Source organism: Pseudomonas sp. F-14 TE3482 (assembly GCF_053629455.1).
In genome coordinates, this window is sequence record NZ_JBRJII010000001.1 from 4,835,405 (window position 1) to 4,950,747 (window position 115,343).

The window sequence follows — 115,343 nt, forward strand, 5'->3', positions numbered from 1 at the left end:
CAAAGGAGCGGTTATTCTCTGAGGCTCTTGTGCGGCTATTGTTTTTGTAGCGCGTCGGGAACCTGTCGTGATTCATCACTTAATCACGCAAGAACCCGGCGGCTTCGATTGTCCGGCAACCGCGAATTCAACCTTTGAGAGCCCCACTATGCCCGCTGACACCTCCACCATTCTAGTCGTCGAAGACGATCCCATCGTACGCACGCTGATCGTCGATGTGCTGGAGGAGCTCGAATACAAGGTGCTTGCGGCGGATGGCTGTGAAGCGGCGCTGGAGTTCATCAACGATGAAGACCAGTACATCGACTTGATGATGACGGATGTAGGGTTGCCGGTCATGGACGGTCGGGAATTGGCCAAGCAGGCACACATGCTGCGTCCCGAATTGCCAATTCTGTTCGCCAGCGGCTATGCCGAAAGCATCGAGGTGCCAGACGGCATGTATCTCATCGGCAAGCCATTCTCTATCGATCAGTTGCGGGACAAGGTCAAGAGTATTTTGTCGTCTGGTGAATAACGCGACTCAAGCACTCGGGCGTTTGCGTTTAGCCTCCTGCCGCTCTCGGAAAGCGACGATGTCATTGGCATCCACTTTAGCCGGTAGTCGTGCAGGCGTCGGAGTAGTGTCTGGCACAGGCGGCACTGCTTCCTGCTCGGCCACCGCCTCGTTACCAAAATCGACGCCAGCAAGTCCGTTGATATCAGTCAGCGGCTGGCGGAATTTATTTCCCACGTCTCGACCACTGCCTTTCAATGGATTGACCTCACTCGCCATCAGCGCTCGATTGATCGCTTTGGGGTTGGGAATGAACTTTCCGGTCTTGTCATAGGCGCCGAGAATCAAGGCAGGCGGTAGATCGACGGCATAGTTGATTTCCAAAGGCGGCAGTTGTTTCAACCCGGAGTTTGGGCGAAACGCTAGTTCGGTATTGGCATACAAGTGGAATCCCTCCAACTGACGAGCATCGACGAAATAGGTGTAGCCGCCTTTTTGGCCACCATAGACAAAGGCACCTGCGCCGTCTTTCTTGTAAAAAGCCGAGGTCGAAATCCCGGCACCATCAAGATCGAGTGCATCGTGAGCACCTCCATAGCCACCTTTGAAGCCGTTGACCTGACTGAGATCCCTGATTGGCGTGCGTTGGGTAAACCCTTTTTCAAAGATTACCGTCGGGTTGCGCATGTCCCCGCGGAACACGAAACCTTGATAGACAAAACCTTTTTCCGGCCCGGAAAGTCTCACCACCTGTGAGTTCGTCGCAAGGGACTGGGCTACATTTGGCCCGCCCGCCAACTCTGACAGGTAGCCTGCGACAAGCACCCCTTTGCCTGCATCCGGTATTTCTTTGCCAGCAGTACTCGCCAACTGATGGCTGATGCTGCCTGCGGGTCTGCGCACCAACGAGGGTCTATTGCTGCGCTTAAGCGTTTCGAGCACTCGGCGGCTGATGTTTTTCTTGGCCACGATGGAAAGCGCTTTACCCAAAAGTTTTTCCGCAATGGGGCCGGCGAGTTCAGACAAAACTCCGATCGCTGCGTTGATCCTCAAACGTTCCGCCTCGGAAGGGTCATCAGAGATTTCGGCACGGATCAGATCAGTTGCCGATGCCCCAATTCCCAACAGGAAGGGAATCAGCATACGAATCGGTGCAGACACCCAGGCCGCCGTTCCTCCGGTAGGGATCGAAACCGCGAATGCAATGCATTGCAGCAGATACCCGGCGACTTCCAACGCAATATCGGTCATACGCTCGGCGTGGGTTGATACCAATGTATCGATGTCCGCCAACGCTCGCTCGATCTGTCGGTCGAAAAGGTCTTTGCCAATGTCAGTGCTGGATCGAAATACAATCTCTCGATAGTTTGGGCGCGTCGCGAACAGGAGAAATTCCATTCCCCGATATTTGAAATCACGGACGTAAGGTTTTTGTTGCGCGCTCAATGGAACACGCTTCAGCAGACGCTTTTGCAGTTCCGGATGGTTTTCCAGAAACCTTCCACGCTCGTCATGTCCGGCGGGAAATTCGATGGCCGCACTGTCTTCGCCCAGAAAAAACAATACGCCGCGATCCAGATTGCTGCGCCCGATAAACACGGCGTTATCGACCTCAAGATCCGGGTCGCTGTGCAAGTTAAGAAGGCGCGCAGGAATCAAGCCTTTGAGATACTCAAAGGCAATCATCCTGTCTTCCATTGAGCGAGCGTCACTCTTGATGAACTCTACGACCAGCTTGTTGAGTTCGGCTTTTTTTAGCAGTCGCCCAAAAGCGTGCGCCGCAGGATGCTGTAAGCTTTCGGCAACATACTTTTTGAAGTCAGCCTGATAGTCACCCCCCTCCAACGCCTTTACAAGCTTGGCAGGATAGTAGGAAGGCCATTGTATTTCAGAATACCCCCTGTCTTTCAGAACACGATAGTGGTAGCCGGTGCATAGTTCTGCCAATGTAAATGTTCTCTCCTTCCAGTTGGCGGAGTCCCTTTCGGCTTTAAGCATGTCACTGCGATTGGGTTGTTTAACCTCAATATATTTAATCGTCACTTCTGAATCATGCCTTATCCGCGACCTGCTTTTTTCGTCAGGCACTAGCGCTTGCACCGCCTCATCAATGCGATCACGAATAAAATAGGCAGGATCAAAGCTGGCGGGGTCAGCGACGACCGAACAGCCATGCAATATCTCATCACTCAGTTCTTTCACATTAACACCATCAACATCCCTTTCATCGAGCGAACTGATTTGGAATGTTCTGGCTTTCGCCATTGGCACAGGCTCTTCCTCCTCCATATCACTCAGGGGATCCAGCAGCCATAGAAGCGAATCTTGATCTTCGGCATCATCGTAAATGCCAGGCAAATCCATTTTCATAACTTATTCCTGCGAGCAGCAACAAAGTACGAACTGCACCTTTTCATTACTACAAGCCAGGCACAAGCATAATCACCCCCAAACAAACAACACACCGTGAAGATGTTATTAATATTTACAACGCAACCAAAAAACTTGGTTATTTTCCGACCCGCATGCAAATGACAGCAAATAACGTTACTGCTCGCAGCCTGGCTAGAAGTGAATTACGGACTATCCAAGAATAATGAATAGTCCCTTGTCATTGGTTGCTTGAAAAATTCACACCGTCGTGTGATTCCACGCAGGAATAAAATTACCCAGCGCTGTGGTTTAATTGTGCCCTTTCGCCCTATCGCTTGCCGCAAAGGATCCACCTTCATGCCCCCCCCGCCCATCACCAAAGTCCTAGTCATCGGTTACGTCTGGCCCGAGCCCCGCTCTTCTGCGGCCAGTGGGCATGTGATGCAAATTCTCGATATGTTCCTGCAGCAAGGCTGGGACATCACCTTCAGCAGCCCGGCCGGCACCGGTGAGCACCGTGCGGACCTGACCGCGTTGGGCATCCGCGAAGTGCCGATCGAGTTGAATAACAGCAGTTTCGACACCTTTGTCAGTGAACTGGCACCGGATATCGTATTGTTCGACCAGTTCATGATGGAAGAACAGTTCGGCTGGCGAGTAGAGAAACACTGCCCCGACGCCTTACGCGTGCTGGAGACCTCCGACCTGCAAAGCCTGCGACATGCCCGGCATCAGCGACTCAAGGAGCGCTTGAAGGCCAGTGATGACGCCAATGATTTCAGCGAGTTGTTCGCCCCTGCATTGCGCGAAGAGTTCGAGCTCATGGCCGATACCGATCTGGCAAAACGGGAGATCGCCGCGCTGTATCGCTGCGACTTGAACCTGATGATCTCCGAAGTGGAGATTGAATTGCTGGTCGAGCAGTTCGGGTTACCACAACAACTGCTGCACTGGTGCCCGTTGATGGTCGAACCGCTGACCACCGCATCGCCAGCCTTTGAAGACCGTGCGCATTTCCTCAGTATCGGTAACTTCCGCCACGCGCCCAACTGGGACGCCGTGCTCTGGATGAAAACCACGATCTGGCCGCTGATCCGTGCGCAGCTCCCAGAGGCGCAACTGCATATTTATGGCGCCTATACGCCGCCCAAAGCCACCGCCCTGCACAATGCGGCCCAAGGGTTTCATGTGATGAACTGGGCAGAAGATGCTTTGCAAGTCATGTCCGCGGCGCGGGTATGCCTGGCGCCGTTACGCTTTGGTGCGGGTATCAAAGGCAAGATTGTCGACGCCATGCTGTGTGGCACGCCCAATGTCACCACCCCGATTGGCGCAGAAGCGATGCACCGCGAACAGCCGTGGCCGGGCGCCGTGACCCGAACCGCGCGCGAGTTCGCCGATTGTGCGGTTCGTCTTTATAAAGAAAAAGACCTCTGGATGAGTGCCCAATCCCATGGCCACCAATTATTAGCCGATCGCTATCAGCCCGCGGTACATGGCCCGGCGCTGATCGAGAAGTTGTTGTATTGCCAGCAACACCTGGCACAACTTAGAAGGGACAACTTCACCGGCAGCATGTTGCGCCATCATCATCACAAAAGCACTCAATACATGGCGCAGTGGATTGAAGCAAAAAATCGCATTTAAGAGAATGCTGAGCTTCGCCCGCCGAACGCAACAAGAACTTATCAGCACTTGAAGGGACGCCCTACGAAACGTTCTTCTGATCGCTGTCTTCGACCGCCATTCGCTATCGAGCAGCCACGGTCAGTGTCGCAGGCTGGTACAGTGAGCCTGGAAAGAGGCATGATCAACGGGCGATAACAATAAAAGTGTCCTGACATGAGCCGACCAGCCAGAGTTACCGATCCTTCCTACGAATTGATGGACGACCATAACGGGTTGTCCATCATCTATCGTCAGCATGGCTTCCCCTGCCCTTTGGTGCGCTGGCATTTTCACAAGGAATACGAACTGCACCTGATCATCGCCAGCTCCGGCAAGGTGTTCATCGGTGACTACATCGGCAACTTCTACCCGGAAACGCTGTTCCTGACCGGCCCCAACCTGCCCCACAACTGGATCAGCCAAGTGGCTGAAGATGAAGTGGTGCCCAAGCGCGACATGCTGGTCAATTTCACTGACGAACTGTTCGAAAGCGGCCATCAGGTGTTCGCCGAGCTCAAGACGCTTGCACCCTTGCTGGAGCGCGCGCAGTACGGCATCGAGTTTCGCTGCAAGCGCACGATTCGCCAGGCCATGACCTTGATGCAGCGCATCGCTGATACCAAGGGCATGACCCGGCTCGGGCATTTTTTCATTCTGTTGGAGTTGCTGGCGGCATCCGATGACTATCAGTTGCTGTCCGGTGCCACGACGCCGCAATTGGCCGATGAACACAATATCGACCGCACCAACCGGGCGGTGGATTACATCTTTGCCCATTACGCCCGGGAACTGCCGCTGGAAGAAGTCGCCGAGCACTTGGGCCTGAAGCCGACCTACTTCAGCCGAGTGTTCAAACAGGCCACCGGGCGCTGCTTCATCGAATTCGTCAATCGCCTGCGCATCAGCAAATCCTGCGAGCTGCTGGCCGATGGCGACAAAACGGTGACCGATGTGTGTTTCGAATCGGGCTTCAATAATATTTCCAACTTCAACCGGCGTTTCCAACAGCTCAAGGGCATGACGCCGTCGCACTACCGGCGGTTGGCGGTGCAGCGTTTGACTGAGCAAAACCTGGGTTAATACCTACCCCTGTGGGGAGTGGGCTTGCCCGCGATAGCAGACTGTCAGCCGATATAAATGGTGGATCTGACGGCCTCTTCGCGGGCAAGCCCGCTCCCACAAGGTTTTGTATTCAAGCTGAAAACCTGTACAGATTTCCAACGGTGCTAGCGACTAGTAAACCGTACCACGCACCTCTCGCCCTCAACCCCAGTGCAAAAAAGTATCGGTCACAGTGCGAGGGATGATTTGTCACCCCATCAATTGAAGGCTGTAATCAGTGCACATTCTTCCTGCGCAGGAAGACACAAAAACAATAACTGTCCTTCTGTAACCCACCGGGTGCAGAAAAGGAGTGCACGATGCAACCTTCTGTAAAAGCTCTGCTTGCTCTCACCTGCATGACCCTCAGTAGCGTCAGCCTCGGCGCCCAGACCCTGACCATTGCCACCGTCAACAACAGCGACATGATCCGCATGCAAAAACTCTCGAAAACCTTCGAGGCCGAGCATCCGGACATCAAGCTCAATTGGGTGGTGCTCGAAGAGAACGTCCTGCGCCAACGCCTGACCACCGACATCGCCACCCAGGGCGGGCAGTTCGATGTGTTGACCATCGGCATGTACGAAGCCGCACTCTGGGGCGCCAAGGGCTGGCTGGAACCGATGAAGGACTTGCCGGCCAGTTACGCCCTCGACGACGTGTTCCCTTCAGTCCGGGAAGGCCTCTCGGTCAAGGGCACGCTCTATGCCCTGCCGTTCTACGCGGAAAGCTCCATCACCTATTACCGCACCGACCTGTTCAAGGACGCCGGGCTGACCATGCCCGAGCGCCCGACCTGGACCCAGATCAGCGAATTTGCCAGCAAACTCACCAACAAAGACAAAGAACAGTACGGCATCTGCCTGCGCGGCAAGGCGGGCTGGGGCGAGAATATGGCACTGATCACCACCGTCGCCAATGCTTACGGCGCACGCTGGTTCGATGAGCAATGGAAACCGGAATTCATCGGCCCCGAATGGAAAAACGCGCTGAACTTCTACGTCGACACCATGAAGAAGTCTGGACCTCCTGGCGCGTCGAGCAACGGTTTCAACGAAAACCTGGCGCTGTTCAACAGTGGCAAGTGTGCGATCTGGGTCGATGCCAGCGTCGCCGGCTCGTTCGTCACCGACAAGACCCAAAGCAAGGTCAGCGAACACGTCGGCTTCACCTACGCACCGCATGAAACCACCGACAAAGGTTCGGCCTGGTTGTATTCCTGGGCGCTGGCCATTCCGACCAGTTCCAAGGCCAAGGACGCGGCGAAAACGTTCAGCGCCTGGGCCACTTCCAAGGAATACGGTGCGTTGGTCGCGGAAAAAGACGGCATCGCCAACGTGCCGCCAGGCACTCGTACTTCGACTTACACCGAGGCCTATATGAGCGCCGCACCGTTCGCCAAGGTGACGCTGGAATCGCTGAAGGCTGCGGACCCGAGTAAACCGTCCCTCAAGCCCGTGCCCTATGTCGGCATCCAGTTGGTGACCATCCCTGAATTCCAGGCCGTGGGCACCCAGGTCGGCAAGCTGTTCTCGGCAGCGCTGATCGGCCAGACCACGGTCGACCAGGCTTTGACCGCCGCCCAGTCAACCACCGAACGTGAGATGAAGCGCGCCGGTTATCCCAAAGTAACCGCGCAATAACAACTGTGGGAGCGGGCTTGCTCGCGAAGAGGCCGGTCCATCCGATGCATCTTCAGCGATTAATACACCGCTTTCGCGAGCAAGCCCGCTCCCACATTAGATCTTCATTTGTCTGTTCTTAATCGGTTTTAACACCATGAATATTTCAACTGTCAAAGCTCACATGGACATTGCCCAACCGGTGCGTAAAAGCCGGTTGACCAACCCCGGCTGGTTTCTGGTCAGCCCCTCGGTAGCGTTGTTGCTGCTGTGGATGATCGTGCCGCTGGGCATGACCGTTTACTTTTCAATGATTCGCTACAACCTGCTCTACCCCGGTGAAAACCAGTTCGTGGGGTTGGAGAACTTCAGCTACTTTCTGAGTGACTCGGGCTTTCTGCCCGGCGCCACCAACACCCTGTTGCTGGTGGGCAGTGTGTTGCTGATCAGCGTGGTGTTTGGCGTGTTGATCAGCGCGTTGCTGGAGGCCAGTGAGTTTCTCGGTCGCGGCATCGTGCGGGTGATGTTGATCTCGCCGTTCTTCATCATGCCCACCGTCGGTGCGCTGATCTGGAAGAACCTGATCTTTCACCCGGTCTCGGGAATTCTCGCCTACATCTGGAAGCTGTTCGGCGCGCAACCGGTGGACTGGCTGGCGCATTACCCGCTGCTGTCGATCATCATCATTGTCTCGTGGCAATGGCTGCCCTTCGCGATCCTGATTCTGATGACCGCCATGCAGTCCCTCGATCAGGAGCAGAAAGAAGCCGCGCGCCTGGACGGTGCCGGCCCCATCGCGATCTTCTGGCACCTGACCCTGCCGCACCTGGCGCGGCCGATTGCAGTGGTGGTGATGATCGAAACCATCTTCCTGCTCTCGGTGTTCGCCGAAATCTTCACCACCACCAACGGTGGCCCCGGTTATGCCTCGACCAACCTCGCCTATCTGATCTACAACCAGGCACTGGTGCAGTTCGACGTCGGCATGGCGTCCGCCGGTGGTTTGATCGCGGTGTTGATTGCCAACGTCGCGGCCATCGTGCTGGTGCGAATGATCGGCAAAAACCTGACAGACAAAGCCTGAGGCCTGCGCCATGACCCTTCAACAATCCCGTCGTCTGCAAAGCCTGCTGCTCGGCACCCTGGCCTGGGCCATCGCGATCCTGGTTTTCTTCCCGATCTTCTGGATGGTGCTGACCAGTTTCAAAACCGAAATCGACGCGTTCGCCACACCGCCACAGTTCATCTTCACGCCGACGCTGGAGAACTACCTGCACATCAACGAGCGCAGCGACTACTTCAGCTTTGCCTGGAACTCGGTGGTGATTTCCTTCAGTGCCACGGCCCTGTGCCTGCTGATCGCGGTGCCGGCGGCCTACTCCATGGCGTTCTACGAAACCCAGCGCACCAAAGGCACGCTGCTGTGGATGCTCTCGACCAAGATGCTGCCACCGGTGGGCGTGTTGATGCCGATCTACCTGCTGGCCAAGAGCTTTGGGTTGTTGGATACGCGCATCGCGCTGATCGTGATCTACACGCTGATCAACCTGCCGATCGTGATCTGGATGATTTACACCTACTTCAAAGACATCCCCAAAGACATCCTTGAAGCCGCACGCCTGGACGGCGCAACCCTGTGGCAGGAAATGGTCCGGGTGTTGCTGCCGATCGCCAAGGGCGGCCTGGCTTCCACGGTTCTGCTGTCGCTGATCCTGTGCTGGAACGAGGCGTTCTGGTCGCTGAACCTGACCTCGTCCCAGGCCGCGCCACTGACCGCGTTGATCGCCTCGTACTCAAGCCCCGAAGGTTTGTTCTGGGCCAAGTTGTCGGCGGTGTCGACCCTGGCCTGTGCGCCGATCCTGATCTTCGGCTGGATCAGCCAGAAACAATTGGTCCGCGGCCTGTCGTTCGGCGCCGTGAAATGAATCAAAAGCAAAAGATCGCAGCCTGCGGCAGCTCCTACAGGGGCACCGCATCGGCCGGACGTTCCGTGTAGGAGCTGCCGAAGGCTGCGATCTTTTGATCTTAAAAAACAACAATCGGAGGCCCATCATCATGGCCAACCTGAAAATCAAAAATCTGCAAAAAGGCTTCGAAGGTTTTTCCATCATCAAAGGCATCGACCTGGAAGTGAATGACAAGGAATTCGTGGTGTTCGTCGGCCCGTCGGGCTGTGGAAAATCCACCCTGCTGCGGCTGATCGCCGGCCTTGAAGAAGTCAGCGGCGGCACCATCGAACTGGATGGCCGCGACATCACCGAAGTCAGCCCGGCCAAGCGCGACCTGGCGATGGTGTTCCAGACTTACGCCCTGTACCCGCATATGAGCGTGCGCAAAAATATGTCGTTCGCGCTGGACCTGGCCGGTGTAGCGAAAGCCGAAGTCGAGAAAAAAGTCGGCGAAGCGGCGCGCATCCTTGAACTCGGGCCGATGCTGGAGCGCAAACCCAAGCAACTGTCCGGTGGTCAGCGTCAACGCGTGGCCATCGGGCGGGCGATCGTGCGCAACCCGAAAATTTTTCTGTTCGATGAACCGCTGTCCAACCTCGACGCCGCCCTGCGGGTGCAGATGCGCCTGGAACTGTTGCGCCTGCACAAAGAACTGCAAGCCACGATGATCTACGTGACCCACGACCAGGTCGAAGCCATGACCATGGCTGACAAAGTCGTCGTCCTCAATGGCGGCAAGATCGAGCAAGTCGGCTCGCCGCTGGACCTGTATCACCAGCCGGCCAACCTGTTTGTCGCAGGCTTCCTCGGCACGCCGAAAATGGGCTTCCTCAAAGGCAAAGTCACCCGCGTCGAAAGCCAGCGCTGCGAAGTGCTGCTGGACGCCGGCACCCGCATCACGTTGCCGCTAAGCGGCGCCAACCTCAGCGTCGGTGGCGCGGTGACCCTGGGCATTCGCCCGGAGCATCTGAATCTCGCGCAAACCGGCGACTGCACCCTGCAAGTCACTGCCGACGTCAGCGAGCGTTTGGGCAGCGACACTTTCTGCCACGTCCTGACGTCGTCCGGCGAATCGCTGACCATGCGTGTTCGCGGCGATCTGGCCAGCCGTTATGGCGAAACCCTGAGCCTGCACCTGGATGCCGAACACTGCCATTTATTCGATGCCGACGGCGTGGCGCTGACCCGCCCACTGCGCGCCGCAGCCTGATTCGAGAGCATGTGATGAAACTGAATAAACAGAACCTCAACCGCCTCGCCGCCGAGGTGGCCCTGCCCGCCTACACCCTGAGCGACACCCGCCAAGGCATCGCGCACATTGGCGTCGGCGGTTTCCACCGCGCGCATCAGGCGTATTACACCGATGCCTTGATGAATACCGGCGAAGCGCTGGACTGGGCCATTTGCGGGGTCGGCCTGCGCGCTGAAGATCGCCGCGCCCGGGACGATCTCAAAGAGCAGGATTATCTGTTTACCCTGTTTGAACTCGGCGACGCCGACGACGCTGAAGTGCGGGTGATCGGCGCCATCCGCGACATGCTGCTGGCCGAAGACAGCGCCGAGGCGCTGATCGACAAACTCGCCGATCCAGAGATCCGCATCGTCTCGCTGACCATCACCGAAGGCGGCTATTGCATCGACGACAGCAACGGCGAGTTCATGGAGCACCTGCCGCAGATCCAGCACGACCTGGCTCACCCGAACGCACCGAAAACCGTGTTCGGTTTCCTCTGCGCCGCACTGGCAAAACGTCGTGCGGCCGGCACGCCCGCGTTCACGCTGATGTCTTGCGATAACCTGCCGCACAACGGCACCGTGACCCGTAAAGCCCTGCTGGCATTCGCCGCCCTGCGCGACGCCGATCTGCGCGACTGGATCGAGCGCCATGTCAGTTTCCCTAATGCGATGGTTGACCGCATCACGCCGATGACCAGCACCGAGCATCGTCTGCAACTGCACGACAAACACAGCATCGACGACGCGTGGCCGGTGGTCTGCGAACCGTTTGTGCAATGGGTGCTGGAAGACAAATTCGTCAACGGTCGCCCTGCCTGGGAAAAGGTCGGCGTGCAGTTCACCGATGACGTCACGCCTTACGAAGAGATGAAGATCAAACTGCTCAACGGCAGCCATCTGGCCTTGACCTATCTGGGCTTTTTGAAGGGTTACCGCTTCGTTCACGAAACCATGAACGACCCGCTGTTCGTGCGTTACATGCGCGCCTACATGGACCTGGACGTGACGCCGCAACTGGCACCGGTGCCGGGGATCGACCTGACCGAGTACAAAAACACCCTGGTGGCGCGCTTCTCCAACCAGGCGATTGCCGATCAGCTGGAGCGAGTGTGTTCGGATGGCTCGTCGAAGTTTCCGAAGTTCACCGTGCCGACCATCAACCGCTTGATTGCCGATGGGCAGGAGACCAAGCGTGCGGCGCTGGTGGTCGCGGCGTGGGCGCTGTACCTCAAAGGCGTGGATGAGAATGGTCAGACCTATGCCATTGCGGATCCACGGGCGGCGTTCTGTCAGGCACTGGTGGCCGATGATGTGTTGATCACGCAGCGGTTGTTGGAAGTGGAGGAGATTTTTGGGACGGCGATTCCGAACTCCCCCGAATTTGTCGCTGCGTTCGAGTGGTGCTGTAACAGCTTGCGGGAGGTTGGGGTGACGCGGACGTTGGAGCGGGTTTTGGTGTAAGCCCTGCGGTGAAGCTGCTGTCGCCATCGCGGGCAAGCCCGCTCCCACAGGGATCGAGGTCGTTCACAAATCTGTGTTCCACCCCAGACCATTGTGGGAGCGGGCTTGCCCGCGATGGCTGACTGACAGACACCATAAATGTTGAATGGGCATTGATATCGACCTGACGATCCAAGGATCTTCCATGGCAAACCAACAACTATTCCTGGGCATCGATTGCGGCACCCAAGGCACCAAAGCCGTGATCCTCGACGCGCACAGCGGCCAGGTCCTCGGTCAGGGCGCCGCTGCCCACAGCCTCATCAGCGGCGCCAATGGTCGTCGCGAGCAAGACACTGCCCAATGGCTGGAAGCCTTTACCCTGGCCACCCACCGTGCATTGCTCGCAGCGAATGTAGACGGTCAGGCCATCCTCGGCATCGGTGTTTCCGGCCAGCAGCATGGCCTGGTGATGCTCGACGATCGCGGCCAGGTGTTGCGCCCGGCCAAGCTCTGGTGCGACACCGAGTCCACGCAGGAGAACGACCGCTTGCTCACCCATCTGGGCGGCGAAAAAGGCTCCCTGGAACGCCTCGGCGTGGTCATCGCGCCGGGCTACACCGTGTCCAAACTGCTCTGGACCAAAGAACAGCATCCGGAAATTTTCGCCCGGATCGCCCGCATTTTGCTGCCCCATGACTACCTCAACTACTGGCTCACCGGGCGCAGTTGCAGCGAGTACGGTGATGCCTCGGGCACCGGGTATTTCAACGTGCGCACCCGCCAATGGGACTTGCAACTGCTGCGCGACATCGACCCCACCGGGCGCCTGCAAGCCGCGCTCCCGGAGCTGATCGATGCCCACCAACCGGTCGGCACAATCCTGCCGAGTATCGCCCAACATCTGGGCATCAACCCGCACGCACTGGTCTCCAGCGGCGGTGGCGACAACATGATGGGCGCGATCGGCACCGGCAATATAAAGCCTGGCGCGATCACCATGAGCCTCGGCTCCTCGGGAACGGTCTACGCCTATGCCGACCAGGCGAACGTCAGCCCGGACGCCTCGGTCGCGACGTTTTGCTCTTCCAGCGGTGGTTGGCTGCCGCTGATCTGCACGATGAACCTGACCAACGCGACCGGCGCGATTCGCGAGTTGTTCGAACTGGATATCGAAGCGTTCAACGCCTTGGTCGCGCAAGCGCCGATCGGTGCCGACGGCGTGTGCATGCTGCCGTTCCTCAATGGTGAGCGCGTTCCCGCCCTGCCCCATGCCAGCGGCAGTCTGCTGGGGCTGACCATGACCAACCTGACCCGGGCCAACCTGTGCCGCGCCGTGGTGGAAGGCACCACCTTCGGTTTGCGTTACGGGCTGGACCTCCTGCGCCAGAATGGCTTACAAAGCCTGCGCATCTGCCTGATAGGCGGCGGCTCGAAGAGCCCGGTGTGGCGACAGATCGTCGCTGACATCATGAATACGCCAGTGATTTGTACCGAGCAAAGTGAAGCCGCGGCCCTCGGCGCAGCGGCTCAGGCGGCGTGGTGCAAGTCCTGGGCAAACGGTCACGAAGACAGCCTGGCGGACTTGTGCGAGCGTTGCGTAAAGCTCGATCTGGCCAGTGAAACCTTACCGATTGCAGAAAATGTGGCGGCCTGTCAGCAGGCCTATGAACGCTATCGACAGCATGTCGCAACCCTTTAAAGAGCGAGAAACTATGTATCTGGTATGTGGCGAAGCGCTGTTCGATTTCTTCAGCGAAGACGATGCCAGCGGCTTGGCATCCAAAGTGAATTTCAAGGCGATTGCCGGTGGCTCGCCGTTCAATGTGGCCGTAGGTTTGCGCCGCTTGGGCGTAGACGCCGCGCTGTTTGGCGGGCTGTCGACCGATTACCTCGGCCGACGTTTGCAGCAAGTGCTGCAGGATGAAGGTGTGCGCCCGGATTACCTCGTGGACTTTGCCGCGCCGACCACCTTGTCGATGGTCGCGGTCGGTGCCAACGGCTCGCCCCATTACAGCTTTCGTGGCGAAGGCTGCGCTGATCGGCAGTTGAGCCTGGCGCATCTGCCGACGCTTGGGCCTGAAGTGCGCGGGTTGCACGTCGGCTCGTTTTCGCTGGTGGTGCAACCGATTGCCGATACCCTGCTGGCATTGGTGCAACGGGAAAGCGGCAAACGCCTGATCAGCCTCGACCCGAACGTTCGCCTCAATCCCGAGCCGAACATCGAATTGTGGCGCTCGCGGATTGCCACGCTGGTGGAGCTGGCCGACCTGATCAAGGTCAGCGACGAAGACTTGAGTCTGTTGTACCCCGAGCAAGATCCTCAGCGCGTCATCGAAGGCTGGCTGGAATATCGCTGTCAGTTGGTGTTCCTGACCCGTGGCGGCGAAGGCGCAACGGTATTCAGCCGTGCCCACGGTTCGTGGTCGGTACCGGCCTGTTCGGTGAAAATTGCGGACACTGTGGGTGCCGGAGATACCTTCCAGGCGGCGCTGATTACCTGGCTGACCGAGCAGCAGCTGGATTCGGTTGAAGGGTTGCAGCAGCTGAGCCGTGAACAGATCAACGGGATGCTCAGGTTTGCGGTGAGCGCAGCGGCGCTGACGTGCAGTAAGACAGGGCCGGATTTGCCGTATCGGCAGCAGTTGAGCTGAAATCCGGACCTCATGCCTTCTCCCTGCCGCAGGTGCTGGTTTCAGGACCTGCGGTAGAGATTAAATATTTTTTTGATATATTTTTATTTCGATTAAAGATATCTAACGAGTCCTAAACCCAAATAAAAGACAAACGGATATTGACAGTTTTATAGCTTTTAAACTTAAGAGCACAGTTATAGCGCTTCCTGATTTGAGCTATTCCAAAAATCAACTCCTTAAACTCCTGTTTCTTCAAGCAGCACTACCACTGAACGCATAACTGACTCTTATCTTATTGAATTATATTAATAAATAGATAATCACTACGAATCTACGCCGAGACAATCCAGCGGCTACTGAAGATAATGTGCGCTCAATAAAAATAACCAGCCCGTTACTTGACCGCTACATGCCTTCAACTAATATCCTTTCCACGCACAGCGCAGGTAAGGAAATTGCTGTGCGGCTATCCTTATACCCCACAACAGGAAAAGGAACTCCAACATGGAAAGTGTCGCTATCTCAGCTGCCCAAATCAACTGGAACGGCGGGCAACGCATTACGCTCACCGCAGGAGATACAGCCACCTGTACCGCACTTAGCCCCGGCCAGCTTTATGGCATCTTTATCTACAACTCCGCTCAAAATGACAACAACTCGACTGTCTCCGTGAACTGGAGCAATAGCCAGCCGCCCGTACCGATCACGGTGCCTGGCACTACGGCCAATGCAGGTCTGGCATCGCTGGGTTTTGTCTCGGGCACCGATACTCAAACCGTTTCGGTTTCACTGCCCAGCAATGCCGGTAGCTCCCAGGTCGAAATCTGGTTGGGAAGTGTCGGCATGCCGACCAACACATCGGGGCTGACCAATTATCCGCTACCGGCCGATGGTGAGCAGCATCCGTTCAACAAGTACTCCCGTTACTATGCGGTACCCCCATCCAAATGGATGAACCTGACGATCACCAGCACCATTACACAGTTCCTCTCTTGTCAGTTCCGTGAGGCGCAAGCGACCGTGTTTGTCGTCAATGAGACTTCAAACGGCCTCCTTGCCAATCAGGTTACCAACATTGGGCCTACTGCCAGTGCGGCTGGGAGCGTCAAGATCGTTTACTCGCAGATTCAGAGCATCACCAATAATCTGCAAGGCGACGGCACGCAATGGGTGTGGATGGATGCTGACAGCCCGCAAGATTCCCAGAGCGCGACCATATCCTTGCAATCGCTTTGAATTTCCTGGCTGAGCAATAGAGGAAGGCCCCACCCCGTGGGGCCTTCTTTTATTTGGTGTGACGGCCCCAATCGCCTCAAAAAAATACCTGTATTCATTGCGCAAAACCTCGGCTATAGGGGAAAGCCCGATACCCCTCAGGCCCCGGACCTACGGCATTTCAACCTTGATCATGGCACTTTAATGCTGCACCATCCGCCCCTGCTTTTTCAAAGGACGGAACTCAAGGCATGCTGGACGCAAACGCAATCCATATCTCCCTCACACTCGAAGGCGTTTCCGTCGACCTGCAGGTCCTCAGTTTCGTCGGTCGCGAAGCCCTCAACCAGCCGTTCTGTTTCGACATCGAACTGGTCAGCACCCGCCCCGACCTGAAACTCGAAAAACTGCTGCACAAGCCCGGTTGCCTGACCTTTGGCGCCACCGGCCAAGGCAAAATCCATGGTCTGGTGTACCGCATCGAGCAAGGGGATTCCGGCAAGAGCCTGACCCGCTACAGCATCAGCCTGGTGCCGCAACTGGCCTATTTGCGACACAACCACGACCAGCAGATTTTCCAGCATTTAAGCGTGCCGAAGATCATCGCCCAGGTTCTCGAAGCCCGGGGCATTCTGGCCGACGCCTACAGCTTCCAGCTCGGCGCCATCTACCCCGAGCGTGTGTACTGCGTGCAGTACGACGAATCCGACCTGCACTTCATCCAGCGCCTGTGCGAAGAGGAAGGCATTCACTTCCACTTCCAGCACTCGGCCAGCGGCCACAAATTGGTGTTCGGCGATGACCAGACGGTGTTCCGCAAACTCGCGCCGGTGAGCTACCAGCAAGACTCCGGCATGGCCGCCAAAAAACCGGTGATCAAGCGCTTTAACCTGCGCCTGGAAACCCGTACCACCCGCGTCAGCCGCCGCGACTACGACTTCGAAAAACCGCGCCTGCTGCCTGAGGGCGCGGCCAAAAGCGCGTTCGCCCCGGACCTCGAAGACTACGATTACCCCGGCCGCTTCACCGACCGTGCGCGCGGCAAGCAACTGGCGACCCGTGCCCTCGAACGCCATCGCAGCGACTACCAACTGGCCGAAGGCAAAGGCGACGAACCGACCCTGGTCAGCGGCCACTTCATGGCCCTGAGCGAACACCCGCGCGCCGAGTGGAACGACCTCTGGCTGCTGCTGGAAATCGTCCACGAAGGCAAGCAGCCGCAAGTGCTCGGCGAGAACATCACCAGCGACGCCACCCATAACAAGGACGACTTCCACCAAGGCTACCGCAACCGCTTCCTCGCCACGCCGTGGGACGCGCATTACCGCCCGGCCCTGGAACACCCGAAACCGAAAGTGCTGGGCAGCCAGACCGCCATCGTCACCGGCCCGGCGGGTGAAGAAATTCACTGCGACGAATATGGCCGCGTCAAAGTGCAGTTCCACTGGGATCGCGACGGCCAGGGCAACGACACCAGCAGCTGCTGGCTGCGCGTCGCCACCGGCTGGGCCGGCAACGCCTACGGCGGCATCGCCATCCCGCGAGTCGGCATGGAAGTGCTCGTCACCTTCCTCGAAGGCGACCCCGATCAACCGCTGATCACCGGCTGCCTGTACCACAAGGAAAACGTCGTCCCCTACGACCTGCCGGCGAACAAAACCCGCAGCACCTTCAAGACCCTCAGTTCACCGGGCGGCAAGGGCTACAACGAGTTTCGCATCGAAGACAAGAAAGGCGCGGAACAGATCTACTTGCACGCCCAGCGCGACTGGGATGAAAACATCGAGCACGACCAGAAAATCCGCATCGGCAACGAACGGCATGACACGGTCGAAGCCAACGTGTTCAGCGAGTTCAAGGTGGAAGAGCACCGCCTCACCCACCTCGACCGCAAGACCGAAGCGCGGGCGGACGATCACCTCACTGTCGGCGTGACCCGGCACGTGAAAGTTGGGACGGCGCAGTTTGTTGAGGCGGGGACGGAGATTCATTACCACGCTGGGGAGAAGGTGGTGGTTGAGGGTGGCATGGAGCTGACGGCCAAGGCTGGTGGGAGCTTTGTGAAGATTGATGCGGGTGGGGTGACCATCAGCGGCGCAGAGGTGAAGATTAATTCTGGCGGCGCTCCCGGCGCTGGTACGGGTATTCAGATTCTCGACCCTGTTATCCCTTGGGCCGCCGCCAAAGACAAGGCCGGCGCCCTGCTCGTCCCGGCCGCCGTGCAAATGGCCCTGGCCAAAGCTGCCCGTGCCGCCGGCGACATCCGCTGCCCGATTTGCGAAGCCTGCCGTGAAGGCAAATGTGATTTGGGGACTGCCGCATGAGCGACGCACTCAACAACTGGCTCGGCGAACAGGCAACACTCAATCGCGTCCTGATCCTGGCCCTCGACAGCCTCGCCGAACCGAACCCCGTCACCTCACTCTACAGCGCCGGCCTGATGCAGCACTCAGTGCAACTCTATCGACGCACCCAATACGCCGAGTTCGCCGCCATCAGCCCGTGGCTGACCGAGCTGCACACCCCCGGCGCCGATGCCTTCCGCAAACTGCTGGACGACCCACAGCGCAACTGGGGCTGGATCGGCAGCATGGACAAAGCCGACCTCGACGGCCTGACCCAACACTGGCAAGCCCGAATGGTTATTGAGGAAGACGGCGAACGTTCGTTGTTCCGTTTTCAGGACAACCGCGTGATCGCTCGCTGCCTCGCCAACCTGAGCGAGGCCGAACGCCCCTTGTTGTTAGGCCCGATCAGCAGCGTGCTGTATTGGGATGAGGAGCAGTGGAAAAGTGCAGATAACGCCAGGCCCGGCATATACCCAGTACCAAACCCCGCACCATGGTTGCGAATTCCAAATTCACCGGAGCGTACGCGCAGCATCTTGCGCGAAAACCTGAAACGCTGGTTGCTGGTGTACCACGTCGAGGCCGCAGCCAAACTCAACGAAACCCGCAATGTGCGCGAATGGCTGGAAGAACAGATGGACCTGCTTGAGGCCTGGCAATGGAGCACGCCGGAACAGCGCGAGTTCATGCTAAGCCTGAGGCTTGATCCGAAGTGCGCGGACGATATGGCTTGGCAGCCTCTGCCGGGTGAGACGCCGGAGCAACATTTCGCGCGGTGCCAGCGGGTGTTTGATGCGCAGTTGGGTGAGTCAGAGCGTGGGTGAGGTTGAGGTGTCTGACGCGACCTTTTCGGGATGTATGCTTTGGTTGTTCGCTGTTGCGGGTGCAATGGCGGCTTCTGGTTGTTCGGCCATCAGGCCTACTGACAGCTTTACGTTGCTGACGGAATTGCCACCGGGGTTCAGCATTAAAGGTGAGGCGTCTTATGTGCCTAGGACGGGAGAGACTTGTACGGTCCCTCCTCGGAAAGGCAGGAACTATCCGGGCTTGAAGTTTTTTGAGCAGAAGCTGAGTAACGATGCACAAACGGCGCGTTTCGAAGTTCCGCTGACGAGCAAGGAAGGTGGCTGTCCTTTGGTGCTTGACACCTTCGCCTATGAGATTGACGCCAAATATGGTGCTGACTTCCGGAATGTAGGTAGGGCCCACACAGGGATCTCGTTCCGGGATGGAAATGCAGACAGTCCCGTTCCGCCCTCAGTTTTGGTATTACAGAAGCAGTGCCAATGGTTCTTTCGCACCGCTGGACCTGACCGTTACATTGTAAAACTTCTGAAATGTAAATCTGTGGAAACGCCGGATCAGGCAAGTGACTCAGATATTAAAGGCCCCATGCAACGTGCTCAGTTCGCGGGAAAGACAATAAACGTAATTTTCGCTATTTCAAGCGAGGAGAGCCCGGCCGTAGGTGATAACTGGGTGAAGTTCCCTGCTGGCTGGAAACGCTGCATGGGTGACAGCCTCGAGGATCCCTACGCATTTTGTGATGGCAATAAAACAGATTTCAAACCCTTCAAAATGCCGGATGGACGTGACTGCACCGTCTACCCCAACTGCACTGAATAAGGACTTTATTTATGGAGACTCGCGACTTTTTCCGTTGCATTACCCGCGTTGTAATCCTCAGTTTGGGAGCGTTTGGGGTTACAGGTTGTTCGTCTGCTCAATCTGACAGTTTCACGCTACTAACTGAACTCCCACCTGAATTCCGCTTGAGAGGTGAAGCGTCGTATGTTCCCCGCACTGGAGAAACATGCACTGTTCCACCCCGCGAGGGAAGAAACTACCCAGGCTTAAAATTCTTTGAGCAAGAGCTTAACAAAGATGCGCAAACTGCCAACTTTGAGATCCCCCTATCCAGCAAGGCTGGAGGATGCCCTTTAGTACTGGATAGCTTTAGTTTCGAGGTTCAAGGCAAATATGGCGCAAAACGACTGGATATCGGGAGAGACTATGCAGGTCTTTCATTCCAAGATGGAATCGCAAACAGCCAATCGCTCATATCACCAATAGTATTTCAGAACGAGTGCCAATGGTTATTTCGTACTATTGGAAAAAAAAATTACATCACGAAGATACTTAAATGCAAAACGGCAACTGATGAAAGCCAGACAGCCAGTTCAATTGTCGGTGGCGCTCTGCAACGTGACCAGCTCGCAGGAAAGACAGTAAAAGTAGTCTTCACTATGATAAACGAGGAAAAACCAGCTATAGGCGATACTTGGGTAAAGTTTCCTACTGGCTGGAAACGCTGCATGGGTGACAGCATCGAGGATCCCTACGCATTCTGTGGTGACAATAAAACTGATTTCAAGCCTTTCAAAATGCCGGATGGACGTGACTGCACCATCTACCCGGCTTGCACTGAATAAGGAAATTCATTTATGCCGGTTAAAAAACCAACGCAACCTCTACTGAACGAAACTAAACCCGCCTGCCCACTCAGAGGCACATGGGTTAGTTTTCAACTAGTGGATGAGTCGGGAGATGGTAAGCCCTATGCAGGTCTCGCCTATAAACTTGTGGATAGTACAGAGCAAATCCATGAGGGAGTTTTAGATGCTGAAGGTTTTGCAAAAGTTGAAAACCATTATGAAGGACCAGTAGCTCTCACTATTGATAACGCTTACAAAGGAGACGAAAAAAATTATAAACTGCTGATGACAAGACCAAACTATCCGCTAAGAATTACCGAACTCCAGGTACGAGCCGAAAAAACCCGCTTCGTTCGAAAAGATGGTTTGCGCGTCGAAAACAATCCTGCGAAAGCCAAAGCTGACCAGTTCTTTCACGTAGAGGTTCGACATCTTGTTGAAAAAAGCAGTCATTTACCTCCTGAATCCAAAAGTAAATACCCACCAAATCAAAACTTGCTAAAGGTGATGGGCGACCTTGGTTTCGGACCGGAAAAGTCAAACTTATCGGGGGTTGCTCTTCTTCCCAACAAACACTCAACCCTCGAAGTTCGGCCACTGCGTGCTTTCCGACCTATGCTTTCAAAAGATAACAAGTTCAGCGCCTTGAATTTGTATCAACTATCTTTGTTTGCCAGCTTGAGTTACAGCATTTTCGGCCAAGAACCAGCCGAAAACCCCATCGACAAGGTATCATTCCCATTAGACCCGAGCGTCGGCTATATGTTTGGCAATAGCCTTTCCAGCTTTATAGAAACCTGGAAAGTCAACAAAGACCAAACAACCGCTTATTATCCGATTTATGAAGATGTACCTTATTCAAAGCGTTTCGAGATCCTGCCATTCGACCCTTTGTTGTACAAACAAAACAAGCCAGACTTGGGTGTAAAACAAGAGCACCCCGCCAAATGGCACTTCTTCGATGATGGCAAGATCAAAGGTGGCAGTGATACCCAGGCGTTCATAACTCACCACGACGAAATCATTCTGATCGCCATCCGAGGAACCTTGGAAGGCGCGGACTTCTTACGGGACACTGACGCAGAGCAAGTTCCATTTGTGGAAGGTGTAGGTAACGCACACCAAGGCTTTTACGACGCATTTAAAGCAATGAGCGAATTCATCAAGGTCTACCTCGATCAGTTTTACGCGGGTCAAAAGATCATCGTCTGTGGGCATAGCCTTGGTGGGGCGATCGCTACCTTACTAGCCGAAGCATTACGACGTGATCCCAACGAATACGACGTCCTTCTCTACACCTACGGCTCCCCACGAGCCGGCGATGCCGACTTCGTCAACGGTGCTGCAGAGCTGGCCCATCACCGCATGGTCAACAACAACGACCCGATCCCAAGTGTTCCCGCGCCATGGATGAACACTCGCAAAAGTATCTGGGTGCCCGGCGTTATCATCAGTTTTGTCACCGCCCCTTTAGGCGCACTTATTTTCGCTATAGGCCTGTCGCGAACGGGCGGTTCGCCATACGAGCACCACGGTAATTTGCACCACTTCATGCCCGTCCAGTTTAAAGGACGCGAGCAATCCGCCGTTCTCTGGGATCCAGGTTGCGACTCCATCGAAGAGGCTGCCTGCACCAAGGCATTGAAAAAGTTCGGAGACTTGCCCGACCGTGCCGCTTTTGTGCAGCAACTGTTCCACATGAGTGATCACTACATGGTGCCCTCCTACATTCCGTACGCCTGGGCAACATTGCGTCGCTGGCAGCAAACCCAGGAAAGCGGAACCACGGTGGTGACCAAGACTGAGTACGATCAGGTCTACTATCAACTGCAAGAAATGCAGGACCGTTTGAAGACGAAGGAAGCCGAACTGAACAACGCCTTTCAATATGACCGTCAGGCGAACCAGCGAGAAGCAAGTTTACTGAGAGCGGAAATAGGTCGGTTGAATACAGCCCGGCAACGGCTGCATGCCTTGAGTTTCCTTAAACTGACCCCCGAAGATATTTACGGCTCTGCCACCCAGTCGCCGGAACATAAAATCAACGTCGATCGCTGGATGGCAAAAAAAGAAAACAAAGTCGAGGTCCAGCTAGCGATGATTCCTCAAGCGAGTAGCAGTAACTTGAGAACAGCTTAGGTTTCAGTGCGTCCCGCAAACAAGCCAGCGTCCACGAGAGACTGGCTTGCACGCCGCTTTTGACTGAAAGGTGGCGTTCGAGGAACGGATGTATCGTTGAAACCGCCAGCACCGTGACCAAAAAAGCCCGGCCTGCCGACGATAGCGTCTCGAAGATCGCTATCGCCGGCAGGCCGGGCTCCTAAAGCAAGATGCCGCTTAAAAGTTTCGCATCAACAGCACTTCGGTCCCGCCTTGCTGCCGTAACGAGCCTCCTGACGCTCCCGAAAGAACACTTCGTAACTCATCAGCGGTTTGTCCGGATGTTTGGTTTGCATATGCTCGACGTAAGTGTCGTAGTCGGGCATACCGACCATCAGGCGCGCGGCCTGACCGAGGTATTTACCGAGGCGACTCAGGTCATTGAACATGGGCACCCTCCTCCATCAAGCATCCGGCAAAGCCTGGAACGGCGCTTCTTTATCCGTACGTTCTTTGGTGCCCCAGGCGGCTATACCGACCTTGAGTGCAAAGAACAGAATGCTGAACACCACGAGCAAAAACAGCGCAGTCAGCGTTGCGTTGGTGTAGGCGTTATAGATGACATGCTGCATCTGCTCGATGCTTTTGGCCGGCGCGAGGACCTGGCCGTTGGCCAAGGCGTCGCTGTACTTTTTCGCCAGCGCCAGGAAGCCGATTGCCGGGTTGGCGTCGAACAGCTTGATGAAGCCTGCCGTGGTGGTGCAGATCAGCAGCCACACCGCTGGCAGCATGGTGACCCAGACGTAGCGTTGGCGCTTCATTTTGATCAATACGACAGTTGCCAGCATCAGCGCGATACCCGCCAGCATCTGGTTGGAGATGCCGAACAGTGGCCACAAGGTGTTGATCCCGCCCAGCGGGTCGATCACGCCTTGATACAGCAGGTAACCCCACATCGCCACGCAACCGGCGGTTGCGATCAGGTTGGCGGTCCAGGATTCGGTGCGCTTGAGCGCTGGCACGAAGGAGCCGAGCAAATCCTGCAGCATGAAACGCCCGGCACGGGTGCCGGCATCCACCGCGGTCAGGATGAACAGTGCTTCGAACAGGATTGCGAAGTGGTACCAGAACGCCATGGTGTTTTCACCCGGCAGAAGTTGATGCAGGATCTGCGCGATACCGACCGCCAGGGTCGGCGCACCACCGGCCCGGGCCAGGATGGTGGTTTCACCGATGTCCTTGGCCACCGCTTGCAAAGCTTCCGGCGTGATCGCAAAACCCCAGCTGCTGACGGTCTGAGCCACCGAAACAGCATCGGAGCCTACAAGGGCTGCGGGGCTGTTCATGGCGAAGTACACGCCTGGCTCGATCACCGACGCAGCCACCATGGCCATGATGGCGACGAAGGACTCCATCAGCATGCCGCCGTAACCGATGTAACGGGCATGACCTTCATTGGCAAGCAACTTCGGCGTGGTGCCGGAAGCAATCAGTGCGTGGAAACCGGACACCGCGCCACAGGCAATGGTGATGAACAGGAACGGGAACAACCCACCTTTCCATACCGGCCCGGTGCCATCGATGAACTGGGTCAATGCCGGCATTTTCAGGTCGGGCATGGTGATCAGAATGCCGATCGCCAGCGCAACGATGGTGCCGATTTTGAGGAAGGTCGACAGGTAGTCACGCGGCGCCAGAATCAGCCACACCGGTAGTACTGCGGCGACGAAACCGTAGCCAATCAGCATCCAGGTGATCTGGATTCCAGTGAAGGTGAACGCCTTGGCCCACACCGGGTCAGCGGCAATCTGCCCGCCCAGCCAGATCGAACCCAGCAGCAACGCCACGCCGATCACCGAGATTTCACCGATGCGGCCCGGGCGGATGTAGCGCATGTAAATGCCCATGAACATCGCGATCGGGATGGTCGCCATCACCGTGAAAATGCCCCAAGGGCTTTCGGCCAGGGCCTTGACCACGATCAGCGCCAGCACCGCGAGGATGATGATCATGATCAGGAAGCAGCCAAACAGCGCGATGGTCCCGGGGATGCGGCCCATTTCTTCACGGACCATGTCGCCCAGGGAACGGCCGTTACGGCGGGTGGACATGAACAGGACCATGAAGTCCTGAACCGCACCGGCCAGCACCACCCCGGCAATCAGCCACAGCGTACCGGGCAGGTAGCCCATCTGCGCCGCCAAGACCGGGCCTACCAGCGGGCCTGCGCCAGCGATCGCTGCGAAGTGGTGTCCGAAGAGCACGTGTTTGTTGGTCGGTACGTAGTCCAGACCATCATTGTTGAGTACGGCGGGAGTGGCTCGATTGGGATCGAGCTGCATCACCTTGGTGGCGATGAACAGGCTGTAATAGCGGTATGCGACCAGATAAATAGCGACTGCTGCGACTACGATCCAGAGGGCGTTGATGGCCTCGCCGCGGCGCAGGGCCACGACACTTAGCGCAAACGCTCCCAGGACAGCCACGGCAAACCAGGCGAGGTGTTTAGCCAGACGGGGCATAGCGTGTCTCCTGCCGACAGCCAGTGGCTGCGGCGGTAATTATTATAATTGTGTCCGCATTGCGGAGCGGGCCCAATATCCGCCCATGCTGTCGACAAATAAATCCGCGTTACTACGTACGTGGCGTCTACGTAGTTCTACGCAGGCGCCGCTGATCTCTCGGATGAAATGCAACACCTGTGGGAGCGGGCTTGCCCGCGATGAGGCCAGTACATTCAACATCAACCGTTGATTGACAGACCGCTATCGCGGGCAAGCCCGCTCCCACAGGTTTTTGTGTTTCATCATGGCCACAGGTCATTCTGTCCAGCATTGCTACTGGAGGCGCGTATCTTTGGCATATGATGCCTGGCCTTCGCCTTCCCTCGGTCTGGCCAGGAGTAGAGATGCAGCTCAAACACAAAATCGTCGCGCTCGGGATCCTGCCGCTGGTGTTGGCGATCGCGGTCATCTGCGCGCTGGTGATTTCCCTGAACCGCCAACTGGGTGATCAACAGGCGCAACTGATCGAAGACAGCATTCTGGCCAGCAAGCGCGCAGAACTGAAAAACTACGTCGAAATGGCCCAGAGCCTGATCGCGCCGCTGTACGACAACGGCCGGGGTGACGCGCGCGCGCAGCAACAAGTGCTCGAAGAACTGCGCAAGCTCAGCTTTGGCATCAACGGCTACTTCTTCGTCTACGACCGCGAAGGTCGCAGCCTGATGCACGCGCGCCAGTCAGAGCTGGTGGGCAAATACCTGTGGGACATGACCGACCCTCACGGTTTGCCGGTGATCCAGGCGTTGCTTAAAAGTGCGCAATCGGGCGAAGGTTTTCAACGTTACGCCTGGAACAAACCCTCTTCCGGCCAAGTGACCGACAAGCTCGCTTACGTGGTGATGCTGGACCGTTGGGGCTGGATGCTCGGCACCGGCATCTACCTTGAAGACGTTGAACGCGCCACCCGACAGGCCCGTGACGAGGTGGCTCAGGGCATCCGCAAAACCATGCTGGCCATTGCCGCGGTGGCCCTTGTGGCGGTGCTGTTTGTCTTCGCCAGCGGCATGACGTTGAACGTCAGCGAGCATCGCCTGGCCGACAAAAAACTCCAGCGCCTGACCCAACGCATTGTCAGTCTGCAGGAGGAAGAACGGTCGAGGGTTTCCCGAGAGCTGCACGACGGCATCAGCCAGCTACTGGTGTCTATCAAGTTTCAGTTCGAACTGGCCAGCCATGTGCTGGAGAATGGACAAGACAAGGGATTGAGCATTTTAAGAGACGCCACGGAGCGCCTCGGGGATGCGATTGGCGAAGTTCGCAGCCTCTCTCACGACCTGCGCTCGTCGCTGCTCGACACCCTCGGCCTGCCGGCGGCAATCGGTCAACTCGCCGCAGAATTCGAGCAGCGCAGCGGTCTGGTCGTGACTTTCAACGATAACGAATTCGACTGTCATCTGGTCGATGGCGCCGCCGTCTCGTTGTTTCGCATCGTGCAAGAAGGCCTGACCAATATCGAACGCCACGCACAAGCAAAAAACGTCATCATTACCCTGCACGGTTCTGAAAAGTCCGTACGTTTGACAGTGGTCGATGACGGCATCGGTTTCAACGTCGCCCAAGTCGAACGTCGTCACGCGGGCATTGGCCTGCGCAACATCCGTGAACGTGTCGAGCATTTTGGCGGTCGATTCGACCTGACCTCGATGCCGGGAAGAAGTGAGCTGGACGTGCTGCTGCCGATGAAACTGCCCGGTACAGAACGCTGACTCAACCCATAACAATTAGAGTGAATGCCTGCGATGAACCTGCCCTACCCGATCCGCGTCGCCCTGGTTGACGATCACTCCCTGGTCCGCGACGGAATCAAATCGCTGCTGGGGGTCATGACGCAGCTGGAAGTGGTGGGAGAAGCCGAGAATGGCGCCGATGCCATTGAAATGGTCGGGCGCTGCCAGCCGGATCTGTTGCTGGTCGACATCAGCCTGAAGGACATCAATGGCCTTGAGCTGACGCGGTTGTTACGCAGCCAATACCCGTCGCTCAAGGTGTTGGTGCTGAGCATGTACGACAACTATGAATACGTGAGTGAATCCGTTCGCTCGGGTGCCAGCGGCTATGTGCTGAAGAATGCGCCTTCACGGGAAATCATTGCGGCAATCGAAGCCATTGTCAGCGGCGGGACGTTCTACAGTGCCGAGATCGCACAGCGGCTCATTGCCGATAAAAGTAGCGACAACGAGCTGACTCCGCGCGAAAGCCAGGTGCTGTACAAGATGGCTCAGGGGCTGAACAACAAGGAAATGGCTCGTGAACTGGATATCAGTGTGCGGACTGTAGAAACTCATCGCCTGAGCATCCGTCGCAAGCTCAACATCGACAAACCCGCCGCACTTGTAAAGTACGCGATCGATCACGGGATCATTTCGCGTTAGAGGTGATTCACACCGCGCCCGTATTAACGACACGTGCCGTGCGAATAAACAACGCACGTACCTTGTCCCAGAAATTCCCCCCCAGCACGAAAAAGCTGCCGATCAACATGGCATCGCCCAGCGCCTGGAGCTGCCAGATATTGGGTCTCAGCCCCGGCCAGATAGTATCTATGTAAGGTTCGAGAAATGCCGAGATCAGCGGCAGGCAAAACATCACGAGGCCGATTCTATGGCGAGCCGGGCCTACTTCCACGTCTGCCGGTGCAAGTGTGGAGACGTAACCGAACATGCTGCGCTTGAGTTGCTGAAAGCCGGATTTGCCCATAATGGCAATGACGAGAATTAACAGAACCTTGTTGCTGATAAACAAAACGCCTGTCAGTGCCGCGATCTTTGAGCCGGGCACATCCACTGCGGCAGCGAGAGGCACCATCAGCCAGGATCCCAGCATCAAACAGATAATCGCGATGCCCAGTTTGAAGCGCCAACCAGCGGAACTAGATGCATTGTCATCCTGAGGGTTGCTCATGGTCTTCTTAACCTTCATTTTTTGGCCGGGATTAATGGATCTTCAGAAGCGTAGCAGTTAGTCGATCCCGGATCATTCAACATGACCTTGTATTTGTCGCAGCTGTACTAACCTAAGCGAACCAGTAACCAACGCCATTTCAATATCAGGTATGTTCGGATGACGTTTTCCCAAGATCTACGATCAGTGCACCGATGCTGACGCGCTCCGGTCCACTGCTTCTGCTGCTCGTCCTTGGCCTTGGCGGTTGTGTCCGTCTGGGGCCGGATTTTCAGCCCCCCGGCGAGGCCTGGACAAAACTCTGGAGCAGCCCCGCGCTTGAGCAAGCCAGCCAACGAAGCCTGAACCCCGACATTCGCCAATGGTGGCAAGTGTTCGCCGACCCGGTCCTCGACGCGCTGATCGCCGAATCGGATGCGCACAATTCCAACCTGAAAATTGCCGGCCTTCGCGTCATGGAAGCCCGTGCCCGGTTGGGCATTGCGCAAAGCGGGCGTTATCCGCAACTGCAACAGGCCAGCGCCGACAGTCTGTACTTCAACCGCAAGCAGTCCGGCGGCAGCAACCCGCAAGACAGCCACTTCTGGCAACACAGCGCGGGCTTTGATGTCGGCTGGGAATTGGATTTCTGGGGGCGTTTCAGTCGAGCCATCGAGTCCTCCGATGCCAGTTACTTTGCGGCTCAAGCCAACTATGAAGACGTTCTTGTACTGCTGCGTGCTCAGGTGGCCGATACCTACTTTTCGTTGCGCACAACCGAAGCGCGTTTGCGCGTCGCCAGAGAAAACGCCGAACAGCAAAAGCGCAACTTTGAGATCACCGAAAAACTGTTCAACAGTGGCCAGAGCGCCGAACTCGACTTGCAACAAGCCAAGACCCAATACCTGGGCACCTTGAGCAGCATTCCGGACTTTGAGGCGCAAGTAGTGCGCACCCGTAACGCGTTGGCTGTGCTGATCGGACAGCCACCCAGCGCCCTGCCCCAATTGCTTGAAAACGAGGGACTGATCCCGCTGGTGGACCAAGCCGTGCTGCAAGACGTGCCGGCCAACCTGTTGTTGCGTCGACCGGACGTGCGCGCCGCCGAGCTCAATGTCGCGGCCCAGTCGGCACTGATCGGTGTGGCACAAACCGACTTTTATCCGTCGCTGACCTTGCTGGGCAGCATCGTCTGGACCACCGATACGTTGAGCGGCACCTCCAACAGCCTGGATCTGATCGGCGGTCCCAGTTTGCGCTGGAACCTGTTTGATCACGGCCAGATCAGCAACAACGTGCGCATACAGGATGCGCGGTTGCAGCAGCTGATTGAGGTTTATCGCGACAAAGTCCGCCAGGCCGCACGGGAGGCCGATGATGCCGCCAGCAGCCTGATCAAATCCCTGGAACGCGAGCGCATCCTGGGTGAAGCACAGGTCGCCGCCGCGCGTTCGTTGAGCCTGGCCAGCACCCAATACCGGGAAGGTTACTCCGACTTCCAGCGCGTGCTGGACGCTCAACGCGCATTGCTCGAACAGCAGGACAATTACCTGCTCAGCCGCAGTAATGCCGTGAGCAACCTGATCGCCCTGTACAAAGCCCTTGGCGGCGGGTGGTACAGCGCCCAGCCGACAGTCGATCAAAACACTCGCCAGCAAATGGAACAACGCACCGACTGGGGCAACCTGCTGAATGAACCAGCCCCTTCGCAAGCCTCTTATCCCGAGCCAGAAGGTTAAAGCCGATGACTGAACCCTCGCCGCCCGTCACTGAGGCGCCCTCCCCCAAGGCATCCGAGCCTGCCGCCGATCCTGCAAAAAAGGGCATCAAGTGGGTGATGCTGCTGATCGTCCTCAGCCTGGCCTGGTACTTGTTGGCTGACCGTTTCACACCGTATACGCAACAGGCTCGGGTGGGCGCCTTTGTCATTCCGGTGGCCTCCGAAGTGGCGGGCCAGGTGATCCGTGTGAATGTGCGCAACAACCAGGACGTCAAGGCGGGCGATGTGCTGTTTGAAGTGGATCAGCAGCCCTATCAAATAGCCGTCGACCGCGCACGTGCAGACCTTGAATCGACACGCCGGCAGATCGGTGCCAGCACGGCCGGCATTGCTTCGGCTCAAGCCAATTTGCGCGCCGCCCAGGCCAATGAACTCAAGGCGCGGCAGGACAATCAGCGCCTTGAAGGTTTGTACCGCGAAGACCCTGGCACCATTTCCGTGCGCCTGCTGGAAGTCTCTCGGGCCAGCCGTGAACAGGCTGTCAGCCAGGTCGCCGCGGCCCATGCCGAAGTCCAGCGAGCACGGGAACAGGAAGGCGGCAGCGAGGAAGACAACGCGCTGTTGCGCAGCGCCGCCACGGCGTTGTCAAAAGCTGAGCTGGACTTGTCCAACACGCAGATTCGCGCACGGTCGGCGGGACTGATCACCGATCTGCGCACCGATGTCGGACAGTTCGCCACTGCCGGCAGCCCGGTCATGACCCTGATTGCCATCCACGATGTGTGGATCAGCGCAGACATGACCGAAAACAACCTTGGCCTGGTCGAGGTCGGCACCCCTGTTTCGATCGTGCTGGATGCCCTGCCGGGGAGGGTTTTCGAGGGCCGTGTGCGCAGTGTCGGCTACGGTGTCAGCGTCGGTCAGAGTACTGCGCCCGGCAGCCTTCCCAGTGTGCAGAACAGCCGCGACTGGCTGCGTCCGGCCCAGCGTTTTCCAGTGATTATCGAGTTCTCCGAGGACTCAAGGAAAACGCTGTTCGCCAGCCGCGCCATCCGTGCCGGTGGGCAGGCTGAAGTGATGGCATTCCCGACTCAAGACAACCCATTGAACCTGCTCGGTCGTTTGTTCGTGGGACTAATGAGCTGGCTGAGCTATGCCTACTAAGGGTGTGCCTACCCAGCGCACGCCCCGGGTTCAGCGTGCGTTGCGTATGGGCACAGGCACCGCATCGTGCCTGGCGACCAGCTTCGGCCTGGGCTTGCCGATCCCTTTTCTCGCGCCGGTGCTGGCCGTATTGCTGTTGGCTTCCCTCAATCGGCCGCTGCCATTGAAGGCCGGATTGATTCTCGCTCTGGCTGCGATGTTAACCACCGGCGTCGGCCTGTTGTTGATTCCGATCCTGCGTTACTACCCGATTACCGGCGTGCTGCTGATTGGCGTCAGTATGTTCCTGGCTTTTGGTTTTGGCCTGCGCGGCGGCAACGCCTTGATCATGACCTTCATGATCATTGGCCTGACGATGATTTCTTCGGCCGGCGTCGCCGAGTTCGATCTGGCGATGATGGTCATCGGTGCCCTGGTCAAGGGCTTGATCCTCGCCGTTCTCGTTGTGGGGATTAGTCACTGGCTGTTTCCCGACCCCGCCAATGCGCCGTCCCCACCCGCCGCCAGCGCTTTGCCGGCGCAAGAAGTGGCCAGGGTTGCACTGCGTGCAACCCTCATTGTTATACCGGCATTCCTGCTGGCCCTGATCGACCCGGCGAGCTATCTGCCGATCATCTTGAAAGCGGTCAGTCTTGGCCAACAGAGTTCGACGACAACGACGCGCAACGCAGCTCATGAATTGCTCGGTTCGACCTTCATGGGTGGCCTGTTGGCTGTTGGGTTCTGGTGCGCACTCAGCCTGTTTGTGCACTTGTGGATGTTCTTTCTGTGGATGCTCCTGTTCGGCTTGCTGTTGGCGCGCAAGCTCTATGCCCTGAGCCCGACCCGACAAACCCCGGGGTTCTGGCTCAACAGCCTGGTCACGCTGATCATCCTGCTGGGTCAGTCGGTTCAGGACAGCCTCGCCGGGAAAGACGTCTATACCGCCTTCGCCGTGCGCATGGGATTGTTTATCGCCCTCACGCTCTATGCCTTGCTGATGGTCCACCTACTTGATCGGCGGCAGCGCAATCCACGTGTCACTCAGCTCACGGAGTGATCTGATAACCCCGCCCTTGCAGGCAGCTGTGATAGTGCTGTTTCACATCGACCTCGACCGGCTCATAAAACTCGTCATGTTGACGTCCAAGTACCTGCGTAGCATCCACCGCAGCACCCTCCGAGGCTGGCGGGCCAGAGGAGCTCTGGCTGGCCGTGACGTTGCTGCAATCATTGATATCCAGTTGGGTTTGTTGGGAACTCTGCCCGTTCATGGGCACGACCGTTTCGGCCTGAACCGGCGTATAGACCATCAACATGACGGCACACAGGCTGAAAGACGATAACCGACTCATGATGATCTCCGACACGGTCCACTGTGTTTGCGGGCCAGCGTTTGGCTGGGAAGTTCCTGGAACAACGCTCGATAACTGCTGGAAAACCGTCCCAAATGCCAGAACGACCAATTCATCGCCACTTGCGCGACCGTGGTTTCCCCGGCCGTTCGCCTGAGCAATTCGCGGCGCGCGCTGTTGAGCCGACGCAAGCGCAACCAATGCGTGGGTGTCATTGCGGTATACGCCTTGAACGCATGCTGCAACTGACGCAGCGAAACCCCGGCCACCTGGGACAGCTCCAGCAAATTGAGGGTTTCTTCCGGTGTATCGGCGGCCCATTCGGCGACGCGTTTCATGATCGTTCGCTCCTCCGCCCGGCGCTGCAAACCTGCGCGATCCAGGCACACACAGGCGTTATCGAGGATGTACAAACAGTCCTCCAACAGTTGCTGGGTCAACGCCTCTTTGCTCGGTGGATCCAGCGTCTGCGTCAGCCGCGTCAACGTCCCGCTCAACCAGCGGCTGAACAGTGCGTTCTGACCTGAATTGAGCGGCGACATGAACAAGCCTTCGAGCCGCGCGACGTCCAGGCCATGGCGCTGAACGAATGCCGGACCGAACACCACGGCGATTTCCTGGTAGTTCTCCGGGGTGATCCAGATATTGCGGCTTTCACCGTTCAACACGTACAGCGAGTTGTCGCTGCGATCGAAACAGAACGCCAGCGAGCCTTGCGGGGCGCTGAAATTCTGCTCGACCCGGGTGTTCATCTGTTCCTCGTAAATCTCGACACCTTGCAAATCCAGATAGCGCACCCTTCCGGCGAAATGCCCCGGGGACATTTGCTGATAGTGCTGCACCCAACCCGGTGTGGCGCGGATTTGCTCGGCCACGTCGGCGGTGTTGAACGCTTGAACCTGCAATGGATTGCACGCTGTCATGGGGTGCCTTACGCACTCTTTTGGTGCGCTATGTGCTTGTTCAAAGTGGATAGATGGAACGGCAAGGCTCACCCAAGATAGTCGTCAACGCGCCACAGGGGAAGTGTTCGGTGGATGAAGCCGCCCTCCCCGGCGTCAATCAAACCAACAATGAGGTTTTTATGAATGCCCCTTTCGATCAGCTGTTCACGTGGCTGAAAGATCACAAGATTACCGAGGTCGAGTGTGTGGTCAGCGACCTGACCGGCATTGCTCGCGGCAAGATTGCACCCACCAACAAGTTCCTGCATGAGCGAGGCATGCGCCTGCCGGAAAGTGTGCTACTGCAAACGGTAACCGGGGACTTTGTTGACGACGACATCTACTACGACCTGCTCGACCCGGCCGACATCGACATGGTCTGCAAGCCCGTCGCCGATGCGGTTTACGTCATTCCATGGGCCATCGAACCCACCGCCATCGTGATCCATGACACGTTCGACAAGTTCGGCAATCCCATCGAACTGTCGCCGCGCAACGTGCTGAAGAAAGTGCTGCAGCTCTACACCGACAAAGGCTGGAAGCCGATTGTCGCGCCAGAAATGGAGTTCTACCTGACCCAGCGCTGCGAAGACCCGGACTTGCCGCTCAAAGCGCCACTGGGACGCTCCGGCCGAGCGGAAAGCGGTCGTCAGTCGTTTTCCATCGACGCCGCCAACGAGTTCGATCCATTGTTTGAAGACGTTTATGACTGGTGCGAACTACAGGGCCTGGACCTCGACACGCTGATCCACGAAGACGGCCCGGCGCAGATGGAAATCAATTTCCGTCACGGCGACGCGCTGGATCTGGCGGACCAGATCACCGTGTTCAAACGCACCCTGCGCGAAGCGGCACTCAAGCACAACGTCACCGCGACCTTCATGGCCAAACCGATCGGCGACGAGCCCGGCAGTGCCATGCACCTGCACCAGAGCGTGGTGGACATTGCCACCGGCCAGCCGATTTTCGCCGATGCCGACGGGCAGATGAGCGAACTGTTCCTGCACCATATCGGCGGCTTGCAAAAGTACATTCCCAAAGTGCTGCCGATGTTTGCGCCCAACGTCAATTCGTTCCGCCGCTTCCTGCCCGACACCTCGGCGCCGGTCAACGTTGAATGGGGCGAAGAAAACCGCACCGTCGGCCTGCGCGTACCGACCTCCAGCCCGGACGCCATGCGCGTGGAAAACCGCTTGCCGGGTGCCGATGCCAATCCTTATCTGGCGATTGCCGCGAGCTTGTTGTGCGGTTATCTGGGCATGGTCGAAAAGGTCGAACCGAGCGCCGCGGTGCAGGGTCGCGCCTATGAGCGACGCAATCTGCGCCTGCCGATCACCATCGAGGACGCACTGACGCGCATGGAAGAGTGCGAAACCATCGAGCGCTATCTGGGGAGCAAATTCGTCCGGGGTTACGTCGCGGTCAAACGGGCTGAACACGAGAACTTCAAGCGCGTGATCAGCTCCTGGGAGCGCGAGTTTCTGCTGCTTAGCGTTTAGTCCCCTGTGGGAGCAGGCTTGCCCGCGATGAGGCCAGCACATTCGACATCATCGTTGACTGACAGACCGCTATCGCGGGCAAGCCCGCTCCCAAAAAAATCCAATAACTCCAAGAGGTGTCGATATGCGTCTATTGAAATCCGTGGTTCCGGTCGCGCTGGCCTTGCTGTTCAGCGCCGCTGCACACGCTCAATCAAGTGTGAGCGTCTACAACTGGACCGATTACATCGGCGAGACCACCCTCGCCGACTTCCAGGCGAAAACCGGGACCAAAGTGATCTACGACGTATTCGATTCCAACGAAACCCTGGAGGGCAAACTGCTCGCAGGCCGCACGGGTTATGACGTGGTGGTACCCTCCAATCACTTCCTCGCACGCCAGGTGAAGGCCGGCGCGTTCCTCAAACTGGATCGCTCGCAACTGCCCAACTGGAAAAATCTCGACCCGAAACTGCTGGCCTTGCTGGAAAAAAACGATCCGGGTAACGAACATTCGGTGCCGTACCTGTGGGGCACCAACGGCATTGGCTACAACGTCGACAAGGTCAAGCAAGTGCTGGGCATCGATCGCATCGATTCCTGGGCGGTGTTTTTCGAGCCTGAGAACCTGAAAAAGCTCAGTCAGTGCGGCGTGTCGATGATGGATTCGGCCGATGAAGTGTTCCCGGCGGTCCTGAACTACATGGGCATGGATCCACGCAGCGAAAACCCCGAGGACTTTAAAAAGGCCGAAGCCAAACTGCTGACCATCCGGCCTTACATCACCTATTTCCATTCGTCCAAGTACGTGTCGGACCTGGCCAATGGCGACATTTGCGTTGCGTTCGGCTATTCGGGCGATGTGTTCCAGGCGGCGAACCGCGCCAAGGAAGCGAAGAACGGCGTGAATATCGCCTACTCGATCCCCAAGGAAGGCAGTAACCTCTGGTTCGACCTGCTGGCGATTCCTGCCGACGCCAGCAACCCGAAAGAGGCTCACTCGTTCGTCAATAACCTGCTGGATCCACAGGTAATCGCCAAGGTCAGCGCGTCGGTCGGTTACGCCAATCCAAACCCGGCGGCCAAACAATACATGGACGCCGAGTTGGTCAATAATCCAGAGGTCTACCCTCCTCAGGAAGTGCTCGACAAACTCTACATCTCCACCACCCCGCCCCAGCCGATCATGCGTCTGATGACCCGCTCCTGGAGCAAAGTGAAGTCCAACCAATGAATCAGTACGACAACGAACACGCTCATTCCTATTACGCTGCATCGGCCAAGGGCATGACACCTTACCCCGCGCTGGGTTCGGATCTTGAGGCCGATGTCTGCGTGGTGGGCGGCGGCTTTACCGGGGTCAATACCGCGATCGAACTGGCGCAGCGCGGGCTCTCGGTGATTCTGCTGGAAGGCCGGCGGATCGGCTGGGGCGCCAGCGGGCGTAATGGCGGGCAGTTGATCCGCGGCATCGGTCATGACGTCGAAGGTTTCGCCCGTTATGTCGGCCAGGACGGTGTGCGCTATTTAGAGCGTGCAGGCATCGAATCAGTGGAACTGGTGGGCAATCGCATCCGTGAGCATGGGATCGACTGCGACCTGCGCTGGGGCTTCTGCGAGCTGGCCAACACCCCGGCGCAATACGAGGCGTTCAAGGCAGAACTGCAAAAACTTGCCGAACTGGGTTACCGCCATGAAACCCGACTTGTCGGCCCCGAGCAGATCCGCCAGCAAGTGGTGGGCTCCGATGTTTATGCCGGCGGCCTGATCGACATGGGCTCCGGTCATCTGCATCCGCTGAATCTGGTGCTCGGTGAAGCGCACGTTGCCGAATCCCTCGGGGTGCGAATATTCGAACAAAGCCCGGTGCTGGAGTTGATTCATGGCAGCACTGTGCAGGTTCGTTGCGCCGGTGGCACGGTTCGCGCCGGCAGTCTGGTGCTCGGTTGTAATGCGCACCTGGAAGAGCTCGAACCACGCCTGAGCGGCAAGGTTTTACCGGCAGGCAGTTACATCATTGCCACCGAGCCTTTGGCACCTGAGGTTGCCGCGCAATTGATTCCGCAGAACCTGGCGCTGTGCGACCAGAAAGTCGGCCTCGATTACTACCGGCTCTCGGCGGATCGACGGTTGTTGTTCGGCGGTGCCTGTCATTATTCCGGGCGCGATCCGGAGGATATCGGCGCTTATATGCGGCCAAAAATGCTCAAGGTCTTCCCGCAATTGGCGGATGTGCGCATCGACTATCAATGGGGCGGCATGATCGGCATCACCGCCAACCGCTTCCCCCAGGCCGGACGATTAAGCCAATACCCGAACGTGTTCTACGCCCAGGGTTACTCCGGTCATGGCCTGAACGTGACCCACTGGTGCGCACGGTTGCTGGCCGAAGCGATTCATGCCGGGCACAGCAAGGGCCTCGATGTTTTCAGCGCCGTCCCGCATATGACCTTTCCCGGTGGAAAAGCCCTGCGCTCACCGCTGCTGGCCCTCGGCATGTTCTGGTATCGCCTGCGCGAATTGCTCGGCTGACTCCCCTTACAGGCGCTGCCGAAAATTCCCCGGTTGACTACCTTCCCGTAGGAGCTGCCGCAGGCTGCGATCTTTTGATCTTGATCTTCGGCAGCCTTGAAATAGCCAAAAGATCGCAGGCTTCGCCAGCTCCTACAGGGAATTCATCGTCCGCCCTGATCAGTCTTTTATTTGCTCAATCGCAAGTCACTTCTATATTGAGGGGGTGCTCTGACTTTCCTGCCTCCTGGCGAGTGCGGCCTATGGCTACGACTGACCAACTGATCATCTGCGAGCACTGCGACTGCGTGTATGAAAAAGTCACGCTCGCCAAACATCAAAAAGCCCTGTGTACCTGCTGCGGCGGCGTGCTCCAGCGTTATAACGGACTGTCGGTGGAGCAGCGTCTGGCGTTGGCCTTCACGGCAACGGTGCTGTGGATTTTCGCCAACTTCTATCCCGTCATGAGCATCAGCCTCAAGGGCCTGAAAAACAGTGCGACGCTATGGGATTCGGTATTGGCGTTGAGCCAGGGGCCGATCACCTTTATTGCGCTGGTGGCGGCGATATCGATCATCATCGCGCCGCTTTTTCAGCTGGTGTTGCTGATCTGGGTCCTGAGCTTCGCCCTCGTGCATCGGCGCTCGCCAGGCTTCAAGCTGTGCATGCGCTGGCTGGAAACCCTCAGGCCCTGGAGCATGCTCGAGGTTTGTCTGCTGGGGGCAATGGTGGCGGTGTTCAAACTGGCAGGTATGCTCGATGTAATACCCGGCCTCGGCCTGTTTGCCCTGGCTGTCCTCAGCCTGCTACTGATCCGCATCGCCGGGCGCGATGTCCGTGAATTGTGGGACACCTTATGAACAGGCCACCGCTCGCCAGCGAACTCAACCTGTGCCTGTGCCATAGCTGCGGTCTGGCCTGCGACATAACGGATAACCCTCACGAATGCCCACGCTGCAGCGCGCCCCTGCATGCTCGCAAAACCAATTCATTGACCCGCACATGGGCCTACTTGCTGACCTCACTGGTGTTCTATGTCCCGGCCAATCTGCTCCCGGTCATGAACACCAGTCTGTTCGGCAACGGCTCCGACAGCACCATCATGAGCGGTGTGCTGGAGTTCTGGGCACACGGTGCGTGGGACATTGCCCTGATTATTTTCATCGCCAGCATCGCGGTACCAGGCATCAAGTTCGTTGCCCTCTCCCTGCTGCTGATCACCGTGCAACGCGGCAGCCTTTGGGCGCGCAAGGAGCGTTCGAAGCTTTACCGTTTCGTCGAGCTGATCGGCTACTGGTCGATGCTCGATGTGATTGTTGTCGCGCTAGTCGCCGCGCTGGTGAAATTCCAGGCGCTGGGCGATATTCAACCGCGCCTGGGTATTCTGTTTTTTGGTCTGGTGGTGGTATTCACCATGCTGTCTGCCATGAGTTTCGACCCGCGGCTGATCTGGGATAACAAGCGGGAAAAACCACCAAACGAGGAGGTCATGGATGAAGTCGCAAGCCACTGATGGGCCGCAAGACCCCGGTCAAGCCAGTATCAAGACCCGTCGCTTCAGCGTTTCACTGGTGTGGATTGTGCCGATCGTTGCGGTGCTGGTTGGGATCTCCTTGGTGATACACAGCATGATGCAGGAAGGCCCGACCATCACCGTCACGTTCAAGACCGGTAGCGGTCTTACGGCCAACAAGACCGAGGTCAAATACCGCAACGTGGTCATCGGCCATGTCTCTGAAGTGAAGCTGAGCAACGATCAGAAAAGCGTTAACGCCACGATCAAACTCGACAAACAGGCTGAAAACTTCACCCGCGAAGATTCGCAATTCTGGGTCGTGCGACCGCGCATTGGTGCCGGCGGCGTCTCGGGCATCGATACCCTGCTGTCAGGCGATTACATTGGCGCTGACATCGGCGAGGCCAATGCCCGTTCCAAACATTTCATTGGTCTGGAAAACCCGCCGCCCATTACCTATGGCGAGCCGGGCAAGCGCTTCATGCTGCGCACCCAGGACCTGGGCTCGCTGGACATCGGCTCCCCCGTCTATTACCGCAAGATTCCAGTCGGGCAAGTGGTGGCGTATGCGCTGGATGCCGACGGCAAAGGGGTGAACATCGAAATTTTCGTGCATTCGCCCAATGACGTCTTCGTCACGCAGAACACCCGGTTCTGGAACGCCAGTGGTATCGATGTGAGCGTGGGGGCCAATGGTTTTGCGGTGAATACCGAATCCCTGTCTTCGTTGTTGGTGGGCGGCATCGCGTTTCGCGCGCCGGAATACAGCCCCAATGATCAGCCGGCCAGCGAGAATAAAGCCTTCGACCTGTTCGAAGACCAACAAACCGCCCTCGCGCCCCCCTTTGGCAAGGGGCAGTTCCTGAGTTTGCGCTTCGATCAGGCCTTGCGCGGGCTGAAGATCGACGCGCCGGTGGAGTTCCTCGGCATCGAATTTGGCAGAGTTGTCTCGGTCAATCTGGATTTCGACGCGAAAAAGCGCAGCTTCCCGGTCAATGTCGGCATCGTGATCTACCCGCAACGCCTCGGTCAGGCTCATACCAAAATGCTCGAGGCCTTGAAGCATGACCCTAATGACGAAGCCGCTGGCGTGCGGCTGATGGGCAGCTTCATCGAAAACGGCCTGCGAGCCCAGGCCCGTAGCGGCAACCTGTTGACCGGCCAGCTCTACATCGCGCTCGACTTCTACCCCGACGCAGAGAAAGTCGTGTTCGATCCAACCGCCCGTCCCGTCACCATCCCCACCATTCCTGGCAGCCTCGAGCAGTTGCAGGAAAAACTGGAAAACATGATCAACAAGATCAACCAGCTACCGATCGACCGCATTGCCGGCAATCTCGACAGCAACCTCGTCGAACTGCGCAAGGGCCTCGTACAGTTCAACGCCAGGACCCTGCCCGGCGTGCAGACCACCTTGGGGGACGTCAGCAAGGCCTTGCAATCGGCCAGCTCGACCTTGGCCGAGGATTCGCCGCAACGGGAGCAGTTGACCCAGACCCTGGACGAACTCGGGCGCATGTCACGCTCCTTGCGTGAACTCTCGGATTACCTGGGCCGGCATCCCGAATCACTGATTCGCGGTCGTCCCGACAACGCTGCACCAATGGATATGAAGGCGCCACCGCGCAACTGACCACAGGAGCAATACCCATGGCTTTCCCGCTGAAGATCTCGCTGGTCACTGCGCTGTTACTGCTCACCGCTTGCCGCAGCGATCCGATTCAGTTCCATACCCTGACCCCGACCCAACTGAGCGGCGCAAGCGGCGGCGCGGAGATTCAGATTGAAAGCATCACGGTGCCGCCCCAGGTCGATCGGCCGCAGATTGTCATTCGCCAAGGTAACAGTGGCCTGGCAATCCTCGAAACCGAATGGTGGGCGGCGAGTCTGGTGGATGAATTGCGCAGCGCCTTGGTCGATCAACTGGTCACCAGCAATCTGCAACGCAGAGTGTCGTTGCGACTGGACGTGCAGCGCTTTGATTCGATCCCCGGTCAATACGCGCTGATCGACGTCAAATGGCGCCTGCGCAGTCTAAGCCCCGGCGATGCTGCGCTGATCACCTGTCGCAGCACGTTGCAGACCCCCGCCGGCCCGAGCATCGATGAGCTGGTGCTCGCCCATCAGAACAATGTGAAACGGTTAGCTGCCGCCATTAGCCAGGCGATCGGCTCGCAAAAAGGATGTCCTTCACCGTAATGCCGGTAAGTTAAGAAATTTGAGCGACAAAAATCCTGTGGGAGCGTGGCTTGCCCGCGAAGAAGGCACCGCAGTTTTTCAGGTACTACGCGTCATCGTTCTTCGCGGGCAAGCCACGCTCCCACAGGTTCTGTGTTTTAACCGGCATTCCTTCGGCGTTCTGATGGCGGTCACAAATCGAAGCGATCAACCGCCCGACGGCGTTCGTTGTCGTCGCGCACATCGTAATTGGCCGTGGTCTGGATGTTGCTGTGGTGGGCCAGTTTCTGCGCGATCGACAGGTCGTGCTCTTCAATCACTCGGGTGATGAACGACCGCCTAAAATCGTGCGGCATGATTTTCACCCCGACCTGCGCACCGCGTTGCCGGGCGATGTAGTAGATCGCATGCTTGGTGATGCGCTCGCGGGTAATGTGGCTGCCACGGCGGATGCGGTTGAACAGGAACGGATCATCCGTCTCGCCCTCCTTTAACTGCGAACGCCGCAACTCCAGCCACGCATCCAGTTTGGCGAAGGCCCAGGCTGGCGCGTACTTGATCAGCTGTTTGTTGCCCTTGGCGGTGACGCACAGGCTGCGTTCGGTGAAGTCCACCTGGGCCAGGTCCAGATTCACCGACTCCGATTTGCGCATCCCCGAACCGTACAGAATCCCGATGATTGCCGCATCCCGTAGCCCTTGTGGCCGTGGATCGGCGGCGCAGACCTCCATCAAGTCGCGAATCAAGGTGCGCTTGAGGTTGCGCCCCTGGGACAGTCGCGTGCCGGTAATGCCTTTGACCGAACGCATTTTCAGCAGATGCTCCTGACTGATCAGGCTCATGCGCCACGCTTCGTTCATCACCCCGCGCACCGCATTAACGTAGAGCGACGAGGTATTGGGCGCGTAGCCGTCTTCGCGCAAGGTCGCCACCAGTGCAACGACATCTTCGGGCTGCAGTTGATGCCAGGGAATCTCTTCGATGTTCATGTCTTCGAAGTCCAGACGGTCGGCGGCGTCCTGCAATACATAACGCATGGTCAACTGGCTGGACGGTGCCAGACGCGCCAGGTACAGGGTTAACGGGTTGGCTTTGGAAATGCTGGATTCTGTAGCAGGTAAGTCAATCAATGAAACGGCCTTGAAATGAATAAAGTTCAACAAAACAACTGAAACAATGAAATTTACTTGAGATAAAAACGAGGGATTTCTGTCGGGCTATTACCTGCATTCGACCAGCCCGAGGGGCCGTCACGCTGCCGGTCATGGCCGAAAAAGTCAATTGATGGCTTCTTGGCTTATCGCCAATGCCAAACGTCTGCTTGACTGGATATCAACGGTTGCAATGAGCGAGACCATTGTGCTGGCCGGCACCGCTTCAGCCTTGGCCTGACGCCTGAGACGCCCCGATGTGGCGTTATACACGATAGGCGAATTGAAATATGGCCTCGCCTATCCTGACTCAGTGAAGCAGCGAGTCGACCCGGACAAGGTGCAACAGTGAATGCGCGAAGCCCGCCAGAGTGGTTCGGTCGGCATGGTGATGCGGGTCAAGGGCGATGGCGAGCTGCAAGAAATCGAACGACTGCCCAAGGATGGCAAACATCATGAACAAGGCAACCTGGTGATTCTGATCTTTCCTCAGGGGGTGTCATGAGCCTGCTGCTCGTATTGGCTGCCTGCCTGCTGACCTGCCTGGGCCAAATCGCCCAGAAATACGCCGTGGAAAGTTGGCGCGGCAAGACGTCGGGCTGGGGCGAGAAACTGCGCTCGCCGTGGCTGTGGCTGGCGCTCGCCTCTCTGGGATTGGGCTTGCTGGTCTGGCTGCTGGTGTTGCAGCGCCTCGAAGTCGGCGTCGCCTATCCCATGCTCAGCCTGAATTTTGTGTTGATCACACTGGTCGCCCGCTTCGTTTTTCACGAAACCATCGACCGCCGTCACTGGCTGGGCGTGGCGCTGGTAATCGCTGGCGTGGCGCTGCTGGGGCAACACGCATGAGCCTGCGTCGCGGACTCGCCTTCGCCTTGGGCAGCGTGCTGCTGGGCAGCGCCGCGCAGTTGGGTATGCGCTGGAGCATGACCCGCCTGCCCCATCCCGAACAATTGATATCCGCCTTGAGCAACGGCAGCGTCGATGTGTCCGCCATCGTCGTCGTGCTGGCCGCCATTCTCGCCTATGCCGTGTCGATGCTTACCTGGCTCGCCGCCCTGCGGGACTTGCCCCTGGGTAGGGCCTATTCGCTGCTGAGCATCAGCTACGCGCTGGTGTACGTGCTGGCCGCCAGCCTGCCGTTGTTCAACGAATCCTTCAGCCTTTCGAAAACCCTGGGGGTGGCGTTGGTCATCCTCGGTGTCATCACCATCAACTCTCGACCTGCTCACGCGCCCACAATCAGGAGAGCTCCATGAAAATCAGCGTATTTGGTAGCGGTTATGTCGGCCTGGTGCAAGCTGCCGTCCTGGCTGAAGTCGGCCACGACGTGGTGTGCATGGACATTGACGAGAATAAAGTCGCGTTGCTGCAACAAGGCCACGTCAGCATCTTCGAACCGGGGCTGGCTAGCCTGGTGCGCGAAAGCCTGGAAGCCAAACGGCTGCAGTTCACCACCGACGAAAAATTCGCGGTGCAACATGGCCAGGTGCTGTTCATTGCCGTCGGCACGCCGTCCAGGGACGATGGTTCAGCGGACCTGCGCCACGTGCTGTCGGTGGGTGAAGCAGTGGCGCGTCACCGTGAACAACCGGTGATTCTGGTGGAGAAATCCACGGTGCCGGTGGGCACGGGCGATACGTTGCGCGCGCATATCGAAAAGTGCCTGCTCAAGGTCGGTCGGCTGCTGCAGTTCGATATCGTCTCCAACCCCGAGTTTCTCAAGGAAGGGTCGGCCGTGGCCGATTGCCGGCGCCCAGACCGCATCATCATCGGCTGTGAACGCGATGACGTGCGCGATGTGATGCGCGATCTCTACGCCCCGTTCAATCGCAACCATGACCGCATCATGTTCATGGACCTGCGCAGCGCCGAGCTGACCAAATACGCCGCCAACTGCATGCTGGCGACCAAGATCAGTTTCATCAACCAGATCGCCGAGCTGGCCGAACACCTGGGCGCCGACATCGAATCGGTGCGGCTGGGCATCGGCGCCGATTCACGCATCGGTTATCACTTCATCTATCCCGGCTGCGGTTACGGTGGCTCGTGTTTCCCCAAGGACATGCGCGCGCTGATTCACAGTGCCGAAGCGGCCCATTGCTCCAGCGACCTGCTGCAAGCCGTAGAAGCCATCAACCAGCGGCAGAAACACAAACTGTTCGAACGCATCAACGCCTTCTACAAGGGCGACTTGCGCGGCAGAACCTTCGCCGTGTGGGGCCTGGCCTTCAAGCCCAACACCGACGACATGCGCGATGCGCCGAGCCGGGTGCTGCTGGAATCGCTGTGGGCTGCCGGGGCCCATGTGCGGGCGTTCGACCCGGAAGCCATGCAGGAAACCCAACACCTATACCCTGACGAATCGAAGCTGATGCTCATGGGTACGCCGGAATCGGTGCTCGCGGGTGCGGACGCACTGATCATCTGCACCGAATGGCAGCAATTCAAGGCGCCGGACTTCGATCTGATCCAGCAACGGCTTAACGCTCCGGTGATCTTCGACGGGCGCAACCTGTACGACGCCGAACGCCTGGCCCGCAGTGGCTTCCTGTACTTCCCGATGGGTCGTGGCGAATCACGCAACCTGCCGATTCCCCATCAGCAATGGCCAGCGGCCTCGGTCGTGGCGTGAGGCACCCATCTTCCAGCCCCCTTGTAGGAGCTGCCGAAGGCTGCGATCTTTTGGCGGCTTTGAAGTTGCAGAAGATCAAGATCAAAGGATCGCAGCCTGCGGCAGCTCCTACATGAACTCGGTGTACGCAGTCTTGTCCTGGGCGCTGGCCGCTAGTTGCTGTTAACGGCACAGGTAGACGAGAACTCCACGGTCTGACTTTGACTACGTTTCACGACTTGCCCTGGAATGAATCGTTTTATCGGCAACTCGGTTTTGAAACTTTGAGCCTGGCTGAAATCGGCCCACGTTTAACCGCGGTGTTGAACAATGAAAGCAACCACGGTTTGCCGGGGGAGGACGCTGTGCGATGCACTTGACGCTGCGTTAGCGTCAAACCGACGCCTTCAAATCCACACCCAACGCCTGGGCAAACGCCTTTACCAGCGGACTGCGCACGGTGTTGTGACGCAGGATCAGATTGAACGGCGTAACGATGTTGATCAGGTCCGGCCGCACCGCCCGAAACTGTCCCTGAGCCACCAGGGTTGCCGCGTAATGCTCGGGCAGAAAACCCACGAAACGGCCGGTCTTGACCAGCAGCGCCACGGCTTCCACTTGAGTTGCCGATGCGGAAAAGCTGTCGTAGCGGGCAAAATTCAGTTTGTCTCGATGGATCGCGTAACGGTGGTTGATGCACTCGTGATCCTGCAGCACATTGCTGCCCATCTCCGCCTCCGGCACCGAGAACAGCGGATGGCCGACAGCGCAATACACGTACGAGCGTTCTTCATAAAGCGGGAAGTAATCGAACTCCTCTCTTCTCTGATAAACCGGCACGATCCCGGCCACTAACCGCCCCTCGACTACGCCTCTTTCTACCTCATCTAACTGAGATGCTTGAAGTTGAAACCTTACTTTTGGCGACTCTTCATTTATTTTTCTAAGCGCCGCAACTAACGGTGAATTATCGTCGGTGATCGTATTATCAATAACACCCACCCCAAGGTCGCCAATAAGTTCGTTCTGCGCCGAACTAAGCCGATCACGGAAGTTATCGACCGAGGCAAATAAATCGATTGATGCCTGGTACACCAGACGCCCTTCTTCGGTCAGGTGAAACCCTTCCCGCCCTCTGGTACACAGGCGCATGCCAATGCGAATCTCGAGGTCCGAGATCTGTTTGCTGATGGCCGCCAGGCCCACATTCAGCTCATTCTGCGCTGCGCTGAAGCCACCCGCCTCGACCACAGCCTTGAATACTTTGAGCAGTTTGAAGTCCAGACCGCTGAGGGCCAGCGGTGCCCGATGCACCGATTTTAGCGGCGGGTTTCCGGAATTGGAAAGTGGGGTTTCCATAATGCTTATTTACCTCTGGCGCCCTATTCAACAATCTGTGCCCAACAACAAAAACAGTGCTGGCTAATAATAATGAACACAGAAAACAAGGCTTGGCAACCGTTAATAAATCCCGTCGATCAGTGCCAACTCACTGATTTCGAACTATTAAAAGCTGACACTTCGATCAGCTCTCGCCATTTAGCAACTGCGCTTTTCCCCTGCCCTTGAATTTGATTGAGCCGAACCACGCCCGAATGATTTTCGGCGGGTGTTTCGGGCTCGGCATACCGATTTCAATTCGCTCTACGACGAGGAAAACAACAATGTCTCAATCCACCGACCGTCTCTGGGGTGCCCGCTTCAAGAGCGGCCCGTCCGAAGCCCTGGCGGCCCTGTCCCGTTGTCCCGAGCGCTACTTTCGCCTCACCCCGTACGACCTCGCCGGCTCCAAGGCGCATGCCCGGGAATTGCAGCGCGCAGGGCTTCTGAGCGAGCAGGAAACCCAGACCATGCTCGACGCCCTGGAGCGTATCGGGGATGACTTCCGTGCCGGCAGCATCGCACCGACGCTGGATGACGAAGACGTCCACACGTTCATCGAGCGCCTGCTCACCGAACGCCTCGGCGCACTGGGCGGCAAGCTGCGCGCTGGCCGCTCGCGCAACGACCAGACCGCCAATGACCTGCGCCTGTTCCTGCGTGATCACGTGCGCACCCTGGCCGTCGAAGTGCTGGCCTTGCAACAAGCGCTGGTGGATCAGGCCGAGCAACACATCGAGAGCATCTGCCCTGGGTTCACCCACTTGCAACAGGCCCAGCCAATCGTCTTTGCTCACCACTTGCTGGCCCACGCCCAATCGATGCTGCGTGACGTGCAGCGCCTGGTGGATTGGGATGTGCGCACCTCGCTGTCGCCACTCGGTGCGGCGGCCATGGCCGGTTCCGCCATCGCGCGTCTGCCGCAGCAGTCGGCCAAGGAAATGGGCTACAGCGGCGTGTGTGAAAACTCCATCGACGCCGTTGCCAGCCGCGATCACGTTGCCGAGTTCCTGTTCATTGCCAGCATGCTGGGGATCAACATTTCCCGCCTCGCCGAAGAGTTCTGCCTGTGGTCGTCGCGACAATTTCGCTGGGTCGCGCTGGACGATGCCTACGCCACCGGCAGTTCGATCATGCCGCAGAAGAAAAACCCGGACATCGCCGAACTGGCCCGGGGCAAGGCCGGTCGCCTGATCGGTAACCTGACCGGTTTGCTGTCGACCCTCAAATCCCTGCCGCTGTCGTACAACCGCGACTTGAGTGAGGACAAGAATGGCGTGCTGGACAGCGTCGACACCCTGCTGCTGGTGCTGCCGGCCATGGCTGGAATGGTCGCGACCATGAAGGTCAACGTCGAAGAGCTGCGTCGTCAGGCGCCGCTGGGTTTCACCCTCGCTACCGAAGTGGCCGACTGGCTGGCAGTGCGCGGCGTGCCGTTCAAGGAAGCTCACGAAATCACCGGTGCACTGGTCCAGGCCTGTGAGAAACATGAGATCGAATTGTGGGAAGCATCTCCGGCGTTGCTGGCCGAGATCGATTCGCGCCTCAAACCTGAAGTGCGCGAGAGCCTGACGCTGGAAGCCGCCATCGCCGCCCGCAGCGGCTGGGGTGGCACCGCGCCGCAACAGGTGCGCGAGCAGATCGGCCGACTGAAAACCGCCCTTGCGGCGCAGCAGCAGTGGACCGAGAACTATCAGGGCTTTCGCCTTTAAGTCAGAGCACAAAACCTGTGGGAGCGGGCTTGCCCGCGATGAGGCCATCACATCCACATTTTTGTTGACTGACAGTCCGCTATCGCGGGCAAGCCCGCTCCCACAGGGACTGTGCTGACCTGAAATATCAGAGTACGGAGAAACAACATGAGCCAGACTCAGGCAGAACGACTCCAGGCGGAGCGCAAACTGGCGGAAAACCAGTTCGATATCACCCAGTACCAACATGTGCCACGGCGTTACTACGGGCGGATTTTCTTCGCCACAGTGATCGTGATTGCGATTGTCGGCCTGGTGCGGGCCTTCGCCGAAGGCAAGATCGAATGGTCGTACATCGGCCAGTTCCTCACCTCACAGGCCATTATGTGGGGCCTGCTCAACACCATCATCATGGCGGTGCTGGCGATGGCGCTGGGCATCGTGTTCGGAGTGATCACGGCGATCATGCGCATGTCGGCCAACCCGATCCTGCGCTATGTGGCGCTGATCTACACCTGGCTGTTTCGCGGAACGCCGCTGATTCTGCAGCTGCTGCTGTGGTTCAACCTGGCGCTGATTTTCCCCACCATCGGCATCCCCGGCCTGTTCGAAATGGACACCGTGAGCCTGATGACTCCCTTCGTGGCCGCCCTCCTCGGCTTGAGCATCAACCAGGGCGCCTACACCGCCGAAGTGGTGCGTGCCGGCCTGCTCTCGGTCGACACCGGGCAGTACGAAGCCGCCAAGTCGATCGGCATGCCGCGCCTGCAAGCCCTGCGCCGGATCATCCTGCCCCAGGCCATGCGGATCATCATTCCGCCGGTGGGTAACGAGTTCATCGGCATGGTGAAAATGACCTCCCTGGCGAGCGTCATCCAGTACTCGGAACTGCTCTACAACGCCCAGAACATCTACTACGCCAACGCCCGCGTGATGGAGCTGCTGATCGTCGCCGGTATCTGGTACCTGGCCACCGTCACTGTTCTGTCCTTTGGTCAAAGCCGTCTGGAGCGTCGTTTCGCTCGCGGCGCCGGCAAGCGTTCTTGAGGAGTTCAACATGAGAAGCATCGTCAAGGCCGTGAGCCTGAACAAGTACTACGACCATTTCCACGCACTCAAGGACATCAACATCGAGGTCGAGCAAGGCGAAGTGCTCTGCATCATCGGCCCGTCCGGCTCCGGCAAGAGCACCCTGTTGCGCTGCGTGAATCAGCTGGAAAAAATCGACAAAGGCGGCCTGTGGGTCGACGGCGAACTGGTGGGTTACCGCATCGTCGGCAACAAGCTGCACGAACTCAACGAGTCGCAGATCGCCCGTCAGCGCCTGGCTACCGGCATGGTGTTCCAGCGCTTCAACCTGTTCCCGCACATGACTGTGCTGCAAAACATCATCGAAGGGCCATGCCAGGTGCTCAAGCGTTCGCCCAAAGAGGCGCACGAAGAAGCCTTGGAATTGCTCGCTCGCGTCGGCCTGGCCGACAAGCGCAACAGCTACCCGATCGAACTGTCGGGCGGTCAGCAACAACGGGTGGCGATTGCCCGCGCGTTGGCCATGCGCCCCAAGCTGATGCTGTTCGATGAACCCACTTCGGCACTCGACCCGGAACTGGTCGGTGAGGTGCTGTCGGTGATGCGCGATCTGGCGCAGACCGGCATGACCATGATCGTCGTCACCCATGAACTGGGCTTCGCTCGCGAGGTTTCCAACCGCATGGTGTTCATGGACGAAGGACAGATCGTGGAGGCTGGAAGCCCCGAAGAAATACTAATAAGTCCGCAAAACCCACGCACCCAAAGCTTCATTTCTGCCGTTCGAACCTAAGCGCCAGCCTCGGAAACCAAGAGCTGCGTAATAACACTCATAAGAGAACGACCATGAAGAACATAGTTATCCCAGCAGTACTCGCAGGCGTTATGGCTTCCAGCTTCACCTGGGCCGCCGAACTACCGGCCAGCATCAAGGACAAGGGCGAGGTCGTGGTAGCGATCATGCCGAACTACCCGCCGATGGATTTCAAGGACCCGGCCACCAATACCCTCACCGGCCTCGACGTTGACCTGGGCAACGCCTTGGCCGAGCGGCTGGGCGTGAAGATCAAATGGCAGGAAACCGGCTTCGAACAAATGATCAACGCGCTGACCACCGACCGCGTCGACATGGTGATGTCGGGCATGACCGACACCGCTGAGCGTCAGGCCAGCGTAACCTTCGTCGACTACTTCACCAGCGGTCCGCAGTTCTACACCTTGCAGAAAAACAAGGACACCAACGAGATCATCGACCTGTGCGGCAAGAAAGTCGGCACCAGCCGCCGCACCACCTTCCCGGCGGAAATCGCCGAGTGGAGCAAGGCCAATTGCGAAGCCGCCGGCAAACCTGCGATCAACGTGATCGGCACCGAAGGCTCGGCCGATGCCCGCGCGCAACTGCGTCAAAGCCGTATCGACGCGGCCATGCAAGGCAGCGAAACCCTGCCGTACCTCAAGACCCAGGAAAAGGACATGTACAAAACCGTGGGCCTGCCAATTTCCAAGCAGTTCACCGGGCTGGGTGTGAGCAAGAAAAAGCCTGAGCTGAGTGAAGCGGTGAAAGTGGCGATGCAGAGCATGGTCGATGACGGCAGCTACCAGGCGATCCTGAAGAAGTGGGACCTGGAACTGGGCGCGATCAAGACCGTGACCATCAACGCCGGCAAGTAATGCTTGCTCCCACACTAAATCTGGGTCGATCACAATTTTGTGGCCAACCGACAAACCTGTGGGAGCGGGCTTGCCCGCGATGGCGATCTGTCAGGTGACATGGATGTTGAATGTGCCGACCTCATCGCGGGCAAGCCCGCTCCCACAGGGTTAGATGTCGATCCACATTCTGGGGGGGCAACCTCCAATACCTGTGGGAGCGGGCTTGCCCGCGAAGGCGGTCTGTCAGGAGACAAAGATGTTGAATGTACCGCCCTCTTCGCGAGCAAGCCCGCTCCCACAGGGTTCGGCGTTTACTTATAAATAGTTGGAGCACCACATGTCCTCCTCACCCCAACCGAACTGGCCGGACCAGCACACAGCCTGCCTCGCCCTGGCCTTCGACCTCGATGGCCCGACCGGCGATGCGATGCTCAACGGCTCGATCTGGCGCAAGCCCGAGTATTTCGGTTTCGGTGGTTATGGCCCCTATCGGGCGCTGCCGCGGATTCTCGACGTGCTGGATGAGTTCAGGATCCCGACCACGTTTTTCGTCCCGGCCTGGGTCGTGGAGAACTGGCCGAAACAGTGCCAGGCGATTGTCGAGCGCGGGCATGAGGTGGCTTACCACGGCTACAAACACGAATCCTTTTACGCCCTGACGCTGGATCAGCAAAAGGACGTGATGCACAAATCCCGTGAGGTGTTCTGGAAGCACCTACACATCCGCGCCGAAGGTTTCCGCACACCATCCGGCGACTGGCGGGCCGAAACGCCGGCGATGCTGGTGGAAGCTGGCGTGACCTACTCCAGCAGCATGCGCGGCGATGATCGGCCGTATCTGGTCAACGTGCCGGGCTTCGATACACCGCTGGTGGAAATCCCCGGTCGCTGGGAAATGGACGACTACGCCTCCCTCGCCTACACCCGCGCGCCGGACTTTCCGTCGGGGCTGGACCGCACCGCCAGCTACGCGCTGACCCTCGACAACTGGTGCCGCGAATTCGACGGTGCCATGGCTGAAGGGTTGTGCCTGACCACCCTGTTCCATCCCAAGATCACCGGCAAACCGGGGCGCATCCTGCTCTTGGAAAAACTCTTCGAACACATGCGCCAACGCGACGACGTCTGGTTCGCCACCTGCCGCGACGTCGCCCACTGGTGGCTGAAGGAGCATCACCATGGCTGATTCCACTGTCTGGCCAAACGGCTATCGCTGCGCCGTGGTGCTGACCGTCGATTACAACGACATCCACGGCATCCTCACCCAGGCGCCGGAAGTCGCCGGGCGCGACAAGACTTTATCGGTGTGGCGCTACGGCACCCAACGCGGTGTCGAGCGTTTGCTCAGGCTTTTCGAAGAGCTTGGCGTTTCCAGCAGTTGGTTCATTCCCGGCATCGTCGCCGAGGAAAACCCGCAGCACATCCAGGCGATCCAGGCCGGGGGGCATGAAATCGCCTGCGCCGGGTATCGCCATCAGAACTACGACCACCTGACGCTGGCCGAGCAAAGCGCCGAGATCGCCAAAGGTTGCGCGGCCTTGAGCGCGCTGACCGGTCAGCGTCCAACAGGCTTTCGCATCCCCGCCGGCAACGGTGCGCCCGGCTTCATTGAAGCGTTAAGGGAGCATGGCATCCGCTGGGACTCGTCATGGCGCGGCGATGATTTGCCCTTCGCTCATCCGACGGCGCCCGAAGTGATCGAGCTGCCGTTGCACTACGAACTGGAAGACGAACCCTACTTCGCCTTCAACCTCAGCCCGGCGGTGCCGCCGGCGCAATCGCGGATCGCCTCTTACAGCCATACCCTGGGCAACCTGCAAATGGACTTCGCCGGGTTTCACCGCTTCGGGCTGTGTTACGTGCTGCGGCTGCACCCGGAAATCATCGCCACGCCCGGGCGGATCGGCGTGTTGCGCCAATTGCTGCAAAGCATCCAACAGCATGACGACGTGTGGATCGCCACCGGTGCCGAGGTCGCTCAATGGTGGGCTGAATCGGCAGCGCCCGTGGCCGAGGATCATCCGGCAGCCGTGTACGAACGTCATTACCGGGATTACGGCGTATGAAAGATCAACAGATCTCAGCCTTCGGTAGCGCCTACGATGGAGTCGTGCGGATGGAGCGGTTGGCACAGTTCTGCGTCGATACTCGCTTCGAAGATTTACCTCCCGCGTTGGTTGCGCAAGCCGGGCGACACATCCTCGACACCTTCGGCGTGACCCTGGCCGGGGCTGGCAGTGATGTGGCGAAGCAGGCGCGTCAGGTTTTCGAGGGTGAGGCCGGCAGCACGTTGGTCTGGGGCACCGGTCAGCGGGTCGGCGCGGCACAGGCCGCCATGCTCAATGGCATCGCCGCGCATGCCCTGGAGCTGGACGACACCGGCGGCTGCGATCACTCCGGCGCGGTGGTGCTGCCAGCGGTGATGGCTGCGCTATCGATGTCGGTAAAACCCGTGAATGGCCGCGAATTGATTAGCGCCGTGGTGATCGGCTACGACATCAGCCGTCGGGTACTCGAAGCCTGCGGCAGTTACTCGGCCCACAACGGCGCCGGTTGGCACTCCACGGCGACGTGTGGGGTGTTTGGCGCAGCGGCGGCCAGTGCACGGATTCTGGGGCTGGATGCACAGCAAACCCTGGCGGCGCTGGGCATTGCCGGCAGCTTCAGCGGCGGTCTTTGGGCGTTCATTCATGACGGCTCGCAAAGCAAAAAACTCCACAGCGGAAGGGCCGCCGAAGGTGGATTGTTGGCAGCGCGGTTTGCGCAACAAGGGATCACCGGGCCGACAAAATTGTTCGATGATGTCTGGGGCGGTTTTCTCAAGACCCTCGCGGCGGATACCGCCGTGCCTGAGGCGCTGGATGCCGAACTGGGGCATGTGTGGAAACTCGCTCGCTGCTCGATCAAACCCTATGCGGCATGCCGGGGGACGCATTCGGCGATCGATTCATTGGGCCTGTTGCTGGATCAATTGCAGGTCAGCGCGGATCAGGTCGAGAGCGTTCAGGTGTCGTTGTGCGGATTCCTCCAGGACATGTGTGGCGGTCAGGACATCAACACCCTGTCGGCGGCGCAGATGAGCCTGCGCTATGCCCTCGCCGCCCGGCTGGTCCATGGGCATTGCCGGTTGGAAGCCTACGACGACGAACAGCGCTACCAACCGCGAATTGCTCACTGGATGTCACGCATTCACCTTGAAGTCGACCCGCTACTGTCGGAGGATGGCGAGCCTGTGGTCAGCGTGCAGACCGTGGATGGTCGGCAAGCGAGCCTGTGTGTTGAGGTGCCGTTGGGGGCGCCGGGCAATCCGCTGAGTGATGAGGCGCTGGAGGAGAAGTTCTTCAGTCTGGCGGGCCGGGTGATGCCGCAGGAGCAGGCGAAAGGGTTGCTTGAGCAGTTGTGGCGGCTGGAAGAGCTGGAATCGGTTCGGGCGCTTGATCGGTGGCTGAGTTGAGTATGGCGTTGTCTGTGCGGGCCTCATCGCGGGCAAGCCCGCTCCCACAAGGTTCGCGTCGAGCCACGATTAAATGATCGACACAAAGCCTGTGGGAGCGGGCTTGCCCGCGATTAGCAGCAACTCGGTATCGCGTCGAACACCACAGAATCTGAAATAAGGACATTTGCCCCACCGTGGCCACTTACTCCCTCGTTATCCGCCGCTTGATGATCGTTTCGCTGACCATCGTCGTCAGCCGCGCCATTACCAGCCCGTTGCTCACCCTGTTTCTGAGCAACAAACTCGGCCTCAACCAACAGGACGTCGGCCTGTTGTTGGGTATCGCGGTGTTCATCGCCACCCTGCTCGCGCTTTACGGCGGTTACATCATCGACCGCCTCGAAAAACGTCGGCTGCTGATTCTGACCATGCTCTCCAGCGCCATCGGTTTCGTGTTGCTGACCTTCGCCGAAAACCTCTACCTGACCACCGCCACCCTGGTAATCACCGAAACTGCTTCGGCGCTGTTCCTGATCGGGTCCAAGGCAATCCTCAGCGAAAACCTGCCCGTGGGCCAGCGCGCCAAGGCTTTTTCACTGCGCTACACCCTGACCAATATCGGCTACGCCACCGGCCCGATGCTCGGCGTGGTGATCGCCGGGGTGCAGCCGCTTGCGCCGTTCCTGATCGCCGGCGGCATCGCATTCTTCAGTATTTTCCTGATGAGCGGGATTCCCAAAGACCCGGCCCAGACACCCGCGATCGGCCAGCCCCAGAGCTTCCTCAAAACCCTGATCACCCTGAAGAACGACCGCACGCTGATCATGTTCACTTGTGGCTGCCTGCTCAGCACCGTGGTGCATGGTCGTTTCACCCTGTATTTGTCGCAATACCTGCTAGTCACCCAAGACACCAAACGCGCCCTGGAAACCATGGCCGCCCTGCTCGCCTGCAACGCCATCAGCGTGATCCTGCTGCAATACCAGATCGGCCGGTTCCTCAAACGCGAACAACTGCGTTACTGGATTGCTGGCGGCACCAGCCTGTTCATCCTCGGGTTGATCGGTTTCAGCCTGGCTGACAGTCTCGTGAGCTGGTGCGTGGCGATGTTCATCTTCACGCTTGGCGAAATGATCATTTACCCGGCCGAATTTCTGTTCGTCGACACCCTGGCCCCGGAAGAACTGCGCGGCAGCTACTACGGCGCGCAGAATCTCGCAGCCCTCGGTGGGGCACTGAGCCCGGTGATCTGTGGCTATCTGCTGCTGCACACGCCCGCGCCCACCATGTTTTATGCACTGAGTGCGTTGACGGCGATGGGCGGTTTGCTGTGCTTCATGAGCGGTCGGCGCGTGGCAATACTGCAAAAATAATGCACTGAAGCAGCATTAATATGAATTTGTCAGCATAAGGAATGATCGGCACACTGTGCGGCGTTCCTCCCCCAATAGTTGGAACTACTTCAAGGGCTTTCTGGGTATCCCAGCTAAGCCTTTTTTTTGCCTCGATTTTTTACGGATTGTTTGCCTCATGTTCGCTCGCTGGTTACCTGCCGCCATCAACACCCGTCCTTCAGAATGGAGTCGCGCCGCCATCGGCATGTCACTGGGCACGATGTTCAGCGTCTGGCTCTGCAGTCAGGTATTCGGCATGCAAGTGGCGCTGCATCTGATCGGCCCGCTGGGCGCCTCGGCGGTGCTGTTGTTCGCTGTATCCTCGGGCGCGCTTGCCCAGCCGTGGTCGATTCTTGGCGGTTACCTTTGCGCGGGAGTGGTGTCGCTGCTGGTCGCTCATGTGCTCGGACGCAGCCTCGGCAGCGCATGCCTGGCGGCGGGCATGGCGCTGATTCTGATGTGTTGGTTACGTTGCTTGCACCCACCGGCCGGTGCCTTGGCGTTGCTGATGGTGGTGGCAGACCCGGCGACCATCGCCCTGGAGTGGAAAGCCCTCGGCCCGGTGATGCTCAGTGCCTCGACGATGCTGCTCTGCGCATTGGCGTACAACAATCTGACGCGCATTCGTTACCCCAAACGTCCCGCTGAACCGGCACTGATGATGCCCGTCCCCGACAGCCAGGCGATCACTGCCGCGGATCTGAAACTGGCCCTCGCCGACATGGAGGCCTTCTACGACGTCACCCCTGAAGACCTCGAGCAGTTGATCCATGCCAGCGAGTTGCATGCCAGGCGCCGTAGCATCGGTGAAGTGCTGAGCAGCAGAACCTGAGTTCATCAAAGGAAGCAACAGGCTTTTGTGGCGAGGGAGCTTGCTCCCGCTGGGCTGCGAAGCGGCCCCTCTACAGAGCCTGCGACTGCTACGCAGTCGAACGGGAGCAAGCTCCCTCGCCACAAGTTCGAGGTTGATTCAAAACGGTGTCAGGCTGCCAAAGGTTGCGATCCTTGGAAGTTGCCTTAAGGTAAAAATGCAAACAGCACCTGCACGTATCCCGGTTGTACATCACAAATTTGCACTGATACGATCCAGCATCGCTCGCGCGCGAGCTTCTCTATAAAGAACAATAAAAGCAGGGAGTTAGTGATGACTGCTCAGGTTTCATCCCCGACAACACAGCCCATGGATGCCACGCAAAACGAAGTGTTGGCCGAGGTTCGCAATCACATCGGTCACCTGACCCTCAATCGCCCCGCCGGCCTCAACGCCATTACCCTGGACATGGTTCGCAGCCTGCAACAGCAGCTCGATGCCTGGGCACAGGATCCGCAGGTAAACGCAGTGGTGTTGCGTGGTGCCGGCGAAAAAGCTTTCTGTGCCGGCGGCGATATTCGCTCGCTGTACGACAGTTTCAAAAGCGGCGACACCCTGCACGAAGACTTCTTCGTCGAGGAATACGCCCTCGACCTCGCCCTCCATCACTATCGCAAACCGGTCCTGGCCTTGATGGACGGCTTTGTGCTGGGCGGTGGCATGGGGCTGGTGCAAGGCGCCGATTTGCGGGTGGTCACCGAGCGCAGCCGTCTGGCGATGCCGGAAGTGGCCATCGGTTATTTCCCGGACGTTGGCGGCAGTTACTTCCTGCCACGCATCCCCGGTGAGCTGGGCATTTATCTCGGGGTCAGCGGCGTGCAGATTCGTGCCGCCGATGCGCTCTATTGCGGCCTGGCCGACTGGTATCTGGACAGCGCCAGCCTGAGCACGCTGGACGAGCAACTCGATCAGCTCCAATGGCACGACACGCCGCTCAAGGACCTGCAAGGCGTGCTGGCGAAACTCGCCGTGCAGCAACTGCCGGTAGCGCCCCTGGCGGCGTTGCGGCCGGCCATCGATCACTTCTTCGCCCTGCCCGATGTGCCGAGTATGGTGGAACAACTGCGTGAAGTGACCGTCGCCGATAGCCACGAGTGGGCCACGGCCACCGCCGACCTGCTGGAGAGCCGTTCACCGCTGGCCATGGGCGTGACCCTGGAAATGCTGCGGCGCGGTCGGCACCTGAGCCTGGAACAGTGCTTCGCCCTCGAACTGCACCTGGATCGCCAGTGGTTCGAACGCGGCGACCTGATCGAAGGCGTGCGCGCCTTGCTGATCGACAAAGACAAGAACCCGCGCTGGAATCCGCCGACTCTGCAGGCGCTGGACGCCGGGCACGTGGCAAGTTTTTTCACCGGGTTCGACCAGAGCGGGAGCTGAGCCATGCACGATATCGAATTGAGCGAAGAGCAAGTCATGATCCGCGACATGGCCCGGGATTTTGCCCGCGGCGAAATCGCGCCCCACGCACAAGCCTGGGAAAAGGCCGGCTGGATCGATGATGGTCTGGTGGCGAAGATGGGTGAACTGGGTCTGCTGGGCATGGTGGTGCCCGAGGAATGGGGTGGCACTTATGTCGACTACGTCGCCTACGCCTTGGCGGTGGAGGAGATTTCCGCCGGTGATGGCGCCACCGGTGCGCTGATGAGCATCCACAATTCCGTGGGCTGCGGGCCGGTGCTCAACTACGGCACCGAAGAGCAGAAACAGCAATGGTTGCCGGACCTCGCCAGCGGTCAGGCCATCGGTTGCTTCTGCCTCACCGAACCCCAGGCCGGGTCCGAAGCGCATAACCTGCGTACCCGCGCCGAATTGCGCGACGGCCAGTGGGTGATCAACGGCGCCAAGCAATTCGTCAGCAATGGCAAACGGGCGAAGCTGGCGATCGTGTTTGCCGTGACCGATCCGGAGCTGGGCAAGCGCGGCATCTCGGCATTCCTGGTGCCGACCGAAACAGCGGGTTTCATCGTCGACCGTAGCGAACACAAGATGGGCATCCGCGCTTCTGACACCTGCGCCGTGACCCTGAACAATTGCACCGTTCCCGAGGCCAATCTGCTGGGCGAGCGCGGCAAAGGCCTGGCCATTGCCCTCTCCAACCTCGAAGGCGGCCGCATCGGCATCGCCGCGCAAGCCTTGGGCATCGCCCGGGCAGCATTCGAAGCAGCGCTGGCTTACGCGCGGGATAGGGTGCAATTCGACAAGCCGATCATCGAGCACCAAAGCATCGCCAATATGCTGGCCGACATGCACACCCGACTGAACGCCGCACGCTTGCTGATCCTGCACGCCGCACGGTTGCGCAGTGCCGGCAAGCCGTGTCTGTCGGAGGCTTCACAGGCCAAGCTGTTTGCCTCGGAAATGGCCGAGAAGGTCTGCTCGTCGGCGATACAGATTCATGGCGGGTATGGGTATCTGGAGGACTACCCGGTGGAGCGCTACTACCGGGATGCGCGGATCACGCAAATTTATGAAGGGTCGAGCGAGATACAGCGGATGGTGATTGCCCGGGAGTTGAAACATTACTTGGTGTGATCTTTAAAAGCATCGCGGGCAAGCCCGCTCCCACAGGTTTCTCAAGCGTATACAAAATTTGTGAACGCCGGAAACCACTGTGGGAGCGGGCTTGCCCGCGATGACGTCCGCGAGGACGCCGCATTACTTGCCGACGAACTCCGCCTCCCGCTTGGCAACAAACGCCGCCATCCCTTCCTTCTGATCCTGCGTGGCAAACGCCGCGTGGAACACCCGACGCTCAAAGCGCACACCTTCCGACAGGCTCACTTCAAACGCGCGGTTGACGCTTTCCTTGACCATCATCGCAATCGGCAACGACTTCTTGGCAATCAGCGCCGCGACTTTCAGCGCTTCTTCCAATAGCTCATCCGCCGGCACGATGCGCGCAACAATGCCGCAACGCTCCGCTTCCACCGCATCGATCAAACGCCCGCTCAGGCACATTTCCATGGCCTTGGCCTTGCCCACGGCGCGGGTCAGACGCTGAGTGCCGCCCATACCCGGCAGCACGCCGAGGTTGATTTCCGGCTGACCAAACTTTGCGTTGTCGCCCGCCAGAATGAAGTCGCACATCAACGCCAGTTCACAACCACCGCCCAAGGCGAAACCGTTGACCGCGGCGATGATCGGCTTGCGGCGGTTGGCCACGCGATCACTGTCGCTGAACAGGTCATCGAGGTAGATCTGCGGATAGGTCAGCTCAGCCATTTCCTTGATGTCGGCACCGGCGGCGAAGGCCTTTTTCGAGCCGGTCAGCACGATGCAACCGATGTTCGAATCGGCTTCCAGGCCATCGAGGGCGTGGTTCAATTCGCTGACAATTTGCGCATTCAACGCGTTCAAGGCTTGCGGACGGTTGAGGGTGATCAGGCCGACGCGGCCATGGGTTTCCAACAAAATCGTTTCGTAGTTCATAGGTGGATTCCTTCTCAAAGATTGCGCGAAATGACCATGCGCTGAATATCGCTGGTGCCTTCGTAGATCTGGCACACCCGCACGTCGCGGTAGATCCGCTCCAGCGGGAAGTCGTTCAGGTAACCGTAACCGCCAAGGGTTTGCAACGCTGAGGAGCAAACCTTCTCGGCCATTTCCGAGGCGAACAGCTTGGCCATGGACGCTTCGACCAGCGCCGGTTTGCCGCTGTCGCGCAATGCCGCCGCGTAATGCACCATCTGCCGGGCCACGGCGATCTGGGTCGCCATGTCCGCCAGCCGGAACGCCACTGCCTGGTGTTCGATGATCGGCTTGCCGAAGCTCTCGCGTTCACGAGCATAGTCGCGGGCCGCTTCGAACGCGGCGCGGGCCATGCCCACCGATTGCGAGGCGATGCCGACACGGCCGCCTTCGAGGTTGGCCAGGGCGATCTTGTAGCCTTCGCCCTCCTCGCCCAATCGATTGGCCACCGGGACTTTCACATCCTCGAAGAGGATCTGGCAGGTATCGGAAGCATGCTGACCGAGTTTGTCTTCGACTCGCGCGACTTTATAACCCGGCGAATCGGTCGGCACGATCAGCGCCGTGATGCCGCGTTTGCCGGCACTCGGATCAGTCACCGCAAACACGATCACCACCCCGGCGTTTTGCCCGGAAGTGATGAACTGCTTGCAGCCGTTGAGCACGTAGTGATCGCCGTCGAGCCGGGCGCGGGTTTTCAGGCTGCTGGCGTCGGAGCCCGCTTGCGGTTCGGTCAGGGCAAACGCACCGAGCATCGCGCCGCTGGCCAGCGGCTTGAGGAAGCGTTCTTTCTGCTCGTCGTTGCCGAACTTGAGGATCGGCACGCAACCCACCGAGTTGTGCACGCTCATGATGGTCGAGCAGGCGCCATCGCCCGCAGCAATTTCTTCCAGCGCCATGGCATAGGCCAGGTAACCGGTGTCACAACCGCCCCACTGCTCCGGCACCAGCATGCCGAAGAATCCCAGGTCGGCCATCTCGCCGATGGCTTCCTTGGGGAAGCGATGTTCGCGGTCCCATTCGGCGGCGAACGGTTTCAGCCGTTCCTGGGCAAACTGCCGGGCCGCGTCGCTGATCTGAAGTTGTTCGTCATTGGGAATCATGCCAAGTCCTTAAAATTCAAGTTGAAACGCAAGACCTGTGGGAGCGGGCTTGTGTGGCGAGGGAGCTTGCTCCCGTTCGACTGCGCAGCAGTCGCAAAGCTTTTGGGGCCGCTTCGCGACCCAGCGGGAGCAAGCTCCCTCGCCACACAAGCTCCACACACACAGATTGCGCATCATTAGCCTCAGTAGAGGCACTCAACAGCCATGGCCGTGGCTTCGCCGCCGCCGATGCAGATCGCTGCAACGCCGCGTTTCAGACCTTTCTGGCGCAAGGCCGAGAGCAAGGTCACGAGGATCCGCGCGCCGGACGCACCGATCGGGTGGCCCAGGGCGCAAGCACCGCCGTGAACGTTGATCTTCTCGTGGGGGATTTCCAGTTTGGTCATGGTCACCAGACTCACCACCGCGAACGCTTCGTTGACTTCGAACAACTCGACTTCGTCCAGGGACCAGCCGGTTTTCTTCATCAGCTTCTTGATCGCGCCCACCGGTGCCACCGGAAACAGCCCCGGCGTGTCGGCAAATGCAGCGTGACCATGAATCACCGCCAGCGGTTTCAGGCCTTGTTTCTCGGCTTCGGAACGGCGCATCAACACCAGTGCCGCCGCGCCGTCGGAGATCGAACTGGAGTTCGCCGCGGTCACAGTGCCGCCATCGCGGAACGCCGGTTTCAGCGAGGCGATCTTGTCCAGTTTGGCTTTCGGCGGCTGTTCGTCATGGCTGATCAGCACCTGCTCTTTGCCGACGGTCACGGTGAGCGGCACGATCTCGGCGGTGAAACTGCCATCCTTGATCGCCTGTTGAGCGCGGGTGGTCGAAGCAATGGCAAAGGCGTCCTGAGCTTCGCGGGTAAAACCGTTGGTTTCAGCGCAATCCTCGGCAAAGGTGCCCATCAAGCGGCCCTTGTCGTAGGCATCTTCCAGGCCGTCGAGGAACATGTGATCAAGCACGCGGCCGTGGCCCATGCGGTAGCCGCTGCGGGCGCGGTCCAGCAGGAATGGCGCGTTGGACATGCTTTCCATGCCACCGGCGACGACCACATCGGCACTGCCGGCGATCAGCATGTCGTGAGCCAGAATCGTGGCTTCCATGCCCGAGCCGCACATCTTGTTCAGTGTCGTGCAACGGGTCGACTTATCCAGCCCCGCGCCCAGTGCCGCTTGCCGCGCCGGAGCCTGGCCGAGACCGGCGGAGAGCACGCAGCCGAACAGCACTTCTTCTACGGATTCAGGAGCGACACCGGCGCGTTCGACGGCAGCACGAATCGCTGCGGCGCCCAGCTGCGGCGCGGTCAGGCTTTTCAGTTCGCCCTGGAAACCGCCCATCGGGGTGCGGACGGCGCTGACAATAACAATCGGATCGTTGGAAAGTGTCATTACAAATCCTCCTTATTTGGCGGCCATGCGCAAGGCACCGTCGAGACGGATCACCTCGCCGTTGAGCATGCTGTTTTCTATGATATGCCTGACCAGCGCGGCGTACTCGCCCGGCTTGCCCAGACGCGGCGGGAACGGCACGCCAGCGGCCAGAGACTCGCGCACTTCCGGGGTCATGCCGGCCATCATCGGCGTTTCGAAAATGCCCGGGGCTATGGTCATCACGCGGATACCGAAGCGAGCCAGCTCACGGGCGGCGGGCAAGGTCAGGCTGACGATCGCACCTTTCGAAGCCGAATACGCGGCCTGACCGATCTGGCCGTCGAAGGCTGCGGCCGACGCGGTGTTGATGATCACGCCACGCTCACCGTCTTCGTCAGCTTCGGTTTCGGCAATCGCCGCGGCCGCCAGACGCAGCATGTTGAAGCTGCCGATCAGGTTGACGTTGATCACCTGGCTAAAACTGTCCAGCGCATGGGGGCCATTCTTGCCGAGGATCTTCTCGCCACGCACGATACCGGCGCAATTGACCAGACCATTGAGGCCGCCAAACGCTTTGACCGTCGCCTGCACCGCCGCTTGCGCCGCCGTTTCATTGCTGATGTCCGTCACCACGCTTTGTGCGCCCAGACGTGCAGCCTGGGCCGCGACGGCTTCGGCGTTCATGTCCACCAGCATCACCTTGGCGCCGGCAGCGATCAGCATTTCAGCGGTGGCGGCACCGAGGCCGGATGCACCGCCGGTGACGAGAAAAACCTTGTTTTCGATCTGCATCATTGTTTCCTTGGATTCAAGCTGAAAGGTTCTTCGCGGCGGCCTCTTGAGCCCTGGCGATTTCCTGGTTGCGCAAGATAAAGCGCTGCAACTTGCCGCTTGGGGTTTTCGGCAATTCGCTGACAAATTCGATTTCACGGGGGTACGCGTGCGCCGCCAGACGCTTGCGCACGTGTTGGCGCAACTCTTCGGCGAGTGCAGGTTCGGCACGGTATTGCGGGCTGAGCACGACGAAGGCTTTCACCAACTCGGTACGCTCCGGATCGGGCTTGCCGATCACTGCGGCTTCGACCACTGCCGGGTGTTCGATCAGCGCGCTTTCCACGTCGAACGGGCCGACGCGGTAGCCGGAGGTGGTGATCACATCGTCACTGCGGCCGACGAAGCTGATGCTGCCGTCCGGGTTCCACTCGACGGTGTCGCCGCTCAGGTAATAGTTGCCGACGAAGGCCTTGGTCGGTGCGCCTTCGTAACCGCCGAACCAGCACATCGGCGACTGGGTCCGGTCGATGGCCAGAATGCCGGGCTGGCCGACGCCCAGTTCTTTGTATTCGTCGTCGAGCACCACGATGCGGTGGCCCGGCGAGGCGAAACCGGCAGCGCCGACGTGCACCGGATGATCGAGGCCGTGGTGATTGCACAACACCATGCCCAGTTCGGTCTGGCCGTAATGGTCGTGAATCACCACGCCGAGGTTATCGGCGAACCAGCGGATCACTTCCGGGTTCAGCGGCTCGCCAGCGCTGCTGACGATGCGCAGCTTGCCCTTGATCGAGCGGGAGAATTCATCGCCACCGGCAATCAGCAAGCGATAGGCCGTCGGCGAACCGGTGAGGTTGGTGATCCCGTATTTGTTAATTACCCGACAGGTGCTTTCGAGGGTGAACGGGCCATCGTAGAAGGTGATCGGGTGCCCCATCGCCATCGGTCCGGTGACGCCGAAATAGATGCCGTAGGCCCACCCCGGATCGGCGACGTTCCAGAACGCGTCTTCAGGGCGCAAATCCACCGCGTCACGGGTGTAGCTCTGGAACGCGACGATCGCCTTGAGCGGCACCGACAGGGCTTTCGACGGGCCGGTGGTGCCCGAGGTGAACATCAACAGGAACGGGTCTTCGCCAGTCAGCAATACCGGTTCGCAGATGCTGGAATAGTTGGCCAGTTCGGCCCAGAAACTGAAATCCCCCCGAACAATACCTTGGCCTTTCGGGCCGCCAACGGTGACGATGGTCGGGCAGTCGGCCACTTCAGCGAGTTTCGGGCGATTGACGGCGTCGGTTACTACGACTGCGGCGCCGGAGCTATTGAGGCGATGTTCAATGGCTTTCGGGCCGAAGGCAGTAAACAGTGGCTGATAGACCGCGCCGATGCGCCAGGTGGCGAACACGGTGATCAGTAATTCGATGTTGCGTGGCAGGAGGCCGGCGACTTTATCGCCCTTCTTCACGCCCTGGGCCAGCAGGAAATTAGCGAAGCGCGCGGCTTTGTCCTGCAAGTCGCTGAAGGTGTAGGTCGCGCTGCTGCCATCGCGGCCTTCCCAGAACAGCGCGATGCGCCCCGGCAAGGCATGCCGGTCGCAACACTCGACGCAGGCATTGAGCGCGCTCAACGACCCTGTGAGCGCGGCATCGACGGTGTGCTGATAGTTGAACTGTGACGTGGCAGACAAGTAATCGCGCATTGCCAGAATCCCTGTGTGTTTTTATTAGGTTGGGGGAACCGTAAACAACAGGGAAATACTCGCTCTGCGCGGGGAGCGGGACAATGGTCAAAGCTATCAAGTTGTGTGACTGGTTTGGCCAAGGTTCGAAGGATGTGGCTACCGGACAACCGCCATCGCGGGCAAGCCCGCTCCCACAGGTTTTGCGGCGTGTACAACATTTTGTGGTCACCGCATATCACTGTGGGAGCGGGCTTGCCCGCGATGACGCCAGAACAGGCAGCAGAAAATCCGGATCAGTCAGCCTCGTTAAGAATCAAACTCCGATAATGCCCCGGATTAGACCCCGACCACTTGCGAAACGCCTTGTAGAACGAGCTGGTATCGGCAAATCCCAAGCGGGTGGCGATTTCGGTGAAGCTGATGGCAGGCTCCGCCAGCCAGACGATCGCCAGTTCCTTGCGCACACTGTCCTTGAGCCCCTGATACGTCTGGCCCTCTTCAGACAGGCGCCTACGCAGGGTCGAGGCCGACATGCACAGTTGCTGCGCCAGCGCCTCGGTTTCCGGCCAGTGTTCGGCGGGCAGTTGCCGCAGATCGTGTTTGATCCGGCTGGCCAGGCTCTCTGGATCGCGGTATTTGACCAGAATGTTCGCCGGCGCATGGGCGAGGAATCGCTTCAGTTCTTCAGGGCTGCGCTTGATCGACAAATCCAGGCAGTCAGCCGAGAAAATCATCCGCGTGCGCGGCCGGTCGAACCGCAGGTTCTCGGAGAACATCACCCGGTAGTCATCGCAAAAATCCGGCGCAGGGCAACGCAACTCGATGGCCAGGATCGGTATCCGCCGCCCCGCCAGCCAGCAGGCCACGCCATGCACGATCATCCAGTAAGTGAAATAGGTAAAGGCGCGGCGCGGGTCTTCGTCGTTTTCCAGCAGGACGATTTCCGCCAGGCTTTGCTGGCGAACCAGTTGCGCGGGCATGCGTTCGAGCATCAATGACAGAAAGCTCAGCCCCGAGGTCAGCCCGGCGGCCAGGCTTGGCTGAACCATCGAGCAGCGACACAGGAACTCCAGACTGCCGGACTTGAGCTTGCGCGGGTCCATGCCAAAAAACTCATCGTCCCCGCGCCGAGCCAGCAAGCGCCACAACCGCGCATAGGCGGTGGCCGGAACACGGGCGTCGGTGGTTTCCAGCAGCACAGGATCGATGCCGACCTTGTTCAACACCTCTTCGGTGGCAGCGCCCGGGGCGCAACTTTGCAACAGCGCTTCACGCACCAGTTGAATGGAGATGGTGTCTTTTTCCGACATTGACCGAGGCGAGCCTTGTTCTTGTTTGAGTGGTGAGCATATTAGCGCAGCCACCCGCCCGGCGCAGATCCCTGTGGGCAGCCTAGATCCCTGTGGAGCGAGCCTGCTCGCGATGGCATTTGCGCAGTCGCCCACACCTGCCCCGCCGCGCTAAGCCCTACAAAATCCGATACAACAACCGCTCGATCCGTACCCGGCTCACACGCTTGAGAAACTTGGCCACTCCCGCCGGATAATCCGGCAGCGTTTCCAGATCCTGATACCGCTCGATGCGGCTGGTGTGCTGGAAAATTTCAGTCAGCTCTTTTTCACGCGGCGCCAGTAATTCGCCTTTCGGATCATCGATCAGCAACGCGTTTTCCAGATCGAGACGAAACGCCCGTGGATTGAGGTTGTTGCCGGTCAGCAAGGTATAGCGCTGATCGATCCACATGCCCTTCAGGTGATAGGTGTTGTCGCCATCCTTCCACAAATGCAGGTTCAGCCTGCCACTGTCGATGCTGCGCTGATGGCGCTTGGCGAAGCGTCGCAGGCTGATTTCGTAAAGGTATGGCAGCGCCGCGATCACCTTGAACGGCTCGCTGGGCGGGATGTAGAAATCGTTGGCGGTTTTGTCGCCGACGATGATGTCGATCTTCACCCCCCGCGCCAGCGCCCGATTGATTTCCCGGGTCACCGCCAGCGGCAGGTTGAAGTACGGCGTGCAGATGGTCAGCTGATGTTGCGCACTGGCGATCAGCTCGCAAATCACCCGACTCAACGGGTTGTTCTTGCCCACACCGAGCAAGGGGCTGACGGATAAACCGCCCTTCGCCGTGCTGCCCGCCGTGGTGTCGTACGCCGCGTGCTTGAGACGGCTGCGCAGGTCACCGATGTCGTTACGCAGGCTGCGGGTGGTCGGCAGGTTCGGCAGGTCGAGGCGATGCACCGCTTTGGAGGCGATCAGACCGTGCTGAATCAGGTGCTGCATCGAATCGGCCAGCGCGTGATTCTGCAGCAGGTGATAACGGTCGAAGCGGTACTTGTCGAATTTGTGCAGGTAAACGTTGTTCAGGCTCGCGCCGCTGTAGAGCACGCAATCGTCGATCACAAAGCCCTTCAGATGCAGTACGCCGAATAGCTCGCGGGTCTGCACCGGCACGCCGTACACCGGCACAACGCTTTCGTGGGTGCGGGTCGTTTCCTGATACCAGGCCGCGTTGCCCGGCTGCTTGCCGGCACCGATCAAACCGCGCTGGGCGCGCAACCAGTCCACGACCAGTACCACGTCCAGTTCCGGACGCGCCAGTTTGGCGGCGTGCAGGGCATCGAGGATTTCCTGCCCGGCCTCATCCTGTTGCAGGTACAGCGCAACGATATAGATGCGCCGGGTTGCCTGAGCGATTTGTTCCAGCAGGCAACGACGGAACTCGGCGGCGCCAGAGAGGATGGTGACGGCATCGGCGGTCAGCGGAAAACTGCGCAGTTTAGGCAGCAGAGAGCGTTTGAAAAGCGACGGCATAGGGCTCGCAAAAGGTCGAATCCGAAGAACCCGAGAGCTTACACCATGGATTGCCTTGGGTCTTGTTAGTGTCTGTAAAGACCCTATCGCGAGCAGGCTCGCTCCCACAGGGGAATGCATTCCAAATGTGGAAGCGAGCCTGCTCGCGATGGCAATTTCATAGGCGCCAAAAATAATCACTTGACCAAGGAGAACGATCATTCTACTGTTAGCCACATGAACGAAATCACTAGCAACGACACACGCGACATCATTCTGGATGTCACCGAAAAGTTGATCTACAAAAGTGGCATCGCTGCCACCGGCATGGATCTTCTGGTGAAAACCGCCGGCGTTTCCAGAAAAAGTATTTACCGCTACTTCGCCAACAAGGAGGAGCTTACCGTCGCGGCCCTGCAACGCCGTGATGTGCGCTGGATGCATTGGTACCGAACGGAAGTCGGCAAGGCACAAACCCCGGCCGAGCGGCTGCTCAACCTGTTTACCGTGCTCAAGACCTGGTTCGCCTCCGAAGGCTTTCGCGGTTGCGCATTCATTAACACCAGCGGCGAAACCGGCGATGCGCAAGACCCGGTTCGCCTGGTCGCCAAAGACCACAAACAGAAACTGCTCGACTACGTGTGCGAGCTCTGTACCGAACATGGCGCAACAGACCCGGAGACGCAGGCCAAACAGCTGCTGATCCTGATCGACGGTGCCATTACCGTAGCGCTTGTGATGGGTGATCACAGTGCCGCCGATAATGCGCAATGCATGGCGCGAAAGTTATTGGACCTGTAACACTCTTTAATAAGCCCGACAACTTGCTAGAACGTTAATTTGATAGGGAGACTTAATATGTCTACTGCCGAAGTTCGTCCGCCATTGCCGCCGTTTACCCGTGAATCGGCCATCGAAAAAGTTCGCCTGGCCGAAGATGGCTGGAACTCCCGCGACCCGGAGCGGGTGTCCCTGGCCTACACCCTGGACACCCAGTGGCGTAACCGCGCCGAGTTCGCTCACAACCGCGAAGAAGCCAAAAATTTTCTGGCCCGTAAATGGGCCAAGGAACTGGATTACCGGCTGATCAAGGAACTCTGGGCCCATGGCGACAACCGTATCGCTGTGCGTTATGCCTACGAATGGCATGACGATTCGGGCAACTGGTTCCGTTCCTACGGTAACGAGAACTGGGAGTTCGACGAGAACGGCTTGATGTTCAACCGTTACGCCTGCATCAACGACATGCCGATCAAGGAAAGCGACCGCAAGTTCCACTGGCCGCTTGGCCGCCGGCCGGATGATCACCCTGGCTTGTCCGATCTGGGCCTGTAACTTCACCGAGTTCCCATGTGGGAGCGGGCTTGCCCGCGATGGCGATGTCACAGACAACATTTTTGTTGAATGTGAAACCGTCATCGCGGGCAAGCCCGGCTCCCACAGGTTTTTTGGTGTTCACCAAGGATTCGGCGTACCAGAGGCAATTGGCTGATGTGTCGCCTGGGCTGATGTCTTCGCGGGCCAGACAGGTCGCCGCAGAAGTTGGATATGGGTAAGATACCGGCCCTTCCCCGCAGCTCTTTTCTGCGACCCTGCCGAATAAGCCCATTCCATGCCTTTCGAACTCAGCGTTGACCTCACCACCCTGGCCGTTCTGGCTCTCGTCGCTTTCATCGCCGGTTTCATCGACGCCATCGCTGGCGGTGGCGGTCTGTTGACCACCCCGGCGCTGCTGACCGCCGGCCTGCCGCCGCACCTGGTGCTGGGCACCAACAAACTCAGTTCGACCTTCGGCTCGGCCACCGCCAGTTTCACTTTCTACCGGCGCAAACTGTTTCATCCACGACAATGGATGCACGCCATTGTCGGCACGCTGGTGGGCGCACTCACCGGTGCTGTGGTCGCTCATTACCTGCCGGCGGAATGGCTGAACAAGATGCTGCCGGTGATCGTTTTCGCCTGCGGTCTGTACCTGTTGTTCGGCGGCACACCAAAGGCGCCGCTGGACAGCGACGCACCGATCAAGAAGAAGTGGCAATCGAGCCAGGGCTTCAGTCTTGGTTTCTACGACGGCGTCGCCGGCCCGGGAACGGGTGCATTCTGGACCGTCAGCAGCCTGCTGCTCTACCCCATCGACCTGGTCAAAGCCAGCGGCGTGGCACGCAGCATGAACTTCGTCAGCAACATCGCAGCGCTGTCGGTGTTCATCTTTTCCGGGCAGGTGGACTGGATCATCGGCCTGAGCATGGGCCTGTCGGTGATGGTCGGCGCCTTCTTCGGCGCGCGCACCGCCATCAGCGGCGGTGCGAAATTCATTCGCCCTGTGTTCATCACCGTGGTGCTCGGCTTGACCGTCCGGTTAGCCTGGCAGCACTGGTTCAGCGTGGCCTAAGCGCCGCGCCACATAGACATCGATGAGGTAACGGGCAATCGAGCGTGACGCCGGCAATGGCGGTAGCTCGTGCACGTTGAACCACTGGGCGTCTTCGATCTCATCTTCCTGACAGACAATCTCGCCCCCGGCGTACTCGGCGTGAAAACCGAGCATCATCGAATGCGGGAACGGCCAGCATTGACTGCCCATGTACTGGATGTTCTTGACCTCGATCTGCACCTCTTCGCGGACCTCGCGAATCAGGCAGTCCTCGGCCGACTCACCTGGCTCGGCAAACCCCGCCAACGTACTGTAGACCCCGGCGACAAAACGCGGCGAACGAGCCAGCAGAACCTCGTCGCCACGGGTCACCAGCACGATCATGCTCGGTGAAATGCGCGGATAGTGGCGTATATCACACGGCTCACAGTACATCGCCCGCTCACGCGGCACCTGGCTCATCACCTGCCCGCAATTGCCACAAAAACGATGTTCACGGGCCCAGGTACCGATTTGCGCGGCGTAGCCGAGAACCTTGTAGACAGTGTGATCACCCTCAAGCATGAACGCTCGCAGGCCTTTCCAGTTGCAGCCCGGTACTTCGCTGTGACTGCGCAGCTCCAGCAGGTAGACCGGTTCGCCATCCAGGTGACCGATGCCATGCTCGGCGAGAATCGACAGGTCCTGACGCTTGAGCCATTCGCGTGGAAACAGCGCGCCATTGTCATCGAACAAAAAGCCTTCGGGGCTGCGCGCCACGGCCCAGCCGCCGGGTTGATCGGTGTCCAGTACTGCAGTGGTCCAGCGTGAAATCATGGTTAATCAATCCAGAAATTCGGGTTTCTGTTTGCTCATATGGGCAGCCATGGCCACGCGCAGATCGGTGGATTGCAGCATGGCGGCGTTCCAGGTGGCGACGTATTCGAGGCCGTCGTCGATGCGATGGTCGCGCATGTAGCTGATCATCTCTTTGGTGCCAGTGACGGCAATCGGCGACTTGCTGGCGATTTCACGGGCAATGCCCATCACACCTTCAAGCAGGCTGGCGGTGTCGCTGTAGACGCGATTGACCAGGCCGATGGACCGCGCTTCGTCGGCGCCAAAGGTGCGACCAGTGTAAGCCAGTTCGCGCAGCATGCCGTCACCGATTATCCGTGGCAAGCGTTGCAAAGTGCCCACATCGGCCGCCATGCCGAGGTCGATTTCCTTGATGGAAAATTGCGCGTCCTCGGCGGCGTAACGCATGTCGCAGGCCGAGATCAGGTCGATGGCGCCGCCCAGGCAATAACCCTGAATCGCCGCCAGCACCGGTTTGCGGCAGTTGTCGACGGCATTGAACGAGGCTTGCAGCCTGAGGACCGTGCGCCGCAGGATACGTGCATTGCGCCCGACATCCTTGCCCAACTCATTGGCCACGCCGGCGAGCATCATCAGATCGATCCCGGAAGAAAAATGCTTGCCGGCACCACTGAGCACCACCACCCGGACTTCATCGGTATCGTCGATCCACTGGAAAATCTCGATGATCTCGCTCCAGAACGCGGCGTTCATCGAATTGATCTTTTCCGGACGATTGATCTGCACATGGGCGATGTTATCGGCCAGTTCGACGCTGAAGGCGGTGTATTGAGACATGGCAGTGATCCTTTACCGGGTAGAAAACGAGGCCTGAACTATAACAAGGCATCTGTGCTGGCAGTAAGGCAGCGGTTCGGCCAAATGCGGGACTGTTCCGGGGGGCTCGCTACCACACCACCGAAATTAATGAGAAACCGGCTTAGCGCGCCAGCCAAGTTGTCACTATGCTTGCACCGGACTTTCCAAGGAGGAACCCGCCCATGCCAATCTCTTCACGAGCAGCCCTGCTGGTTATCGACGTACAGAACGACTTCATTCCCGGTGGTCAACTGCCGGTGCCGGAGGGCGACCTGATCGTGCCCTTGATCAACCAGCTCGGGCGCCGGTTCAAGCAGGTCATCATTGCCCAGGACTGGCATCCGCCCGGCCATGCCTCATTCGCTTCCAGCCACCCGGGGCGCAACCCTTACGACGTGATTCAGTTGCCTTACGGTGAACAAACGCTTTGGCCTGAGCATTGCGTACGGGCCACACCCGGCGCCGAGTTCCACGCGGGACTGGATCTGCCCCACGCCCAACTGATCATTCGCAAGGGCTGCAATCCGGACATCGACAGCTATTCGGCGTTTCTGGAGGCGGATCGAACCACGACCACAGGCTTGGCCGGATACCTTAAAGAGCGCGGCATCGACACGGTTTACATGGTCGGGCTGGCACTGGATTTCTGCGTGATGTTTTCTGCGCTGGACGCGCGGGCGGCGGGGTTCAATGCGTTTGTGGTGACGGATGCGTGTCGGGCGATTGATCTGGATGGATCGCTGGCGGCGGCAATTGACCGGATGCGGGGGGCTGGGGTCGGGTTGATTCCATCAACCGAATTGCTTGGCTGAACGATTATGCATAGCTCCATGGGCAATGACTCCTTGTGGCGAGGGAGCTTGCTCCCGTTCGGCTGCGAAGCAGTCGCAAAACAGAAGCCCGCGCCCTGTCTGAAGCCCGCGGTGTCAGATTTCGGGGCCGCTTCGCGACCCAGCGGGAGCAAGCTCCCTCGCCACAGGGACGGTGAAAGATTCAGACAGGTGTCGGCAACCAGAGTCGGAACCGCGCACCACCCAGCGGCGACGCTTGCGCGGTGAGTGTGCCGCTCTGTGCTTCCAGCGCCCGGCGGCTGATTGCCAGGCCCAGACCAAACCCGCCCGTTGCGCGATCCCGGCTGCGGTCCAGCCGATAAAACGGCTCGAAAATCCGCTCCCGCTCTTCTTCCGGAATGCCGATGCCATCGTCATCCACCCAGATCTCACAGCCCTTGGGGCACACCTGCACGCCGATCTGAATCCGTTTTTCGCAGTACCGCATGGCGTTGCGCAGCAGGTTCTGGATCGCCCGAGCGGTCAAGCGCGGGTCCAGTGAGAAGCGTTCGAGCTGGCCGTTAAGCAGCACATCGATCACGATTTGCGGTGACTCAAGCTCTTCATCGACGCTGCCCAAAATGCTGTCGATGAACTCATCCAGCGACACATCGACCTGTTCCGGCAGCTGCCCCGGGTTTTGCAAACGGCTGTAAGACAGCAATTCCAGCACCAGCTCATCCAGTTCACGAATGTGCGCGACCAGGCCTTGCAGACGTTCACGGCTGGTGGGCGGCAAGTCATCGGACAGCGCCAGGGCCAGGCCGAAATCCAGCCGCGTCAGTGGCGTGCGCAGTTCGTGGGACACGGCGTTGAGCAGATCGCGTTGCTGGTTGAGGAGGTTTTCGATGTCGCCAGCCATGGTGTCGAACACGTGGGCCAGGCTACCGATGTTGGAGCTGGGGGAAATCTGCGTGCGCTCGCTCAAGTGGCCCTTGCCGAAGCGTTCGGCGGTGCCTTTGAGGCGTTCCAGGTCGCGCCAGTGCGGGCGCAACCACAGCAACAGACAGGCGAGCATGGTCGCGCCGATCAGTACGTTGATGCTCCAGTACAACCAACTGACGTCCGTCGGGTCCGGCGGCACGACCATCTTCACGACCAGTTGCTCGTTCAACGGCGCCACGGCCAAGGTGCGCCAGCCCCAATCGCCGATGCGCACGACGTTTTCCCCGCGCTGCAAGCGCGCACGTTCATCCGGAGTAAATTCGGCGTCATCGTTACGGGCCAGCACAATGTCCAGCGGCTGGAATTCCTTGTCCATCTCAGTTGCCAGCGCTGGCCACTGCTCTGAAGGCACGGCGCGAAACTGCTTGGCAATCAGCGTTTGCAAACCTCGGGAATAATCGAGGTTATAGGTCACGAAGCGCTCATGGAAAACCTGGATCACCAGGTCCGGCACCAGGTAAATCGCTGCGCTGAACGAGACAATGGTTACCAGATAGAGGCGAAAGAGGATTCTGAACATCGACTCAGCATTCCCATTCAGAGCGGCTGAACAGGTAGCCCTTGCCCCACACGGTCTTGATCTTGCGCGCCTCGCCAGCGTGGTCGTCGAACTTGCGCCGCAACTTGGAGATCGCGACGTCCACCGAGCGGTCGGTGCCGTTGAATTCGATACCGCGCAAGCGTTGCAGAATCTGGTCGCGGCTCAGTACTTCGCCGGCATGCCGGGCCAGCACCACCAGCAGGTTGTATTCACCGCTGGACAGCTCGACCAGTTGCTCTCGCCAAGTCACGGTGCGCTCGGACAGGTCGATGCACAGGTTGCCCATGAGAATGCGATCGTTGGCGGTCATCGGTTCACTGAGGCTGCTGCGGCGCAGCAAGGTGCGCACCCGGGCCAGCAACACCCGTGGTTCGCAAGGTTTGGTGACGTAATCGTCGGCCCCCATTTCCAGGCCCAACACTTGATCGTGGCTGTCGTCGCGGGCGGTGAGCATCAGGATCGGCAAAGTCGCCGAATCGGCTCGCAGCAAGCGGCAGACCTGCAAACCGTCGAGCCCCGGCAGCATCAGATCGAGAATCACCAGGTCCGGAGGATTGAGCCGCGCCCGTTCGCGCACATGATCGCCACGGCTGATCACACTGACGCAATAGCCGTTGCGTTCCAGGTAGCTGGCAATCAGTTCGGAGAGCGCGGAGTCGTCTTCGACCAGGAGGATGTTGGGCATGGGGGTGTTTCCAGAAAGTGCTGTGGTGACTGGCGAGGCCTCATCGCGGGCAAGCCCGCTCCCACAGGGATTTGATGTGGACACAGATTTTGTGAACATCACCGACCACTGTGGGAGCGGGCTTGCCCGCGATAGCGGTACATCTGTCGCAATAAATTTCAAGGCGCCAAGGATATACGCCCTCACGCCCGCGCGAGCAAAACCCTTACACAATTTCACACAGCACCTACAAAGCTTCACCGCTACCCTCGTCGACCCCCCGTAGGATACGGGGGTCAATATTGGGGTACCTACATGTCAAAGAATCTGCTTGCCCGGCTCAGCCTGATTGCACTGGCATTGACGCTGAGTGCTTGTGATCAGTCCTCGACCGCCGAAGAACAGGCGCCGCTGGCCATCGTGCGGGTTGAAACCGTCGAAGCCCGGCCGCTGTCGATCAGCAGCGAGCTGAGCGGGCGGATTGTCGCGCCACGCATCGCCGAAGTGCGCGCCCGAGTCGCCGGCGTGGTGTTGCAGCAGGCCTTCCGTGAAGGCACCGACGTAAAAAAAGGCGACGTTCTTTTCCGTATCGACCCGGCGCCGTTCAAGGCCGATCTGGACAGCGCCGAAGCCGCATTGCGCAAGGCCGAAGCCAATGCGTTCCAGGCCAGATTGCAGGAACAGCGCTACGCCCAGTTGATCGAAGGCAACGCCATCAGCGGTCAGGATTATGACAACGCCCGGGCCAATGCCCGGCAGACCGCCGCCGATGTCGCTGCCAACAAAGCCGCCGTGGAGCGGGCGAAACTGAACCTGGGTTACGCCACCGTCACCGCGCCGATTTCCGGACGCATCGGCCGCGCACTGGTGACCGAAGGCGCGCTGGTCGGGCAGAACGAAACCACGCCGCTGGCACTGATTCAGCAGTTGAACCCGATCCACGCTGACCTGACGCAATCGACCCGTGAACTCAACGACCTGCGCCGGGCGTTCCGTTCCGGCCAGTTAAAAGAAGTGGGCCAAGGTCAGGCCAAAGCCACCTTGATTCAGGACGACGGCAGCCTCTACCCGCTGCCGGGCAAGTTGCTGTTCACCGACATCACCGTCGACCCGGGCACCGGCCAGATCATCCTGCGCAGCGAGTTCCCCAACCCGGACCTCGACTTGTTGCCGGGCAGCTTCGTTCGCGTGCGCCTGGAGCAAGCGTTCAATCAGCAAGGCATCAGCGTGCCGCAACGGGCCATCCAGCGTGACAGTGCCGGTATTGCCCAAGTGCTGCTGCTCGATGCCGAACAGCGGGTCGGCCAGCAACCGGTCGAACTGGGCGCAGTGCAGAACGATCGCTGGATCGTCACCAACGGTCTCAAACCCGGCGACCGCATTGTCACTGAAGGCCTGCAACATGCGCGCCCCGGTGAAAAAGTCCAGATCGATGACACCCCTCTTCCCCTTGCCCAGGTTTCTGGTCAGTAAGCAGGACGCTTTTTATGCCGCAGTTCTTTATCGACCGCCCGGTGTTCGCCTGGGTGATCGCCTTGTTCATCCTGCTGGCCGGTGCGCTGGCCATTGTGCAGTTGCCGGTGGCGCAGTACCCGAACGTTGCGCCGCCGAAAGTCGAAATCTATGCCACCTACCCCGGCGCTTCGGCGCAGACCGTGGACGAAAGCGTGGTCAGCCTGATCGAGGAAGAGCTCAACGGCGCGGACCATCTGCTGTATTTCGAATCCCAGAGCAGCCTCGGCAGCGCCACCATCACTGCGACGTTCCAGCCGGGCACTGACCCGGAAATGGCGCAGGTCGACGTGCAAAACCGCCTGAAAGTAGTCGAGTCGCGCTTGCCGCAAGCGGTCACTCAGCAAGGCTTGCAGGTGGAGAAAGTCTCCGCCGGTTTCCTGCTGCTGATCACTCTTACCTCCAGCGATGGCAAGCTCGACGACGTGGCGCTCAGCGACTACCTGGCGCGCAACGTGATGAACGAGATCAAGCGTCTGGACGGCGTCGGCAAGGCCCAGTTGTACGGTGCTGAACGGGCGATGCGGATCTGGATCGACCCGCGCAAGTTGATCGGATTCAACCTGACCCCGGCCGATGTCAACGCCGCCATCGTTGCGCAAAATGCCCAGGTTTCGGCGGGCAGCATCGGCGACTTGCCAACCCGCACCACCCAGGAAATCACCGCGACCATTCTGGTCAAAGGTCAGCTGTCGACACCCGAAGAATTCGCCGATATCGTGCTCAAAGCCAATCCGGACGGTTCAACCGTGCGCATCCGCGATGTGGCGCGGGTCGAGATCGGCAGCCAGGAATATCAGTTTTCCACGCGGCTGAACGGCAAACCATCGACCGCCGTCAGCGTGCAACTGTCGCCAGGCGCCAATGCCCTGAGCACCGCGACGCTGGTGCGGGCGAAGATGGACGAACTGGCGCGCTACTTCCCGGCCGGCGTGGAATACAAGATTCCGTATGACACTTCGCCCTTTGTCAAAGTCTCGATTACCAAGGTGGTCTACACCCTCATCGAGGCGATGGTGCTGGTGTTTGCGGTGATGTTTCTGTTCCTGCAAAACATCCGCTACACGCTGATCCCGACCCTGGTGGTGCCGGTGGCGCTGATGGGCACTTTCGCGACCATGCTCGCACTGGGCTTCTCGATCAACGTGCTGACCATGTTCGGCATGGTGTTGGCCATCGGCATTCTGGTGGACGACGCGATTGTGGTGGTGGAGAACGTCGAGCGGATCATGGCCACCGAAGGCCTGTCGCCCAAGGACGCAACGCGCAAGGCGATGAAGCAGATCACCGGGGCGATCATCGGCATTACCCTGGTGCTGGTGGCGGTGTTCATTCCGATGGCGTTCATGCAGGGCTCGGTCGGGGTGATTTACCAGCAGTTCTCGCTCTCCATGGCCACGTCGATCCTGTTCTCGGCGTTCCTCGCCCTGACCTTGACCCCGGCGCTGTGTGCGACGCTGCTCAAGCCAATTGCTCAGGGTGAACATCACGCCAAGGGCGGCTTCTTCGGCTGGTTCAACCGGCGCTTCGAACAACTGACCGAGCGTTATCAGGGCTGGGTCGCCTATGCACTGAAACGCACCGGGCGTTACCTGTTGATCTACGGCGTGCTGCTGATCGGTCTGGGGCTGTGCTTCAGTCGTCTGCCCTCCTCGTTCCTGCCGGTGGAAGACCAGGGTTACACCATCACCGACATTCAACTTCCACCAGGCGCGAGCAAGAACCGCACGGTGCAGGTGGTCGAGCAGATCGAAGCGCATAACGCCACCGAACCGGGCGTCGGTGACAGCACGGTGATTCTCGGTTTCAGTTTTTCCGGCAGCGGGCAGAACGCCGCACTGGCGTTTACCACGCTCAAGGATTGGTCGGATCGGGGCAGCGACGACTCGGCGAGTTCGATTGCCGACCGCGCCAACATCGCGCTCAGTCAGATCAAGGATGCCATGGCCTTTGCGGTCCTGCCGCCGCCGGTCGACGGCCTCGGTACTTCCAGTGGTTTCGAGTTCCGCCTGCAAGACCGTGGCGGCCTTGGCCACGCCACGCTGATGCAGGCGCGCAGCCAATTACTGGCCGCGGCCGAAAAAAGCCCGATCCTGATGAACGTGCGCGAAAGCGCCCTGGCCGAAGCGCCGCAGGTGCAACTGGAAGTCGACCGCAAGCAAGCCAACGCCTTGGGCATTTCGTTTGCCGACATCGGCAACGTGCTGTCCACCGCCGTGGGGTCGGCCTACATCAACGACTTTCCCAATCAGGGACGGATGCAGCGAGTGGTGGTCCAGGCTGAAGGCGATCAGCGCAGTCAGGTCGACGACCTGCTGAAGATTCACGTGCGCAACAACGGCGAGAACATGGTGCCGTTGTCGGCTTTCGTTCGGGCCAACTGGACCCAGGGCCCGGCGCAATTAACCCGTTACAACGGCTACCCGGCCATCAGCATTTCCGGCGAACCGGCGCCCGGCTACAGCACTGGCGAAGCCATGGCGGAAATCGAGCGATTGGTGGCGCAAGGGCCGGCGGGATTGGGGCAGGAATGGACCGGGCTATCGTTGCAGGAACGTTTGTCCGGCAGTCAGGCACCGATTCTGCTTGGGCTGTCGTTGCTGATCGTGTTCCTGTGCCTGGCGGCGCTGTACGAGAGTTGGTCGATTCCAACCTCGGTGTTGCTGGTGGTGCCGCTGGGTGTGCTCGGCGCGGTACTGGCCGTGACCCTGCGCGGGATGCCTAACGATGTGTTCTTCAAGGTCGGACTGATCACCATCATTGGCCTGTCGGCGAAGAACGCGATCCTGATCATCGAATTCGCCAAGAGCCTGTACGACGAAGGTCACGACCTGATCGACGCCACCCTGCAAGCCGCGCGCCTGCGTCTGCGGCCGATTGTCATGACGTCACTGGCATTCATCCTTGGCGTGGTGCCATTGGCGATTGCCACCGGGGCCAGCTCGGCGAGCCAGCAAGCCATCGGCACCGGGGTGATTGGCGGGATGATCACCGCGACCTTGGCGGTGGTGTTTGTACCGGTGTTTTTTGTGGTGGTGATGAAACTGGTGCGCAAGCGCCACAAAAACATCTAAGCCACAACACATCCCCTGTAGGAGCGAGGCTTGCCCGCGAAGGCGGTGCGTCAGTCGACATTAATGTTGAATGTGACGGCCTCTTCGCGGGCAAGCCTCGCTCCTACAAGGGATTATCGTTGTGGTCACAACCTGGGCTAAGGTGTTTAGACACCCAGGCCCATCGAGCTCTCATGCCCCTACTCGCCCGCACCCACCCTCGCCTGTCCGCCGCGGCCACACTCGGCATCGCGGTGGGCATTCTGGCTCCGGCCGACTCGATCATCGGCAAAATCCTCATCGGCTGGAACACCGGGGTCTGGACGTACCTAGTGCTGATGCTCTGGCTCACCGCGCGCGCCAAGGCCCCTGACGTCAAACGCATTGCCGAAGTCGAAGATGAAAACGCCGGTCTGGTGTTACTGCTGGTGAGCATCGCGGCGCTGGCCAGCCTCGCCACCATCACTTTCGAACTCGCCGGCAGCCGGGACCTGGAAACCACCCGCAAACTGCTGCGTTACGGCTTCACGGCATTGACGGTAATCGGTTCATGGCTGCTGATCGGGGTGATTTTCAGCGTGCACTACGCAAGGTTGTATTACACCTGGAACGGCAAGGAACCGGCGCTGCGTTTTGCCGAAGGCCTGACAACCCCCAATTACTGGGACTTTTTGTATTTCTCATTCACCATCGGTGTGGCGGTGCAAACAGCCGATGTGGGCGTGGCGACGCGGGATTTGCGCAAGATCGTGCTGGCGCAATCGTTGATTGGATTTGTGTTTAATACGGCGATTCTGGGGTTTTCGATCAATATTGCGGCGGGGTTGTTTGGTTGATGGCTGCAAATACTGAAGGCAGATTACTCGCGAGGTTCCGCCCCCCGAGTAATGAACTCTAAGCCCTCAATTAAACGCACCGCCCCGTCAATACACTCACATCAATACCCGCTTGTAAACTGTCAGGTTTGACAGTTTACAAGTTTGTCACACTGGCATTTTATATACCAATCCCGCCTGCAGTTCCTATGGCGAGATATCACTTGTCATGACAGTGGAGACTGCATCAATGAACGCATTTGCGAAAGTGGCCATGTTACCTGCGGTATTGGGGACATGCAAAGGAACAATCGATGGGACTGGAACATTTGAAGCCGGTCTGGTGGAGTTTTCAGAAGCGATATATCCCCCTCCTCATGGCGAGGCCTATGTCATGCTCGCCACAGAGCGGGCGCCCGCCCCGGCGTATACCACTAAAGAACTGAAAATTTCATTTTCCAAAGGGTTTGCCGATGGCAGCTACGGGCTATATCCAGATGCTTATACTGTTCGGGTGCTTTTTATTGACAGTTCGGTACCGGCCAAACCTGTGATCTATACACAATACCAAGGCATTGCCAGGGTTCAATACGACACTGCGAGCTCAACATTTTCGGGTGAAATCAGCGCGACTCTTGAAAATCTGGACGAGGATACCCGCAAGACAGTAAACCTGAAAATCGACTTCGAAGCGCACCCGACTGCACGCGCACGTAGAATTCCTCGCCGCCCTAAATCCACCGGGGTGTATTGCTGAATGAACAAGCAAAAAACTAAACCCAACTAAATAAATGTTAATAAAAAAGGAGCCCAAGGGCTCCTTTTTTTTAACTCGATTATTTATTAAAACGCGTAACGTAGACCTAACGTCAGCCCACCCGGTTGACGAAAGTTTTTGCCATCGCTGTACTCATAGTCCGCATGAACTTGCAGGTTGTTTGTCATCGAGGCGGCTATACCCGTACCCAATAGCACACGCGACCCGGAAAGATTATTCTGGAACACCTTGTCGTTGACCTGCACTTCGTTGTTCTTTTCGAACTCGTAAGCACCGGAAACACGCACGTAGGGTTGCAGCGTGATATCGTCTTTCATTTTAAAGTTGCGCCCAGCCGTCATGCCAACTTCACCCAGCAGTGACCGCGCCCGATCCCCATCTGCCTGCAGATCGTTATCCAAGGAGAAGTGTTTACCCTGAATAACCACGGCGGACCACTTGGTAAACGGCTCAATGAAATAACCATCATCAAGCTTGATATGCCGACCGAATTCGACAGAGCCCCCCACCCCGGTGTTGTCGTAGTCGCCTTTAGCCCTGGCGCCATCACTCAGGCTGACTTTGGCTTCGTTACGAAAGCGGTTCACTTTCAGCACCGCATCCGCGTAGTAACCACTGCTCGTATCCAGCCAGGTGGCGTAAGTGCCCAGATAGTAACTGTCGACATTACCTGAAGTGCCGGCGTCAAGATCAAGATCGGAGCTGCTGTGGCCCCCCATTACCCCCACCAGCCATTGACTATCCCCCAATGCCGCATCTGCGCCGAGGGTAAAACCCCGCTGGGTCTGCCGGTAACCCACCCCGGAACCATCGGCGATTTCGAATTTATTGCCATAGGTACGTCCCCAGGCTCCGGATTGGCCGGGATTGAAACGCAACTCGCCCATGCGGGTACGTAGCGACGTCAACTCGCCATACCAGGTAGGCAATGGTGTATTGAACAGTGCCAATACCGACCGTGCGCCCGGGCTGACAGTGCGCGTACTCGGGTCCAGGATCCAGTCGTTGCCACTTTTGGCCAGAGCATAAGAATAGGCCCCCTGATCAACTACATTATTGAACAGAGAAAACCGGGCATCACCACCGGCAGTTTTCACGACAGTGACGGGCTGACCAGCAGCAGGTTCAGTACCACTGCTGGCGATTACCAGTTCATGAGAGCCAGTGGCTGTTCCTGTGACATTCAACAAGTCAGTCTGCCCCGTGGCCAAGTTAGTGCCCATTAAGAACCGTCCATTACCTGACAGGTCAGTCACATTCAATTGATAAAAAGCGTTTTCTGCCCCGAACTTCACCGAACCGCCATTGAGAGCCAGTTTTCCTACCTGACTGTCGCCCACCAGTACCCATTGGGCAGTGTCATTGATCGTTGCGCTGGCAACATTTTCTAGACGTCCGGTAAGCACGGAGTTGTTCTGTAGCGTCAGCTCAGTAGTGCTGCCGGACTCGGTGACAACATTGCCGTTCAACGTACTGCCATTGACGATCATCGACACATTGGCGCCCCCCTTGACTTCGAGTAGCGTATCGTTGCTGGCCAGAAGTCTGGAGTTGTTCAATGTCAGAGTGGCCGTTGAACGTTCAAAATTATCGAAGTCCACCACAATGGCCGAGCCGCTTTTTCCCTGGACAGTGGTGTTGTCGAGACTCAGAGTGGCGGGAGCCACGCCGGTTTGATCAAGCTCGATGAACACTCCATCTTTTCCACCGATGATCGTACTGTTTTTGGCAACGGCATCGGCACTCTGAAGCCACAAGCCATAGCCCGTGTCGGCCGTGCCCTCAAGGGAGGAATCGGTGACATTGATTAGGCTGTGGGAAGACGCAAATGCACCGGCATCCACGCCTGTGATGGTGCTTTTGCCCGTGACATTGACCGTGGAGCCGTCCTCGGTGGTGGAAAACCGTACAGCCGATATCCCAAAAAAATCCCCGCTTACGGTGCTGTTATCGATATTGCCCTCACTAGAGACTAACTCAAGTCCGGATTGCCCATTGTCGCCGGCCACCGTGGCGCCACTCAGATTGACGGTAGAGTTGTTTCTTGCCGATATAGTCTGGGTGCTACCGCCCACGTTGACATTGACCGTTGAACTGTCCGCATCAATACCCAGAGTCTGAGCGTTATTGACCGACAGGGTTGCGCCCTGGGTCAAAAACCAACTCTCTACAGGCGCGCCATTGTTGAGGGTAACGTTACCTCCGACAATTGGAGCAGCAATAGCAAGGGAGGAAAATATCAGTAACGAGATGTAGAGCCCCCCTGTTCGTAAGGCGAAACCGGAAAGCGGTATAGGATTGAGTTGCATACTGGACACCTGCTTCAAAAAATGCGTGTTCGGTTTCCTGCGGCAGGTGCTGGAAACCAACGGCCTGCCTACAAAGATTCGCTAGGCTATCGAGTAATTGCGCAGTTTTATGTAGGACTTTTCTTGATATAGGGGGTGATAACTCCTCCGGAATCCGCACCCAAGAGACAGGCGGGCATGAAAAACAAATTTCACGCCCACCGCTCGATACTTATGTATCAGTTAGGGGGATTAGCAATTTCACAAAAGTCGTCATTATTATCCAACAAAAATACAAAGTGAATTGCTTCATCCGACTCTTGCACAACCCCCGTCACGCTATAGGTTAACTTCCCGAAACCATCCGTTACCGGTTTGAAATTAGCCGTATAGTCACCAATATCCATCTCTATCCCTTCCGCAGGCACTGTTCCGACAATGGTATGGTCTTTGGTAACTTCGGTACCTGGAATAGGGATCGTCGCATTTTCATCCGTATACCCGCCCCACTTCAGCGTCACCACTCTAGTATCGAGAAGCGAGGGGCTGAATGGAATAACAACTTTCAAGTTGCGACGAGTCGTTCCATCGCCTGGCGGTACGAAGTTCAATGTAGGGCAAGCAATTGCATCATTCTCAAGCCCTTGCACCAATGGCTTCGGCAAATCGATCTTAGTGATATCAACAATGACGTCCTGCTCTCTTGACCAGACAGGGTTGTTACCCAGCACGGCCGACAATACCCATTTCAACTTCACCGTCCCACTTGGCTTTTTCGCAATAATATCCCATGGGACCGTCCCTGCTTTAATTTCGCTGCCTTCCTCCCCCGGCTGCAAAAAATAAGATGGACTAAGTTCGTTATCATCGTACCAAACCGTTATGCTTTGCCCTGATTCAGTTGCAGGAACGTTATATAGCTGAATAAATACATCCGCAGATTGGTCGTAGTCGTTATCGTCAAGTTCATTGTCAACACCTTGCGAGGAAACCAGACGAGGAAGCTCCAGATCACGGTTGACCGGATCCGGCTCGCCGGGGTTTACCGGGCCAGGATAGGAAATATCTACATCAATTTCAGTTTCTTCCTCCGCGATGACATTGCCTGATCCACGTAACATGACATAGCTGACCTTTGTGGGAACGACACCGTCGGTCGCGCCATAAGCGACTTTAATGACAGTGGTGTAATCCACTGGAAAAACAAGTGTTGTATTTGTTCCCACGCGTTGCTCAGGCAGATCAATATTGTGCCAACGGGCAATGATCGTGTCATTGGGAGAGCTCGGTTGCGGAACTGGAACTTCGACCGTCACACCCTGAGCGCAGTCTGCCACATTAATCAAGGTATCGCCGTCCGTCCCGTCCGCCAGCGGAACGACGGGCTTTTCGGCCACAGGTGGTGCCAAGCGCTGAACGTTACGTTGATTCGCCTTCGACCTTTTACTGATGTTGCCTGGCAAGTCTTTCACCACAAACGTCAGCGTATTCAAGCCTTCTTTGGAGTTTACGAAAATCAAAATCGGTAGCGTGACTTTGCCGTCACCAGGCACCAGGACGTCTTCCAATACAGGTGTGGCATAAGCGGGATCCGCAGGATCGCCCCAATAAACGTCGCATTTGTCTGTGGCCTCGTAGTTATCTGCTATTGGTAGTGTGATCACGATACCGTTGGGGTTTGCGCCGATGTATTCGTCATCGATAGCTTTACTGAACGGCAAGTCGGCGGGGAACGTCGCTGCCGGAGGGGAAAAATCAGAAGCAGGCGTCTTGACCTGGTAGGGTTTTGTCCTGTCGATGTGGTACTCACTGACAGTTTCGGGACTTGGGTTGACGCCCGCGGCATACATCACATAAACCAGTTCGTACTGAGTGGGCGCTTCGGGAGTGCTCAGTTCTACAAGTCTCGCGAGCGGCACTTCCAATGGTAATGGCCATGCGCGATCAACCAGCGGACCCAGAGGTCTTCGAGTTTCAAGGGGGATCTGTGTTGGGTCGCCTTTGACTCGCAAAAATACACTCAAAGTATCCCGGGCATGCTCGGTGACGGGTCTGGGAATTTCATATTCCAGATTGGCACCGAGTACGGCGACCGGAATCCGCAAGTCACCTCCCGGTAAAGTTTGATCCGGGATAATGGCGGGATCAAGGAGAATGACACCGCCGCTCTGCAGTGATACTTGTTTTTGCAAACCGATACTTTCAACTTTAGCGTTCATCCGAATAAACTCCGTTTTAGTATTTAATTGCGCCGCCACCACAAAATTACTCCACAGCGCCTACGCCTTGCTGTTTGCTACACATCAATCAAGGTACACCCGGACCACAGGATGGCCCTCCACTCCTGACTCTATCTATCCTCACGAAATCCGGCTTTGAAAGCCCAATGGGTCGAGTGCCACGATAAACGGTGTATATCACCTTGGCAGACGCTTTATTCTCCATCGGTTCTATATGAGGCGTATAAGGCTTGACCTCCACCACAAAGCCGTCCCGAAGTTCTGCTGTACTCAGGATGGTTTTTCGAATGAACCAATAAGTTCCAGGGATTGGCTCGCCGCTGGCATTCAGGCTTAAATAGCCCCACCACTCCACCAGGCACACGTCACCAACTTTGCAAAAGTCTGGAAGTGGTGGGATTTTTACATTCACCCATTCCCAGAGGGCTGGGCTAGTAGAACAGTTGAGATAGCCCTCATCATTCACATCGGGAAACTTCACTCTTTCAAGATTATCAGGAACTGGTGTGTGATCAATCGTGAGTGTTCTGGGCGCCGACGGATGGGGATTACCAAAGTGGTTAATCGTTTCATAGCGAACTTCGACAACACCGTCATTAATCAAATATCCCGGCCCGATTAGAATGAGGAATTGCGACTCCGTAACCGGCCCGGGATGCAAAGTAGTCGAAGTAAACTCCACAACACCATTACGTTCCATCCAGACAATGAGCCTGTCTGTTTGTCCCGGACCTGCCGGTTTGGGCCAGATGGGTACTCTGACATTGATACCCTGTTGCAATAGTTCAAGCGGAATATGGCCCTGCGGGTCATTTTCATCCACGCCAATCACTGTAGGCGCGTCATAAATCAGAACTTCACCAAGCGCCATGAATACTCTCCCCTGCACTTTTTTTCGGGTTACTGTTAAATCAAATTAAGCGCCTATTTTTTTTATTGGCCTACTGTCAGATCTGACAGGTGTCGCTACCGCTGGTCGGATTCCTACCGTATCTTCTGACACATTGGGCTTGACGTATTCTGTTGCCTGTTGTTTTCTGAAACCGGTTTCATGGCATCATCACCAGTATCCGAACCCATAAATCCAATAACAAGGTTTCATACCGTGAACGACTTCTCCGCCGCCCAACGCAGCCGCGTCACCATGCTCGACGTCGCCGAACATGCAGGCGTGTCCAAGGCCAGCGTCTCGCGCTTCATCGGCGATGACCGCTCCCTCCTCTCCGATGCCATCGCCCTGCGCATCGAGCAGGCGATTGCCGAATTGGGCTACCGCCCGAACCAGATGGCCCGCGGCCTGAAACGTGGGCGAACTCGTCTGATCGGCATGTTGGTGGCCGATATCCGTAATCCTTATTCGATTGCCGTGATGCACGGGGTGGAAACCGCTTGCCGTCAGCACGGCTACAGCCTGGTGGTGTGCAACACCGATCGCGATGACGAGCAAGAGCGTCAACACCTGGCGTTGCTGCGCTCGTACAACATCGAAGGCTTGATCGTGAACACCCTCGGCCATCACCGGGATGAACTGCGCGAACTGCATCAGGAAATGCCCATGGTGCTGGTGGATCGCAAGGTCGAGCAGCTCGAGAGCGATCTGGTGGGGCTGGATAATCCGGCCGCTATCGAGATGGCCGTTGCCCACCTTGAAGAACGCGGTTATCGCGATGTGCTGATGGTCACCGAGCCGTATGACGGCACCAGTTCGCGGATCGAGCGGGTCAGCAGTTTCAAGGCGCAGATCGAGCAGCGTCCGACGCTTTCGGGGGCTGTGGTCGAAACCGGCGGCGATCTGACCGCTCGTTTGGATAACTTTCTGCAAACGCCTGGCCTTGGCCCGAAAGCGCTGTTTTGCGCCAACGGTATCGCCGCGCTGGCCAGTACTCATTCGTTGCGTGAGTTGAAGTGCAACCTGTTTGACGATGTCGGCCTTATTGCCCTTGATGATCTGGATTGGTATCCGCTGGTGGGGAGCGGGATTACCGCCCTCGCCCAGCCGACGGCGGAGATGGGTGCGAGTGCGTTTGAGTGTTTGCTCAAGCGGCTGCGTGGGGATGATGGGCCGGTGCGGAACCTGGATTTTCCGGCGCGGTTGATTGTTCGAGGGTCGACCCAGGGGAATCTTCGGTGAATGTTCGGGCCCCATCGGGCAAGCCCGCTCCCGCAGGGATCTGTGGTGTTCACAAAACCTGTGGGAGCGGGCTTGCCCGCGATGAAGCCTGAAAGAACAACACATCCTTAAAGCAGTCATTTTTTTTGACCAAAAATGAAACCGGTTTCAGAGGTGAATAACAATGAACAAACCACCCGTTTCCATCAGTCTGTCCAGCTACGGCGCCGACCTCGTCCGCCAACGTGGCCAAGGCAGTTTTGTTGAGGTGCTGTCCGCTGCCGGCGCCACGCACATTGAATGGCGCGAAGAGCTGCTGACACTCGAAGACCCCACGCAATTGGCCAGCGCCACGCAATCACGGGGCTTGGAAAGCATCTATTCCTCACCGATGGAATTGTGGCTGGCCGGGCAGTCGGCCCCCAATCCTGAACTGCTCCCGACCCTGGAGCGTGCCGAGGCATTCGGCGCCCAATGGCTGAAAGTCTCCCTGGGCTATTTCACCGACAACAACGATCTGCAAACACTGGCGCTTGTGTTGCAACAGAGCCCGGTGCAGCTGCTGGTGGAAAACGACCAGACCTTGCACGGCGGCCGCGTCGAACCGTTCCAGCGCTTCTTTGCCAAAGTGGAGCAGCACGACCTGCCGATCAAAATGACCTTCGACATCGGTAACTGGCAATGGCAGGACCAGTCCGCCGCCAGTGCCGCGCGGCTGCTTGGTCAATACGTCGGCTATGTGCATTGCAAAGCCGTGGCGCGGCGGGCCGACGGCAAACTGGTGGCGGTGCCGCCGGCTGCCAGCGACCTGCATCTGTGGGGCCAACTGCTGCGGCACATGGATCACGGCGTGATGCGTGCGGCGGAGTATCCGCTGCAAGGTGATGACCTGGTGCAGTTGACCGCCGAGCATGTCGCCGTCCTCGCCCGCCTCGGTCAACCCCGCCAGGAGCCTGCTCATGTCTGAGATCGATATTCTGTCGTTTGGCGAGACCATGGCGATGTTCGTCGCCGAGCAGAACGGTGAACTGGCTGACGTCAGCCAATTCCACAAGCGCATTGCCGGGGCCGACAGTAATGTCGCCATTGGTTTGTCGCGGTTGGGGTTTAACGTCGCCTGGCTGAGCCGGGTGGGAGCGGACTCGTTGGGTCGGTTCGTGATCGACACGCTGGAGAAAGAAGGCCTGAATTGCAGCCAAGTTGATATTGATCCGGCGCACCCCACCGGTTTTCAGCTCAAGTCCCGCAGCGACGATGGCAGCGATCCGGTTGTCGAGTATTTCCGGCGCGGGTCGGCCGCCAGTCATTTGTCGGTGCAATCCATTGCCCCGCAACTGCTCGAGGCTCGGCACTTGCACGCCACGGGCATTCCCCCGGCGCTGTCGGAAGCGGTCCGGGAAATGTCTTTCGAGCTGATGACCCGCATGCGTAATGCCGGGCGCAGCGTGTCGTTTGACCCCAACCTGCGTCCGAGTCTGTGGGCCAGCGAACAACAGATGATCCGCGAGATCAACCGCCTCGCCGCCCTCGCCCATTGGGTGCTGCCGGGTTTGAGCGAAGGGCGTTTGCTCACCGGTTTCGAAGCCCCCGCCGACATCGCGGCGTTTTATCTCGACCAAGGTGCTGAAGCCGTAGCGATCAAGCTCGGGCCGGCCGGTGCGTATTACCGAACCCATCTGGATGAAGGTTTCGTTGCAGGCGTGCCGGTGGAAACGGTGGTCGATACGGTCGGCGCCGGCGACGGGTTTGCCGTCGGCCTGATCAGCGCCCTGCTGGAAAACCACAGCGTTGCCCAAGCGGTGCAGCGTGCCAACTGGATCGGTAGCCGCGCGGTGCAGAGCCGTGGGGATATGGAGGGGTTGCCCAACAGGCTCGAGATGTTCGCCGAGTTTGAGGACGCCATCGCGGGCAAGCCCGCTCCCACAGGGATTCGCGCCAATCCTGTGGGAGCGGGCTTGCTCGCGAAGAGGCCCGCATAGTCACTGAAGATTCAAAACCGTTACCTGCTGCGACAAAAACAACAAGCTCAGGAGCATCACTATGAAAACCGCAACACTGGCCACCCGCCGCTGGTGGTACATCATGCCGATCGTGTTCATCACCTACAGCCTGGCGTATCTGGACCGCGCCAACTATGGATTCGCCGCCGCCTCCGGAATGGCGGCGGACCTGATGATCACCCCCGGGCTGTCGTCCTTGCTCGGCGCACTGTTCTTCCTTGGCTATTTCTTCTTCCAGATTCCGGGCGCGATCTACGCTCAGAAGCACAGCGTGAAGAAGCTGATTTTCGTCAGCCTGATCCTCTGGGGCGGCCTGGCGACCTTGACCGGGATCGTCTCCAACGCCTACTGGCTGATCGTGATTCGCTTCATGCTCGGCGTGGTCGAAGCCGCCGTGATGCCGGCGATGCTGGTGTACCTGTGCCATTGGTTCACCCGTGCCGAACGCTCGCGTGCCAACACGTTCCTGATCCTCGGCAACCCGGTGACCATGCTCTGGATGTCGGTGGTCTCGGGCTACCTGATCCAGCATTTCAGCTGGCGCTGGATGTTCATCATCGAAGGCTTGCCAGCGGTGCTGTGGGCATTTATCTGGTGGCGTCTGGCCGATGACCGTCCGGCTCAGGCCAAGTGGCTGAGCGACCAGGAAAAGCAGGATCTGGAAAGCGCCCTGGCCGCCGAACAGGTCGGCATCAAAGCGGTGAAAAACTACGCCGAAGCCTTCCGCTCGCCAAAAGTAATCATCCTTGCCTTGCAGTTTTTCTGCTGGAGCATCGGCGTCTACGGTTTCGTGTTGTGGCTGCCGTCGATCCTCAAGGCCGGCGCTCAGATGGACATGATCGAAGCCGGTTGGCTGTCGGCATTGCCCTACCTGGCGGCAGTGGTCGGCATGCTGGTGGTGTCCTGGGGCTCGGACAAACTGCAAAAACGCAAACGCTTCGTTTGGCCACCGCTGCTGATCGCCTCGATTGCGTTCTATGGCTCGTACGCCTTGGGCGCTGAGCATTTCTGGTGGTCCTACACGCTGCTGGTGATTGCCGGCGCCTGCATGTACGCCCCGTACGGGCCTTTTTTCGCCATCGTCCCGGAAATCCTCCCCGCTAACGTCGCCGGGGGCGCCATGGCACTGATCAACAGCATGGGCGCACTCGGCTCGTTTGGCGGCTCTTATCTGGTGGGTTACCTGAACAGCTCCACCGGATCACCCGGTGCCTCTTATCTGCTGATGAGCGGCGCGTTGCTGCTATCGGTGGTGCTGACGATTTTCCTCAAGCCCGGCGCCAGTGACCGGGTCGCTGTGGCGCGGCCGATGGTGGCTCATTCTTGATTTGATATAGAGATGACAACGATGAAAAAGCAGGTTGTGCTGTACAAGAAACTCTCGCCGCTGCTGATGGCTCGCTTGCATGAGCAGACCGAGGTGACGCTGATCGACAGCCTCGACGCAGAGGGCTTGGCGCAACTGCGCCGGGCCCTGCCCCGTGCCCAAGGATTGCTCGGCGCCAGTCTCAAACTGGACGCCGGGTTACTGGATCTGGCGCCGAACCTGGAAGCCATTGCCAGCGTGTCCGTCGGCGTCGACAACTACGACATCGATTACCTGACCGAGCGCCGGATCCTGCTCAGCAATACCCCTGACGTGTTGACCGAAACTACTGCCGACACCGGTTTCGCGCTGATCCTGGCCACCGCCCGACGCGTGGTGGAACTGGCCACTATGGTTCGCGCCGGCCAGTGGAGCCGCAACATCGGCCCGGCGCATTTCGGCAGCGATGTACACGGCAAGACGCTGGGCATTATTGGCATGGGGCGGATCGGTGAGGCGCTGGCGCAACGCGGGCATTTCGGTTTTGGCATGCCGGTTGTGTATCACAGCCATTCGCCAAAACCGGCGGTGGAGCAGCGATTCAACGCGCAATACCGCAGCTTGAGCGATCTGCTGCAGCAGGCCGATTTCGTTTGCCTGACGTTACCGTTGACCGCTGCAACCGAAGGGATGATCGGCGCTGAACAGTTCGCCCTGATGCGCCCCGAAACGATCTTCATCAATATTTCCCGGGGCAAGGTGGTGGATGAGCAGGCGCTGATCGAGGCGTTGCGGCACAAGCGGATTCGCGCGGCGGGGCTGGATGTGTTTGAGCGTGAGCCGCTGGGCAATGACTCGCCGTTATTGCAGTTGAACAACGTGGTGGCGACGCCGCACATCGGGTCGGCGACGCATGAGACGCGGGAGGCGATGGCCCGGTGTGCGGTGGATAATCTGTTGGCGGCTTTGGCTGGGGAGCGGCCGGCTAATCTGGTGAATGCCGGGGCGTGGGGCGGTCAGGAAGAGCCGAAACTCGTTCTCGCGACAGGCGGCATACAACCCGGTTAACCATCGCTTAACCCCATGGTCCAAAACTTTACTGGACCGCACGCCCTCAGCTCCTCTGACGCCCAGTGCGGCAGGTTCGACGTTCTTCAGTCGAACTCATTTCCCCTCTGCACTGGAGATTCACCATGAACACGCGAACACTGCTGATAACCACCGCCCTCGCCTGCACCGCGTTCGCCGGGCTTGCTCAGGCAAACGAGACGTCGTCCTCCCAGGCCGTGCCTTATCACTACGGCATGCAACTGCGGGTGGCCAAGGTCATTTCCCTGACTGAACCGCAAACGCAGGAATGCCAAGTGGTGACGGCCAACATGAAGTACATCGACACATCGGGTAAGCCTGCGGAAATTACGTACCAAAAACTGTCTGACGCGTGCAGCTATCAGAACTGACAGTAGTGCTGTGAGGGTTCTGGCGCTAAGCTCTGGCGCTTCCCTCACTGCCGCAAGGATTCGCCATGCAGTTCTCGTTTCGCACGCTGTCGACGTTCACCGCCGCACTTTGTTTTCTGCTGGCGCTGGTCTGGGGTTTGATGCCGCAAGGGTTGTTGGCGATCTGGAGTATCGAGTATTCGTCCGCGGCGGGCTTTATCGCCCGGCGCAGTGCAGTGCTGTTCGGCGCATTGGGGGTGATGTTTTATCTGGTGCGGCAGGCCCCGCCCTCGGCAGCGCGAAGCGCAATGTGCAGCGGCTTTATGGTGGGATGTTTCGGTTTGGCGGCACTGGGCTTCGGCGAATGGCTCAATGGTCATGCCGGGCCGGGTATTTTGCTGGCGATCCTGGTGGAATTGGCGCTGGGTCTGGGGTTTATCCAGACCCGGCGCGTATCGGTCGAACTGGGTGAAACGGCCGGTTAATGGGCTTTTGACGTCGGGTGCAACAGCTCGAGCTCGCTGCGCCTGTTGTGCTCAAGGTCGCTGCGTAACTCGGCGATCAGATTATTGATTTCCCGGCACCCGTTGAGGTGATGGGCGTCTATGCCAGTGACGATCAGGTCGAGGTGGTCAGTCTCGACGTCCGAATACACCTTGACGGTCATCGACAGGTTCGGCGACAGCGTGCATTGGCAGCGTTTCGGGAGAAAACTGCTCTCAATGATATTGCGTAGTTCCAAGGCAGAAAGAAACATGGCCACCCTCTCGGTATTGTGAGATTGCCAATCAAAAATCAATGTCGGTCGGAGCTCAAATCGCCCGTTGTTTTTCTTCCTTGGGGAACCTCATTGTTCCAACGTCCCAACCGTCTTCTTGTTTCAGCGCTGACTCAGTAATGATCGTGGTCAGCTCAAGACAGCTTCAGCATAAAACATGCCCGAGATTTCGCCCTGCGCCTCGTCGGCAAATCAAGGCTTTGGGAGAAATGGCAACACATCGCGTCATGCAAAATGCAAAATGCAAAATGCAAAATGCAAGAAAGGTCTGCTTCAAGACCTGCATTTTGCAAACACCACCGATGGTGGGTTTGCATTGGCTGAGGACGGCAGTGAGAATGCGGCCCATCCATTCAGTATCCGCTGACCCCACACACACGCAAGGAGGCATCATGGGTGCTTTGCCGCTTAACACGACCGTCGGGCTGATAGTTTCCATTTTGTCGTCCGTAGCCCACGCCGCAACCCTCGAAGACGTCGCGCCGTATCCCAAGCCTGAGAGCGGTTTTACCCGCCAGGTCATTCACCTCGCCCCGCAACAACAGGAAGACGGTTATCAAGTCGAGATCCTGGCCGGCAAGACCCTCTCCGTCGACTGCAACCGTCAGCGCCTGGGCGGCATGCTCGAGGAGAAAAATCTCGAAGGCTGGGGCTATCCGTTTTACCGGCTGGAAAAAGTCACCGGCCCAATGAGCACGCTGATGGCCTGCCCGGATGGCAAGCGCAAAAAGGACTTCGTGCCGGTGGTCGGTGACGGTTTCAGACTGCGCTACAACAGCAAATTGCCGATCGTGCTCTACGTGCCCAAGGACGTCGAAGTGCGCTACCGGGTCTGGTCGGCGTCGAGCCATGTCGAGAAAGCCGTTCAGGAATAATCGGACCAGCCCTCACGCCAACACGCCGCTCAACGCGGCGCGCTCGGCCACATGCCGCAAACTGTCGAAATTGATGTTCGCGCCCGAATCGATGGCCACCAGGGTCTGACCCCGAGCGCCGGTTCGCGCCACGTACTGCTTGATCCCGGCCACGGCCAGGGCGCCGGAAGGTTCGGTGATCGAGCGGGTATCGTCGTAGATATTCTTGATCGCGGCGCAGAGTTCGTCGTTGCTGACGATCATTACCTCGTCGACGCAAAACCGACAGACCTCGAAGCCATGGGCGCCGATCTGAGCGACGGCCACGCCATCGGCGAAGGTGCCGACGGTTGGCAGCACAACCCGTTCGCCGGCCTGTAATGCAGCCTGCAAACAGGCGGAATGTTCCGACTCGACGCCGATGATGCGCACTTCAGGGCGCAGGTATTTGATGTACGCGGCAATGCCGGCGATCAAGCCTCCACCGCCCACCGGAACGAAGATCGCGTCCAGCGGCCCTTGGTGCTGGCGCAGGATTTCCATGGCGACGGTGCCCTGCCCCGCAATCACGTCCGGGTCGTCGAAGGGCGAGACAAAGGTGCGACCGGTTTGCTGTGCCAGGCTCAGCGCGTATTCCAGGGCATACGGAAAACTCTCGCCGTGCAGCAGCGCTTCGGCGCCTCGACTGCGAACCCCGAGCACCTTCAATTCCGGCGTCGTACAGGGCATGACGATGGTTGCGCCGATCCCCAGCTCGCGGGCCGCCAACGCTACGCCTTGGGCATGATTGCCCGCCGAGGCCGTGATTACGCCGCGAGCCTTGTGTTCATCGCTCAGGTTCACCAGTTTGTTGTAGGCGCCACGGATCTTGAAGGAAAACGTCGGTTGCAGGTCTTCGCGCTTGAGCAGGATCTGATTGCCCAACGCCTGGGACAAGGCCGGAGCCGCTTGCAACGGCGTGCGCACGGCGAGTTCGTAAACCGGCGCGGCGAGGATCTTTTTCACGTAGTGCTCAAGCAAGCTCTGCTGGGCGGGGGTACTGTTCATGGTCGTCTCCTTGGTATCCGGGTTTACGCGGTCGGCAGCTCCTACGCCGGTTGCATGCGCCCGGTAAGCTCAAAACCCAAGAGACAGAAAGTAAAAACCCGCCTCTAGGGCGGGTTGGGTGCTGCAGTCGTGAGCTAGCCCGCCAAATAAGGAATGGCGGTAATAATGCTTGGCTGGCAGCGCAATACGGTGGAAGTCATGGCTGGAAATTAGCCGGAGGCTGATGGCAAGTCAATGGCCAATTTTCAAGGGCCGCTGTAGACTGGCGATTCTGTTCATCGTCCAAGGAAGGAAACCATGAAGTCTGTCGCCCTGCCCCTCATCGCCCTGATCGCCTTCGCCGGCTACACCGTTTCGGTGATGCTGCAGGCGGAGCAGTCGTTGCTCGACTTCGGCATCAGCCTGATGTCGCGGCCCGATACCGCGCAGGTGGTGATCGATTTATACCTGTTGGCGACCCTTGCCGGTATCTGGATGTACAAGGATGCGCGCCAGCGTGGGCAGTCGGGGTTGTCGGTGGTTCCCTATCTGGTGGTGACGGCGGTTTTTGTATCGGTCGGGCCGTTGTTGTACCTGGTGGTGCGGGGGCTTCAGGAGCGGAAAAACTCTAGCGAGGCAGCTCAAGAGGCCTGATCCAGGAGTTGTTGTGCTGTTGAGATTGCCTTCGCGAGCAAGCTCGCTCCCACATTAGATCTTCCGTGAACACATAATTTGTGAACACCAGAGATTAAATGTGGGAGCGGACTTGCAGGCGATCTGACAGCCGCCGAAGTCACTTCGCCAGGCGCTTGAGGCCAATCACCATCACTCCCGCTCCCAGCATCATCGCCGTCAGAAACAACGGATAGGAAATCCACCACGGCGTGCCAGTGGTCATCATGCTGAACTCGGACATACCGCCAATGCTCGCAACCAGGTTCAACGGCAGAAACACCACGTTGATCAGCGTCAGTTTGCGCAGCAGGTTGTTCATGCTGTTGTTCATCAGGTTGCCGCGCGCGTCGATCAGCCCGGAGAACACCGTGGAGTAGATTTCCGCCTGCTTGTAGCACTGGTTGTTCTCGATAATCAGATCGTCGATCAAACCGATGGCTTCAGCGCTGAAGTGTTCCTTCGCCGCATGATTACGCAGCCGGGTCAGGACCGCGCCGTTGCTGTGAATGGCGTTGATGTAATAGATGAGGCTTTCGCTGAGGTTGAACATCTGGACCAGATGCTGGTTCTGCATCGAGGCATTGAATTTTTGCTGCAACTCCCGGGCAACCATCTTGATCACCTTGAGGTGCCCCAGATAGTGATGAATGTTGTTGAACAACAGGTCGAGCAACACATCCAGTGGTGTCTTCAGTGACTGCCGCGTGCCGAGGCCGCTGAGCGGTGAGTCGTCGGTGGCGATCACCAGCAGACGCCCCGGGGAAAACAGCAAGCCGCAGGATGACACTTCGAAGGCCAGGCTGCCGCCGCCGGAGTAGTTTTCCGGGCGTTTCCAGATCAGGAACAGGTTGTCGGGGTGGAACTCGATGCGTGACACCTCGTCGGGGTCCAGGGCTGAGGCCAGAGCGTGTTCATCGAGTTTGAAATGGCTGTGCAACAGATCCCGCTCGGCCGCATCGGGGTTGCTGAACAGCATCACGTCGGCGTCCAGCCGTTCGACCGCGTGCAGGGCGCCATGGCTCAGTTCAAAGCTTTTGATCATCGGCCGCTCACCAGGCCTGGCCGCGGCGCTTGAGCTCCAGCCGACGGACAAACTCTTCCAGCACCAGGGAATACAAATCGTCCTGCAAGTAGGCGTCTTCGATGCCGGCGTCCATGTTCGGGTTGTCGTTGACTTCGATCACCACCACTTTGTCGCCGGACTGTTTGAGGTCGACGCCGTAGAGGCCGTCGCCGATGAGATTCGCGGTTTTCACCGCCAGTTCAACCACCGCTCGCGGCGCTTCGTGAACCGCCAGGGTGCGGCATTCGCCGTTGATGTCCTGGCCTTTGGCTTTGTGGTTGTAGATCTGCCAATGGCCCTTGGACATGAAGTACTGGCAGGCAAAGATCGGCTTGCGGTTGAGCACGCCAATGCGCCAGTCGTATTCGGTGTAGAAAAATTCCTGGGCCAGCAGCAACACCGAGTGTTCGAACAGTTCGGCGGTGGCGTCAAGCAAGGCTTGCTGGCTTTCGACCTTGATGACGCCCTTTGAGAAACAACCGTCGGGGATCTTCAACACCAGTGGAAACCCCAGACGCTCGCCTACCCGCTCGAAATCTTCCGGTCGTTCCTTGTAGAGGATTTCAGTGGCGGGCATGCCCAGCTGATGGCTCTTGAGCAAATCAGTCAGGTAAACCTTGTTGGTGCAGCGCAGGATCGACGCCGGGTCATCCATCACCACCAAACCTTCGCTCTCGGCCTTTTTGGCGAAGCGGTAGGTGTGGTTGTCGACGCTCGTTGTCTCGCGGATCAGGAGCCCGTCGTATTCGGCGATTCGGGCGTAGTCCTTGCGTTCAATCAGCTCGACGTCGATACCTAGTGTCTTGCCAACCCTGACGAAGTTGTCCAAAGCCTTGGGATTGGAGGGTGGCAATGCTTCTTGCGGATCGTGCAGAATGGCCAGGTCATAACGGGCCAATCGCCTGGAGCGCGGCATGCGCCAGATCTTGCGACTGAAACTGTCGAGCGCATTAGCGAATTGATCTTCCTGATCTTCACGCAACTTATGCAAGGCGCCAAACTTTACACCTTCGATGTGCCAACCGTTAGTTCGACGAAACTCAACCAGCAATATCGGACAAGGAAAAACCTCGAACAACTGTCGAGACAGATCCTGCAATGGCTCGATAGCGGTTTTGCCGAAATACAGTGTCAGGGTAAATCCTTCGGTATCGCTGTAAAGATGATTGCTGAGGGCCTTTTCCAGGGTTTTATCCAGATCATCCAGGGCCAGCCCATACAGGGATTTTCGAGTCAGCTCGCTGATAGTCCGCACCGACGGTATAACCTTGTGCCCCCGCGCTTCGGCCAGCAGCGAGCAGTAATAACCGTGCCCGAGGTACTTGTAGCTGCGGCACAGGTTAATCACCTGAACCCGCTTGCCCTGCTCGTTATCGCGGGTCTGTTCGAGGTATTCCTGGGCAGTGACGATGTCTTCACTGGGGAAATAGGAGGCCCAGTCTTCCTTGCGTTCGACGATGATCATCAACTGGCTGGAAGTTCTTATCGAGCCATTTAAATAGTTTGTGGAAGTTATTGCTGTTGGTAACGTTTGCTCAGATACTTCGCGCCAATGACCTTGTACCGCTGACATAGTGATTGATCCATTAAAGAACAAGACCTTTCCTATTAAGCACGAACTTTTTCGAAAGTCCCGTTTCGTTACGCAACTTTTACGGCGGTTATATGAATCCTGTTTTTCGCTTGGCGGTAGTTGAAGATATACCGTCACTGCTGGCACTCGAACAGCAATGTTTCACCACGGACCGGCTCAACAGTCGCAGTTTTCAATGGATGATTACTCGGGCTCACGGGCAACTGCTGGTGGCCCAACGAGGCGAGCAATTGGTGGGCTATGCGGTGGTGCTATTTCACCGGGGCACTTCATTGGCGCGCCTGTACTCGATTGCGATAGCCCTTGATGCTCGCGGCAGTGGACTGGGCAAGCAATTGCTCGAACGTGTCGAGGCCTGCGCCATTGAGCATGACTGCGCCTACCTGCGGCTGGAAGTGCGCATCGACAATCCAACGGCAATTGCTCTGTATGAGCGTAACGGCTACCGGCGTTTTGCGCTGATTCACGACTATTACCAAGACCATGCCGACGCGCTGCGCCTGGAAAAACGTATCCTCCAGCACCGCGATTCACGCAACATCAAGGTGCCTTACTACCCGCAGACCACCGAGTTCACCTGTGGCCCGGCCTGCCTGCTGATGGCCATGGGCGCGCTGCAAGACGATCGAGCGTTGGAGCGCGGTGAAGAACTGCAAATCTGGCGCGAGGCGACCACGGTGTTCATGACGTCTGGCCACGGTGGCTGCAGCCCTCAAGGTCTGGCGCTGGCAGCGTGGCGGCGTGGCTTTCGGGTGCGGCTGCAACTGAGCATGGCCGGGCCGCTGTTTCTCGACGGCGTGCGCGATGCGCATAAAAAAGACGTAATGCGCCTGGTACACGAGGCGTTCACGGCGCAGTTGCAAGCCACCGACGTGGAACGAATGATCGGCGGACCACTGGATCTGCCACGGTTACTGCACGATGGCGGACAGCCGCTGGTATTGATCAGCAGCTATCGCCTGACCCGTTCCAAGGCGCCGCACTGGGTGATCGTCACCGATTGCGATGAAGAGTTTGTCTACCTGCACGATCCGGATGTGGATCACAGCCAGCATCGTCAGCCGATCGACTGCCAGCACTTGCCGGTCAGCCATGGGGAATTCGACAAAATGTGCAGTTTCGGACGAGGCAAGCTGCGGGCTGCGGTGATTCTCTATCGGCGTGAGTAAACCTGTGGCGAGGGAGCTTGCTCCCGTTCGAGTGCGAAGCAGTCGATTGCATGGGGGCGCTTCGCACCCCAGCGGGAGCAAGCTCCCTCGCCACAGATTATGCGTATTACTTCAGGCCAAGCTTGTACAGCACCCCGTCATCTTCATCGGTCAGCAAATACAGATAACCATCCGGCCCCTGCCGTACATCACGAATCCGTTTGTTGAGCTCACCCAGCAACCGCTCTTCGTGAACAACCTTGTCGCCTTCGAACTGCAGGCGAATCAGCTCCTGACTCACCAGCGCCCCGATAAACACGTTGTGCTGCCAGGCCTTGAAGCGATCGCCGTCATAGAAGGCCATGCCGCTGAGGCCGGGGGATTTTTCCCAGACATGGTGCGGGCCCACGGTACCTTCGGCGGTTTCGCCCTTGGCTTCCGGGATCGGCAGGCCAGAATAGTTGATGCCGTGGGTTGCCATCGGCCAGCCATAATTTTTGCCACGCTCGATGATGTTGATCTCGTCGCCGCCCCGTGGGCCGTGCTCGTTTTCCCAGAGCGTGCCGCTCCAGGGATTGAGTGCCGCGCCTTGCGGGTTGCGTTGGCCGTAAGACCAGATTTCCGGGCGAACGCCTTTTTGCCCGACAAAGGGATTGTCTTGCGGCACCTTGCCATCCGGATAGAGCCGCACGACCTTGCCTTGCAGCTTGTCGAGATCTTGCGCCGTGGGCCGGTCGTTATTCTCGCCCAGGGTGATGAACAGATAACCGTCACGGTCGAACACCAGTCGTGAGCCGAAATGATTGCCGACGGAAAGCTTGGGCTCCTGACGGAAGATCACCCTGAAATCCTTGATCGCCGTCAGGTCTTCCGACAACCGTCCGCGACCGACTGCCGTGCCGGCCTTGCCGCCCTCACCGCCCCCTTCGGCGTAAGACAGATAGACCATGCGGTCTTGCTTGAAATAGGGCGACAACACCACATCGAGCAATCCGCCCTGCCCCTTGGCCCAGACCTGAGGCACGCCATTGAGCGGACCCGAGAGTTTGCCGTCGGCACTGACCAGCCGCAGGTTGCCGGGCCGTTCGGTCACCAGCATCCCTTGGCGGTCAGGCAGAAACGCCAGCGCCCAAGGGTGGTCCAGACCTTTAACGATCGGCGTGAGCTCAAGGGTGCCCTGCTCGCTTTTCATATCCTGTATCGGTGCCGCGAAAACGGGCGCCGTGACTGTAAATAATGCGCTGGCACAGAAGGTGGCCAAGACGGTTTTACGCAACATGCACGATTCCTTTTGTCGTCAAAATGGCTGGCAAGACCTCTGTCCTGCCGTTCAACGGTAGTTGCGGTTCGAGTCCCGGGGCGGTGGATTGGGAATGAATTTCGGTTGGCTGGCGGGAGCCTGTCGATCTTGCGGATAGCGGTTGCCGATACCACCATTATCGAGCGTTGGCGGTCGTGGCACAGGCACCGTGTTTGGCCCGCGGATTACCGGGATATTGGGTTGCGTGCCTTGCATGCTGTTGGGATTGGCCCGGCGAATCGGGCTGTTGTAGGGATTGTTGTTGCTTCCCGGCAGGTTCTGCGCCAGCAGCAAGGGCGAAGACGACGATGCGGCGTCTGCCAGCGCCAAAGGGCTTAGCACGCCACTCAATGCCAGCGCGATGACGCCGAGCACACATCGGTTCATGAGGACCTCTCTAAATGAGCATGCCACGCTTCATGGATGAATAGAGCCACGCTACGCCCAGGGTTCGGATTTGTTAACTAAAACCTCCCCCGCAACATGTAACACGAGTTAACCGCACCGCCGATCCGCCCGCAGGACCGGGCCGCCGCCGACTGAAACTTTTGCCCTTGGCCACAGGTCACCTGAACATCAACGACGAGGTCACGACGATGGCACGGGCAATCTGGAAAGGCGCAATCAGTTTCGGTCTGGTGCACATTCCCGTTGCGCTGGTTTCAGCGACGTCTTCGCGCGGGATCGACTTCAAATGGCTCGACAGCCGCAGCATGGACCCGGTCGGCTACAAGCGCATCAACAAGGCCACCGGCAAGGAAGTCACCCAAGAGCACATCGTCAAAGGGATCGAGTACGAAAAAGGACGTTACGTGGTGCTCAGTGAAGAGGAGATTCGCTCGGCTCATCCACTGTCGACCCAAACCATCGACATTTTTGCCTTTGTCGCCAGCGAGCAAATCCCCCTGCAAAACATCGACACGCCCTACTACCTGGCGCCGGACAAACGCGGCGGCAAGGTCTATGCGCTGTTGCGCGAAACCCTCAGCAAAACCGATAAGGTCGCCCTGGCCCGCGTGGTGTTGCATTCGCGCCAGCACCTGGCGGCCCTCATGCCGCTGGAATCAGCCATGGTGCTGGTGATGCTGCGCTGGCCCGCCGAAGTGCGCAGCATTGCTCAACTGGAACTGGGCAGTGAAGTGACCAAGCCGGATCTGGCCAAAGGCGAGCTGGAGATGGCCAAACGACTGGTGGAGGACATGAGTGCCGACTGGACGCCCGAAGAGTACCGCGACAGTTTCGAAGACAAGATCATGGCGCTGGTCGAGAAGAAGGCGAATGAAGGCAAGATCGAAGATGTCGAAACCGTGACGGGTGAAGAGGTGCGTAAAACCGCCGATGTCATCGATCTGACCGAACTGCTCAAACGCAGTCTTGGTGGCAAGGGCGGCGGTAAAGGGGCTACTAAAGCCAAATCTGCTGCGCAGAAAAAACCCACGAAACGGTCTAGCGGTTGACCTCCTGGGACATCCATAAGTTTTGCAGGGAAAATACCGGCCTCTTCGCGGGCAAGCCCGCTCCCACAGGTTCGGCGGCGTTCGCAGAATTTGTATTCGATGCGGATACTGTGGGAGATTCTATGGTTGAGGGGAAGCCCTCAACCGGCTTTGGGTTGATATTCGCTCTGTCCTTTCAGCAGGGCGAATACGACCCGAGCCAGCTTGCGAGCCAGCATTACCAGCGCCTGAGTGGTGCTGAAACCCCGCGTTCTTTGTTCTTCGTAATACCCTTTCCAGGCTTTCGTACGGCTAGCCGACATCGCTGCATTGTGCAGAAGCCGGCGGGCCTCGGGGTCGCCGCGCTTGGTCAAACTGCGGCGAGCGTCCTTCTGTCCTGATTTCGCCACCCGTAAATCCATGCCCAGGAAGGCGATAAATGCATCCGCGTTTCTAAAATCTCCTCGCTGAAATGCAGTTATCAAGCGGGCCCCAGTCAAAAATCCAATACCCCCAACTTTCAGGCAGCGCTTCAATTGACCGAGCAAACCAGCTTCTTTGAGCTGATCGTTGATCGTCTTTTCGATCAGCGTCTCAAGCTGCTGCATGGACTTCACTTGCTCGGCAAAAGCCGCCTTGAGCAGCGGTTCATTCGACCAGCTCTGCACCAGGCCGACCCTGGCCTGGACCAAGGCTGCGCGACGGCGGAAAAGGCTCAGGAGCTGGCGGTACAGCGGTGAGGGCGGGGTCCAAGGACGCAACTCCTCGGCTTCGTTCTTCAGGTAACGAGCCAGCAGCTTGGCATCCAGGGCGTCGGTTTTGGCACGGATCTTCACGCCTTCGCGATAATGTTTGAGTTCATAGCCTCCCACCATGTAAATCGTGCAACCGGCCTCATAGGCCAGATCAGCGAAGTCCAGGTGGTAAATGTTGGTCGCCTCAATGGCAATAGCCACCGTCCCCGACAACGCCTTCAGCCACTGCTTGATGGATGTTCTGGTGTTGGGAATCTCTTCAAGAAAATCACCATCAGACTGATAAATCACCAGTTCATTCTTGGCGACATCCACACCTACGATCGGTTTTGATAGAGAGACCGGCATTGCCACAGGATTTCCTCCGGGATAAGGTTTGAGCACTTGAAGGGCTCACCCAGAGGCGCAGGCTTGTTCCTATCGTCGGTCTAGCCAGATGCATTCTTTATCGGCGCTTGGGTGAAAGGAGGAGGGGCGAAATCTCCCACGGTCTGTACTGCGTCAACAGTCAGAATCGAGCCTTGTCCCTCCTCCTCCCTTCAAGTCCTACCATACAAGCGAGCCTGCTCGCGATGGCGTCATGCGCCACAACGCAAAACTCAGATCAAAACAAAAATCGCCAGTAACCCGCCAAAAACCGCCCATTTCTCCAAGTAGTAGCGAGTACGGTTACGCTTCTTGAGCGCTTTGCCACGCAGACGAATCTTGTAGATTCTGGCGAACAAGCGGTTGATGCCACCGACCTTGTCGCCCGCATCGTTCGGTGCCCCCGCCGCTGCCATCACCGTACGGCTGAACCAACGGTTGAACGCCGCCGCCCAGCGATACTTCATCGGCCGCTCGATGTCACAGAACAGGATGATGCGGTTCTGCGCAGTGGTGTTTTCGGCGTAATGAATGAAGGTCTCATCGAACATCACCGCTTCGCCATCGCGCCAATGGTAGTTCTCACCATCGACGTTGATGTAGCAACCGGCGTCGTTCGGCGTTTCCAGCCCCAAGTGGTAACGGTAAGAACCGGCATACGGATCGCGGTGACGGACCAGTTTCGAACCCGGCGGCAGTTCGGCGAACATCGCGGCCTTGATCGAGCCGATGCTTTGCACCAGTTCAGTCGTGCGCGGGCAGAGCTTTGCGGCGGACGGGTGACTGTCGCCGTACCATTTGAGGTAGAAACGCTTCCAGCCACTTTTGAAAAACGAGTTGAAACCAACGTCGTCGTACTGATTGGAACGTTTGATCTCCCCGGCCTTGAGCAAATTCTGGCCTTCAGCGCGAATCTCTTCCCAATGAGCCTGCAAAGGGCTCAAGTCGGGAAAGTCTGCCGGATTGAGATAAGGCTTGTTGGGCGTTTTGGAGAACAGATAAAGGAAGCAATTGACCGGCGCCAGAAACGTCGAGTGGTCGCTTAACTGACGGCCTAATTTGTGGCGCACCTTTCCGCGCAAGTGAACATACGCGACGGAGATGACATAAATAGCGGCAATAATAAGTTTCACGAAAATCGTCACACGTCAGAAGTGAACAAAACTGCGTCCCGATGGCGCGTTCTTGAGCCATGCCGACGGTCGGCATGGGGTCAAAGATGGCATTTTAGCCACACCTTGTAACTAATAGTTAACCTTCAACTGTGAAAATGTGTCCACGTTATTAGTAGCGCGGCTCGGCCGGTAATGCGAACCGCTCTCCCGATAGTAGCCCCATGCCATACCACCATCCGTCGAATATGTAAACACGACACTCAATACGCGGCCCCGTCTGGCTTAGGCTTTGCAAAGGCCGACCTAGCAGCCCCAGAGCGACATAATTCTGACGCGGCGGCAATTAAATCAACGCTTAGGACTCCAGCGATACGCTTGGTCAGTCACCGGGAGATGTAACGTGTCAACTCTCAATGAAATCGCAGCGAACCACGCGAGAATGGCTAAGGCAAAAGAAGAAGAGTCGACCGGGCTGAGTGAGCGGCACCTTCAAATAGTGGGAAGTTTCGAAATCCCGTCTATCGATGACCAACAACACATTCCACTGCACCTCATTACTGGAGGGCAGGACAACCATCCCGGACAAGCCGCTGGTTATTTGCTTTAGATCCCGATCGGGTCAGTCTGGCTTGTCGCACGCTGTTCAGCGTGCGGCAAGCCAGACGTTCAGTCAGAAAATCGGGTTTCAAAACGCCCCCATTTAAAATTTTTTCTTAAATCATTAAGCCTGTCGCTGAGCGGCAAATAGTCATTGGCACCACTGCGACTCACAGGGGATTGCGTCGTTGTCGCCGTCCATTTTCATTCCTGGGCAATTTTGCAGAAAGTTTTTGGCCTCTGCGCACGAGGTCATCTGTGAACAATATTTGCGCCCATCACATTTGAATGGCGCTGAAACAGGCTTCGGCGCAGTCACGACTGTAGCGATTTCTTTGGGATTCGATAGTTGAGCCGTAGCCCAGGACTGTAGTTCAGGGGAAAACTTCCAAGCCAACAGACCCACAACAAGCATCACCAAAATCAGTTTCATTTTGATCCCACCCATGATGAGAGGCCATTTGCGTTCTCACGTTGCCTGCTTTCCAGCGTAACGGCGGGCGAGGAGCGCGTCTTGGGCAAGAACCAGGAAGAGTATCTGCAAGACGAAGCGCCAGCACGCCCGGAAACCCGAGCCCTGACGAAGAAGAATAGACCCCTCCCCACTTTCTGCTGTCACGCGTGGTATGGAGAGACGAATCTGAAGAGGTGCCCACCCTGACCAAGTGCTGGCCATTCAGTAATCCATCTGAAACACACGAGGCCGGGCAAGCGGTGCTGACTTTACCCAGAGCCACGCCAAGTGTCCCGAACACAACGCTGAACAAAAATAACATCGAGGCAGCTCTACGCTCCCCGGCCTATCCAGGATGAACGACCTCCCAGCCAGCCCCCGGTTCTGCACAAACCGGGACCGAACCTTGAAGAAGCCTGCGACACGTTATCGCCCACCGTACAACTGCCGTCACACATATGCGACAATATGCGCAATGTCTGGCATGAATCCCGCCTTTTTGCCCAACAGCTTGGACACCGCGTCCAGATGCTGCTCTCGACTTATGCGCGCTGGTTGAACTCTAGCGGTGACTGGGAAGAGATGGAGAGAAACTCCAGAATGTCCCAGGAATGGCCCAAGCGCCAAATGCGCAGCTCGCAACCCATTGATAGGTAAAGTAATTGATCTCCACAGCTAACATCACGATGCAGTTCGGCGCCAAGCCGCTATTCGAAAACGTTTCGGTCAAATTCGGCGCCGGTAACCGCTACGGCCTGATCGGCGCCAACGGTTGCGGCAAGTCGACCTTCATGAAAATCCTCGGTGGCGACCTCGAGCCGTCCGGCGGCCAGGTCATGCTCGAGCCGAACGTGCGTCTGGGTAAATTGCGCCAGGACCAGTTCGCCTACGAAGAATTCACCGTGATCGACACCGTGATCATGGGTCACGAAGAGCTGTGGAAGGTCAAGGCCGAGCGCGACCGCATCTACTCGCTGCCGGAAATGACCGAAGAAGACGGCATGGCCGTGGCCGAACTGGAAACCGAATTCGCCGAAATGGACGGCTACACCGCCGAATCCCGCGCCGGTGAATTGCTGTTGGGTCTGGGTATCGGCATCGAGCAGCATTTTGGCCCGATGAGCGAAGTGTCCCCGGGCTGGAAACTGCGCGTGTTGCTGGCGCAGGCACTGTTCTCCGATCCTGAAGTGCTGTTGCTCGACGAACCGACCAACCACCTGGACATCAACACCATCCGCTGGCTGGAAAACATTCTGACCCAGCGCTCCAGCCTGATGATCATCATCTCCCACGACCGTCACTTCCTGAACAGCGTGTGTACCCACATGGCTGACCTGGACTACGGCGAACTGCGTCTGTTCCCGGGCAACTACGACGAGTACATGACCGTGGCGACCCAGTCCCGCGAGCAATTGCTGTCGGACAACGCCAAGAAGAAGGCGCAGATTTCCGAGCTGCAATCGTTCGTCAGCCGCTTCTCGGCCAACGCCTCGAAAGCCAAGCAAGCGACCTCCCGCGCCAAGGCGATCGACAAGATCCAACTGGCCGAAGTCAAGCCTTCGAGCCGTGTGAGCCCGTTCATCCGTTTCGAACAAACCAAGAAGCTGCACCGTCAGGCGGTCATCGTCGAGCGCATGGCCAAAGGCTTCGACGGCAAGCCGCTGTTCAAGGACTTCAGCTTCCAGGTTGAAGCCGGCGAGCGCGTGGCGATCATCGGCCCGAACGGTATCGGTAAAACCACCCTGCTGCGCACCCTGGTCAACGAATTGACCCCGGATGCCGGTACCGTGAAGTGGACCGACGCCGCGGAATTGGGCTACTACGCCCAGGACCACGCACACGACTTTGAAGACGACTGCAACCTGTTCGACTGGATGGGTCAATGGACCCAGGGCGGCGAGCAACTGGTTCGCGGCACCCTCGGCCGGATGCTGTTCTCCAACGATGAAATCCTCAAGTCGGTCAAGGTCATCTCCGGTGGTGAGCAAGGTCGCATGTTGTTCGGCAAGCTGATCCTGCAAAAGCCGAACGTGCTGGTGATGGACGAACCGACCAACCACTTGGACATGGAATCCATCGAGGCGCTGAACCTGGCGCTGGAGAACTACCCGGGCACGCTGATCTTCGTCAGCCACGACCGTGAGTTCGTATCGTCCCTGGCCACTCGCATCATCGAGTTGAGCGCCGATGGCGTGATCGACTTCAGCGGCACCTATGACGACTACCTGCGTAGTCAGGGTGTTTTGATGTAAGACGGCTGCAAGTTCAATTGAAAAGCCCTGTCCTGGTGACGGGGCTTTTTGCATTTCAGATCCAAAGGGTCTTGGTGCTGAGACCATCGCGAGCAGGCTCCCCACAGTTGATCTCCAGTGAACATAAATTCTGTGTACGCCGCTACCCCTTGTGGGAGCGAGCCTGCTCGCGAAGTCCCTCACAAGCGATGTAAATACTGAAGGCTTATGCTGATCTGCAATCCACATCGTTAGCCTGCTTTCTTTTATTTCATACCCACGCCATGATGCCGTTCTCCTACCGCCGCCCGCGAACGAGCTCTCATGTCTGTGCAGCAACTGCCCCCGCAAAGCTCCATGGCGATCACTCTGCAGATCGTCTCCATCGTTTTCTATACCTTTATTGCCTTCCTCTGCATCGGTCTGCCGATTGCCGTGTTGCCCGGGTATGTCCATGAACAGTTGGGGTTCAGCGCCATCGTGGCGGGGCTGACCATTGGTTCTCAGTACCTGGCCACCCTGCTCAGCCGGCCCATGGCCGGGCGTCTGTCGGACAGCATCGGCACCAAGCGGGCGATTGTTTACGGCTTGTCGGGGATTGCGTTGAGCGGCGTTCTGACATGGCTGTCGACCCTGCTGCAAGGTTGGCCGTTGTTGAGCCTGATCATCCTGATCGCTGGCCGCTTATTGCTGGGCATCGCCCAAGGGTTGATCGGGGTCGGCACGATCAGTTGGTGCATGGGCCAGGTCGGTGCCGAGCATACGGCGCGTTCGATTTCCTGGAACGGCATCGCCTCGTACGGCGCCATCGCCATCGGCGCGCCACTGGGGGTCGTGATGGTCGCTGAACTAGGGTTCGCCAGCCTCGGGATCGCGCTGTCGTTACTGGCCCTGCTGGCGCTGCTGTTGATCCGCAACAAACCGTCGGTGCCGGTGATTCGCGGCGAGCGCCTGCCGTTCTGGGCGGTGTTCGGGCGCATTGCCCCCTTCGGCGCGAGCCTGAGCCTGGCGTCCATCGGATACGGCACGCTCACTACCTTTATTACCCTGTATTACGTCAGCCTTGGCTGGACCGGCGCGGCTTACTGCCTGACGGTATTCGGGGTCTGTTTCATTCTGGCGCGGCTGTTGTTCATCTCCAGCATCAGCCGTTTCGGTGGCTTCACCTCCGCCATCGCCTGCATGACCATTGAAACCGTGGGGCTGGTCTTGCTGTGGCTGGCGCCCTCGACGGGTTATGCCTTGATCGGCGCTGGGCTGACCGGGTTCGGTCTGTCGCTGGTGTATCCGGCGCTGGGGGTGGAAGCGATCAAGCAAGTGCCCAATTCCAGCCGCGGAGCGGGTTTGAGCGCCTATGCGGTGTTTTTCGATCTGGCGCTGGCGATTGCCGGACCGCTGATGGGCGCGGTGGCGTTGAACCTGGGGTATTCGTGGATTTTCTTTAGTGCGGCGATGTTGTCGATCACCGGACTTGGTTTGACCCTGCTGCTGAAACACCGCGCAATGACCTGACACCTGCAATCCCTTGTGGGGGAAATTATTGATCGGCGGTCTGCATCCCGGCGCGGGTGGGCTTGCCCAGGGCATGGGCGAAGAACCGTCCGGCTTCGGAAATCATGTTGCGGTGAATGTCCTTGCGGTCGACGCCGTCGGCATCGGTACACAGCGCCGGCATGGCGGCGATCTGTTCTTCGTTGCACGGCGCCAGGAACACGAAGTGCCCTGCCCCGGCCAGCAATTTGAAGTCCGGTGCGGTTGGCAGTTTGCGCGCAAGCGCTGCGGCGTTTTTGTCGAACGCCACCAGTTTGTCGCCATCACCGCTGTAAAGCAGCACCGGCACATGCACGTCGGCCAGGGTATGGCGACCGAACTTCAGACTCAGCGGCGCCATCAGCAACAAGGCATGCACGCGCGGGTCTGCCACTGGCTGCAAGTCGTCGCGGTCGACGATCAGTTCGCCTTGCGTGTTGCAGGCATCGTGATCATCCGGGCGCTCCTGGCAATAACGGCGCAGACGATCCAGATCCGGGGTGGCGCCGGACAGAATCAGTGCAGTCTCACCGCCCGCCGAATAGCCAATCACCCCGACCTGCTCGGCATTGACGAAAGGCGCGAGCGTCCGGTCGCCCAAAGTCGCGGTAATGGCTTCGGAAATCTGGATCGGCCGACCATAAAGGTTGCTCAAGGTGCCGAGGCGGCTGTGGTCTTTGGAGTTGTCGCCGGGATGGATCACCGCCACCACCACAAAGCCCTTTCGCGCCAATGAGGTGGCGAGGTCGTGCAGGGCCAGCGGGGTTCCGGTGTTGCCGTGGGACAGCATCAGCATCGGGAAACGTCCGATGGCGACTTTGGTGTCTTCACCCGCTTCGACCGTATAGCCCTCGAGCGTGCTGGAATGTTCCTTTTCACTGGACGGGTAAAACGCGATGGCGCGCATCGGCTGCAAATCCAGTGGATCGAGGAAGGTCATCTCATGGAAACCGACGCTCCAGTGAGGATGCGGCGCAGGCGCGGCATGCACTGAATTCAGGCTGCCGAGCAGGCAAATCAGTAGCGTTGCACAAAGACGTGCCATGGGATGCCCCCACCTTATTACCTGACCGCAGACGTTAAGCCTCGGTTGCATAACCTGGGCCAGAAACTGATTACCGCCAGAAACAAAAAACTCCGTACCTGGCCATCACGATGACCAGAATACAGAGTTTCAGGGGTATTGCCCGAGGCTGTTTACGACTTTATGCAAGCCTTACGCAGCGGCGAACAGTTGCTCGCTGATGTGCGCCTGAGCATCGCTCATGGCTTTGGTGCGCACTTCATCACCATAGGCCAGGCCATGGGCGCGGACGAACTCGATGTCGGTGATACCCAGGAAGCCGAACAGCACTTTCAAATAATCTTCGTGCGCAACACCGGTCGCCTGACCGACATGCAGACCACCGGAAGTGGAAACGATCACGACTTTCTTGCCGCCGCACAGGCCTTCAGGGCCAGCTTCGGTGTAGCGGAAAGTCTGACCGGCCACGGCGATGCGGTCGATCCAGGCCTTGAGTTGGGTCGGAATAGTGAAGTTGTACATCGGTGCGGCAATCACGACGGCATCGGCAGCGATGAATTCGGCCAGGGCCTGCGCGCTCAGATCGGCTTCGTGCTGTTGCGCGGCGTTGCGCAGCTCTGCGGCAGTGCCGGCGGCAACCAGGGTGGAGGCGGAGAAATGGCTGATGGCATCGGCGGCCAGGTCGCGGTAAGTCACCACAACGTCAGGCTCGGCAGATTGCCAGGTTTTGACGACTTCGCCGCTCAGCTGACGGGAAGCCGAGTTGTCACCCAGAATGCTCGAATCGATATGCAGTAATTTCATGTGGGATCTCCAAGGTGAGGATCGCCACCGGGCGATCTGATGGAAACAATCCTACCGACGAAAGCAATGGCTGATTAGTCGGTAACAATGCGATAGTTCGTCCCACTGATAGAACAGTCGAGTATTAAATCGATGCAAGACCTCAACGACCTCTACTATTTCGCCAAAGTGGTCGAAGCCGGTGGCTTTGCTGCAGCCGGGCGTTTACTGGGGATTCCCAAGTCGCGATTGTCGCGACGCATTGCTGAGCTGGAAGAACGCCTGGGCGCGCGCCTGCTGCAACGCACAACCCGCCAACTCAACCTCACCGCCGTGGGCGAGCGCTACTTGCGCCATTGTCAGGCGATGCTGCTGGAGGCCGAAATGGCCGACGAAGCGGTGGCCAGCATGTCCAGCGAACCCCGGGGGCGCTTGCGAGTGTCCTGCCCCGTAGGGTTGGCCCATCAAATGCTGCCTGGGGTGATCAGTAATTTTCTGGAGAAATTCCCCCAGGTCCAACTGGAAGTCATGCTGCTCAATCGTCGGGTTGACTTGATCAACGAGGGCATCGACGTTGCCTTGAGAGTGCGGGATCTGGGTGATGAAGATCCATTGCTGGTGACCCGTCGCCTGCGTCAGGCTCAGATGCTGATGGTTGCCAGCCCGGCATTTTTGCTCGGCCATGAAATCAATCACCCCGAAGACCTGAAAAATCTGCCCGTGCTCGGCGCTCTGGAGGCCGATCGCATGGTGCACATCCGCATGCTTGATCAACAGGGCAAAAACTACGACCTGAGCCTTGAGGCGCGTTTGGGCTGCGAAGATTTCATCGTGCGCAAAGCCTGCACCCTCAACGGCCAGGGCTTTACCATGCTGCCCATGATGTATTGCGAGCAAGAGCTGGAAAACGGTTCGCTGGTGCAACTATTGCCCGACTGGTCATTGCCGGGCGGCTGGTTGCAAGCCGTCTACCCTCATCGACGCGGGGTGATGCCGGCGGTGCGCGCCTGGATCGATCATTTGATCGAATCATTCAATGTTTGCGGGGACAGACTGTTATGAAAGCGGGACGAATGAGCGAAGAGGATGTCGCGCAATACTGCCTGGCGTTGCCCGGCGCGCGGGAGGATTACAAGTGGGGTGGCGTGCGGGTGTTTTCGATTGCCGGGAACAAGATGTTTGCCTTGCAGAACCTGCGGGGACAGTCCCTGGCGTTCAAGGTCGACAAGGACTTGTTCCTGGGCCATTGCGACCGGCCGGGCATTCACCCGGCGCCGTATCTGGCCCGGGCCCAGTGGGTCATCATGGAAACGCCCTACCCGCTGGGCACCGAAGAGCTGCAAGGCTTGCTGCAACGTTCCCACCAACTGGTGGTGAGCAAGTTGCCCAACCGCACGCAGGTCGGCTTGCTGCTTTAAAGTGCTTTAAAACAATGCAAACAGGTTAGCGCCCAGAAACAGCTGATCGATCCAGAACACCTGGTGCATCAGCACGATGAGCCAGAACACCAACTGGAACGAGACTTTGCGGGTCTTGTGCCGAAACGCTTGCTGGGCCAGCAAGGCGCCCGGCCAACCACCCGCCAACTCCACCGCGTGCAAGACGTTCTCCGGCGTGCGCCAGCTATCGGCGCGGGCCTTGTGCTTGTCGCTCCAGTACAGGAAAAACGCCAGCACGCTGACGATGCCATAGGCCGCCAGGGGAATCACCGACACCCCGCGCAGCCACATCGACACCGAGCCAAACAACGGCACTGCGCACAGCACAACGAACACCAGCAGTTTCAGCCGCAGGTTCTGAATGGCGCCCCCGGACTTGCGCCCGGGGTTGTTGTTGCGCGCACTGGAATCGCTCATGGCTTGACCGCTGTCCAGTCGACCCAACCGAATTGCCAGGTGGCCAGGATCAGCAGACCGAACGCAATGCGGTACCAGGCGAATGTCGCGTAGCTGTGACTGGCAATGAAGATCAGCAGCCCCCGGACAGCAATCATCGCGCAGACAAAGGCAGTGACGAACCCGATGGCAAATACCGGAAAATCAGCCGGCACAAACAGGTCACGGTATTTGTAGCCCGAGTACACCGCCGCCCCGACCATGGTTGGCATGGCGAGGAAGAACGAGAACTCGGTGGCCGTTTTGCGCGACAACCCGAACAGCAAGCCGCCAATGATCGTCGAACCGGAACGCGAAGTCCCCGGAATCATCGCCAGACACTGGGCGAAGCCGACTTTGAGAGCGTCTTTCCAGGTAATGTCATCGACGCTTTCAGCATGCACTTCATGCTGGCGACGTTCGGCCCACAACATCACGACCCCGCCCACGACCAATGCTGTAGCCACGGTAATCGGGTTAAACAGGTACTCGTGAATCAAGTCGGCGAAAATCACCCCCAACACCACCGCCGGCAGGAAAGCGATCAACAGGTTCGCGGTAAAACGCCGAGCGCTGGGCTGCGTCGGCAAGCCAATGACCACGTCGAAGATCTTGCGGCGAAACTGCCAGACCACCGCCAGGATCGCGCCGAGCTGAATGATGATATTGAAGGCCATGGCGCGCTCGCCGCCGAAATTGAGCAAGTCCGCCACAATGATCTGGTGCCCGGTACTGGAAATGGGCAAGAACTCCGTCAGCCCTTCCACCACGCCTAAAATCAATGCCTGAAAGGCCGTCCAAAGATCCATCAATCCCCCAAGAAACAATGCCCCCAGGCATGCTCCGTTAATAATTTATAAGCGTTAACTGCGATCAACCTTAGCTGAATCCCCGCGCGCACAAGATCCACGCAAAACGGTAAAAATTGCGTGAAAAAAAGACTTGGGCTCAGGTTTTCCCGTGCGGGGCCGAAATCCTATCAGACAAGCCTCGTTTACGCTGCCGCGTAATAGGACCTGAGTCGGATAGGCCCGATCGGCAAAGTGTGATTGGATGCTGGCGATCGTTTATTACAAGAACAAGAAACCGGAGTAACCGCGTTATGAACAGCTTGCGCAGTGTGTCGATCAGCCGACGCTTGTGGCTCATCTTGATCGTGGCCGTGGTGATGCTATTGACGTTGGGCGTGTTGATGCTCAAGCAGATTCACGACGACCTCTATCAGGCCAAGGCCCAAAAGACCCAGCACGTGGTGCAGACCGCCAGCGGGATCCTCACCTACTATCACGGCCTGGAAACTGCCGGCACCCTCACCCGCGATGCCGCGCAAAAACAGGCACTGACCGCCGTGCGCGGTTTGCGCTACGACCAGAACGATTATTTCTGGATCAACGACCTGACGCCCGTCATGGTCATGCACCCGACCAATCCGAAACTTGAAGGTCAGAATCTCTCGACGATCCGCGACCCCGACGGTTTCGCGCTGTTCAACGAGATGGTCGCCATCGCCAAGGCCAAGGGTGCCGGCATGGTCGATTACCGCTGGCCGAAACCGGGCGCCAGCGCGCCGGTGGAAAAAACCTCCTACGTGAAACTGTTCGAGCCCTGGGGTTGGGTGATCGGTTCCGGCGTGTACATCGATGACATGCAGGCCGAGTTTCATGCCCAAGTCTGGAAGGCCTCTTTTGTGGGGCTGGTGATTGCGCTGATCATGGCCCTGCTGGTGATCATGATTGCCCGCAGCATCGTGCGTCCGCTCCAGGAAACCGTGAACGCCATGGCCAACATTGCCAGCGGTGAAAGCGACCTGACCCGCAGCCTCGATACCCACGGTCAGGACGAAGTCACGCAACTGGCCCGACACTTCAACGCCTTCACCGCGAAACTGCGCCTGGTGATCAGTCAGTTGCAGGTGTCCGCCGGCGCGCTCGGCCAGTCTTCCAGCGAACTGGGCAACGATGCCGCGCAAGCCCAGCAACGCAGCCAGCAACAATCCCAACAAATGGAGCTGGTGGCGACCGCGATCAACGAAGTGACCTACGGCGTGCAGGATGTGGCCAAGAATGCCGAACACGCGGCCAGTGAAATGCGCAATGCCGAGTCTCAGGCGCAACAGGGCCAGGTCAATATCGACGGCAGCCTGCAGCAGATCGACAAGCTGTCGTCGACCATCGATCAAGCCGTTGAAGTGATTCGTACGCTGGCCGCCGAAAGCACGCAAATCGGCAGCGTTCTGGAAGTGATCCGCTCCATCGCCGAACAAACCAACTTGCTGGCCCTCAACGCAGCCATCGAAGCCGCCCGAGCCGGCGAGCAAGGTCGCGGGTTTGCGGTGGTCGCCGATGAAGTACGCCTGTTGGCCCAGCGTACTCAAAAGTCGACGGCGGAAATCCAGTCGATGATCGAACGCCTGCAAAGCCATTCGGAAGCGGCGGTCAAGGTGATTGGCGACAGCAGCCGTGCCTCGCAACTGACCATCGAGCAGGCCGGCCTGGCCGGCGCCAGCCTGAATGCCATCGGCCAGGCCTTGCGCAATCTCAATGGGTTGAACGCTTCGATTGCCAGTGCGACCTTGCAACAGGCCCATGTGGTGGAAGACATCAACCAGAACGTGACCCAGGCCGCAGGCTTGTCCCACAGCACGGCACTGGCGGCCGAGCAGTCGAGCGTGGCCAGCGTTCATCTCAAGGAATTGAGCGAGCAGTTGAACGGGTTGCTGAAGCAGTTTCGGGTGTAACTGCGTCCCGGCATTCCCGCTGTCCCTTGTGGGAGCGGGCTTGCCCGCGATGGCGGCGGCACAGTCAATATCGATGCCACCTGACACACCGCTTTCGCGGTGCAAGCCCGCTCCCACAGGGATTGCGTTTCATTGACTGGCATTGGCAAGC

Annotated in this window: 102 protein-coding genes and 3 pseudogenes; 70 read left to right on the forward strand and 35 right to left on the reverse strand. The window is 58.3% G+C overall.

The features are described from left to right. Positions 1–148 precede the first annotated feature (148 nt). Entirely contained in the window at positions 149–517 is a 369-nt protein-coding gene (locus AB7M26_RS21705; RefSeq protein ID WP_123496935.1) for a response regulator, read from the forward strand. A gap of 6 nt (positions 518–523) precedes the next feature. Here AB7M26_RS21705 and AB7M26_RS21710 read toward each other — a convergent pair whose 3' ends face one another. Then, positions 524–2,866 carry a hypothetical protein gene (locus tag AB7M26_RS21710; RefSeq protein ID WP_123496937.1) on the reverse strand — a complete coding sequence of 781 codons (2,343 nt, stop codon included), beginning with the start codon at positions 2,864–2,866 and terminating at the stop codon, positions 524–526. Between the two features lie 360 nt (positions 2,867–3,226). On the opposite strand from AB7M26_RS21710, the gene AB7M26_RS21715 reads away from it, so the two are divergent. The 15 genes from AB7M26_RS21715 (at position 3,227) to AB7M26_RS21785 (ending at position 22,658) form a co-directional block, all read left to right on the forward strand. Further along, positions 3,227–4,516: a glycosyltransferase gene (locus AB7M26_RS21715; RefSeq protein WP_123496939.1), complete on the forward strand. Its 1,290-nt coding sequence runs from the start codon at positions 3,227–3,229 to the stop codon at positions 4,514–4,516. Positions 4,517–4,711: 195 nt separating this feature from the next. Next, entirely contained in the window at positions 4,712–5,617 is a 906-nt protein-coding gene (locus AB7M26_RS21720; protein WP_123496941.1) for an AraC family transcriptional regulator, read from the forward strand. Between the two features lie 341 nt (positions 5,618–5,958). Then, complete coding sequence (locus AB7M26_RS21725) at positions 5,959–7,281, forward strand: ABC transporter substrate-binding protein (protein WP_123496943.1); 1,323 nt, start codon at positions 5,959–5,961, stop codon at positions 7,279–7,281. A 136-nt stretch (positions 7,282–7,417) separates the two neighbouring features. Next, positions 7,418–8,344 carry a carbohydrate ABC transporter permease gene (locus tag AB7M26_RS21730; protein WP_123496945.1) on the forward strand — a complete coding sequence of 309 codons (927 nt, stop codon included), beginning with the start codon at positions 7,418–7,420 and terminating at the stop codon, positions 8,342–8,344. Positions 8,345–8,354: 10 nt separating this feature from the next. After that, positions 8,355–9,185, forward strand: coding sequence for a carbohydrate ABC transporter permease (locus tag AB7M26_RS21735; RefSeq protein ID WP_123496947.1), 831 nt, complete (start codon positions 8,355–8,357; stop codon positions 9,183–9,185). Positions 9,186–9,315: 130 nt separating this feature from the next. After that, entirely contained in the window at positions 9,316–10,419 is a 1,104-nt protein-coding gene (locus AB7M26_RS21740; RefSeq protein ID WP_123496949.1) for an ABC transporter ATP-binding protein, read from the forward strand. A 14-nt stretch (positions 10,420–10,433) separates the two neighbouring features. After that, on the forward strand, positions 10,434–11,906 hold the full coding sequence (locus tag AB7M26_RS21745; RefSeq protein ID WP_123496951.1) for a mannitol dehydrogenase family protein: 1,473 nt from the start codon (positions 10,434–10,436) through the stop codon (positions 11,904–11,906). Between the two features lie 184 nt (positions 11,907–12,090). Continuing rightward, positions 12,091–13,587, forward strand: coding sequence for a xylulokinase (gene xylB, locus AB7M26_RS21750; protein ID WP_123496953.1), 1,497 nt, complete (start codon positions 12,091–12,093; stop codon positions 13,585–13,587). 13 nt (positions 13,588–13,600) lie between these two features. Further along, a complete protein-coding gene (locus AB7M26_RS21755; protein WP_123496955.1) occupies positions 13,601–14,539 on the forward strand; it encodes a carbohydrate kinase family protein in 939 nt (312 codons plus the stop codon). A gap of 486 nt (positions 14,540–15,025) precedes the next feature. Continuing rightward, positions 15,026–15,757, forward strand: a complete 732-nt coding sequence (locus AB7M26_RS21760; protein ID WP_123496957.1) for a hypothetical protein — start codon at positions 15,026–15,028, stop codon at positions 15,755–15,757. A gap of 230 nt (positions 15,758–15,987) precedes the next feature. Then, positions 15,988–18,060 carry a type VI secretion system Vgr family protein gene (locus AB7M26_RS21765; RefSeq protein WP_123496959.1) on the forward strand — a complete coding sequence of 691 codons (2,073 nt, stop codon included), beginning with the start codon at positions 15,988–15,990 and terminating at the stop codon, positions 18,058–18,060. Continuing rightward, the gene (locus AB7M26_RS21770; RefSeq protein WP_123496961.1) at positions 18,057–18,908 is read left to right on the forward strand and encodes a DUF4123 domain-containing protein; all 852 of its coding nucleotides are present in this window, start codon (positions 18,057–18,059) and stop codon (positions 18,906–18,908) included. Before AB7M26_RS21765 ends, AB7M26_RS21770 begins: the two co-directional genes overlap by 4 nt. 223 nt (positions 18,909–19,131) lie before the next feature. Next, positions 19,132–19,710: a hypothetical protein gene (locus AB7M26_RS21775; protein WP_259698691.1), complete on the forward strand. Its 579-nt coding sequence runs from the start codon at positions 19,132–19,134 to the stop codon at positions 19,708–19,710. A gap of 11 nt (positions 19,711–19,721) precedes the next feature. After that, a complete protein-coding gene (locus tag AB7M26_RS21780; RefSeq protein ID WP_123496964.1) occupies positions 19,722–20,516 on the forward strand; it encodes a hypothetical protein in 795 nt (264 codons plus the stop codon). Between the two features lie 12 nt (positions 20,517–20,528). Beyond that, complete coding sequence (locus AB7M26_RS21785) at positions 20,529–22,658, forward strand: lipase family protein (protein WP_123496966.1); 2,130 nt, start codon at positions 20,529–20,531, stop codon at positions 22,656–22,658. Positions 22,659–22,870: 212 nt separating this feature from the next. On the opposite strand, the gene AB7M26_RS21790 is transcribed toward AB7M26_RS21785, so the two are convergent. Then, the gene (locus tag AB7M26_RS21790) at positions 22,871–23,068 is read right to left on the reverse strand and encodes a YbdD/YjiX family protein (protein WP_008069978.1); all 198 of its coding nucleotides are present in this window, start codon (positions 23,066–23,068) and stop codon (positions 22,871–22,873) included. Between the two features lie 15 nt (positions 23,069–23,083). Next, on the reverse strand, positions 23,084–25,141 hold the full coding sequence (locus tag AB7M26_RS21795) for a carbon starvation CstA family protein (protein ID WP_123496968.1): 2,058 nt from the start codon (positions 25,139–25,141) through the stop codon (positions 23,084–23,086). Between the two features lie 386 nt (positions 25,142–25,527). Here AB7M26_RS21795 and AB7M26_RS21800 point away from each other — a divergent pair, with 386 nt between their 5' ends. Together AB7M26_RS21800 and AB7M26_RS21805 are read left to right on the forward strand one after the other, a co-directional pair. Next, a complete protein-coding gene (locus AB7M26_RS21800; protein WP_123496970.1) occupies positions 25,528–26,889 on the forward strand; it encodes a cache domain-containing protein in 1,362 nt (453 codons plus the stop codon). Between the two features lie 33 nt (positions 26,890–26,922). After that, a complete protein-coding gene (locus tag AB7M26_RS21805) occupies positions 26,923–27,555 on the forward strand; it encodes a response regulator (RefSeq protein ID WP_008072339.1) in 633 nt (210 codons plus the stop codon). 7 nt (positions 27,556–27,562) lie between these two features. On the opposite strand, the gene AB7M26_RS21810 is transcribed toward AB7M26_RS21805, so the two are convergent. Further along, positions 27,563–28,084, reverse strand: a complete 522-nt coding sequence (locus AB7M26_RS21810; protein WP_123497077.1) for a transporter suffix domain-containing protein — start codon at positions 28,082–28,084, stop codon at positions 27,563–27,565. Between the two features lie 194 nt (positions 28,085–28,278). Here AB7M26_RS21810 and AB7M26_RS21815 point away from each other — a divergent pair, with 194 nt between their 5' ends. The 3 genes from AB7M26_RS21815 to AB7M26_RS21825 are packed head-to-tail and all read left to right on the forward strand — an operon-like array spanning position 28,279 to position 31,986. Beyond that, entirely contained in the window at positions 28,279–29,802 is a 1,524-nt protein-coding gene (locus AB7M26_RS21815; protein WP_123496972.1) for an efflux transporter outer membrane subunit, read from the forward strand. A gap of 5 nt (positions 29,803–29,807) precedes the next feature. Beyond that, the gene (locus AB7M26_RS21820) at positions 29,808–30,947 is read left to right on the forward strand and encodes an HlyD family secretion protein (protein WP_123496974.1); all 1,140 of its coding nucleotides are present in this window, start codon (positions 29,808–29,810) and stop codon (positions 30,945–30,947) included. Next, complete coding sequence (locus AB7M26_RS21825; protein ID WP_123496976.1) at positions 30,937–31,986, forward strand: DUF2955 domain-containing protein; 1,050 nt, start codon at positions 30,937–30,939, stop codon at positions 31,984–31,986. The genes AB7M26_RS21820 and AB7M26_RS21825 overlap by 11 nt, the downstream gene beginning before the upstream one ends. Here AB7M26_RS21825 and AB7M26_RS21830 read toward each other — a convergent pair. Further along, on the reverse strand, positions 31,976–32,281 hold the full coding sequence (locus AB7M26_RS21830) for a hypothetical protein (protein WP_123496978.1): 306 nt from the start codon (positions 32,279–32,281) through the stop codon (positions 31,976–31,978). The genes AB7M26_RS21825 and AB7M26_RS21830 overlap by 11 nt on opposite strands. Continuing rightward, on the reverse strand, positions 32,278–33,204 hold the full coding sequence (locus AB7M26_RS21835) for a helix-turn-helix domain-containing protein (protein ID WP_123496980.1): 927 nt from the start codon (positions 33,202–33,204) through the stop codon (positions 32,278–32,280). Before AB7M26_RS21835 ends, AB7M26_RS21830 begins: the two co-directional genes overlap by 4 nt. Positions 33,205–33,365: 161 nt before the next feature. On the opposite strand from AB7M26_RS21835, the gene AB7M26_RS21840 reads away from it, so the two are divergent. The 7 genes from AB7M26_RS21840 to AB7M26_RS21870 all read left to right on the forward strand — a co-directional run bounded on the left by AB7M26_RS21840 (position 33,366) and on the right by AB7M26_RS21870 (position 40,929). Beyond that, complete coding sequence (locus AB7M26_RS21840) at positions 33,366–34,724, forward strand: glutamine synthetase family protein (protein ID WP_007900282.1); 1,359 nt, start codon at positions 33,366–33,368, stop codon at positions 34,722–34,724. A gap of 124 nt (positions 34,725–34,848) precedes the next feature. Next, a complete protein-coding gene (locus AB7M26_RS21845; RefSeq protein ID WP_123496982.1) occupies positions 34,849–35,937 on the forward strand; it encodes a polyamine ABC transporter substrate-binding protein in 1,089 nt (362 codons plus the stop codon). Beyond that, complete coding sequence (locus AB7M26_RS21850) at positions 35,934–37,235, forward strand: NAD(P)/FAD-dependent oxidoreductase (protein WP_123496984.1); 1,302 nt, start codon at positions 35,934–35,936, stop codon at positions 37,233–37,235. The genes AB7M26_RS21845 and AB7M26_RS21850 overlap by 4 nt, the downstream gene beginning before the upstream one ends. A gap of 242 nt (positions 37,236–37,477) precedes the next feature. Next, the gene (locus AB7M26_RS21855) at positions 37,478–38,074 is read left to right on the forward strand and encodes a paraquat-inducible protein A (RefSeq protein WP_123496986.1); all 597 of its coding nucleotides are present in this window, start codon (positions 37,478–37,480) and stop codon (positions 38,072–38,074) included. Then, positions 38,071–38,727 (forward strand): paraquat-inducible protein A, encoded by a 657-nt coding sequence (locus tag AB7M26_RS21860; protein WP_123496988.1) that lies wholly within the window; start codon positions 38,071–38,073, stop codon positions 38,725–38,727. Before AB7M26_RS21855 ends, AB7M26_RS21860 begins: the two co-directional genes overlap by 4 nt. Further along, positions 38,708–40,363, forward strand: coding sequence for a PqiB family protein (locus AB7M26_RS21865; RefSeq protein WP_123496990.1), 1,656 nt, complete (start codon positions 38,708–38,710; stop codon positions 40,361–40,363). The genes AB7M26_RS21860 and AB7M26_RS21865 overlap by 20 nt, the downstream gene beginning before the upstream one ends. A gap of 17 nt (positions 40,364–40,380) precedes the next feature. Beyond that, positions 40,381–40,929 (forward strand): PqiC family protein, encoded by a 549-nt coding sequence (locus tag AB7M26_RS21870; protein WP_123496992.1) that lies wholly within the window; start codon positions 40,381–40,383, stop codon positions 40,927–40,929. A gap of 170 nt (positions 40,930–41,099) precedes the next feature. Here AB7M26_RS21870 and AB7M26_RS21875 read toward each other — a convergent pair whose 3' ends face one another. Further along, positions 41,100–42,038 (reverse strand): site-specific integrase, encoded by a 939-nt coding sequence (locus AB7M26_RS21875; RefSeq protein ID WP_123497078.1) that lies wholly within the window; start codon positions 42,036–42,038, stop codon positions 41,100–41,102. A 238-nt stretch (positions 42,039–42,276) separates the two neighbouring features. On the opposite strand from AB7M26_RS21875, the pseudogene AB7M26_RS21880 reads away from it, so the two are divergent. The 4 genes and pseudogenes from AB7M26_RS21880 to AB7M26_RS21895 form a co-directional block, all read left to right on the forward strand. Continuing rightward, positions 42,277–42,564 (forward strand): annotated as a pseudogene (locus AB7M26_RS21880) (lipid IV(A) 4-amino-4-deoxy-L-arabinosyltransferase); the annotation flags it as partial. After that, positions 42,561–42,905, forward strand: a complete 345-nt coding sequence (gene arnE, locus AB7M26_RS21885; protein ID WP_008072369.1) for a 4-amino-4-deoxy-L-arabinose-phosphoundecaprenol flippase subunit ArnE — start codon at positions 42,561–42,563, stop codon at positions 42,903–42,905. The pseudogene AB7M26_RS21880 and the gene arnE, both read left to right, overlap by 4 nt. After that, positions 42,902–43,315: a 4-amino-4-deoxy-L-arabinose-phosphoundecaprenol flippase subunit ArnF gene (gene arnF / locus AB7M26_RS21890; protein WP_123496994.1), complete on the forward strand. Its 414-nt coding sequence runs from the start codon at positions 42,902–42,904 to the stop codon at positions 43,313–43,315. The genes arnE and arnF overlap by 4 nt, the downstream gene beginning before the upstream one ends. Then, on the forward strand, positions 43,312–44,691 hold the full coding sequence (locus AB7M26_RS21895) for a UDP-glucose dehydrogenase family protein (RefSeq protein ID WP_123496996.1): 1,380 nt from the start codon (positions 43,312–43,314) through the stop codon (positions 44,689–44,691). Before arnF ends, AB7M26_RS21895 begins: the two co-directional genes overlap by 4 nt. Positions 44,692–45,063: 372 nt before the next feature. On the opposite strand, the gene AB7M26_RS21900 is transcribed toward AB7M26_RS21895, so the two are convergent. Next, the gene (locus tag AB7M26_RS21900) at positions 45,064–46,029 is read right to left on the reverse strand and encodes a LysR family transcriptional regulator (protein ID WP_123496998.1); all 966 of its coding nucleotides are present in this window, start codon (positions 46,027–46,029) and stop codon (positions 45,064–45,066) included. A gap of 305 nt (positions 46,030–46,334) precedes the next feature. On the opposite strand from AB7M26_RS21900, the gene argH reads away from it, so the two are divergent. The 11 genes from argH (at position 46,335) to AB7M26_RS21955 (ending at position 58,659) form a co-directional block, all read left to right on the forward strand. Continuing rightward, positions 46,335–47,762, forward strand: a complete 1,428-nt coding sequence (gene argH / locus AB7M26_RS21905; RefSeq protein WP_123497000.1) for an argininosuccinate lyase — start codon at positions 46,335–46,337, stop codon at positions 47,760–47,762. Between the two features lie 147 nt (positions 47,763–47,909). Continuing rightward, positions 47,910–48,788, forward strand: coding sequence for an amino acid ABC transporter permease (locus AB7M26_RS21910; protein WP_123497002.1), 879 nt, complete (start codon positions 47,910–47,912; stop codon positions 48,786–48,788). Positions 48,789–48,798: 10 nt separating this feature from the next. Beyond that, positions 48,799–49,563, forward strand: coding sequence for an amino acid ABC transporter ATP-binding protein (locus AB7M26_RS21915; protein WP_007900205.1), 765 nt, complete (start codon positions 48,799–48,801; stop codon positions 49,561–49,563). Between the two features lie 53 nt (positions 49,564–49,616). Then, positions 49,617–50,441, forward strand: coding sequence for an ABC transporter substrate-binding protein (locus AB7M26_RS21920; RefSeq protein ID WP_007900204.1), 825 nt, complete (start codon positions 49,617–49,619; stop codon positions 50,439–50,441). A 319-nt stretch (positions 50,442–50,760) separates the two neighbouring features. Further along, entirely contained in the window at positions 50,761–51,609 is an 849-nt protein-coding gene (locus AB7M26_RS21925) for a polysaccharide deacetylase family protein (RefSeq protein ID WP_123497004.1), read from the forward strand. Beyond that, positions 51,602–52,489 (forward strand): polysaccharide deacetylase family protein, encoded by an 888-nt coding sequence (locus tag AB7M26_RS21930; RefSeq protein WP_123497006.1) that lies wholly within the window; start codon positions 51,602–51,604, stop codon positions 52,487–52,489. The genes AB7M26_RS21925 and AB7M26_RS21930 overlap by 8 nt, the downstream gene beginning before the upstream one ends. Then, positions 52,486–53,877, forward strand: a complete 1,392-nt coding sequence (locus AB7M26_RS21935) for an MmgE/PrpD family protein (protein ID WP_123497008.1) — start codon at positions 52,486–52,488, stop codon at positions 53,875–53,877. The genes AB7M26_RS21930 and AB7M26_RS21935 overlap by 4 nt, the downstream gene beginning before the upstream one ends. Before the next feature lie 176 nt (positions 53,878–54,053). Then, complete coding sequence (locus AB7M26_RS21940; RefSeq protein ID WP_063343600.1) at positions 54,054–55,232, forward strand: MFS transporter; 1,179 nt, start codon at positions 54,054–54,056, stop codon at positions 55,230–55,232. A gap of 157 nt (positions 55,233–55,389) precedes the next feature. Next, positions 55,390–56,085, forward strand: coding sequence for an HPP family protein (locus AB7M26_RS21945; protein ID WP_123497010.1), 696 nt, complete (start codon positions 55,390–55,392; stop codon positions 56,083–56,085). Positions 56,086–56,397: 312 nt separating this feature from the next. After that, complete coding sequence (locus AB7M26_RS21950) at positions 56,398–57,504, forward strand: enoyl-CoA hydratase/isomerase family protein (protein ID WP_123497012.1); 1,107 nt, start codon at positions 56,398–56,400, stop codon at positions 57,502–57,504. A gap of 3 nt (positions 57,505–57,507) precedes the next feature. Next, entirely contained in the window at positions 57,508–58,659 is a 1,152-nt protein-coding gene (locus tag AB7M26_RS21955) for an acyl-CoA dehydrogenase family protein (RefSeq protein ID WP_063343595.1), read from the forward strand. 123 nt (positions 58,660–58,782) lie between these two features. Here the strand turns inward: AB7M26_RS21955 and AB7M26_RS21960 are convergent, their stop codons facing one another. From AB7M26_RS21960 to pssA, 7 genes are all read right to left on the reverse strand, one after another. Further along, positions 58,783–59,556, reverse strand: a complete 774-nt coding sequence (locus AB7M26_RS21960) for an enoyl-CoA hydratase (protein ID WP_123497014.1) — start codon at positions 59,554–59,556, stop codon at positions 58,783–58,785. 14 nt (positions 59,557–59,570) lie between these two features. Continuing rightward, on the reverse strand, positions 59,571–60,698 hold the full coding sequence (locus AB7M26_RS21965; protein ID WP_095634009.1) for an acyl-CoA dehydrogenase: 1,128 nt from the start codon (positions 60,696–60,698) through the stop codon (positions 59,571–59,573). A gap of 182 nt (positions 60,699–60,880) precedes the next feature. Continuing rightward, positions 60,881–62,074 (reverse strand): acetyl-CoA C-acyltransferase, encoded by a 1,194-nt coding sequence (locus tag AB7M26_RS21970; RefSeq protein WP_123497016.1) that lies wholly within the window; start codon positions 62,072–62,074, stop codon positions 60,881–60,883. Positions 62,075–62,086: 12 nt separating this feature from the next. After that, a complete protein-coding gene (locus AB7M26_RS21975) occupies positions 62,087–62,848 on the reverse strand; it encodes an SDR family NAD(P)-dependent oxidoreductase (protein ID WP_123497018.1) in 762 nt (253 codons plus the stop codon). A gap of 16 nt (positions 62,849–62,864) precedes the next feature. Next, a complete protein-coding gene (locus tag AB7M26_RS21980; RefSeq protein WP_123497021.1) occupies positions 62,865–64,529 on the reverse strand; it encodes an AMP-binding protein in 1,665 nt (554 codons plus the stop codon). Between the two features lie 275 nt (positions 64,530–64,804). After that, positions 64,805–65,821, reverse strand: a complete 1,017-nt coding sequence (locus tag AB7M26_RS21985) for an AraC family transcriptional regulator (RefSeq protein WP_123497023.1) — start codon at positions 65,819–65,821, stop codon at positions 64,805–64,807. A 157-nt stretch (positions 65,822–65,978) separates the two neighbouring features. Then, positions 65,979–67,322 (reverse strand): CDP-diacylglycerol--serine O-phosphatidyltransferase, encoded by a 1,344-nt coding sequence (gene pssA, locus AB7M26_RS21990; protein ID WP_123497025.1) that lies wholly within the window; start codon positions 67,320–67,322, stop codon positions 65,979–65,981. A 216-nt stretch (positions 67,323–67,538) separates the two neighbouring features. Between pssA and AB7M26_RS21995 the strand changes: the two genes are divergently transcribed. From AB7M26_RS21995 to AB7M26_RS22005, 3 genes are all read left to right on the forward strand, one after another. Further along, positions 67,539–68,102 carry a TetR/AcrR family transcriptional regulator gene (locus tag AB7M26_RS21995; protein WP_123497027.1) on the forward strand — a complete coding sequence of 188 codons (564 nt, stop codon included), beginning with the start codon at positions 67,539–67,541 and terminating at the stop codon, positions 68,100–68,102. 57 nt (positions 68,103–68,159) lie between these two features. Next, positions 68,160–68,636 carry a nuclear transport factor 2 family protein gene (locus tag AB7M26_RS22000; RefSeq protein WP_123497029.1) on the forward strand — a complete coding sequence of 159 codons (477 nt, stop codon included), beginning with the start codon at positions 68,160–68,162 and terminating at the stop codon, positions 68,634–68,636. 277 nt (positions 68,637–68,913) lie between these two features. Continuing rightward, a complete protein-coding gene (locus AB7M26_RS22005) occupies positions 68,914–69,693 on the forward strand; it encodes a TSUP family transporter (RefSeq protein ID WP_095631017.1) in 780 nt (259 codons plus the stop codon). On the opposite strand, the gene nudC is transcribed toward AB7M26_RS22005, so the two are convergent. Further along, entirely contained in the window at positions 69,661–70,491 is an 831-nt protein-coding gene (nudC, locus tag AB7M26_RS22010) for an NAD(+) diphosphatase (RefSeq protein WP_123497031.1), read from the reverse strand. The two genes, AB7M26_RS22005 and nudC, sit on opposite strands and share 33 nt — an antisense overlap. Before the next feature lie 6 nt (positions 70,492–70,497). Then, a complete protein-coding gene (locus AB7M26_RS22015; protein ID WP_123497033.1) occupies positions 70,498–71,310 on the reverse strand; it encodes a crotonase/enoyl-CoA hydratase family protein in 813 nt (270 codons plus the stop codon). A gap of 203 nt (positions 71,311–71,513) precedes the next feature. Between AB7M26_RS22015 and pncA the strand changes: the two genes are divergently transcribed. Continuing rightward, positions 71,514–72,143, forward strand: a complete 630-nt coding sequence (gene pncA, locus AB7M26_RS22020; protein ID WP_123497035.1) for a bifunctional nicotinamidase/pyrazinamidase — start codon at positions 71,514–71,516, stop codon at positions 72,141–72,143. A 181-nt stretch (positions 72,144–72,324) separates the two neighbouring features. On the opposite strand, the gene AB7M26_RS22025 is transcribed toward pncA, so the two are convergent. Together AB7M26_RS22025 and AB7M26_RS22030 are read right to left on the reverse strand one after the other, a co-directional pair. Next, positions 72,325–73,626, reverse strand: coding sequence for an ATP-binding protein (locus AB7M26_RS22025; RefSeq protein WP_123497037.1), 1,302 nt, complete (start codon positions 73,624–73,626; stop codon positions 72,325–72,327). A gap of 4 nt (positions 73,627–73,630) precedes the next feature. Continuing rightward, positions 73,631–74,332: a response regulator transcription factor gene (locus tag AB7M26_RS22030; RefSeq protein WP_007900125.1), complete on the reverse strand. Its 702-nt coding sequence runs from the start codon at positions 74,330–74,332 to the stop codon at positions 73,631–73,633. A gap of 294 nt (positions 74,333–74,626) precedes the next feature. Here AB7M26_RS22030 and AB7M26_RS22035 point away from each other — a divergent pair, with 294 nt between their 5' ends. The 4 genes from AB7M26_RS22035 to AB7M26_RS22050 all read left to right on the forward strand — a co-directional run bounded on the left by AB7M26_RS22035 (position 74,627) and on the right by AB7M26_RS22050 (position 80,448). Then, positions 74,627–75,784 (forward strand): efflux RND transporter periplasmic adaptor subunit, encoded by a 1,158-nt coding sequence (locus AB7M26_RS22035; RefSeq protein ID WP_123497041.1) that lies wholly within the window; start codon positions 74,627–74,629, stop codon positions 75,782–75,784. 14 nt (positions 75,785–75,798) lie between these two features. Continuing rightward, a complete protein-coding gene (locus AB7M26_RS22040; protein ID WP_123497043.1) occupies positions 75,799–78,897 on the forward strand; it encodes an efflux RND transporter permease subunit in 3,099 nt (1,032 codons plus the stop codon). Positions 78,898–79,070: 173 nt separating this feature from the next. Next, a complete protein-coding gene (locus tag AB7M26_RS22045) occupies positions 79,071–79,712 on the forward strand; it encodes a DUF1345 domain-containing protein (protein ID WP_123497045.1) in 642 nt (213 codons plus the stop codon). A 229-nt stretch (positions 79,713–79,941) separates the two neighbouring features. After that, complete coding sequence (locus AB7M26_RS22050) at positions 79,942–80,448, forward strand: hypothetical protein (protein WP_123497047.1); 507 nt, start codon at positions 79,942–79,944, stop codon at positions 80,446–80,448. Between the two features lie 86 nt (positions 80,449–80,534). Here the strand turns inward: AB7M26_RS22050 and AB7M26_RS22055 are convergent, their stop codons facing one another. The 3 genes from AB7M26_RS22055 to AB7M26_RS22065 form a co-directional block, all read right to left on the reverse strand. Then, entirely contained in the window at positions 80,535–82,778 is a 2,244-nt protein-coding gene (locus AB7M26_RS22055; RefSeq protein WP_123497049.1) for an autotransporter outer membrane beta-barrel domain-containing protein, read from the reverse strand. A gap of 218 nt (positions 82,779–82,996) precedes the next feature. Then, entirely contained in the window at positions 82,997–84,976 is a 1,980-nt protein-coding gene (locus AB7M26_RS22060; protein WP_123497051.1) for a hypothetical protein, read from the reverse strand. 88 nt (positions 84,977–85,064) lie between these two features. Continuing rightward, the gene (locus tag AB7M26_RS22065; RefSeq protein WP_123497053.1) at positions 85,065–85,868 is read right to left on the reverse strand and encodes a hypothetical protein; all 804 of its coding nucleotides are present in this window, start codon (positions 85,866–85,868) and stop codon (positions 85,065–85,067) included. A gap of 234 nt (positions 85,869–86,102) precedes the next feature. On the opposite strand from AB7M26_RS22065, the gene AB7M26_RS22070 reads away from it, so the two are divergent. From AB7M26_RS22070 to AB7M26_RS22100, 7 genes are all read left to right on the forward strand, one after another. Continuing rightward, positions 86,103–87,128, forward strand: coding sequence for a LacI family DNA-binding transcriptional regulator (locus AB7M26_RS22070; protein ID WP_123497055.1), 1,026 nt, complete (start codon positions 86,103–86,105; stop codon positions 87,126–87,128). Between the two features lie 163 nt (positions 87,129–87,291). Further along, positions 87,292–88,074 (forward strand): sugar phosphate isomerase/epimerase family protein, encoded by a 783-nt coding sequence (locus tag AB7M26_RS22075; protein WP_123497057.1) that lies wholly within the window; start codon positions 87,292–87,294, stop codon positions 88,072–88,074. Beyond that, on the forward strand, positions 88,067–89,086 hold the full coding sequence (locus AB7M26_RS22080; RefSeq protein WP_123497059.1) for a sugar kinase: 1,020 nt from the start codon (positions 88,067–88,069) through the stop codon (positions 89,084–89,086). The genes AB7M26_RS22075 and AB7M26_RS22080 overlap by 8 nt, the downstream gene beginning before the upstream one ends. A 61-nt stretch (positions 89,087–89,147) precedes the next feature. After that, a complete protein-coding gene (locus AB7M26_RS22085; RefSeq protein WP_123497061.1) occupies positions 89,148–90,434 on the forward strand; it encodes an MFS transporter in 1,287 nt (428 codons plus the stop codon). Positions 90,435–90,455: 21 nt separating this feature from the next. Next, the gene (locus AB7M26_RS22090; protein WP_123497063.1) at positions 90,456–91,481 is read left to right on the forward strand and encodes an NAD(P)-dependent oxidoreductase; all 1,026 of its coding nucleotides are present in this window, start codon (positions 90,456–90,458) and stop codon (positions 91,479–91,481) included. A gap of 125 nt (positions 91,482–91,606) precedes the next feature. After that, positions 91,607–91,873: a DUF2790 domain-containing protein gene (locus tag AB7M26_RS22095; RefSeq protein ID WP_123497065.1), complete on the forward strand. Its 267-nt coding sequence runs from the start codon at positions 91,607–91,609 to the stop codon at positions 91,871–91,873. Positions 91,874–91,938: 65 nt separating this feature from the next. After that, entirely contained in the window at positions 91,939–92,337 is a 399-nt protein-coding gene (locus AB7M26_RS22100) for a hypothetical protein (RefSeq protein ID WP_123497067.1), read from the forward strand. Here AB7M26_RS22100 and AB7M26_RS22105 read toward each other — a convergent pair. Then, complete coding sequence (locus AB7M26_RS22105; protein WP_123497080.1) at positions 92,334–92,609, reverse strand: DUF1652 domain-containing protein; 276 nt, start codon at positions 92,607–92,609, stop codon at positions 92,334–92,336. The two genes, AB7M26_RS22100 and AB7M26_RS22105, sit on opposite strands and share 4 nt — an antisense overlap. A 178-nt stretch (positions 92,610–92,787) precedes the next feature. Between AB7M26_RS22105 and AB7M26_RS22110 the strand changes: the two genes are divergently transcribed. Beyond that, positions 92,788–92,997 (forward strand): hypothetical protein, encoded by a 210-nt coding sequence (locus AB7M26_RS22110; RefSeq protein ID WP_429386195.1) that lies wholly within the window; start codon positions 92,788–92,790, stop codon positions 92,995–92,997. A 25-nt stretch (positions 92,998–93,022) separates the two neighbouring features. Continuing rightward, positions 93,023–93,505, forward strand: a complete 483-nt coding sequence (gene eco, locus AB7M26_RS22115) for a serine protease inhibitor ecotin (protein WP_123497069.1) — start codon at positions 93,023–93,025, stop codon at positions 93,503–93,505. Positions 93,506–93,535: 30 nt separating this feature from the next. Here eco and ilvA read toward each other — a convergent pair. After that, a pseudogene (gene ilvA / locus AB7M26_RS22120) lies at positions 93,536–94,531 on the reverse strand (threonine ammonia-lyase, biosynthetic); the annotation flags it as partial. A 297-nt stretch (positions 94,532–94,828) separates the two neighbouring features. On the opposite strand from ilvA, the gene AB7M26_RS22125 reads away from it, so the two are divergent. Then, on the forward strand, positions 94,829–95,164 hold the full coding sequence (locus AB7M26_RS22125; protein ID WP_123497073.1) for a DUF2834 domain-containing protein: 336 nt from the start codon (positions 94,829–94,831) through the stop codon (positions 95,162–95,164). A gap of 139 nt (positions 95,165–95,303) precedes the next feature. On the opposite strand, the gene AB7M26_RS22130 is transcribed toward AB7M26_RS22125, so the two are convergent. Together AB7M26_RS22130 and AB7M26_RS22135 are read right to left on the reverse strand one after the other, a co-directional pair. Continuing rightward, positions 95,304–96,227: a magnesium transporter CorA family protein gene (locus AB7M26_RS22130; protein ID WP_429376641.1), complete on the reverse strand. Its 924-nt coding sequence runs from the start codon at positions 96,225–96,227 to the stop codon at positions 95,304–95,306. Positions 96,228–96,234: 7 nt separating this feature from the next. Beyond that, positions 96,235–97,713, reverse strand: coding sequence for a RimK family protein (locus AB7M26_RS22135; protein ID WP_185022122.1), 1,479 nt, complete (start codon positions 97,711–97,713; stop codon positions 96,235–96,237). 200 nt (positions 97,714–97,913) lie between these two features. Here AB7M26_RS22135 and rimI point away from each other — a divergent pair, with 200 nt between their 5' ends. Continuing rightward, entirely contained in the window at positions 97,914–99,011 is a 1,098-nt protein-coding gene (gene rimI, locus AB7M26_RS22140) for a ribosomal protein S18-alanine N-acetyltransferase (RefSeq protein ID WP_123496719.1), read from the forward strand. A gap of 106 nt (positions 99,012–99,117) precedes the next feature. Here the strand turns inward: rimI and AB7M26_RS22145 are convergent, their stop codons facing one another. Both AB7M26_RS22145 and AB7M26_RS22150 read right to left on the reverse strand, forming a co-directional pair. Beyond that, positions 99,118–100,269, reverse strand: coding sequence for a PQQ-dependent sugar dehydrogenase (locus AB7M26_RS22145; protein WP_123496721.1), 1,152 nt, complete (start codon positions 100,267–100,269; stop codon positions 99,118–99,120). Positions 100,270–100,320: 51 nt separating this feature from the next. Continuing rightward, the gene (locus AB7M26_RS22150) at positions 100,321–100,677 is read right to left on the reverse strand and encodes a hypothetical protein (RefSeq protein ID WP_123496723.1); all 357 of its coding nucleotides are present in this window, start codon (positions 100,675–100,677) and stop codon (positions 100,321–100,323) included. 209 nt (positions 100,678–100,886) lie between these two features. Between AB7M26_RS22150 and ku the strand changes: the two genes are divergently transcribed. After that, positions 100,887–101,747 carry a non-homologous end joining protein Ku gene (gene ku / locus AB7M26_RS22155; protein ID WP_123496886.1) on the forward strand — a complete coding sequence of 287 codons (861 nt, stop codon included), beginning with the start codon at positions 100,887–100,889 and terminating at the stop codon, positions 101,745–101,747. A 140-nt stretch (positions 101,748–101,887) separates the two neighbouring features. Here the strand turns inward: ku and AB7M26_RS22160 are convergent, their stop codons facing one another. Together AB7M26_RS22160 and lpxO are read right to left on the reverse strand one after the other, a co-directional pair. Beyond that, complete coding sequence (locus AB7M26_RS22160; protein ID WP_429388936.1) at positions 101,888–102,829, reverse strand: IS110 family transposase; 942 nt, start codon at positions 102,827–102,829, stop codon at positions 101,888–101,890. A 251-nt stretch (positions 102,830–103,080) separates the two neighbouring features. Then, positions 103,081–103,980: a lipid A hydroxylase LpxO gene (gene lpxO / locus AB7M26_RS22165; protein WP_123496887.1), complete on the reverse strand. Its 900-nt coding sequence runs from the start codon at positions 103,978–103,980 to the stop codon at positions 103,081–103,083. 382 nt (positions 103,981–104,362) lie between these two features. On the opposite strand from lpxO, the gene AB7M26_RS22170 reads away from it, so the two are divergent. Then, positions 104,363–104,569, forward strand: coding sequence for a hypothetical protein (locus AB7M26_RS22170; protein WP_123496725.1), 207 nt, complete (start codon positions 104,363–104,365; stop codon positions 104,567–104,569). 141 nt (positions 104,570–104,710) lie between these two features. Here the strand turns inward: AB7M26_RS22170 and AB7M26_RS22175 are convergent, their stop codons facing one another. Next, a complete protein-coding gene (locus AB7M26_RS22175) occupies positions 104,711–104,992 on the reverse strand; it encodes an excalibur calcium-binding domain-containing protein (RefSeq protein ID WP_032830181.1) in 282 nt (93 codons plus the stop codon). A 445-nt stretch (positions 104,993–105,437) separates the two neighbouring features. Between AB7M26_RS22175 and AB7M26_RS22180 the strand changes: the two are divergent. The 3 genes and pseudogenes from AB7M26_RS22180 to AB7M26_RS22190 form a co-directional block, all read left to right on the forward strand. Beyond that, positions 105,438–105,670, forward strand: a pseudogene (locus tag AB7M26_RS22180) (integrase); the annotation flags it as partial. A gap of 5 nt (positions 105,671–105,675) precedes the next feature. Then, positions 105,676–107,265: an ABC-F family ATPase gene (locus AB7M26_RS22185; protein ID WP_123496728.1), complete on the forward strand. Its 1,590-nt coding sequence runs from the start codon at positions 105,676–105,678 to the stop codon at positions 107,263–107,265. Positions 107,266–107,568: 303 nt separating this feature from the next. Next, positions 107,569–108,756 (forward strand): MFS transporter, encoded by a 1,188-nt coding sequence (locus tag AB7M26_RS22190; RefSeq protein ID WP_123496730.1) that lies wholly within the window; start codon positions 107,569–107,571, stop codon positions 108,754–108,756. Between the two features lie 25 nt (positions 108,757–108,781). Here AB7M26_RS22190 and AB7M26_RS22195 read toward each other — a convergent pair whose 3' ends face one another. Continuing rightward, positions 108,782–109,819 (reverse strand): alpha/beta hydrolase family protein, encoded by a 1,038-nt coding sequence (locus tag AB7M26_RS22195; RefSeq protein ID WP_123496732.1) that lies wholly within the window; start codon positions 109,817–109,819, stop codon positions 108,782–108,784. A 171-nt stretch (positions 109,820–109,990) separates the two neighbouring features. Beyond that, complete coding sequence (locus AB7M26_RS22200; protein ID WP_123496734.1) at positions 109,991–110,602, reverse strand: FMN-dependent NADH-azoreductase; 612 nt, start codon at positions 110,600–110,602, stop codon at positions 109,991–109,993. 132 nt (positions 110,603–110,734) lie between these two features. Here AB7M26_RS22200 and AB7M26_RS22205 point away from each other — a divergent pair, with 132 nt between their 5' ends. Together AB7M26_RS22205 and AB7M26_RS22210 are read left to right on the forward strand one after the other, a co-directional pair. Then, the gene (locus AB7M26_RS22205; protein ID WP_123496736.1) at positions 110,735–111,643 is read left to right on the forward strand and encodes a LysR substrate-binding domain-containing protein; all 909 of its coding nucleotides are present in this window, start codon (positions 110,735–110,737) and stop codon (positions 111,641–111,643) included. Continuing rightward, a complete protein-coding gene (locus tag AB7M26_RS22210) occupies positions 111,640–111,999 on the forward strand; it encodes an MmcQ/YjbR family DNA-binding protein (RefSeq protein ID WP_454238991.1) in 360 nt (119 codons plus the stop codon). Before AB7M26_RS22205 ends, AB7M26_RS22210 begins: the two co-directional genes overlap by 4 nt. Before the next feature lie 6 nt (positions 112,000–112,005). Here the strand turns inward: AB7M26_RS22210 and AB7M26_RS22215 are convergent, their stop codons facing one another. Then, a complete protein-coding gene (locus AB7M26_RS22215; RefSeq protein ID WP_123496738.1) occupies positions 112,006–112,437 on the reverse strand; it encodes a DUF1294 domain-containing protein in 432 nt (143 codons plus the stop codon). After that, positions 112,434–113,264, reverse strand: a complete 831-nt coding sequence (locus AB7M26_RS22220; protein ID WP_123496740.1) for an undecaprenyl-diphosphate phosphatase — start codon at positions 113,262–113,264, stop codon at positions 112,434–112,436. The genes AB7M26_RS22215 and AB7M26_RS22220 overlap by 4 nt, the downstream gene beginning before the upstream one ends. Positions 113,265–113,557: 293 nt before the next feature. Between AB7M26_RS22220 and AB7M26_RS22225 the strand changes: the two genes are divergently transcribed. Continuing rightward, positions 113,558–115,192: a methyl-accepting chemotaxis protein gene (locus AB7M26_RS22225; RefSeq protein WP_123496742.1), complete on the forward strand. Its 1,635-nt coding sequence runs from the start codon at positions 113,558–113,560 to the stop codon at positions 115,190–115,192. Positions 115,193–115,343 lie beyond the last annotated feature (151 nt).

What these genes read in the sequence shown, in the direction of transcription:
- AB7M26_RS21945 (WP_123497010.1), top strand. Translation starts at nt 55,390, where the DNA reads ATGTTCGCTCGCTGGTTACCTGCCGCCATCAACACCCGTCCTTCAGAA.
- AB7M26_RS22130 (WP_429376641.1), bottom strand. Translation starts at nt 96,227, where the DNA reads ATGATCAAAAGCTTTGAACTGAGCCATGGCGCCCTGCACGCGGTCGAA.
- AB7M26_RS22090 (WP_123497063.1), top strand. Translation starts at nt 90,456, where the DNA reads ATGAAAAAGCAGGTTGTGCTGTACAAGAAACTCTCGCCGCTGCTGATG.
- AB7M26_RS22125 (WP_123497073.1), top strand. Translation starts at nt 94,829, where the DNA reads ATGAAGTCTGTCGCCCTGCCCCTCATCGCCCTGATCGCCTTCGCCGGC.
- AB7M26_RS21915 (WP_007900205.1), top strand. Translation starts at nt 48,799, where the DNA reads ATGAGAAGCATCGTCAAGGCCGTGAGCCTGAACAAGTACTACGACCAT.
- AB7M26_RS21845 (WP_123496982.1), top strand. Translation starts at nt 34,849, where the DNA reads ATGCGTCTATTGAAATCCGTGGTTCCGGTCGCGCTGGCCTTGCTGTTC.
- nudC (WP_123497031.1), bottom strand. Translation starts at nt 70,491, where the DNA reads ATGATTTCACGCTGGACCACTGCAGTACTGGACACCGATCAACCCGGC.
- AB7M26_RS21930 (WP_123497006.1), top strand. Translation starts at nt 51,602, where the DNA reads ATGGCTGATTCCACTGTCTGGCCAAACGGCTATCGCTGCGCCGTGGTG.
- AB7M26_RS22110 (WP_429386195.1), top strand. Translation starts at nt 92,788, where the DNA reads ATGCCCGAGATTTCGCCCTGCGCCTCGTCGGCAAATCAAGGCTTTGGG.
- AB7M26_RS21980 (WP_123497021.1), bottom strand. Translation starts at nt 64,529, where the DNA reads ATGCGCGATTACTTGTCTGCCACGTCACAGTTCAACTATCAGCACACC.
- AB7M26_RS22055 (WP_123497049.1), bottom strand. Translation starts at nt 82,778, where the DNA reads ATGCAACTCAATCCTATACCGCTTTCCGGTTTCGCCTTACGAACAGGG.
- rimI (WP_123496719.1), top strand. Translation starts at nt 97,914, where the DNA reads ATGAATCCTGTTTTTCGCTTGGCGGTAGTTGAAGATATACCGTCACTG.
- AB7M26_RS22040 (WP_123497043.1), top strand. Translation starts at nt 75,799, where the DNA reads ATGCCGCAGTTCTTTATCGACCGCCCGGTGTTCGCCTGGGTGATCGCC.
- AB7M26_RS21870 (WP_123496992.1), top strand. Translation starts at nt 40,381, where the DNA reads ATGGCTTTCCCGCTGAAGATCTCGCTGGTCACTGCGCTGTTACTGCTC.
- AB7M26_RS22190 (WP_123496730.1), top strand. Translation starts at nt 107,569, where the DNA reads ATGTCTGTGCAGCAACTGCCCCCGCAAAGCTCCATGGCGATCACTCTG.
- AB7M26_RS21730 (WP_123496945.1), top strand. Translation starts at nt 7,418, where the DNA reads ATGAATATTTCAACTGTCAAAGCTCACATGGACATTGCCCAACCGGTG.
- AB7M26_RS21765 (WP_123496959.1), top strand. Translation starts at nt 15,988, where the DNA reads ATGCTGGACGCAAACGCAATCCATATCTCCCTCACACTCGAAGGCGTT.
- AB7M26_RS21745 (WP_123496951.1), top strand. Translation starts at nt 10,434, where the DNA reads ATGAAACTGAATAAACAGAACCTCAACCGCCTCGCCGCCGAGGTGGCC.
- AB7M26_RS22085 (WP_123497061.1), top strand. Translation starts at nt 89,148, where the DNA reads ATGAAAACCGCAACACTGGCCACCCGCCGCTGGTGGTACATCATGCCG.
- AB7M26_RS21850 (WP_123496984.1), top strand. Translation starts at nt 35,934, where the DNA reads ATGAATCAGTACGACAACGAACACGCTCATTCCTATTACGCTGCATCG.
- AB7M26_RS22145 (WP_123496721.1), bottom strand. Translation starts at nt 100,269, where the DNA reads ATGTTGCGTAAAACCGTCTTGGCCACCTTCTGTGCCAGCGCATTATTT.
- arnF (WP_123496994.1), top strand. Translation starts at nt 42,902, where the DNA reads ATGAGCCTGCGTCGCGGACTCGCCTTCGCCTTGGGCAGCGTGCTGCTG.
- AB7M26_RS21920 (WP_007900204.1), top strand. Translation starts at nt 49,617, where the DNA reads ATGAAGAACATAGTTATCCCAGCAGTACTCGCAGGCGTTATGGCTTCC.
- AB7M26_RS21760 (WP_123496957.1), top strand. Translation starts at nt 15,026, where the DNA reads ATGGAAAGTGTCGCTATCTCAGCTGCCCAAATCAACTGGAACGGCGGG.
- xylB (WP_123496953.1), top strand. Translation starts at nt 12,091, where the DNA reads ATGGCAAACCAACAACTATTCCTGGGCATCGATTGCGGCACCCAAGGC.
- AB7M26_RS21965 (WP_095634009.1), bottom strand. Translation starts at nt 60,698, where the DNA reads ATGATTCCCAATGACGAACAACTTCAGATCAGCGACGCGGCCCGGCAG.
- AB7M26_RS22100 (WP_123497067.1), top strand. Translation starts at nt 91,939, where the DNA reads ATGCAGTTCTCGTTTCGCACGCTGTCGACGTTCACCGCCGCACTTTGT.
- AB7M26_RS21755 (WP_123496955.1), top strand. Translation starts at nt 13,601, where the DNA reads ATGTATCTGGTATGTGGCGAAGCGCTGTTCGATTTCTTCAGCGAAGAC.
- AB7M26_RS22150 (WP_123496723.1), bottom strand. Translation starts at nt 100,677, where the DNA reads ATGAACCGATGTGTGCTCGGCGTCATCGCGCTGGCATTGAGTGGCGTG.
- AB7M26_RS21800 (WP_123496970.1), top strand. Translation starts at nt 25,528, where the DNA reads ATGCAGCTCAAACACAAAATCGTCGCGCTCGGGATCCTGCCGCTGGTG.
- AB7M26_RS21910 (WP_123497002.1), top strand. Translation starts at nt 47,910, where the DNA reads ATGAGCCAGACTCAGGCAGAACGACTCCAGGCGGAGCGCAAACTGGCG.
- AB7M26_RS22075 (WP_123497057.1), top strand. Translation starts at nt 87,292, where the DNA reads ATGAACAAACCACCCGTTTCCATCAGTCTGTCCAGCTACGGCGCCGAC.
- AB7M26_RS22095 (WP_123497065.1), top strand. Translation starts at nt 91,607, where the DNA reads ATGAACACGCGAACACTGCTGATAACCACCGCCCTCGCCTGCACCGCG.
- AB7M26_RS22195 (WP_123496732.1), bottom strand. Translation starts at nt 109,819, where the DNA reads ATGGCACGTCTTTGTGCAACGCTACTGATTTGCCTGCTCGGCAGCCTG.
- AB7M26_RS21955 (WP_063343595.1), top strand. Translation starts at nt 57,508, where the DNA reads ATGCACGATATCGAATTGAGCGAAGAGCAAGTCATGATCCGCGACATG.
- AB7M26_RS21790 (WP_008069978.1), bottom strand. Translation starts at nt 23,068, where the DNA reads ATGTTCAATGACCTGAGTCGCCTCGGTAAATACCTCGGTCAGGCCGCG.
- AB7M26_RS22225 (WP_123496742.1), top strand. Translation starts at nt 113,558, where the DNA reads ATGAACAGCTTGCGCAGTGTGTCGATCAGCCGACGCTTGTGGCTCATC.
- arnE (WP_008072369.1), top strand. Translation starts at nt 42,561, where the DNA reads ATGAGCCTGCTGCTCGTATTGGCTGCCTGCCTGCTGACCTGCCTGGGC.
- AB7M26_RS21865 (WP_123496990.1), top strand. Translation starts at nt 38,708, where the DNA reads ATGAAGTCGCAAGCCACTGATGGGCCGCAAGACCCCGGTCAAGCCAGT.
- AB7M26_RS22000 (WP_123497029.1), top strand. Translation starts at nt 68,160, where the DNA reads ATGTCTACTGCCGAAGTTCGTCCGCCATTGCCGCCGTTTACCCGTGAA.
- AB7M26_RS21895 (WP_123496996.1), top strand. Translation starts at nt 43,312, where the DNA reads ATGAAAATCAGCGTATTTGGTAGCGGTTATGTCGGCCTGGTGCAAGCT.
- AB7M26_RS21900 (WP_123496998.1), bottom strand. Translation starts at nt 46,029, where the DNA reads ATGGAAACCCCACTTTCCAATTCCGGAAACCCGCCGCTAAAATCGGTG.
- AB7M26_RS21985 (WP_123497023.1), bottom strand. Translation starts at nt 65,821, where the DNA reads ATGTCGGAAAAAGACACCATCTCCATTCAACTGGTGCGTGAAGCGCTG.
- argH (WP_123497000.1), top strand. Translation starts at nt 46,335, where the DNA reads ATGTCTCAATCCACCGACCGTCTCTGGGGTGCCCGCTTCAAGAGCGGC.
- AB7M26_RS21725 (WP_123496943.1), top strand. Translation starts at nt 5,959, where the DNA reads ATGCAACCTTCTGTAAAAGCTCTGCTTGCTCTCACCTGCATGACCCTC.
- AB7M26_RS21975 (WP_123497018.1), bottom strand. Translation starts at nt 62,848, where the DNA reads ATGCAGATCGAAAACAAGGTTTTTCTCGTCACCGGCGGTGCATCCGGC.
- AB7M26_RS21950 (WP_123497012.1), top strand. Translation starts at nt 56,398, where the DNA reads ATGACTGCTCAGGTTTCATCCCCGACAACACAGCCCATGGATGCCACG.
- AB7M26_RS22220 (WP_123496740.1), bottom strand. Translation starts at nt 113,264, where the DNA reads ATGGATCTTTGGACGGCCTTTCAGGCATTGATTTTAGGCGTGGTGGAA.
- AB7M26_RS21830 (WP_123496978.1), bottom strand. Translation starts at nt 32,281, where the DNA reads ATGAGTCGGTTATCGTCTTTCAGCCTGTGTGCCGTCATGTTGATGGTC.
- AB7M26_RS21840 (WP_007900282.1), top strand. Translation starts at nt 33,366, where the DNA reads ATGAATGCCCCTTTCGATCAGCTGTTCACGTGGCTGAAAGATCACAAG.
- AB7M26_RS22200 (WP_123496734.1), bottom strand. Translation starts at nt 110,602, where the DNA reads ATGAAATTACTGCATATCGATTCGAGCATTCTGGGTGACAACTCGGCT.
- AB7M26_RS21925 (WP_123497004.1), top strand. Translation starts at nt 50,761, where the DNA reads ATGTCCTCCTCACCCCAACCGAACTGGCCGGACCAGCACACAGCCTGC.
- AB7M26_RS22215 (WP_123496738.1), bottom strand. Translation starts at nt 112,437, where the DNA reads ATGAGCGATTCCAGTGCGCGCAACAACAACCCCGGGCGCAAGTCCGGG.
- AB7M26_RS22045 (WP_123497045.1), top strand. Translation starts at nt 79,071, where the DNA reads ATGCCCCTACTCGCCCGCACCCACCCTCGCCTGTCCGCCGCGGCCACA.
- AB7M26_RS22105 (WP_123497080.1), bottom strand. Translation starts at nt 92,609, where the DNA reads ATGTTTCTTTCTGCCTTGGAACTACGCAATATCATTGAGAGCAGTTTT.
- AB7M26_RS21960 (WP_123497014.1), bottom strand. Translation starts at nt 59,556, where the DNA reads ATGAACTACGAAACGATTTTGTTGGAAACCCATGGCCGCGTCGGCCTG.
- AB7M26_RS21780 (WP_123496964.1), top strand. Translation starts at nt 19,722, where the DNA reads ATGGAGACTCGCGACTTTTTCCGTTGCATTACCCGCGTTGTAATCCTC.
- AB7M26_RS21860 (WP_123496988.1), top strand. Translation starts at nt 38,071, where the DNA reads ATGAACAGGCCACCGCTCGCCAGCGAACTCAACCTGTGCCTGTGCCAT.
- AB7M26_RS21855 (WP_123496986.1), top strand. Translation starts at nt 37,478, where the DNA reads ATGGCTACGACTGACCAACTGATCATCTGCGAGCACTGCGACTGCGTG.
- AB7M26_RS21785 (WP_123496966.1), top strand. Translation starts at nt 20,529, where the DNA reads ATGCCGGTTAAAAAACCAACGCAACCTCTACTGAACGAAACTAAACCC.
- AB7M26_RS22025 (WP_123497037.1), bottom strand. Translation starts at nt 73,626, where the DNA reads ATGTTCAGAATCCTCTTTCGCCTCTATCTGGTAACCATTGTCTCGTTC.
- AB7M26_RS21740 (WP_123496949.1), top strand. Translation starts at nt 9,316, where the DNA reads ATGGCCAACCTGAAAATCAAAAATCTGCAAAAAGGCTTCGAAGGTTTT.
- eco (WP_123497069.1), top strand. Translation starts at nt 93,023, where the DNA reads ATGGGTGCTTTGCCGCTTAACACGACCGTCGGGCTGATAGTTTCCATT.
- AB7M26_RS22080 (WP_123497059.1), top strand. Translation starts at nt 88,067, where the DNA reads ATGTCTGAGATCGATATTCTGTCGTTTGGCGAGACCATGGCGATGTTC.
- AB7M26_RS21705 (WP_123496935.1), top strand. Translation starts at nt 149, where the DNA reads ATGCCCGCTGACACCTCCACCATTCTAGTCGTCGAAGACGATCCCATC.
- AB7M26_RS22060 (WP_123497051.1), bottom strand. Translation starts at nt 84,976, where the DNA reads ATGAACGCTAAAGTTGAAAGTATCGGTTTGCAAAAACAAGTATCACTG.
- AB7M26_RS22030 (WP_007900125.1), bottom strand. Translation starts at nt 74,332, where the DNA reads ATGCCCAACATCCTCCTGGTCGAAGACGACTCCGCGCTCTCCGAACTG.
- AB7M26_RS21820 (WP_123496974.1), top strand. Translation starts at nt 29,808, where the DNA reads ATGACTGAACCCTCGCCGCCCGTCACTGAGGCGCCCTCCCCCAAGGCA.
- AB7M26_RS21805 (WP_008072339.1), top strand. Translation starts at nt 26,923, where the DNA reads ATGAACCTGCCCTACCCGATCCGCGTCGCCCTGGTTGACGATCACTCC.
- ku (WP_123496886.1), top strand. Translation starts at nt 100,887, where the DNA reads ATGGCACGGGCAATCTGGAAAGGCGCAATCAGTTTCGGTCTGGTGCAC.
- AB7M26_RS21770 (WP_123496961.1), top strand. Translation starts at nt 18,057, where the DNA reads ATGAGCGACGCACTCAACAACTGGCTCGGCGAACAGGCAACACTCAAT.
- AB7M26_RS22210 (WP_454238991.1), top strand. Translation starts at nt 111,640, where the DNA reads ATGAAAGCGGGACGAATGAGCGAAGAGGATGTCGCGCAATACTGCCTG.
- AB7M26_RS22035 (WP_123497041.1), top strand. Translation starts at nt 74,627, where the DNA reads ATGTCAAAGAATCTGCTTGCCCGGCTCAGCCTGATTGCACTGGCATTG.
- AB7M26_RS22065 (WP_123497053.1), bottom strand. Translation starts at nt 85,868, where the DNA reads ATGGCGCTTGGTGAAGTTCTGATTTATGACGCGCCTACAGTGATTGGC.
- pncA (WP_123497035.1), top strand. Translation starts at nt 71,514, where the DNA reads ATGCCAATCTCTTCACGAGCAGCCCTGCTGGTTATCGACGTACAGAAC.
- AB7M26_RS22160 (WP_429388936.1), bottom strand. Translation starts at nt 102,829, where the DNA reads ATGCCGGTCTCTCTATCAAAACCGATCGTAGGTGTGGATGTCGCCAAG.
- AB7M26_RS22015 (WP_123497033.1), bottom strand. Translation starts at nt 71,310, where the DNA reads ATGTCTCAATACACCGCCTTCAGCGTCGAACTGGCCGATAACATCGCC.
- AB7M26_RS22205 (WP_123496736.1), top strand. Translation starts at nt 110,735, where the DNA reads ATGCAAGACCTCAACGACCTCTACTATTTCGCCAAAGTGGTCGAAGCC.
- AB7M26_RS22135 (WP_185022122.1), bottom strand. Translation starts at nt 97,713, where the DNA reads ATGATCATCGTCGAACGCAAGGAAGACTGGGCCTCCTATTTCCCCAGT.
- AB7M26_RS22050 (WP_123497047.1), top strand. Translation starts at nt 79,942, where the DNA reads ATGAACGCATTTGCGAAAGTGGCCATGTTACCTGCGGTATTGGGGACA.
- AB7M26_RS21710 (WP_123496937.1), bottom strand. Translation starts at nt 2,866, where the DNA reads ATGAAAATGGATTTGCCTGGCATTTACGATGATGCCGAAGATCAAGAT.
- AB7M26_RS21735 (WP_123496947.1), top strand. Translation starts at nt 8,355, where the DNA reads ATGACCCTTCAACAATCCCGTCGTCTGCAAAGCCTGCTGCTCGGCACC.
- AB7M26_RS22005 (WP_095631017.1), top strand. Translation starts at nt 68,914, where the DNA reads ATGCCTTTCGAACTCAGCGTTGACCTCACCACCCTGGCCGTTCTGGCT.
- AB7M26_RS21995 (WP_123497027.1), top strand. Translation starts at nt 67,539, where the DNA reads ATGAACGAAATCACTAGCAACGACACACGCGACATCATTCTGGATGTC.
- AB7M26_RS22175 (WP_032830181.1), bottom strand. Translation starts at nt 104,992, where the DNA reads ATGAAACTGATTTTGGTGATGCTTGTTGTGGGTCTGTTGGCTTGGAAG.
- AB7M26_RS21935 (WP_123497008.1), top strand. Translation starts at nt 52,486, where the DNA reads ATGAAAGATCAACAGATCTCAGCCTTCGGTAGCGCCTACGATGGAGTC.
- AB7M26_RS21795 (WP_123496968.1), bottom strand. Translation starts at nt 25,141, where the DNA reads ATGCCCCGTCTGGCTAAACACCTCGCCTGGTTTGCCGTGGCTGTCCTG.
- AB7M26_RS21715 (WP_123496939.1), top strand. Translation starts at nt 3,227, where the DNA reads ATGCCCCCCCCGCCCATCACCAAAGTCCTAGTCATCGGTTACGTCTGG.
- AB7M26_RS21810 (WP_123497077.1), bottom strand. Translation starts at nt 28,084, where the DNA reads ATGAGCAACCCTCAGGATGACAATGCATCTAGTTCCGCTGGTTGGCGC.
- AB7M26_RS21835 (WP_123496980.1), bottom strand. Translation starts at nt 33,204, where the DNA reads ATGACAGCGTGCAATCCATTGCAGGTTCAAGCGTTCAACACCGCCGAC.
- AB7M26_RS21720 (WP_123496941.1), top strand. Translation starts at nt 4,712, where the DNA reads ATGAGCCGACCAGCCAGAGTTACCGATCCTTCCTACGAATTGATGGAC.
- AB7M26_RS21815 (WP_123496972.1), top strand. Translation starts at nt 28,279, where the DNA reads ATGCTGACGCGCTCCGGTCCACTGCTTCTGCTGCTCGTCCTTGGCCTT.
- AB7M26_RS21825 (WP_123496976.1), top strand. Translation starts at nt 30,937, where the DNA reads ATGCCTACTAAGGGTGTGCCTACCCAGCGCACGCCCCGGGTTCAGCGT.
- AB7M26_RS21970 (WP_123497016.1), bottom strand. Translation starts at nt 62,074, where the DNA reads ATGACACTTTCCAACGATCCGATTGTTATTGTCAGCGCCGTCCGCACC.
- pssA (WP_123497025.1), bottom strand. Translation starts at nt 67,322, where the DNA reads ATGCCGTCGCTTTTCAAACGCTCTCTGCTGCCTAAACTGCGCAGTTTT.